This is a genomic window from Virgisporangium aurantiacum, from assembly GCF_016863635.1.
Taxonomy (GTDB): Bacteria; Actinomycetota; Actinomycetes; order Mycobacteriales; family Micromonosporaceae; genus Virgisporangium; species Virgisporangium aurantiacum.
Genome location: NZ_BOPG01000078.1, coordinates 1 through 115,343, shown reverse-complemented (window position 1 = coordinate 115,343; position 115,343 = coordinate 1). Strand labels below are relative to the sequence as shown.

Below are 115,343 nucleotides of genomic sequence, written 5' to 3'. Positions count from 1 at the left end.
CGGGACGGCCGCAACGGGCAATCGAGGCGTTCGTCGACGCGCTGGCGTCCGACCGGCGTGCGGGCTACGACCACGGTGTAGCCACCCGTTTGGTCAACCTCGGCGTGACGTCGATGTCCCTGGGCCGCCTGGACGTCGCGGAACCGTACCTCCGCGAAGCGCTCGACATTCACCGCCGCACCGGCTGCTCGCAGGCGTGGGTGCTGGGCAACCTCGCGGTCCTCCAGCAGATGGTCGGAGCGCTGGAAGCGGCCTTCCAGGACGCGACGCTGGCCCGCGCGGAGGACGACGAGGACGCCGATCAGCGCACGGACGTGTTCAACCTCGCGGTGCTGTCCGCCATCGAGCGTGACCGCGGACGGCTCGCCGAAGCCGAACGGTACGCCGACCTGGCGGAGACCGTCGCGCGGCGGGTAGGAGCGCCCGTGCTGGTCATGACCGCGGCGAACAACCGCGGCGCCGTCGACCTGCACCAGGCCCGGTACGAGAAGGCGGCCGAACGGTACCGGGAGGCCCAGCGGACAGCCGACGACGGTGGAAACGGTGAGGGAAGCACCGTGGCTCAGATCGGCCTGGCCCAGGCGTTGTGCGGCCTCGGCCAGCACGCCGAGGCGACCACCCACGCCGATGCGGCCCGAACGACGGCCGAGACGAGCGGCTACCGGATCCAGGAGGCCGGGGTACACGTCGCCATGGCGGAGATCGCCCTGGGCCGGCACCGGCGCACCGGCGAGCCCACGCTGCTCCAGGGAGCGCTCGGCCATGCCGAGTGGGCGTTGACGCTGTACCGCGACATCGGGTACCGGATCAACGAAGCCCGCACGCTGATCCTGCTGGGCGACATCGGCGACACCACCGGAACACCCGCCGCGGGGGAGCGTCACCGGCGTGCGGCATTCGACCTCGCCACGACGCTCGGCGTCCCGCGGGCCGCCTTCCCCTGCCGCCCGCGACACACGATGGCACCGGGTGGCGATCAGCAGACCGACGACAGCACGGCGGCTGGAACCGTCATTGGAGGAGGCGTTGCACGGTCGGTTCGGCACGGTCGGCCACCCGCTCGACGAGGCCCCTCGATCGGAAGCGGGTGATGGCGGTGCGGGCGATCACGTAGGCGGGGACGGCCAGGATGAGTCCGACGATGCCACCGACGAGGCCGCCCAGCGCGGTGACGACGAGCACCACCAACGGGTGGATATCGAGGCTGCGGCCCATCACCTTGGGCTCCACGAAGTTCTCCAGCACGAGGTTGGAGGCGAGCACCACCACGAGCATGACGGCGGCCCTGCTGAGCCCGCCGTCGCCGAGGGCGACGATGACGGCCAGCCCGCCACCGAGGAAGGCGCCGATGTAGGGGATGTAACCGCCGACGAAGTTGACCACCATGATGGTGAACACGAGCGGGAGGCCGAGTAGGAGCGCGGCGATGCCGATGACCACCGACACGATGGCGGACATGACCGTGCGGCCCTTCCCGTAGTCGCGCAGGAGCCGGATCGAATCGCCGATGAAGCCGTCGACATCGTCACGCAGCGACGGTTCGAACTGTGCGATCAGCGAGTGCCGGAGCCGGTTGCCGTCCTTGAGCAGGTAGTACATGACCAGCGAGCCGAGGATCACGCCGCTGGCAAAGCCGATCAGGGTGCCGATGCCGGAGACCAGATGGGTGAGGACACCGCCGGTGATCATCGGGGCCGCCGTCCCGGTGGCCGCCCTCGCGTCGTCCAGTGCGGCCGCATCGACACCCAGCGCGTCGAGCTGTTCGGCCGCCGTGTCCAGTGCCGCGCCGGTCAGCGCGCCGATCTGATCCGCCTGCTCGATGACACCGCGGACGGTGGCGACGACCACGCCGGTCAGCAGGGCGAGCAGACCGAGGACGATCAGGCCGGCGGCGAGGGTGGGCTTGAACCGGTGGCGTTGGAGCACGCCGGCCGCCGGTTTGAAGATCACGGCCAGGACGGCGGCCAACGTCAACGGGAGCACGATCTCGCTCACCGCGGCCAACGCGGCGACCACGATGATCGCCGCCGCCACGACCCCGACGAAGCTCCAGGCCCACACCGCGAGCCGGGGCACCCGGGTGGGGCCCACCGGGGCGCCACCCGGCGGGGTGTCGCTGCCGGGTGTCGGGACGGATCGGTCACGGCTGTCGGGCTCGCCGGCGAGATCGGAATTTTCGATCACGGCCCATCGTCCTCCTGTGACTCGGCGAGCGTCCCTGGATGGTCCTCTGGACCGCCCGTCGCCGTCCTCAACCGCCAGGAATGAAACCGACCGGCGCTGCGGACCGCGTCGCTCGGTCAGTCCGCTGGACCACTGGTTGACGCGGTCTCCGCAGCCCCAGCCGGCCCCGTGTCCGCCGAGTTGCGGCGCCACGGCAGGGTGCCGTCCAGTTCGATCTCGAGGGAGAAGCTGAGGAAGGTTCGGACCAGGACGATGAGGCCGAGCGTGAGTGCGTTGTTGAGAGTGGGATCGACCGTGATCGTCTGCACGATGTCAGCGATGATCAAGACCTCCAGGCCCAGCAGGATCGCTCGGCCGACGTCCTGGCGGGCGTGCGTGTAGGCGGCCCGCCCGTCGCCATGGCGGAGCTTGGCTGCGGCCGACATGAGCGCCGCCAGTGAACCGAAGATCAGGATTGCCACACCGGCGGCCTCGAACCCGGTGACGACCAACTCCATCGTCTCGTGAAACGTCATCCGACCTCGCCCGACCTCGCCCGGAGCAACGCCGCGTCACGGCGGTGTTCGCTCAACGGTTGCCGGTAACAGGCGTGCAGACGTCACCCACATGGGATGACTCCAGCCGGCGATCCTCGCGCGTAGGGTGCGAAGGCCGGCGTCCTTGGGAAGCATGATGAGCTCGCTCCACCGGCATTGCCGAGGTGATCGGCGGGTGTCAGGAGGTGCCGACGTGACGGTCGAACACGACCCCCCGGCGGTCCCGCACGATCCGGATCCGCGGCCGACGGCCGACGTCGCGCCGGCACCGGAGCGACGGTTCTCGGGTCTTCGTGAACGGTTGACCCGGATCGGAGGTGCCCGGGGCGCCAGTTCCATATCGCGGGTACGGTCGTCGTTGCCCGTGCGTTGCCTGCGCCGCTTCGGCGCCATCAACGGCCGGGACCGTGCGCTCGTCATGGGCGGCCAGGCATTCACCGCCATCATTCCGCTGCTGATCGTGCTATCCGCGGCCGTCGCCGGGCAGGGTCCCACCGCGATCGCCGACCGGGTGGCGAACCGGTTCCACGTCAGTGGCCCCTCGGCACAGGCCATCCGGACGCTGTTCGAGCGGCCACCCGGTGCCACCGGCACGCTGACCGTCGCCGGCCTGGTGGTCCTGGTGTTCTCCGTCCTGAGCCTGACCCGCTCCCTTCAGCGCACGTACGAAGCGGCGTGGCAACTACCGGCCATGGGCGTGCGCGGCACGCTCAACGCGGTCACCGCGATCGGGCTGTTGATCAGCTCGCTGTTGGTGCTGTCACTGCTGGTCGGCTTGTTGCGTCAGGCCCCGGCGGGATCGGTGCTCGGCTTCGTGCTGCGCGTCGTCGTGAACACGGCGGTCTGGCTGCTGCTGCAGCGCCTGCTGCTCTCGCGGCGGATCCCGATCCGGCGACTGCTCCCCGGCTCGTTCGTGATCGCCGCCGGCAGCGCGGTTCTGACGCTGTACTCCGCGTTGTGGATGCCTCGACTGATCGAGAACAACTCCGAACGGTACGGCATCATCGGCATCACGTTCGCCATGCTGACGTGGCTGATCCTGATCGGGTTCCTCATGGTGGCCGCGGCGGTGCTGAGCGCCGAACTGGGCGGCGCCCGCACAGTCGAACGCGGCGTGCCGCAGCCCGACGATCCCGACGCCGAGGCTGTGCGGGGCTGAGCCCGTCAGCGGCTCACGTCGGCCGTACCACATCGGTGAGGGCGGGACGGATGGCGAACACCTGGTCCAGACCGGTCACCTGAAATGTCTTCAAGATCGCCGGATTGCTACATACGATCCGCAAGCGGTCAGCGTTCGGACCCAGTTCGTTGCGGGCGCCCACGAGAGCGCCGAGGATCGTCGAGTCGACGAAGGTCGCGGTGGTCAGGTCTACCACCAGGCGTTCGGGATCGGTCGAAGCCGCCTCCCTGAGGCAGGCCCGGAGCTGATCCACGATTTCCAGATCGAGTTCGCCAGACGCGGTAACGACACTCGCGTCACCGATGCGCCGCGTCGAGATACTCATGTCGCTCCTGACTCACCGGTCAAGCGTCGAATCGCCAATGGGGCGGGACGACCATATCGGTCAACCGCCGATCAATCCAGCAGTCCACGCCCGTGCCGTCCGGACGCTCGTCAGGGCCGTGTTTGGCCGAGGGCGTCAATGGATAACGAGACGGCGTGAAGCTCGCGGTCGTGGCCCATAGCGGCAAGTCTGCCGGTGGCGGTGGCCCGCATCAGTTGCGGGAACTGCTGGCCGGGCACGGGTGCCGCGATCCGCTCTGGTTCGAGGTCGACAGGGGTCGAAAGGCGGGCAAGAAGGCCCGCCGCGCCATCAGGGAAGGCGCGGAACTGCTGGTGGTGTGGGGCGGTGACGGCACCGTGCAGCGCTGCCTGGACGCCGCCGCCGGCACCGGTGTCGAGGTGGCGATCATCCCGGCGGGAACCGCGAACCTGTTGGCGACCAACCTGTCCATCCCGTCGGACCCGGCCGAAGCCGTCCGGGTCGCGATGTCCGGCCGGGGGTTCCAGCTTGATCTCGGCCGGATCAAAGGCGAGCATTTCGCCGTCATGGCCGGCGCCGGGTTGGACGCGGAGATGATCGACGATGCCGGACGCACGATGAAAGGACGTCTGGAGAAGGCGGCCTACGTCCTGACCGCGCTGCGGCACGTCCGGGATCCAGCGGTTCCACTCCGGGTGAAGGTCGACGGGAAGCGGTGGTTCTCCGGTCGGGCCGGCTGCGTGCTGTTCGGCAACGTCAGTCGGATCACCGGTGGCGTGCGTGCGTTCCCCGACGCGGTGCCCGACGACGGTTGGCTGGAGGTCGGGGTCACGACCGCCGAAGGGCTGGGGCAATGGGCGCGCACGGCCGGCCGGTTGGTCACCGGGCACGCCGACCGGTCACCGCTGGTTCACATGACCCGGGCCAGGCGTCGGGTGAAGGTCCGTTTCGAGTCGCCGATCCGGTACGAACTCGACGGGGGAGATCGCAAGCGGGTCTCCCGGCTGACCGTCACGGTGGTGCCGGGCGCCGTCACGGTCCGCGTCCCGGTTGCCGTCGGAACCGATGCGAACCTCCCGGAGGAGGCATTGCAGGCTCCGCAACCTCGTTCGAAATAACCGACACGGCGCGGTCGGGTATCCGTTTTACGGTCGGAGCATGCGATTCGAAATTTCACCGACGGATCCGAACCTCGACACCGCGCTGCGGATCCGGGTGGTGGGCCTGCCGCCGGGCGAGCGGGTCACCGTTCGGGCCGCGCAGCGCGACCTGCGGGGCGCCCGATGGCGGTCGACCACCGCGTTCACCGCCGACCGGGACGGGACCGTCGACCTGGCCCGGGACGCGCCCGTCGAGGGCTCGTACGACGGTGTCGACCCGATGGGTCTGATCTGGTCGATGCGTCCCCTCGACGCACTGAGTTTCGACGGGCCCGTCGACGTGCGGCACCCCACGGAGCTCGACCTCACCGCGTCGGCACCCGGTGTGCCGGACGCCACGGCGACCGTGCGGCGCCGCCGGATCCCGGCCGGCCTCGTGCGCACAGAGGTGCGCGAGCACGGCCTGGTCGGGGTGATGTACCACCCGGCCGGCCGGTCCGGGCTCGGCGCGGTGCTCATGCTCGCCGGCGCCGAAGCAGGCATCCACGAGGACGACGCGGCACTGCTCGCCGCGCACGGATACGCCGTGCTGGCACTCGCCCTGGCCGGGGTGCCCGGCCGGCCACCAACCCTGCAGGACATCCCGCTCGAGTACGCCCACCGGGCGATCGACCACCTCCGGTCGCTGCCGTTCGTGGACCCGGGCCGGCTGGTGGTGACCGGTGGATCCAAGGGCGGCGAGGCGGCGCTGCTGATCGGGGCGACCAACCCGGCGGTCACCGGCGTCGTCAGCATCGTCGGGAGCGGCGTGCTGATCGCGGGCATCAGCCAGGACGTGATGACCGGCTCGTTCCTGGAGATCATGCGGACGCCCGTCGCGAACTGGACGGTGGGCGGCAGGCCGCTGCCGTACGTGCCGACCGTCGTCACGGCGCAACTGGAGAAGCTCGTGGCCGAGGGCGCGCCGGTGCCGCTGCGGCTGGCGTTCGAACCGGGTCTGTCGTCGAGCGTGGTGGCCGAGGCGACGATTCCGGTCGAGCGGATCAACGGACCGGTGCTGCTGCTGTCGGGGGAGTGCGACGCCAGCAGCGGACCCGCGTTCCACCAGTTCGCCGCGGACCGGCTGGCCGCACACGGGCGCCCGCACGAGCACGTGGTCTATCCGGGTGCGGGACACCAGATCGCCGCGCCGCCGTACGCGCCGACGACCGTGTCGGTACTGCCGATCGCGGGTGTGACGTTCGACTACGGCGGCGAGCCGGCCGCCACAGCGAAGGCCCGGGCGGACGTGTGGCGCCGGACGCTGGAGTTCTTGTCGGCGAGTGGTTGACGTCAACCTCTGACGCACTGGCCGACGCCGGGCGCTGGCCGATCATCAATCCTCCCAGGGAGCAACTCGCGCTGGGACGCGGCTCGGCCCTGCGCGCTGCGGCGCGACGCGACAACGCGGAGCAGGTCGACCCCGATCCGGGTGAGCGTATGCCGCACCGTGTTGCGGTGACGGTGGGTCGTGATGAGCCCGGCCTCCCGGAGCACAGTGGCGTGTTCCGAGGCGGAGGCGGCGGAGATGCCGACGCGCCGCGCGAGTTCCGACGTGGTTGGCCGCGTCCGCGCGGCGAAAAGCACCGCGGCCCGCGTGCGACCGACCAGTCGAGCCAGTGCCGGTGAGTTGGTTCGCCGCGCGTCGTGGTCCGGAATGTGCACCGTCTTCGCCTCCCCCGATGGCTTGCCATGTGCGTGCCCGAGTGGACCAGGCACCCGCTTCAGATCGGCTTCATGTCGGTTGCGGGCCACGACATTCGGCGTCGCCCGAAAGTCGTGGCGCCGCTCCGTTCCGCCTGGCAGCGTCGGACGGGCGTTCCGGGACGCACGCATCGATTCGACCACGTGAAAGGACGGAATCACATGAGCGGTTCCACCCCGGCCGGCCCGCTACGCCGGCGCCTCACACCGGTGACACTGGTCGCCCTGTTCTTCGCGGTGCTCGTGTCGCTCGGCCTGGCTTCGCCCGCGGCTGCCTCGACCCCCGTGGCCGCGAGCGGCACGGTCGTCTCGACCACGACGACCGCACCGGCTTCCCTCGCCGTGACGGACGGCACCGCGGCGGATGTCGAAGCGGCAGCATACAGCTGCAAGATCCGCGACTACTGCGGTCCGTTCGGCAGCGAGTCTTCGTGCGAGAACGCCCGTCGCAACCTCATCAACCGGGGCTACTACGCCCCCGAGCCCTGCTTCTACTGGGGCGGCGGCGGTGTGCCGAACGGATGGTACTTCTTCTGGTTCCACTGATCGGCCGGCTCGGTGGGCGCCGCCACGTGGGCGACGCCCGCCGGTGCAGCCGACACCTTTCCGGCTACACCACCGTGGCCGCTCTCGTCGGTGTCGCGGCCGCCGTCGTCTACGTACGGCGACGGTTGATCGTCGTCACGGTGGAGGGCCGCAGCATGGAACCGACCCTGCGCGACGGTGACCGCGTGCTCGTCCGGCGCTGCGACAGCCGCCGCCTGCGGCGCGGCGACGTGGTGGTCCTCGGTCCGCCCGACGCCGTCGTACACAACGGAAAGAGCTACTGGACGCCCATCCGCGGCCGCCAGGTGAAGCGGGTGGCCGCTCTGCCCGGTCAGCCGGTGCCCGCCGGCATCAGATCACCGTCGCCCGTGGTGCCACCGGACTCGGTGGTGGTTCTCAGCGACAACCGCGCCGTCGGGATCGATTCCCGGCGTTGGGGGCCGTACCCCGTCGACGGCGTGGTAGGCGTGGTCATCCGCAGACTGACCGGGTGGATCAAAACAACGGATCAACGGCACCGAATGACAGGAGGGAACGATGATCGCAACGATGGCCCGGAGGGCCAGTGACCGGCTCCTGACCCTCGTCGTCCCGCGGCTCGACGAACCGGCCCGCGCCGTGGACTGCCAGACCGAACAGCGGTGCTTCGGCAACAACCTGCGCCGTCGCACGTGCTGTCTGCACTCCAACGGCTCGGTCACGTGCACGGCTTGGGGTGGCGGCTGCAACAACTGCTGCGATTGACCACCCGAACCGCGATGCGGAGGTAGCGGCAGCACCGCCCGGGCAACCGGGCGGTGCTGCCGGCGTCCGTCACGTCCGGCCCAAGGTCTCGGTGGCGACGGTGTCCCGGCCGGCCGCGTCGGGCGGTGGTGTCACCGTGACGCCGGCGTCGGTGAGGATGCTCAGGTCGAGCGTCCATCGGATTCGCGACAACTGGAACCACACCTCGAACGCGACCTCGACGTGCTCGCGGGCCTCGGACTCCGTCATACCGGTGACCGCCATCAGGTGCGCGTACGCCTCCTTCTCGCGTCCCCGCACCTGGGCCAGCCCGAAGTGCGTGACCATGTGGCAGCGCCCGCACAGACAGATGAGCCGGCCGAGGCGCTGAACCCGCGTGGCGTCGTTGTACGTCCACCGCTCGTGGGCCTCGAGCCACATTTTCGCGCCCGGATCCTCGGCGGCGCCGCACACCTCGCACCGGTGCCCGGCGCGCCGGGTGATCATCCGCCGAAGCCGTTCCCAGTCCCGCTGGTCGACGCACGACCGGACGTTGGTGAACCAGCAGCTACGCGGTACCAGATCGACGAACAGGCCGGCGCCGAGCGACCGCTGCTCGCCGGGCAGCAGGTCGGGGATTTCGGCTTGCGCCGCCCATCGGTCGAGGGCCTGGATCCCCGCCCTCGGCGCGTACCAACGCTTCGCGGCGCCGTCCCACCGCGCGCCGGCCCGCTTCGCCGCGTCCTTCTCCGCGAACGGCACGTCGAGCCAGATCCGTTCAGTCGCCATCGCCTGGCAACGGTACGCGACCCGGCGATGCGGCCGCGGTCCAGGGAGTCGCGCGCCCGCACCCGGCCCGATCACGACAGTTGACTACGTCGACGCCCGACCGCAACGATGTTGGCCATGGGTCGCGGCATCCCGTCCTCCGAGGTCGAGGTCCAGCTGATGCACCATGACGGCAGAGACCGGGACATGTACCGAGTCGAGTCGGTGGTGCTGGAAAGGCCGCCGAGCACCCTGTACTCGGGGTCGGTCACCCTTGCGTGTCCCTGGTGCGGGGACGAGGTCGAGTATCAGGTCCTGAGCGTTGCCGCGGCGCGGCTGCAGTGGACGCTGTGGCGGGTACTTACCATCGCGGGGCTGGTAGCAATGCTCTGGGGGACCGTGCGCCTCATTCAGACCGGCGGGTCCAGCGGTGGCGGCGCGGGTGCGCTGGGCGCCGGCATCTTCACGGTGTTCATCTTCGGGTACCTGTGGTCGGTCGACTACGGCGTCAACGGACCGGGGGCGTGGTGGACCAGCCGCCCGCACTCCCTGCGGTTGCAGCCGCCCGAGACCCAGGACGAGATCGGCACCCTGACCTGTGAGCGGTGCGGGCACAGCGAGCCGCTCGGCAACGGTGGCTACGCAGGCGCCGAGGCGCGCATGGCCGGCCACGCCTGTCGTTGAGCCTCCATGAGCGAAGGTGGGATGGGTCCAGGGATGACGAGCACGGATCCGGACGCGGCACCGTTGCGGCTGGCGCGGTTGGTGGACGGATATCTGACCACCCAGCTGTTGTATGTTGCGGCGCGGCTCGGTGTCGCCGACGTTCTGGCGTCAGGTCCCAGGACCGCCGAGGACGTGGCGCGTGCCGTGGGCGTCGACCCCGGCCCGCTCGCGCGGGTGCTGCGCGGTCTCGCGGCCGAAGACGTGCTGACCGAGGACGATCAGGGCCGGTTCGCGTTGACCGAGCTCGGCAGCCTGCTGCGGGACGGTCCGGGTTCGCTGCGTGGCCCCGCGATCGTGCGCGGCGAACTGTATTTCCGCGCCGCTGCCGGTCTCCTGGACTGCGTGCTGCACGGTGGTACGGCGTTCGACCACGCATACGGCACCCGGTTCTTCACCTACCTCGACGAGCACCCCGACACCGCGGCGGCGTTCCAGGACTCGATGGCCTGGCGGGCCGAACGCGAAGCCGACCATGTCGTCGCCGCGTACGACTTCGCGGTGGTGCGACGACTGGTCGACGTCGGCGGCGGGCGTGGAGTCCTGCTGGCAGCGGTCCTGCGTGCCGTGCCGCACGTGTCGGCGGTCCTGCTCGACCGGGCGGTGGTCGTCGATCAGGCCAGGCAGCGGCTGTCGGCGGCCGGACTGGCCGGCCGCTGCGAGTTCATCGCCGGCGACTTCTTCACATCGGTGCCCGCCGGGGCGGACACGTATCTGCTGAGCCGGGTCATTCACGACTGGGACGACGCCGACGCCGTGCGCATCCTGGCCGCCTGCCGCCGCGCCGTGACCAGTGACGGCCGACTGCTGCTCGTCGACGCCGTCCTGCCGCGACGGGCACGCGAGCAACCGGCCGCCATTCGGATGGATCTGCACATGCTCATGCTGCTCGGAGCCAGGGAACGCACCGGCGCGGAATTCGCGGCGCTGCTTTCCCAAGCCGGCTGGCAACTGCGGCAGATCACCGCCACAAACACCGCCGACGGCCTCAGCGTGATCGAGGCCGTACCAGCCTGACGCGTGAACACTTACGCTGGCTGATCGCGGTCGATCTGCAGGTTCCAGTGCTTGTGAAAGACGTTGTAAACCTGGGTGGCGATAGCCTGGAGTTCCCATCCGGGTAGCTTGACGACGACGAGTTGGACACTCATGGTCGGTCCTTCGAGGCTAAGGGTGATCTTGGGAAACCCGAGGCGCCAGGCAGGGTCGCGGATCTGGCCCTCCTGTTCTTCGGGACTGAGCCTCACCAGCTCGCGAAACCAGGCCGGGTCAAGGAGCTGGTCCAGCTCTGACATCGCCGGCCCCGCTACCCGTCTGCGCAGATCGGTCACGTACTCCGGCGAGCATCTCCGTCCACTCTGCGAGTCGCCCAAGAGCAAGGTCAGTCCAAGCTCGGTCGTCTCCGGCGAGATCGTGCCGACCTGAGCCGCGGCCGGAGTGCTGTGAGGTTCTCCGGAATCGGTGGCCTTCTTTCCCTTTCGCCTGCCGAACAAATTTCCCAGCGCCATGTGGGTGGCCTTCCTAGCCAACCGGGCACGGTCTGCCCGGCTCGGTCGTCCGTATCGCTTGGATGGTCCGTCGGGCACAGCGTGGAGCTTGAAGCGTCCCGGCGGGAATTATAGGCGCGCTGGACGTGAAGCCCGCTCGCCGGCGCATCGCGAATCTGGAACCCATCGGGTGAGCTGAGGCGCGGCCCGTTATCGCGGCGTCGCGGTGGGCGCGGGCGAGGAACAGGTACGGCGGTACGGCCGTTGCGGCAGGAACTCCTTCCACTCCGCGCTCCGCAGGTTGCGCCCGGCAAGCGCGCACAGGCGGGCGCGCCACGACGCGACGTCCAGGTCCCACAGCAGCACGCTGGTACTGGCAGCAGCTGATTTGTCGCCGACGGAGGCGACAGGACCGGCCGCGGCGAGGGTGCGACCGTCCGGGCTCCACGCGACGTGCGGGTGGGTCGTGCTGTGACCCGGGAGCACGGCCACCTCCTGGCGGGCGGGCAGATCCCACAGCCGGACGGTGCCGTCGTCGGCGGCGGTGGCCAGGGTGCGGTCGGTGCGATCCAGTGCGGTGGCCCAGATCCATCCCGTGTGCCCGCCGAGGACGGCGACGCTGCGTCGGGTTGCCACGTTCCACAGTCGCGCGGTCGCGTCTTCGCTGCCGGTCACCAGCGTGCGGCCGTCGCGGCCGAAAGCCACGGCGGAGACCGCGTCGGTGTGCCCGACCAGCACAGCCAGTTGCCGGTGACCGGCCACGTCCCACAGCCGTGCCGTGCGGTCGGCGCCGGCGGTGGCGAGGTGACGTCCGTCCGGGCTGAACGCCAGCGCGGCGATCGCACCGGTGTGGCCTGAGAGGGTCGCGATCTCGTGCCCGTCTGCGGCGTTCCACAGCCGTACGGAGCGGTCGGCGCCGGCCGTGGCGATCAGGTGGCCGTCCGGGCTGAACGCCACCGCCGAAATCGTGTCGGTGTGCCCGGTGCGAGCGGCGATCTCGCGGCGGGTGGCCACGTCCCACAGCCGCAGGGTGCGGTCGAGCGCCACGGTGGCCATGGTCCGCCCGTCGGGGCTGAACGTCACGTCGGTGATCCCGTCGGTGTGCCCGGCGAACGTGGCGATCTGACGGCGGCCGGCCACGTCCCACAGCCGCAGCGTGCCGTCGTCGGCGGCGGTGGCGATCGTGCGGCCGTCGGGGCTGAACGCGATCCCGGTGACGCCGGCGGTATGTCCGGCCAGGGTGCCGTACGGATCGGATCCGATCCGCCACAGCCGCACCGTCCGGTCGTCGCTGGAGGTCGCCACCGTCTGTCCGTCCGGGCCGAACACCGCACCGGTGACCCAGCCGGTGTGCCCGGCCAGGGTGGTCAGTGCCCGGCCGGAGCGCGCGTCCCAGAGCCGGGCCGTCTGATCGGCCGACGCGGTCAGCACCGTGCTGCCGTCGGGGCTGAACCCGGCGCCGGTCAGCAGGTCGGTGTGTCCGGTCAGGGTGAGGGTCGGGAGGGCGGTCGCGACGTCCCACAGCCGTGCGGTGCGGTCACCGCTGGAGCTGACCAGGCCGCGCCCGTCCGGGCTGAACGCCACCCCGGTCACCAGGGCGTGGTGACCGGAGAGCGTGGCCAGTGCGCGGCGGCCGGCCACGTCCCACAGCCGGACGGTGGCATCGGAGCCGCCGCTGGCCACCAGCCGGCCGTCCGGGCTGAAGGCGACGGCACGCGCCGCACCGGTGTGGCCGCGCAGGGCGGCGAGTTCGCGTCGGCTCGAGACGTCCCAGAGCCGGACGGTGCCGTCGTCGCCGGCGCTGGCGAGGAGCCGCCCGTCCGGGCTGACCGCGACGCCGCGGACCGCACCGGTGTGGCCGGACAGGGCGGCAAGTTCGCGTCGGCTCGTGACGTCCCAGAGCCGGACGGTGCGGTCATCGCCGGCGCTGGCGACGATCGACCCGTCCGGTAGGAACGCGACGCCGCGCACGGTGCCGGTGTGGCCGGCGAGGGTACCCAGGTCGCGGCCGGTCGTGACGTCCCAGAGCCGGACGGTGCGGTCGACGCTGGAACTGGCCGCGGTACGCCCGTCCGGGCTGAGCGCCACGGCGGAGACGCGTCCCTCGTGGCCGGTCAGCAGGCCCTTCGTGGCGCTGTGCCGCAGGACGTGGCGCAGCAGACTGCGCCGCGCCTCGGCCGTGTCGGCCTCGGCGAACGCTTCGAGGCTAAGCAGGATCGACTCGACCGGCCGAGCGTCGATCATGGCGTCGGACCGGGCCGCCAGCGCCCGTGACGTGGCGAGACGTTCCTGCCGCTCGGCCGACCGGCGCTGGTGGTCGACGCCGATCCCCAACGCACCGACCACGGTGAGCAGCACGACCAGGCCGGCGACGGACGCCCGGAGCCGCCGCACGGCACGGCCCTGGACGGCGAGGCTGGAGCGGATGAAGTCACGCTCGGCCGCACTGAGGTCGGCCGGGCGTTCGGCCCGCCACCGCTGCGCCTCCGCCAGCGGCACACCGCGCAGCAGACCGCCGTGGTCGCGGCCGTTGTCCACATACTGTGCGAGGGTGGACCGCAGGCGTTCCTGCCAGACCCGGAAGGCGGTGTCCGCCTCGACCCACCGGGTCAGCCGCGGCCAGGCCGAGATCAGGGCCTCGTGGGCCAGTTCGACGGTCTCGGTACCGGTGCCGTCCCGGGCGGTGACCACCAGCCGCGCCGCCGCCAACCGCTGCGCCAACGGCCACAGCGACGCGTCCAGCTCCTCGCGACGGGCCATCCGGCGGGTCGGCTGGGTTCCCTCGCCCGGCCGCACCAACTGCCCGAACAGGCGCGCCATCGCGGGCCGGGTGGCCTGCGGCTCGGCCGCGTAGACGTCCTCGGCGTAGCGGGCGAGCGCGCCGCGCACGCCGTGCAGTTCCTCGTACGCGGCGTGGGTGAGCACGTCGTCGTGCTGCCGGTCCCACAGCATCGTCAGTGTGAACTCCAGCAGCGCGAGGTGGCCCGGCTCACCGGCCACGTCGGCGAGGATCCGGTCGACCAGGCCGGGCTCGTACCGGACCGGCTCGGGCACCGGGCCCTCGATGACGCGCCGGAGCTGGTCCCGGCTCATCCGCCCGACCATGAGCGTGCCCGCCTGCAGCGGCCCGGCGAGCTCGGCGTGCTCCAGCATCCGGCCGACGAAGTCCGCCCGCACCGCGATCACCACCGTGACCGGGGACGCCTGCCCGTCGCGCGCGGCGGTCGCCGGCCCGGCGATCACCTCGACGAACTGCTGGACGCTCGCCGGCTCCCGCGTGTACAGCTCCTCGAACTGGTCGACCACCAGGACCAGGCCGTTGCCGGCCTGCCGCGCGATGACGCGATCGGCCACCGAGACGAGTCCGGCATGCACCAGGTCGTCGGCGAGGCGGTTCCGCTCGGCCGGATCCAGCATCGGCAGCAGTCCGGCCGCCAGCGCACGCAGCGGGGAGGGGCCGCCGGCCGGGCGCATGTGCGCGACGAGCCACCCGGCGCGCCGCAGCACCGGCAGCGCCCCGGCGAAGACCAGCGAGGACTTGCCGATTCCGGACGGGCCCACCACCGGAACCAGCGGCGTGCGCCGTACCTGGTCGACCAGGAGCGCGGTCAGGTCCTCGCGGCCGAAGAAGGCGTCCGCGTGCGGTTCCTGGAAGGCGGCGATGCCGCGGTACGGGCACGGCCGAGGCCCCGCGGGGCGGTGATCGTTTCCGCCGGCAGCGCCGCGGTCGTCGCCGGCGGCAGGACCGCCGTCGTGCGGAGCGGGCGGATCCTGCAGGCGCAGCTGCGTGTAGACCTCCCGGACGATGCCGTGCCGGCGGCGCCACTGCGCGACGATCACCTCGTCGTTGCCGACGCAGGCCCGTACCAGCGGCTCGACCAGCCGCTTCCACTCGGGTGGTCGGGTGATCCGGCCGTCCAGGATGGCGTAGAGCTGCGAGCGGCTGTAACCCAGCCGCCGGGCCAGCGTCGACCGGTCCACCCCGGAGCTCTGCTGCAGGCGGCGTAGCGAACGGCAGAAATCGGCGACCGGTCCGTCGCTCCCGCCATTCACGGACTGCTCCTCGCCGCCGTCCCGTCGCACCGTGCGCTCCAGTGTCGGCCGCGCCGTTGCAGCCCCGTTGCAGTGTCCGGTCGTGTCCGGCCGACACCACCCGGGCCAGGCCCCGCCAGGTGCGCGGACACGCCGCCGTTCCGGTGTCTGTCCGGTGTGCGCTTGGGCCGGTGCGGCCCGGGTTACTGGCATGCCGTACCCGGGCGCCACTCGCCGGGCATCCGATAACCCGAAGCTGGAGGCATTTGATGGCCCGAACCCGACCCCGGTGGTGGTTGTCCGCAGGGACGACCATCGCCGTGCTGGTCACCGTGACCGGTATACCCACTCCGGCGGCCGCGGCGGCCGCCCCGTTCTTCCCGCCCGCCCAGACCAGCGGCAGTGTGCAGGTCAAACTGCATCCCACCCAGGGCGTGCCGACCGGTCAGCCGAAGCTGGTGACGTTCGGCGTACCGCTGCCGCGCGGTTCGCTGGCCCCGTCGGCCCTCAACACCGTCCGCGTGCTCCGGGGGAGCACCGAGATCCCCGCCTACGTCGACCAGATGACCCCCTGGCGGCACACCACCAACGCCGCGCTCGACGGCACCTCGGTGCGCGTCGCGCGGGTGCAGATCAACCTCAGCTTCGGCGTCTCCTACCCGAACTTCGAGACGGTGACGGTCTCCTGGGGCGGGCAGCAGCGCGGCTCGAACGTGACGACGCTCGTCGACGCGCGCACCGCCTGGCACCGGGTGACCGACGGCACGACGGCCACCGGCGGCCCGACGTTCGGCTCGGCGAACAACGTGTTCGAGCCCGACGTGTACGCGGTGTTCCCCAAGACCTGGCTGGCCGCCGGCGGCCTGAAGGCACCGATGGACCCGATGGTGGACTCGATCGGGCCCAACCGGATCCCGGCGAACCAGGTCGCGGCCTCGTACCCCGGGTACCAGGAATCGGACCAGGCACAGGTCAATTTCTTCTACACGATCCTCAACGAGGACGACCCGCTCACCGGCCCGGTGGTGGAGGGCGGCAACACCAACCCGTTCCTGACCTCTGACGAGCCGTGGCTCTACGACCGCGCCGAGGTGATGTACATCGGCTACCTGCGCACCGGGTACCTGCGCTTCCTGCGGGAGGCGGTCCGCAACGCCGAGTTCTACCGCACCCAGCTGTGGACCCCGGCCGACTGCAACGGCGGACGCTGCGTGGGCAGCTTCAAACCCAAGAACCCCGACGCGTCGGCACCGTGGCACGACCAGAAGTACTCCTACAACGAGCCGCTGGCGATGACGCACTGGCTCACCGGCGACACCCGGCCGTTGTCACAGATCGAGGACGTGACCAAGGTCTACGACGACGTCAACACCCAGGTCAACCCGTCCTTCTACACCGAGCGGCACATCGGGCTGAAGCTGCTCGCCAACGTCGTCGCGTACGAGGTCACCGGCAAGGCGGTCTACAAGGACCGGATGCTGGTCATCCTCAACGACTTCCGGCAGGCCCAGCTGCACCCGCTCGACGGCGGGCCGGTCGACGGCGGCATCTGGCACAGCCTGGTGGCGCACGAGGGCGTTCCGCCGAACGAGGAGCAGACCATCACGTCACCGTGGATGACCGCGCTCCTCGCCGACGCCGCGTCCCGGCTCTACCTGGTCAGTGAGCACCCCGAGGTGCGTAACCTGCTGATCGGGCTGGCCAGCCACGAGTGCGGTGTGGGCAGCTACTGGTCGACGATCCGCAACGGCGACAACCCGCTGGCCGAGCACAACGGCGGCGCGCCGGTGTACCTGCCGCACTACCTCGCCACCCGCGACGGGCTGGGCGTCACCGACGAGTTCGACCCGTGGGCCAACATGGAGCACACGCCCGACGTCGCCGGTGTGGTGGCCTGGGGCGCGTACTTCGCGGGCGTCAACGGCGACACGGCGAAGCAGAACTCCCTGAAGCAGTGCGGCAACGACCTGTACACCTCGTGGTCGCACGTGATCACCTCGTGGACCCGGCCGAACGCGCCGGCCAGCAACCTGGACTCCTACCGGGTGAACCCGCCGCGCAAGTACACGTGGTGGTTCAAGAACTCCGGCAGCTTCTCGTGGGCGATGGGCTCGGGCAGCGGCGATCCGGCACCCACCTGCGGAACGTCCACCACGAGCGCGGTCTACAACCGCACGTTCGCGTCCTCTACCCGCTTCGACGTGGTGGTCGACGCCACCCCGGAGGCGGTGGCGGACACCGGTGTGGGCATCGGCGCCAACCCGCCGGTGAACGAGGCCAACTCGTTCTCGACCGCGACCACGGTGCGGTTCAACACCGCGAACAACCGGATCGAGGCCCGTAGCGCGGGCACCTACCCGGCCACCACGATCCCGTGGACGGCGGGACAGAAGTACCGGATCCGGTTCTCGGTGGACGTGCCGGCGCACACCTACAGCGCCTTCGTCACCCCGCCGGGCGGGTCGGAGCTGACGATCGGCACCGGCCTGGCGTTCCGCTCCAACTACGCGTCCGTGACGGCGTTGAACAACCTGCGCGGTTCGGTGGACGGCGGATCGATCCAGGTCTGCCCGGTGACACTCCCCGCCTGAGCACGTCGGCGGATGGTGGGCGGCGTCGGTCGCCCACCATCCGCGCGTTCACGCGGCCGGGCCGCAGAGTTCCGCGATCCCGACGGCGGCCAGGCGCCTTGGTGATGGTCATTGTCGAGGACGCACACCGGCTGGGACTGACCAGCGATTGCGTTCGGGTGGCTCAGCTCCGAGCCACCCGAACGCACCGGCGAGCAGGTGGTTGAGCGGCACCCAGGCGGTGGACCTTCGGCCGGTGCCTGGCGAGGACGTCCACCACCGGGGCGAGCCGGCCGTGGTGCACCCGGCTCGTCGTGACGAGGAGTTCGAGTAGGGTCCGTTCGGGGTGTGCGTGCAACCAGTCGTCGAGCGCCGCCGCGCAATGATCATCGTCGCGCCCGGCTGCCGACCGGCCTGCGTAGCTGCCGTTCGACGGTCGGTCCGGTCGTGGCTGCGTGCAGGATTGAGGCGGACGCTAGGCTACATCGATCGGTTCTGAGGGCCAGCTGCCGCGGAAGGAATGCCACCCATGGTCGATACGTCGTCGCCGGAGCCCGATTTCGACATTTCGGTGCCGCATTCGGCACGAATCTGGAACTACTGGATGGGCGGCAAGGACAATTTTGCCGCGGACCGCGAAGCGGGAGACGCCTTTGTCGCGACGTACCCGGACATCGTCACCATTGCCAAGGAATCCCGGCGGTTCCTGATCCGTGCCGTAAGTTACCTGGCCACCGACGCGGGCGTTAGCCAGTTCCTCGATATCGGCACAGGGCTGCCGACCATGGAAAACACCCATGAGGTTGCCCAGCGGGCGGCCCCGCACTCCCGCATTGTGTACGTGGACAACGATCCGATGGTGCTGGTGCACGCCCGCGCGTTGCTCACCAACACGACAGCCGAGGGCGTCACCGCCTACGTCGACGGTGACTTCCACAATCCGGAACAGATTATCGCGGACGCCAAGAACGTCCTGAATTTCACCAAGCCGATCGCGGTGATGTTCATGGGGGTCCTTGGCCACGTCCGCACCTTCGATGAGGTGCGATCGATTGTGGCCCGGGTGATGGCCGCGGTCCCCTCCGGCAGCTACCTGGTGCTGTGGGACGGTACCGAGGACAAGGCCGGCGACGAGGCCCTCGAGGATTACGAGGAGACCGGCGCGGTCGCGTACATCAACCGCACCCCCGACCAGATCGGCCGCTGCTTCGAGGGTTTGGAGCCGGTCGAACCGGGTCTGGTCTCGATTCCGCTGTGGCGGCCGAACCCCGCCGACGTTGGCTCCGCGCGGGCGGTCGGCGCCTACGGGGCGGTGGCACGCAAGCCATAGGCAGGTCGACACCCTTGGCATCGACTGGCCGCGTCGGAGGCGCACGATGAGCACGGCTCAACACAACGGTGGTGGCCCCATCGTGCGCCGGATGCAGTTGGGGGCCCGCCTGCGCCACCTGCGGGAGGCCAAAGGACTCACCAGGGAACAGGCCGGCTGGGCCATCCGCGGATCCGAGTCGAAGATCAGCCGGATGGAACTCGGGCGGGTGGGCTTCAAGGAACGCGACGTCACCGACCTGCTGCTGCTCTACGGCGTCGACGACGAGCGGGAACACGAGCGGCTGCTCGCCGTGACCCGGGAGGCGAACGCGCCCGGTTGGTGGCAGCCGTACAACGACCTGCTCCCCGCCTGGTTCCAGAACTACCTGGGCCTGGAGGAGGCGGCGACCTACATCCGGACCTACGAGGTCCAGTTCATCCCGGGGCTGCTGCAGACCGCGGCGTACGCCCGGGCGGTCATCATGCTCGGGCACGGCCAGGCCGACGTGAGCGAACTGGACCGCCGGGTGGAGCTGCGGATGACCCGCACGCGGCTGCTCGCCCGGCCGGGCGCGCCGCGGCTGTGGGCCGTGCTGGACGAGGCGGTGCTGCGGCGGCCCATCGGCGGTAAGGCGGTACTGCGCGCGCAGCTGGTATCGCTGCTGGAGCAGTGCGACAACCCGAACATCCAGCTCCAGGTGGTCCCATTCCTCAGCGGCGGGCACGCCGCCGCCGGCGGCGCGTTCACCCTCCTACGGTTCCCGCTGCAGGACCTGCCCGACACCGTCTACCTCGAACAGCTCACCAGCGCGATCTACCTGGACAAGCGTGAGGACGTCGACCGGTACGCGGCCGCGGCGACCAAGCTGTTCATCGAGGCCGACCCACCGGACCGTACCCCGGCCATCCTCCGCGACGTCATACGCGATCTGGACCGCTAACTGGCCCGCCAGTCCGCACACCGTCGTCATGACCCGTCCTCTGTGACGGGCGACGGTGTGCCGGCGTGCGCGGCGATTCCCACGGCGGCGATTCCCACGGCGGCGACGAGGCAGGTGCCGCCGATCGCGGCGAGGACGGCGGGATAGCTGGTGGCGCCGAGGAGGCCGGCGGCGGCCATCGGCGCGACGGCTCTGGCGACGGTGACGGGCGTCGCGAGGATGCCGTTGATGGTGCCGTAGGCGAGGGTGCCGTAGCGATCGGCGAGGAGTTGGGGTCGGGTGAGGCTGGCGACCCCGAATCCGATCCCGAAGGCGGTGACGCCGGCGGCCGCGCCGATCGGGCCGGCCGCGATCAGCGGCAGGGCGAAGGCGGCGAGCGCCTGCACGCCGAAGACGACGGTGACGACGGTGGTGAGCCGCCAGCGGCGGTGGGCGGCGGTGAGCAGGAGCCGGCCGGTGACCGACAGGACGCCGAGGAGTCCGGCGACGGTGGCGGCGAACGTTGCCGGGTGTCCACTGTGGACGAGAAAGCCGACGAGGTGGACGGTCATGGCGGCCATGGCGGCGCTGTGGGCCACGAACGCGGTGGCGAGGAACCAGAACCGCGCGTCCCGCACCGCCGCCCGCACGATCCCGGCGTGGGTTCCGTCGGTGTGTCGCGCCGGCGGGGCCGGTGGCGGACGGACCGCGAACGCGTGCAACGGCACCGTCAGCGCGCCATGGATGCCGGCCAGAACGAGCAGCGCCGTGCGCCAGCCGTACCGGTCGACGAGCACGGCGGTCAGCGGCAGGAAGATGGTGCTGGCGAATCCGGCGACGACGATGACGGCGAGGACGGCGCGGCTGCGGCGGGCCGGGTCGAACCAGGAGACGACGACGGTCAGGGCCGGTTCGTAGAGGACCATCGCGGTGGTCAGCCCGATCCCGATGAGCACCGCGTAGAGCTGGGCGACGGTGCGTACCTGCGACCAGGCCACCACGAGGGCGGTGGCGAGCAGCGACCCGACCGTCATCAACGCCCGGCCGCCGTGCCGGTCCAGCCACCGGCCGACCGGCACCGACAGGGCGGCGCCCGCGAGGACCGACGCGGTCAGGGCGCCGGTGACCGTCGCAGCCGAGGCGTCCAGCGCCGTCGCCATGGGCTGTAGCAGCACGGCGAAGGCGTAGTAGAGGACGCCGTAGCCGACGGTCTGGGTGACCGCGAACGCCGCGACGATGCCCCACCCGCGGCGGACCCTCAGCCGCAGCAACCGCCGCTGCCGTCGACGACCGGGTTGCTGTTGCAGACGCCGGTCTCGGGCAGGTCCAACCGCACGTCGCGGGCGGCGTCCCAGTCACCGGCGAGGGCCGCCACGACGGAACGGGCCTGTTCGTATCCGGTCGCGAGCAGGAACGTCGGCGCCCGGCCGTAGCTCTTGACCCCGATGGCGTAGTAGCCCGGTTCCGGGTGGGTCAGCTCGTCGACGCCGTGCGGCGGCACGGTGCCGCAGGAATGCTCGTTCGGGTCGATCAGCGGCGCCAGCGCCCGGGTCGAGCCGAGGACGGGGTCGAGGTCCAGGCGCAGTTCGGAGGCGATGGTGTGGTCGGGCCGGTACCCGGTGGCGGCGACGATCCGGTCCGCGACGATCGTGCGGGTGCCGTCGGACAGTTCGACGCCGTCGCCGGTGACGGTGATCCGCTGGACGGAAAAGCCGGTGACGAGCGTGACGGTCCCGTTCTCGACGTGTTCGCGCAGCCGGGCGCCGAGGGCGCCCCGGGCCGGCAGGGCGTCGGCGGACTCGCCGCCGTAGGTGCGGGCCGGGCTGCCGGACCGGATCGCCCACGTCACGGATGTTCCGGGCAGCTCGGCCAGCGACAGCAACGTGTTCGCCGCCGAGTGCCCGGCGCCCACGACCACGGTCCGCGTGCCGGCGAAGCGGTCCCGGTCGCGACCGAGCACGTCGGGCAGCGCACCGTCCACAGTGGACGCCGCGGCGGCCTCGCCGTGGGCGGGAATGCCCGCGGCGCCGAGGACGTTCCGGGTCCACCAGGTGCCGGACGCGTCGACGACCGCCCGGGCGTGGATGTCCTCGCCGGTGGACAGGCGCACCAGGAACGGGGTGGTGTCGCGGCCGGCGGTACGCAACCGGTCCAGGCCGACCCGGGTCACCGCGACCACGCGCGCGTCGTAGCGGAGGTTCGGCTTCACCGCCGGCAGGTCGGCCAGCGGCCGCAGGTAGTCGTCGGCGAGGTCGTCGCCGGTGGGTAGCACGTCCGGGTCCGGTTCCACCCAGCCGGAGTCGGCGAGGAGGCGGCGGGCGGCCGTGTCGGTGTCGAACCGCCACGGCGAGAACAGCCGCACGTGTCCCCACTGCCGCACGGTCGCCGCCGGGCCGTCTCCGGATTCGAGGACCAGGTAAGGGATTCCGCGTTCGGTGAGGTGTGCGGCGGCGGCCAGCCCGACCGGGCCGGCGCCGATGACGACGACCGGGAGGTCGTTCATGAACAGCTCCTTCAGATGGTTGTGCTGCGCCGCTCGATGAGGACGACGTCGCGCCAGCGGCCGTGGTGGCGGCCGACGCGTTCGCGGGTGCCGACGACGCGGAACCCGGCCTTCTCGTGCAGCGCGAGACTGGTGACGTTCTCGGGGAAGACGCCGGACTGGATCGTCCAGATCCCGGCGGCCTCGGTGGAGGCGATCAACGCGTCCAGCAGACGGCGGGCGAGGCCGCGGCCCCGCGCCGCCGGATCGACGTAGACGGAGTGCTCGACGACGCCGGCATACACCGGCCGGGCCGAGACGGGCGACACCGCGATCCAGCCGACCACCGCGTCGTCGTCGACGGCCACGTGGCGGTGGTGGGCGAGCCGGGCCGCGTCGAACGCCGGCCAGGCCGGTGCGGTCGTCTCGAAGCTCGCGTGGCCGGAGTCCAGGCCGTCCTGGTAGATCCGCAGCACCGCCGGCGCGTCGGTGGCGGCCATCGGCCGGATCAGCATCCCGCGCTCCAGGTCGACGGCTTGCCCATCACCACGTCGGCGGCCGACGGGAAGTAGCTGACGCACCGCTGGTTGATCCGGTAGTGCCGGGCCGTGCCGACCTGGTCGGCGAGGACGAACCGCACGTCGGCCAGGATCTTCAGGTGCTGCGAGACCGTGGACTGGGCCAGCCCGACGGCGGCCACGATCTCACCGACCGGCAACGGCCGGGCCTGCCGCGCCAGGTACGCCACGATCTGCACGCGGGTCGGGTCCGCGAGCGCGCGGAAACAGGCCGCGTACTCCTCGGCCGTCGCGCGGTCCAACAGGTCGCCCATCGAAGCCCTTCATCGTTCATCGCCGATTAACGATGAAAGCGTACCGCCGGATCGGGCGGCGAGCGTTGACGCCTGTGACCCAGGCCACACGTAGGTCCTGTCAGCAATCGGGTTGCTGCCCCGCTCAAGCCACCGAGAGCAAGCGACTCGACAGGAGCAACACATGAAGCACCGCATCGTCGTTCTCGGCGCCGGTTATGCCGGGGCATACGCGGCCGGAAACTTGGCCCGTCAGCTGTCGCCGGCGGACACGGAGATCACCGTGGTCAATGCTGAGCCGCAGTTCGTCGAGCGGATGCGGCTGCACCAGCTCGCGGCCGGTCGGGAGATCAAGGCACTGAAGCTCGCCGATGCTTTCGCGGGCACCGGGATACGGCTGCGCGTGGCCCGGGTCACCGCCGTCGACCCCGAGCGCCGGGTCGTCGCCGTGGCCGACGCCGGCGGTGGCGGCGAGCTCGGCTACGACACGCTTGTGTACGCGCTTGGCAGCCGTGTCGCCGACCGCGGCGTCCCCGGCGTGGCCGAGCACGCCTTCGATGTCGCCGGCCGGCCCTCGGCGTTGCGCCTGCGTGAGCGCCTGGACAGCCTGGGCGGGCGGGGTGCCGGCGGGCGTGTGGTGGTCGTCGGCGACGGGCTGACCGGCATCGAGTGCGCCGCCGAGATCGCCGAATCCCGGCCCGGCCTGTCGGTGGCGCTGATCGCCCGCGGCGAGTTGGGTGCCCGGCTCTCCGCCGGGGCCCGCAGCCACCTGCGTCAGGCCTGCGACCGGCTGGGCATTACCGTGCTGGAGCACGCCAGCGTCGAAGCTGTCGATGCGACGCGGGTGCTGTGCGCCGACGGCACCGCTCTGGCGTCTGACGTCACCGTGTGGACGGCCGGGTTCGCGGTCAGCCCGATCGCCGCCGCCGGTGGGCTGGAGGTCACCGAGAACGGTCAGATCGTCGTCGATCGCACCATGCGGTCGGTCTCGCACCCGAATGTCTACGCCATCGGCGACAGCGTCTACGCCATCGGCGACAACGGCCGGCCGCTGCCGATGTCCTGCGGTTCGGCCGGCTTCACCGGCCGGCAGGCCATGGAGGCGATCGTGGGACGTCTGACCGGCCGCGAGGTTGCGAACACCAAGCTGGTCTACACGTACAACTACATCACCCTCGGGCGGCGGGACGGGATGCTGCAGACGGTCGACGACGAGGGGCGAGCGAAGCCGAAGTATCAGGGCGGGCGGACGGCTGCGCTGGTCAAGGAGGGCATCAACAGGATCGCGTTGTGGACCATCTCGCACCCGACCTTCGGCCTGCCCAAGCGCAGGCACCGCCTGGCTGCCGTGGCGGATACATCGCGCCGAGCTGGCGGCCGCGTCGGCGCCTAGGGCGGTCAGCGTGGACAGCGCCGCCACCGATCGCTTCGACACCAGCCGGTTCGAGGCCAGCCGGAACCGGCTGGCCTCGCTGGCGTACCGGCTGCTGGGTTCCGCCGCCGACGCCGAAGACGCGGTGCAGGATGCGTTCGTGCACTGGCAGGCCGCCGACCGGCAGCGGATCATGGTGCCCGGCGCATGGCTGACGAAGGTCGTCACCAACCTGTGCCTCGACCGGCTCCGCTCGGCACAGTCCCGCCGCGAACGCACCGTCGCCTGGCTGCCGGAACCGCTGCTCGACGCCGACCCGATGCTCGGCCCGGCCGACACGTTCGAGCAGCGCGAATCGGTCTCCCTGGCCGTGCTGATGCTCATGGAGCGCCTGTCACCGGTCGAGCGGGCCGTCTACGTTCTGCGCGAGGCGTTCTCCTACAGCCACACCGAGATTGCCGACATCCTCGACATCACTGAATCGGCCAGCCAGCAGCACCTCCACCGGGCCCGGCGCCGCGTCACCGCCGCGCGCCGCGTCGGCGGCGAAGTCGACCCGGCATCCGCCCGCAGGATCGTCGAGGAGTTCCTCGCCGCCGCCTCTTCGGGCCGCACCGAACGGCTGGTGGCGCTGCTGACCGACGATGCGATCGCGATCTCCGACGGCGTCGGCCTCACCGAGACACTGCTGCAGTACGACACCGCGCAGCGCATCGCCGCCGTTGCACGGGCCGGCTTCACACCCACGCCCGCAAAGCGGCGACTTGCCGGCGGCACGCCCGCCGTCCACTACGCGCTGGTCAACCGCGCCCCCGCCATCCTTTTCGTGGTCGGCGACCAGATCGTCGGCGCCGTGACGTTCGACATCGCCCACGGCAGGATCGCAACCGTGCGCGGCATCGCCGCCCCCACCCGCCTCACCCGCCTCACCGAGGCCTGGCGGCAGCACGAACCGGACGCGCCGCTCGTCGCCCGGTGGTGACCCGACGCCGAGTCCGCCGCTGTTATACCGGCCGCTCGGACGGTGTCCTGTGGTCGAACACCGAGGTATGAGGGAGAAACCATGACGGAGAACACCAGGGTGGTCGTGGTCGGCGGCGGGTACGCCGGTGTCATGGCGGCCAACCGCCTCACCCAGCGCGACGACGTGGCCGTGACCCTGATCAACCCACGGCCGAACTTCGTGCACCGCATCCGCCTGCACCAGCTCGTCGGCGGAACCGGCGATGCGGTTGTCGGCTACCGCGACATCCTGGCCGACCGCGTCGCGCTCGTGGTCGACACCGCCAGCAGGATCGACGCGGCCGGCCGCACCGTTGCGTTGGTGAACGGCGCCACGGTGGGCTACGACTACCTGATCTACGCGGTGGGCAGCGGCAGCGCCGACCCGAGTGTTCCCGGGGCCGCCGAGTACGCCCACAACATGGCCAGCCTGGAAGAGGCGCAGCGGCTGCGGTCGGTGCTCGACACCACACCACCGATGGCCACGGTGACAGTGGTCGGAGCCGGCGCGACGGGCATCGAGGTGGCCGCTGAGCTGGCTGCCGAGGGCCGCACCGTGACGCTCGTGTGCGGCAACGTGCTCCATCCGTACCTGCACCCCCGGATCCGCCGCAAGTTCGCCAAGCGGCTGGCCAGGCTCGGGGTGAGCATCATCGACGGTCCAGGTGCGAGGGTCACCGCGGTGCGCCGCGACGCCGTCCTGCTGGCGGACGGTCGCGCGTTGCCCAGCACGGTGACCATCTGGACGGCCGGGTTCAGCGTCCCCGATCTGGCCGCCCGCAGCGGGTTCACGACCGACGCGGCCGGACGCCTGCTGACAGACGAGACGCTCACCAGCGTCGACGACGACCACATCGTCGCAGCTGGGGATTCGGCCGCGCCGTCGAACCTGCCGCTGCGAATGAGCTGTCAGGCCGCCAATCCACTCGGCGCCCATGCGGCCGACACCGTGCTCAGCCGGATCGCGGGCAGGCAACCGGCCACCATCGCCATCGGCTTCTTCGGGCAGTGCGTCAGCCTGGGCCACGGCGCCGCCACCGTCCAACTCGCCTCGAGGAACGATATCGCCAAGGGTTTCGCTGTCGGCGGCTTCCTCGGCGCGAAGATCAAGAGAAGCAGTTTCCCGGGCCTGATCGAGCACCTGTCGCACGAGGCGCACCAGCCCGGTTCCTTCACCTGGAAGTTCCGCGACGACACCCGCCATCAGCGGCTCCAGGCGCCCGCCGCCCGCTGACCTGACCATCGAGATGGAAGGTCCTGCAGTGGACATACCGCCCGCCGACCCCGCTACCGGAACCTTCGTGGCCCACCGGAACCTGCTGTTCACCGTCGCCTACGAGATGCTCGGTTCGGCGGCCGACGCCGAAGACGTCCTCCAGGAGACCTGGCTGCGTTGGGTCAAAGTCGACCTGGCGCAGGTCAGCGACGTCGGCTCCTGGCTGCCGGAACCGCTGCTCACCACGCCGGACGTGGCCGACGACGTCGCGCTCGCGGAGAGCATGTCGATGGCGCTGATGCTCGTTCTGGAAACGTTGGCGCCGACGGAACGCGCGGTCTTCGTCCTGCACGAGGGCTTCGACGTCAACTACGACGAGATCGCTGCGGCCCTCGACAAGACCACGTCGGCGGTCCGCCACGTCGACGCCCGCCGTCCGCGCCAGGTGGTCCCGGCGAGCCTGACCCGAGAGGCGCTGCACTCTCTGCGGCACGCGATCGAAACCGGAGACCTGCAAGGCCTGCTCGACGTGCTCGCCCCGGACGTGGTCCTGGTGGCGGACGGCGGCGGCATCAAACAGGCCGCGCTGCGGCCGGTCATCGGCGCCGACAAGGTGGCCCGCATGTTCGTCGGCGGCATCAGCAAGGTGGACAGCATCCTCACCGCCGAGCCGACCGTGGTCAACGGCAACCCTTCTCTCGTGCTGCGCCTGGACGGTCAGCTCGACGGCGTCCTCGCCGTCCGCGTCGAGGACACCCGCATCACCGGACTCTATTACGTCCGAAATCCGGAAAAACTGACCCGCGTCGAGTCCGCGACCGCGCTCACCCTGCGATGAATTCGGCCCAATCTGGAGGACCCGACATGGCCGTTCAGGCCAAGCCCGCAACCGATGCACCGCCGTCGCCCTGGTCGGCGGTGGCCAAGGCCGTCGCCCTGCTCACGGTGGCCGTCAGCGTTCTACTGACCGCCTTCGCCTGGCCCTCGGTACGCTCGTCGGCGCACGACGTGCCGATCGCCATCGCGGGGCCCGCACCGGCGGTCAGCCAGATCAGCGCCGCCCTCCACGAACGCCTACCCGACGCCTTCGACATCACCGAAGTCGCCGACACCACCGCCGCCGAACAACTCATTCGCAACCGCGACGTGTACGGGGCAATCGACGTAAGTTCCGGTACACCACGGGTCATCCTCGCCTCCGCCGCCAGCACGGCCGTCGCCCAGACCCTCAACAGCATCGTCACGGCACTCAACCAGGCGCAGTCCCAGGGCGCCAGCACGCCGTCCGCCGTCCGCGACCTCGTTCCGCTGCCAGCTGACGACCCTCGTGGCGCCGGGCTGGCCGCCGCGGCTCTGCCTTTGGTCATGGGTGGTCTGCTCGCCGCCGTTCTGCTGACGAGACTTGTCCGTGGCACCACCCGTCGGGTAGTGGGAGCGCTCGCCTTCGCTGTCACCGGCGGCCTCGCACTGGGGGCCATTCTGCAGTTCTGGCTCGGCTCGCTGTCGGGCTCGTACTGGGCGAACACCGGCGCGGTCGCCCTGACCGTCGCTGCAACCTCCGTGACCATTCTGGGGCTGGAGTCCCTGCTCGGCTATGCCGGGCTCGGCCTGGGTGCGGCCGTCATGATGCTCATCGGCAACCCCTTGTCAGGCACCGCGACCGCGCCCGAGATGCTGCCCGGCAGGTCCGGCATGCTCGGCCAGCTGCTACCGCCCGGCGCCGGTGGCCGGCTACTGCGGTCCACCGCCTTCTTCGACAGCCACGGCGCCACCCGTTCGGTCATCGTCCTCGCAGCGTGGCTCGTGCTCGGCATACTGCTGTGCCTCGCCGGCAGCCTGCGCCCGCGACGCTCTCGTTCGGCCACCGACTAGGCTGCCGCCCCGCACGATGGCCAGGCCCAGCCCGCCACCGACTTGCATCCGGTACCCACGTACAGGCTTACCGTGTTCTGGACGGTGTCGAGATCGGCGCCGGGTCTCAGTCCTGAGGAGCCTGCGATGTCGTTCACCGTTCCGGACGCGTGTGCCCTGCCCACGGTCGAGCAACCGGTGCGCCTGGCCGAGTTCGACAGCCTGTTCGCCGCTGCCGTGCGTCACGTCGACACGCTCAGCGCCACCCACGCCCGTCTGCACCTGACCGGCCCGGCCGGGCTTGAGGCCACGGTGCGGGAGCTGACCGCCCGCGAGACCGAGTGCTGCTCGTTCTTCACCTTCACCACGACGGGTCGACCCGCTGACGGCGGCGAGGCGGTCACGCTCGACGTCGAGGTCCCGGCCCGGTACGCCGACGTCCTGGCCTCGCTCGCGCACAGCGCCGGCAGCAACCATGACGACGCTGCGCACCGGTGAGGTCGCCGAGCAGGCCGGCGTCAACATCCAGACGCTGCGTTACTACGAGCGCCGCGGCCTGCTCGCCGAACCGACCCGCTCCCACGGCGGGCACCGGCTCTACCCGCCCGACACCGTCGCCCTGCTGAACGTGATCAAGGCCGCGCAGCGGCTCGGGTTCACCCTCGACGAGGTCGCCGAACTCCTCGACACCGGCCGCCGCCGGCACCCGACCCCGGATCTACGCCAGCGCGCGATCGACAAGATCGCCGAGATCGACGCGAAGATCGCCGACCTCGCCGCGATCCGTGGCGCGCTGACCGAGGTCGTCGACGCCCGCTGCACCAGCCTCACCAACTGCACCTGCCCCGACTGCCCGATCCCGTTCCTGACCATCGGCAGCACCATCGACAGCACCGTGGACAGCGCCGAACGACCCGACGGAGAAACCGCATGACCGTTCCCCTCCAGCCCCCGACCGTCCGCGACCCGCACCACCATCGGGCCCGGAGCGTCGACAACAAGCCGCCGACGCGGAGCAGGGTCAGCGGCATCCTCGCCGTCGTCGCCTGTGCGGCCTGCTGCGCCCTGCCGGTGCTGATCGCCGCCGGTGTGCTCACCACCACCGGTGCCGCGATCGTCGAGAAGACCCTGTTCGCGGTGTCCGCCGGGCTGGTCGTGCTCGCCCTGGCCATGTGGTGGCTGCACCGCCGCCGCAGTGCCCGCCGTGCCGCGGCCGCCGGCGCAACGAGCTGCGGGTGCGGAGGCGACGGCTGCTGACCCGACCGGGCAACCCGACGCGAACTTCGGACGGATCCTCGCCGCCTACGGTGTACGCACCGCGTTCCGGACCGGCCCCGCGGCGTCGGCAGGGTTCCGACCGAACCGCATGACGGTCCCGGACTCGTTCGTCGTGACCGCAAATCCGTTGCCGGACAGCCACTTCGTCATGCCGGCGACGCCGTCGGCGGCGTAGTCCGGTGCGTGGTAGTAGGTGTCGAGCAGGGTGCGTGCCGTTGCCTCGTCGGCGGCGACACCGTCGACCAGGCTGACGTCCCACCACACCTCGCCGTCGGCGGTGGCGCTGACCGCGAAGTCGTAGAACGGGCAGCATGCCTTCTCCCGGGCGGCCAGGTCGCGCACCCACGCCTCGACGCCCTCGTCGGCGCGGAACCGCAACCGCACCGTGTCGCCGGTCCGGTCGCGTCCGGCCAGAGCCTGGGTGAACAGCCGGTCGTACTCGGCCATCCGCTCCTCGGCGGTGTCCGGCGCGTCGGTCATGTCACACGCGATCGCCGGCGCGTCGATGCTCGCCGTGTCGTCCATGCGTTGCTCCTTCGGTGTCGTCGGGCGTTGCTTGCGTTCCCACCGGAACCGTAAACTCTGAACTCAGGTCCAGAGTCAAGAGTGGGGCGGCGATGAAAATCGGTCAGGTGGCAGCCGAGGCCGACGTCACCGTCGACACGGTGCGGTTCTACGAGCGGCGCGGCGTGCTTCCACCCCCGGAGCGGCGCCCGTCCGGATACCGCGAGTACACGCCCGCCGCGGTCGAACGCATCCGGATGGCCCGGGCACTGCAGCAACTCGGATTCACCCTCGACGAGATCATCGACGCCCTGCGCGCCCACGACGGCGGGGAGACCACCGGGGCCGACCACCTGTGGCGCCTCGAGTCCGTCGTCGACCGCATCGACGCCAGGATCGCCGACCTGAGACGCACCCGCCGCAGCGTCATCGACACCCTCACCGAATGCCGTACCGGCCGATGCCGGTTCCAACCGACCGGACGCTGCTGAACGCTTCACTGGTGGCCCGCGGTGCCGATCACGGTGGATGTGGCGTCACGACGGCCGGCGAAGGGACTGTCAACGGCACTGACGGGCCGGCGCTGGCCGGTCAGCGTGCTCTTGACGGTGCTGGTGCTGGTGGTGGGGCTGGCGGTCTCCGGTGTGGTGGCTGTGGTGGCCGACGGGCAGCAGGACGCTCATCTGGCGGCGGTGATGGACCAGCGGGCCCAGGCGGTCGGCAACGCCACGAGCGCGGAGACCCGCCGCTACACCGACACGATCTCCGACCTGGCGGCGGCGGTCGGGGCGCAGAGCGAGCTGAGCGCGGCCGACTTCGTCACGCTGACCTCCCGTACCAGCCGGGAGCGGCTACCCGGCGCCACCGGGGTGCTGCTGGTGGTACCCGCCCGCGGCGACCAGGTGGAGGCGGTGCAGGCGCTGTGGCGATCCCGCGGCAACACCGGCCTGACGTTGGCGCCGCACGACGGCACCGCCGAGCATCTGTTCGCGGTCCTCAACCACGCCCTGGACGGCACACCGCCCGAGACCGGGCGCGACCTCACCGCGGCTGCCGAGCCGACCGAGGCGTTGAACCTGGCCCGCGCCACCGGACGGGCGACCGCGAGCCGCACCTACATCCTGCTCAACGACCGCGACCTGCCGGCCGACCAGCAGCAGATGTCGTTCGTGCTGACGGCTCCCGTCTACGGCGGGCAGGGCACCCCCGACGCCGGCGAGTTCCGCGGCTGGATTCTGATGGGTCTACGCGGTGGGGACTTCATCACCGAGACCCTGCGGAAAGCCTCCCAGCACGCCGCCGCGGTCACCCTGTCCGACACCTCCACCGCGGGCCGACCGGTGACCGTCGCCCGGGTCGTCGACGGCACCGTCCTGCGCGACGCACGGCTGCACCGGCAGGTCAGCGTCGAGTTCGGACAGCGGCACTGGCAATTGGACGTGTATCCCACGACGGGAATCCGCACCCCGCTCGGGCAGTACCTCCCGACGATCACCACCGGAATCGGGACCCTCCTCACGCTGCTCCTCGCCGCTCTCGTCGCGGTGCTGGCCACCGCCCGCAACCAGGCCCTGGCCCGGGTCGACAAGGCCACCACGGCGCTCCGCGCCGACATCACCCGCCGCCAGCTCACCGAGGCGCGGCTGCGCGAGCGGGAAGCCGAACTGGAAGCCTTCGCCAGCATCACCGCACACGACCTGAAGTCCCCGCTCACCACGGTCGCCGGCTACGCCGCCGTGATCGTCGACGAACACGGCGACAGCCTCGACCCGGACACCCGCCGGTACCTGGACCGGATCACCGCCGGGGTGTCCCGGATGCGCCGGCTCATCGACGACCTGCTCGGCTACGCCACCGCCCGCGACGCCCACCTCAACCCCACCACCGTCGCCGTCGCGGACCTCGTCGCGGACGTCCTCAGCGACCGCCTCGCCACCCACGCCGAACCCCCGCACATCGACCTCGTCGACCTGCCCACCGTCACCGCCGACCCGGTGCTCCTGCGCCAGGTCCTCGACAACCTGATCGGCAACGCCCTCAAATACGTCCGCCCCGGCCGCACCCCGTACGTCGCCGTCACCGCCGAACCCACCAGCGACGGATGGCGCATCGAGGTCTCCGACCGGGGCATCGGCATCGACCCCGCCGACCAGGCGGCCGTCTTCGACACCTTCCACCGCGCCCGCGGCAGCGAAGGCTACCCCGGCACCGGCCTCGGACTGGCCATCTGCAAACAGGTCATCACCCGCCACGGCGGCCACATCGGAGTCACCACCAACCCCGACGGCGGCAGCCGCTTCTGGTTCACCCTCCCCACCTGATCGGCCGCCCTCTCAGCTGGCCGGATACGGGCGGTCGCCGCGCTCGGTCGCCGTGCGGATCGCGGCGAGCAGGGCGAGCGCGTCGTCCCTCTTGGCGTTGGGTGGATCGTCGAGGAGGAAGGCACGCAGCGCCGCCAGTTCGGACCCGTCGACCCGGCCGTCGAGGACGCGCAGGAGGTTCGCGTAGGTCCGGTCCGGGAAGTAGAGATCCTTCGCCGCCGCTATCGCCGTGTCCGCGGTCGTGGCGGTCACCACGCCCCGACCGACGGCGGCCTCCACCGCGATGCGGATGTTCACCATCGGCTCGGACATCGGGCGCAGCGACTCGGCGTCGAAGGTGATGGCGACCTCGTCGTCGGCGTCGAGCTCACCCTCGTGGTACCGGCGGAAGATCTCGCCGACACCGACCATCCCGTAGCCGGCCAGTTCCGCCGCCCGCAACGCACCCATGCTCGACGAGCCGAAGAACACCACGTCGCGATGCTCGATCTCGGTCAGGATCTCCTTCGGGGAGACCGCGAGTCCCTGCAGGAACACCCCGTCGACGATGCCGACCTGGCTCGGCGGGTCGGCCCGCCGGAAGAGTTCCTCGATGTCTCCGCGCCGAACCGGAGGCAGGACCTCCGCGTCGATCGCGCCGCGCACGGTGTCGGCGTCGATGCTCGGTCCGACGAAAACGACTGGACGCATGGTGCCACTCCTCAGACTCGCTCGCCGACCCTGGTGTCCCGCAAACCGATCAGTTCCTTGAGCGTGCCGTCCCACCGCGCGAGGGCACGTGGACCGAGCCGGCCCTGGTCGAAGGCGAAGGACTCCATTCCCGGGACGATCACGCGAACGACGTGGAACGGCAGATCCGGCACGGACAGGTCGACGACGATGACGCGACGCATGCCGCGGGCGCGGATCCCGTCCAGCATGACGGTGACGTCGGTCATGATGTCGTCGCTCGGGTGGTTGACGATCCGGCCGAACGGCACGCTGGTGGTGCAGTTGCCGAACGGCCAGTCGCCGGCGTCCAGTTGATGTCCGCGGTAGGTGAGCTGCTGCCAGGGCTCGATCTTCGCGCCGGGCAGGTTCAGATCCTCCCGGACCCCCTGCAGATCCACCACCCGGCTCTGCGCCGCCTCGGTCAACGCCCGCAGCACGGCCACCTCGGCGTCGGGGTGCGAGCCGTAGCCCGCGTGGCTCTGCGCGACCGTCGGGCCGAGATCCTCCCGCACGACGGCGCCGAAGCTGGCGATTCCGGTGTCCGACGAGACGTCGCGGATCACGAGTTGGACACCGGCGTCCTCGAACATCCGCGCATACCGGTGTGCCTGCGGCGGCAGCGTGCCGAGATCGACCGCCGGGTGCCGATCCTCCAGCCACGTCACGGCGCCCGGCGGGGCCGACTTGGCCATCCTGGTCCGGACGACCGTCTTCAGCCGGTGGCTGACGAGATCGGCCATCGTCCAGTCGTCGCGCTCGATGACCTCGATGAGGGCGTGGCAGATCGCCTCCTCCAGCGAGTTGCCGGACGCGACGCCGTTGGTGCTGGTGATCCGGTAGCAGGACTGCTCGTGGTAGCGCACGTAGTACCCGGCGAGGCACAGCGGCACGTAGACGGTTTCCTCGTTGAGCAGATCGAATCCGGGCACCCACGACATGACCCGGTCGTGATGGAAGTTCCGGTGCAGCTTCATGTTGTGCGACACCGGGTCGAGCACCGGCACCGACCCCGCCGCCAGTTCCGTGTGGGAGGCGATCCGCGCCGGGCGCATCGGCTGCCAGGCGCAGAATCGTTCGACCGCTTCCATGACCGCGGAGGTCATCGCGTCGAGGGGGGTGCCGCCCTTGCCGTTGTAGACGGACAACTCGTCGGCGGAGCGCGGCACGATGGCGTTGTAGACCGGGATCCCGATCCGGTCCAGCCCCGTGATGTCGGCGATCCGCGTGACCCCGATCCGGCGCAGGTGCGGGCGGACCCGTTCGAACGTCTCGGCCGAGGAGCACTCCCGGTGCCGGCCCGAAGCACGGTGCTTCGGAACGCTGGTGCGAAGTCTCACGCTGGTCCCTTCAATTGTCGCGGTGGCCGTTACGAGGCCCGACGGAATCGCCACGCCGCCAGTCCGAGGAAGGCGCCGGCCCAGGCCAGCAGGACGAGGGCGCCGCCGGACACCGGCGACTCACCGGCGATCAGCAGCCAGGACAGCTCCCCGGCGCGGTAGGTGGGAAGCACCTTGGCCACGTCCGCGAGCCAGTCGGGAAACACCTCCGTTGGCAGCCACAGGCCGCCCGCGACGGACATGAGGAAGTACACGGCGAGCGACACGCCCTGCGCCGCCTCGTCGCGGAACGTGTACCCGACGGCGATTCCGAGCCCGACGAACGGCATCGCGCCCAGCCACAGCGCCGGGACGAGGGCGAGCCAGGTCAGCGGGTCGAGGTCGACACCGTGCACCAGCCGGCCGGCGAGCAGGATCGCCAGGATCACCGGCAGGCACAGGACGCTGGCGGCGGCCACCTTGATGACGAGGTACCGGCCGGGTCGTAGCGGCGTCAGCGCCAGTTGGCGGGTCCAGCCGCGGGTGCGTTCCATCGCGATGGGTGCGCCCACGCCCATCAGACCGGCGCCGATCGCGCCGTAGAGCGCCATCGACACCATGTAGTAGGCGTTGAAGCCGGTGCCCTGGACCATGCCCCGGGCGAACACCAGCGTGAACAGCAGGTAGAAACCGACCGGGAACCCGATCGTGTAGCCGGTGAAGGTCACGCTGCGCAGAACCCGCAGGATCTCCAGGCGGAGGTAGGTCGTCATCGGGACACCCCCGCCGGGGTCGCGCCGGTCCGGTCGGTGAACGCCAGCACCGCATCGGCGAGCGGCGCCATCGTGACCTCGATGTCGCACGCGTCCGGATAGTCGCGTAACAACGACCGCAGCGTGGTGTCGGAGTCGCCGCTGCGGATCGTCACCGCGTCGCCGTTGACCTCCACCGTGAACACGGCCGGCAGCCGGCGGAGCGCGTCGGGTTCGGCGGCGGGCAGGGTGCACCGCAGCATCCGGGTGGCGGTGACCGCGCGGATCGCGGTGGCGGGCCCGTCGGCGACGATCCGGCCGTTCGCCATCAGGATTATCCGGTCGGCGATCGCGTCCGCCTCTTCCAGGTAGTGGGTGCTGAACAGGACCGTGCGGCCGTCGGCCACGTACATGCGGATGGTGGCCCAGAACGACCGGCGGGCGGAGATGTCCATCGCCGCGGTCGGCTCGTCGAGAATCAGCATTCGTGGGTCGCCCACCAACGCCAGCGCGAACCTGACCCGCTGTGTCTCACCGCCGGAGAGCCGCTCGGTCCGGCGTTGGAGGATGTCGGCCAGTCCTGCCCACCGCACCACGTCGTCGAACGCCAGGGGAGCCGGTTGGAGGGCGCTCATCGCGCGTACCAGTTCGGCCACCCGTACGCCCTTCAACAGCTCGCCCTGCTGCAGCACGCAGCCGATGCCGCCGGTGTCGAGGGCCTGTCGCGGGGATTCTCCGAGCATCTGTATCCGACCGCTGTCGGGTCGTTGGAGATCGAGCAGCATGTCCAGCGTGGTGGTCTTTCCGGCACCGTTGGGGCCGAGCAACGCGACCACCTCGCCCGGGTTGATCCGGAAGGTCGCGTCGTTGACCGCGTGGACGTCCCGAAACCGCTTGTGGACGTTCTCGACGAGGATGCTAGGAATCACGATCGCCTCCGGGATCTGGGAAGAGCTGGTCGTAGCCCGTCTCCGAGCCCGGGGAGCCGACCAGTACCTGGCACAGCGGGCGCAGCGGTCCATCGCCGAAGCCGAGTGCCTCGGCCAGATGGTCGGTCTCGTACGCGCACAGGATCCGGCAGTCGAGCCCGAGCGCGGCCGCTGCCAGGGTCGTGCGTTGCACCACGATCCCGGCGGGGACGTTCTGCATCTGGAACCACCGGTCGCCGATGGTCCGGAACCCGGCTTCGTAGTCGCCGACCGGCACCACCACCGCGCCGGCCCCGTGGTCGCCCGTGAACCGCGCATCCGCGATGTCGGGTTGCGTCATCGCGACGCGCAGATCGGTCTGCCGTACCGGCGTCACCTGGTGCGTGTCGGGCTCGTAGACGTACATGCCGGGTTGCAGGCCCGTCACCCGATGGACGACGCAGCACAGCCGGACGTGATCGAGTCCGCTGCCGGCGGGTGGGGAGCCGGCCCACCGGTAGGTCGCGCGCAGCAAACCGGCCAACTGGAACAGGGTGAGTGCGGCATAACCGAAGCGGCCGTCCAGGCTGCGTCGGCGCGGCAGCCCGGCCGGCAGCGGGGCGGCCGAGTGCGGAAGCGGGTGGCTTTCGGCGCCGGGCCCGACCGTGGGCACGGCGGCCAGCGGTGGCGGCAGGGCCGCGGCCGGATCGGCCGCGGCCCGCGCGGACCGGTGGAGATCCCGGGTCAACGGGACCGTGTGCAGCACCCCGATCGGGCGGGTGCGGCTCGACGGCTGCCGGACCGGTGAGTCGGCGAGCCGGTGCCGGCCGTTGTCCGGCGGCGGGCCGGCCGCGCAGCCGGCGCCGGGCCGGACGCCGATCACCACGAGGACCGCCTCGCTGTCCGGATTCACCCCGAGCAGGCGGGTGAGGTCCTCGTCGCTGAACCGTAGCGAGACCTCGCCGACCAGCCCGGCCGCCTCCATCATCGTCAGCAACTGGCCGGTCAGCACGCCGCTGTCCAGGCACTGCAGCCGGTACCCGAACTCCTGGTACTTGAAGGCGGTCCGCGCGAATATCGTCGTGATGACCAGATACAGCTCGGCCGGCTCCGGGCGGGCCGGTTCGTGCAGCGCCTCGGCCACGAACCGGCGCCAGTCGCCCGTCCGCACCGGATCGAGCGCGTGCGCGGCCGGGTCGTAGTGCAGCACCCCGGCCGCCCGGTCGCGGCCGGGCGTCGGCTCCGGCCCCGCGACGAGATAGATTTCGGACGGGAACAGGCCGCCACCGGATGCCACCGGCCGCAGCGACCGGCCGACCGCCATCCCCGACACGCGTTGGCTGAGGACGGCGCTCAGACTGTCCCAGCGGTAGCGGGTCAGGCCGTAGGAGTCGTGCAGGATCCGGCCGAGCACGTCCATGCCCAGCGCCACCGCTTCGCCCGGTGGGTAACGCTTGACCGACGGTGGCATCGATCGCCAGTCGGTGGCGAGCACGGCCGCGGTCGGCTGATGCTCGGCGACGCGCAGGTACCGGCGGGCGGCGTCGCCCGGCTTCCGTTCAGCGGTCATGGCTGGACGGCGTCACCGGCAGCAGCCCGCCGGGATCGATGAAGTCCGGGATGGAGACGTCGTACGCCTCCTCGACCGTGCGTGCCACCAGGTAGCACAACAGGAACCGCTCGACCGGCACCAGACCGAGCCGGTTGAACAGGAGGTACTGGTAGTTCAGCAGCACCCGGTACACCGCGAACCAGGGCGAGCCGTTGAGCGTGTCGCGGATCCGGGAATCACCGAACAGCGCCCGGTGGAACGCACTGACGTTCTTCCCGACCGGAGCGCGCTCCCCGGATTCGGGCGGATCCGGCGGCACCTCGATCGGGGCGAGGGCGAGCCGGCCCGCGTCGTTGAGTTCACCGGCCCGGCGCTGGTAGGTGTCGACGATCCGGATCCAGTCCGCGAGGAAGGGCACCTCGTGCTGGCCCGTCTCGAGGTCGGTCAACACCTCGGTCAGCAGTTGGGTGACGGCACCGGCGTTGGCCCGGTAGGCGCGTTCGAAGCGCGTCCGCAGTCCGTCCGGGTCACTGCTGTTGGCGAGAAAGCCCTCCGCGTGCGACCGGTAGGAGATGAAGCCCTTGTCGATCGGGGGACAGCCGCGGGCCGCCGTCGCGAAGGCCAGCGCCAGCGGGACCTCCAACCGGTTCGCGCCACCTCGCACGTGGTCGAGCGCGGCGAATGCCAGCGGCGTCGTGTCGACGTGGAAGTCCGCCAGCAGGGCGGCGGACTCCTCGGTGTGCAGCACGTGCAGCCGCTTGTCGTACGGCAGGTACTGCACGGAGTTGTCGGGATACCAGGGCGTCAGCGGGCCGTCTTCGAGTTCGAGGTCGGCCAACCGGCGGTGCACCGGAAGTTCCCGTTCCTCGGACATGTCGCTCGTCGACGGGTGGGTGCGCAGGTAGCCGCCGATGATGTCCGCGATCAGCGGTTGCACCTGGCGCCGCCACGCCGACGGGGTGGTCCGGACGTGGATGCGGATGTGCGGACCCCGCAACCAGTGCCGGACGAAGTACGCCTGCGACACGTCGGGATTCCGCCCGACCGCCGCGAGCAGCGGACGCACCGCGTCGAGGATCAGCGTGTCCTTCTGCGGGCTGTAGTAGTAGACATGGGCGCTGTGCCAGTCCTGCACCGTCCCTCACCCCTCTCTGAAAGCAGACACTTCGTCCACATCGGCCAGTGCCCGCGCGGTCAGGTAGGCCACGTGCATTTCGTCCGGCACGGCGACGCCGATCCGGTTGTTGAGCAGGTGCGCGCACCGCAGCAGGACACTGGCGACGGCGCGCCGCTGCGGTTCCAGCTGCGCCAGGTACCACACGTACGGGGATCCGGCCGGTTCGATGGTGAACTCGCCCTGCCGGGTCGCCTGCTCCAACGCGAGCCGGAGCCGGCGGATCGAGGCCAGCCACGCCGCGACCCGGTCCGCGGCGGCCGTCGACCCGCCGGAACCGTCCGGGCCGGCGTCGACCAGCCGCCACGCCTGGTGGACCTGGCGCCGCAGCCGCTCCCGGGCGCCGGTGTAGCTGGCGTGCAGGGCGGAGGCGGTGTCGCCGGACACGGCGCCCGATCCGGCGAACCGCTGCTGGGTGTGGCCGCCCACCGCCCGGAACGCCGCGGCGAGCCGGGGCAGGTCGGGTTCGTAGTCGGCCAGCGTCACCAGGCCGAGGAACAGCGCCAGGCCGCGCCGGACGTCGAGCGGCGTCGCGGTGGAGAGGATGTCCACCGCAAGTGCGGTGGACTCCATGAAGTGCCGCTCGGCGGCGGCCATGGTGGCACCGGATCCGTAGACGTCGTGCTCGGGCCGGTAGTCCACGTCGAGCACCGACCCCGGCGGCTGGAGGACGCGTTCGTAGTCGTCGCGGCCCTCGTTGCGGGCGAGTTGCCCGGCGAGTTCGGCGTACTGCGCCTGGGTGACCGTGCCCGGGGCGGGGTGCCGGGCGAGGTGGTCGCCGAACGCGTCACGCAGGTCCGCGCGCACCGACCCGGCCAGGTCGGGCGTGGTGGCCACCCGTACCCGCACGTGGGCCCCGCCCTCCCAGTAACGCAGGAAGAACCAGCCCCGCACCCGGCCGCTGTGCACGAGCCGGGTGACCGCCGGTGCGACGCACGACGTCACCAGATCGCCCAGATCCGCCGGGTGGTAGACGTGGATGCTGACCCACTCACTCATCGCGTCCACCGTCGCTCTCGCCACCGTCGCGTTGGACGCCGGGAAGCTCGATCACGAACTCGGTGACGTGGTGGCCGTCGCCGAACCGGGGCGCCTGCCCGAGGTCCGGCAGCGCCTCGGTGACCACCACGAGGCTGCCGCCCTCGTCGAGGGTCCGCTCCAGCAGGCGGACCAGGTACCACACCGACAGGTCGACATACAGCGGCTTGCGGGACTTGGCCTCGGGCGTCCACGCGGTGCTGCCCTCCGGGCTGACCACCTTGACGTAGAACCGTTCCGGTATGCCGTGTCCGGCGAGCCAGTCGGCCAGCCGTAGCCAATGGTTCGCGTCGCTGTCGCCCTTCCGCCGGCGCGGCACCTCCGCGGTCGCGAAGGCCCAGCACGCCCGGCTCAGGGTCACCCGGCCCGCGTCCAGGCGCGGCAGCCGCCGCACGCCGCCGTCGCGCGGGTCCTCGGTCCGCGGAAAGAACAGCGGCAACGAGGAATGCAACAGCGACGACGGTGGCCCGAAGACGTCCACGAGGTGCCGGACCGGTGCGGGGAGCCAGAACTCACCCATCAGTCCATTGTGGACGGGGCGGACCGGTCGGTCGTGGCGGCGCGACCGGAGGCACAGCAGCCCGTCGACCGGATCGTAGGTGACCAGCAGATCGTGCATGGGGATGCGCCCGCCCGTGCCGCCCAGCGAGGTGGTGAACGGCACGTCCAGCTCGTACGCGGTGCTCGGCGCCCGCAGGTTGAGGTTGTTCGCGAAACAGCCGTTGCTCTCCACCATCAGCTCGCCCGCCGGGCCGTAGACGTACGGTTCCCAGCCGCGCGCCTGGTCGGCGGCTCCGGCGGCGCCGAGCAGCCGGACCACCCGGTTGGCGCCGCGACCGTACCCGACCCCGACGGTGTTGAGCACGACCGCTGCCGGATCCGGTTCGGTGAGCTGCACGTAGCACGCGATCGAACCGAGCCGCGCCGGTGACGGCGGCAGGCCCGCGGCGAAGGCCGCGAGCTCCGCCGGGTCGACCCGCACCACACCGCCGGCGTCGGCCGGCCCGGACCGCACCAACGCCGTTGCGGCGCCGACGAGTTCAGCCTGCTCCCGGGCGTACGGCAGGGAGCACCAGACCTCCCACGACGTCCCGGCCGGCCCGCCGCAGAGCGTGCGCAGGGTCGCACCGTCCACGCCGCCGCGAACGGCCTGCGCGCCGGCCGAGACCATCCGGTTGACCTCCTGGTAGAAGATCAGCCACGGCACGGCCGCCGACTCCGGATAGGTCGCGCGGAACACGTCGGCCAACGCCCGCCGGGCGGGCATGGTCGAGTCGAACAGGGGCAGCAGCCCGCGCAGGCGCGACAACTCGTCGACGACCGGTTGCCAGGCGGCTCTCGAACACGCGACGACGGGCGCGGTGAACACGGCGTTCTCGTGGAACAGGTTCTTGCGCGGAAGCGGCTCGGCCTGCGGTCCTCCCGTCATCCGGTTCAGCCGGTTGAGCGCCTCGTAGATCCGCTCGTGGGACTCCAACCGGTGCTGCGGATCGACGATCCGCGGGTAGCCGGACAGCTCGTCGGCGACCGTGCGCAGCGTCCGGCTCACGTCGGTCGACCCGTCCGGGCCGCACGAGTCCAGCCAGCCGAGGAGCACGCCGAGGTGATCGTCGGCCTGATCCGCGAACGGCGCCTCGGTGTGCAGGAGGCCGGTGTCGACCAGCCGCCCGACGAAGGCGGCCACATCGGCGTCGGCCAACGTCTGGTCGAGAGCGCCCAGGTGCGCGCGCAACTGCCGCACCGTCGTCCCCGGGTTCGCGGCGACGAAGTCGAGGGACTCGGCCAGCGCCCGGCCCCGGCTCACGGTCGTCAACGGCGTGCCCGCCCCGGCACCGAGGAACCGCACGGCCGTCCCGTCGTCGGTGAGGCTGGGATTGACCCGCAGCCGCAGGTTCGCGACGACGTCCGGATGCCGGATGGCGAACTGGGCGAACCGCTGGGCGAGCCAGACGTTCAGCTCCACCACGCTGCGCCAGGCCTCGTTTCCGGTCGCCCGTACCGCCGGTCCGGGCTGCTCGTCCCAGCCGGCCAGGCCGGCGACGGTGAACGTGCTGTACGGGCTGGTCTTGGCGGTGACCCGGGCCAGGTACTTGACCAACCGGAGCAGCACCTGCCGGTCCGGCGCGGTCCCCGGCGGCTCGCCCAGCCACTTGGTCAGTTCGGTGAACAGAACCGGGCTGCCCTGCACGAGGCCGTAACGGAACGCGTTGCTGGTCAGGATCGCCCGCAGTCGTTCCGTCGACGCCGCCTGCTCGGCCGCGAGGAGGGCCGGCAGCCGGGCCAGCCGTTCGTCCCGTTCGGCCAGCCGCTCCTGCCACCGGTCGAGGTGACGCACCAGATCGGCCGGCAGGGCGGCGTGGACCTGCGGGTTCCACAGCCGGGCCCGCAGCGGCCGGCCACCGTAGACCGCCCGGCGCAGCGCCACCACGGTCGGCTTGAGTTCGGGGCTGCGCAGGCCGCCGACGACCGTGTAGAGCTGTTCGGACAGCTGCTCGCCGGTGGTCACCAGCCACCGTTGCAACTCACGAACCTCGGCGATGACCGCCCAGCTCTTGTCGAAGCGAAGGTCACGCAGGGCGGAGACCGGCAGCGCCGCCACCCGGACGACGAACGGGTCGCGTGCCTGCTCCGGGAACCCGTGCGGATCGGTGTGGACACCAGTACGGTCGGTCGGCATCGGCTTCCTCACTAGAAGACGATCGGCATCTCGTACTGCGCCGTGGTGGCGCGGTACCCGATGGCGATCTGGAACATCGGGAGCAGGCCGGGGTCGTCGATGCCGAGCATCGACTGGATCGCGCCGACGGCGTAGCCGTTCGCCGGGCGCGCGGCGAGACCGGCGGCGCCGCTGAGCACGCAGATCCGCTGGGCGACGAGCCCGGCGTCCTGGTTGAGGATCCGGTAGCCGCGGTTGCCCAACCGGCTGGTGGCCCAGGACCGGTCACCGACGACGTACGCCACGACGTTGACGTTGCGGTAGTCCGTCACCGGCGGTCCGAGCGCCATCGCCAACTCGTTGATCGGATCCGGCGGGGTGTTCGGTATGCGCCACAGCGTTCCGTCCGGACCGCACCGGTACACCCCCGGCGGCGTCCCGGCCACGTCCTGGACAACCAGGTAGCAGGCCGAGTAGGGCCCGGGCCCGAGATCGGACGGGTACGGCGCGAGCGCGTACCGCACGATCCGGGCCAGATCGTCGGCGGGCATGGTGCGCCGCACCGGCCGGAACAACGTCCCGCCGGAGTGACGCTCGCGCAGCGCCGTGCTGAGATCGACCGGCCGGTCCGATCCGTTGGCGAGATCCAGCCGGGTCGATCCCGCCGGGACGCTGACAGCGCCATTGGTCGCGCCATTGCCGTCACCGCATGGGCTCGCGAACTCCGCGGTCGTGTCCAGGACCGAGTGCCGGTCCAGCTCGTAGACGCTCGACGCCAGCGTCAGGTCCTTGGCCACGTCGATGAAGCGCGGCCGGATCTCCGCCAGCCCGTCCAGCAGTTCCGCGCTGGTGGTGCGGCGGCCGTCACGACGAGGCCCGGCCGGTGCGTCGGAGGTGTCGCGGTAGACCGGAACCACCGCCACGGTGCGTTCCTGACCCTGCTCCACGCCGAGCAACCGGTCGAGCACATCGTCGAGGAACTGGTAGTGCAGGTGGCCGCTGAGGCCGAGCGACCGCGCGACCAGGAGCAGGTTGCCCGCGACCATTCCGGCTTCCTGGCTGCACAACCGGTACGCGTAGTGCCGGTAGCGGAACGCCGTCTTCCAGTAGTGCGACGTCAGCAGCAGGACGGCCTCGACGGAACCGAGCGCCGAATCCAGCGCCGCGACCGGCAGGTCCGGATCGACGCCGCAGCGAAGCTCCACCAGGGCGTGGTGGAGCTGGTCGTAGTGGTAGACCCCGCCCGGGATCCCGTCACGTTCGGGCAGCCACACATACAGCTCGGTCGGATAGAAGCACCGTGCCGACGGGACCAGACGGTGGTACGGCCAACCGCCCACGGCGCCGACGTCGACGCGGGAGAACCCGTACCCGTAGTAGAGCAACGCACCGAGCACCTCGTCGGTCAGCCCGGCCGGAGCGGGGGAGCCGTCCACCGCCGGGCCGAACGCGGCGCCGACGCCGCCGAGCCGCATCGGTGTCCACTGTGGAAGCCGGTGCCGGGCCAGCCCCCGGTAGGCCTTGAACTTCGGCGGCTCGTCTGGCGCGCCCTCCTCCCCGACACCCTTCGCGAGCAGCGAGGTGGAGTCGTGGAAGGTGTCGTGCCAGTACCGGTCTGCCACTGAGGTCTCACGGTTGTGCACGGTCGCCCTCCGGCTCATGGGAACGGATGGGGATGCGGGTTGACGTCCTCCGCACGCAGCGCACGGTCCCGGTACCCGAGCTCGTGCGGCACGTCGAAGAGGCGGGGAAGGCCGTCGACCCGCCGGGCCCAGTGCCCGAACGTCATCGGCAGCAGACCCGGAATGAGCACCTTGACGCAGTGGAAGCCGCCCGCCCGTTGTTCGATGGCGGTCTGGTCCACGACGACCACGTCGAGTCCACGGTCGAGATAGCGGGCCATGGTCGCCAGGAGGTCGTCGCGCAGATCGGCCTCGCCGGTGCGGAACGCGCCCGCGAACGACTCGTCGATGGCCACCGCCGGACCGGAGTCGAACAGGAAACCGAAGCGGTCGAAGGCCTCCGGATGCGAGTAGAGCACCGAGTGGTCGTGCATGGAGCGGACCTCGGCCGGGTCGTGGACCATCCGGTGGGCCCGCGCCACCTCGTCCGGGTAGGTCGCCCGTCGCCACTCCAGGATCGGTGCCAGTTCGAGCAGTGCGTTGGCGATCGCGCGTTCGCCCTCGAATCCGGCGCCGGCGGCGCAGACCGCCTTGGGCGCGCGTTCGTCCCCGCCCGGATGCACCGCCATCACCCACACCGTCGGGATCCCGTGCTCGGTGGTCGTGTCGAAGGCGTGGATGTCGTAGCCGGTGAGACGACGCAGCCGGTCGGCCATCAGCGGGATGGTGCGGTCGCGGGCGGAGTTCAGGTCCAGCCGGCGCACCGGCAGCCGCGCGTACCAGGTCATGAGGAACGCGTCGCGTTCGGCGAGTTCCACGATCCCGTGCAGGATGGCCTCCTCCAGACAGCCACCGAGCGCGCAACCGTTGGAGATCTCGTACACGAACGGGTGGACGTGCCCGTCGGCCAGGTGGAGCCGGTAGTACGCGCAGGTCTCCGGCACCAGGATCGGCTCCTGCCGGGCGAACGAGTACCCCCACACCCACGGCATCACCAGATCCTCGTGATAGCGCTGGTAGGCGAAGTTGGGCAGGGCGTAGCGCTCGTCCGGATACAGGCCGAGGGATCTCGGGTCGAGGGCCCGGTCGGCCAGTTCGCGGTGGCTGCCGCGGACCACCGTGCGTTTCCCGCCGGGGCGCACTCCGCCGTGCCGCTCCACCGCTTCGGTGATCGCCGTGAGCCGCGCGGTGCGGAAGTCGAGGTCGCGGCCCGATCCGCTCTCGATCTGAACCGGCCGTCCGGGCAGCCCGATCGGCGCCATCATCGTGGGGTACGCGCCGAAGGTGGTGCGTTGCAGCGTGCGGATGAGCCCGTGTTCCGGGTCGACGTACGTGTCGATCAGGGAGTCCATCGACTCGAACAGGTTGCGCACCCGGTAGACGTCCGGCCGGGCCTTCGGCGCCGGACGCAACTCGATCCGGGCACCGTCCCGGGTGTCCTCCGGCAACCGGCCGCAGTCCGCGCAGTGGGGATCGGGGATGAACCGGTGGGTACTCACCGCCAGCGTGTCGAGGTTCAGCCGGATCGTGCCGTGGTGCAGCCGTCCGGTGCCGGCGCCGGCCAACCGGCTCGACACCTCGCCCGCGGTCAGTCGGGCCGCGATGTCGATGCCGAAACTGGTCAGGCCGGGATCCGGGCGGGCGAACCGGTCCGGGAACCGGTCTCGGGCGTCCGAGCGCAGATCGGCGTCCGCCCGGGTGCGTTCCCGCCGGGTTTCCACGCAGGTCGCGCATCCGGCGAGGCCGGGCGTGACGGTCGGGCCGATGATCACCGTGCCGAGTTCGACGCGCACCGGCGTCCACGGCACTCCGAGGGTCGACGCGGCCGGGGCGGCGCCGGAGGTGTCGCTCAGCCAGGCGCGGTCGGGACCGTCATCGACCAGCACCACCGCCGACAACCCCGCCGAACGCCACCCGGCGTCGACCCGGTCGGCCGTGGTCACCGAGAAGGCCGTGCCGAGTTCCGTCGCGACGGCCCGGCCGAGCCGCCCGGCGCCCACGACGGCGAGGCTGGGCGCGTCCGGCGGGGCGGTCACTGGACCACCACCTGGACCACGGACGGCAGGACCGCACGGGCGACCGGGTCGTGCCCCACCGGCACCGCGTAGACGTGGTAGCCGGCGCCGTGCAGCGCGCCCAGCAACGGGCGCCACCCGTCCGCTTCGGCGGGCCCGCTCGGCCCGGCCGGTGCCGTCGGCTGGCCGCGGAGCTCGGGGCGGAGATTCGCGACCGCCGGCGGCGCGATGCCCGCATGACCGTTGACGTCGGCCTGGTAGGACAGCAGCACCTGCGCCAGGCCGGTCGTGACGGCCTCGGCCAGATCCGAACCGGCGGCGTAGCAGATGGTCGAATCGGGCCCGCAGAAAGCCAGGACCGGCACGCCCAGCCCCCCGGTCACGTCGTACACGCGCACCGGCACCCGGGCCGTCGCGACCGCGTCGCGGTACCGGCCGCCCTCCTCGTCGAGGTCGACGTCGGCGAGCGGCAGTTCCGGGAACGGTGCGGGCGCCGCCGCGATCTCGGCAACGGTCAGCTCGCGGCAGTGGTCGAGGAGCCCGCGACGCAGCGCCTCGTCGCTGCTGGTGGCGGCGGCCAGCCCCACCGGGTGGCGCAGGTCGCCGGCCGGGGCTCCGGGCGTGCCCAGCACCGGGTACGCGAGCACCGCGTCGATCAGCTCCGACTTGTCCAGGACCAGGTTGCGGGCGAACACCCGCGGCTCGTCGGTGCCGTCGGCGGGAGCGGTGAGCCGGCGCGCATCCACACTGAGCGTCGCGTAGAGCGCGAACGCGCGAAGCGCCGCGGACTGCCGGGCCGCGCCGAAACTGTCCCCGATCCCGACCGTGACCGGGTGGCCGGACCGGGTGTCGAGCAGAGTGAACGGATCGGCCACGGTGACCTCGGCGACGTGCAGGGGAAGCTGGGTGAGCTCGTTCTCGTCCAGGCGCTGGAAGAGCCCGAGCCGGCGGTCGAACAGTTCCGCCGCCCGCCGGGAGAAGTCGTCGGGTCGCCGGGGCGGCGCGGCCAGGAACGCGGCGAACCGGTCGGCGAACTCGCCCTCGGTCTCGGGGTCGGCGGGCTGCGCCGCCGGATGGTCGAAGACCCGGTGCTCGCTCGTGGCCAGGGTCTCCAGGTCCACCAGGCTGATCGCCTCGGTCGGCGCCGGTGTCGAGTTCAACCCGGCGACGCCGGTGAGATGCCGGAAGCACAGGAAGGCGACCCGGTTGGCCACGATCGCGGCGGTGGGACCGGCGAGAAACGGGCTCTCGGCAACCGGCTCGGCGGTGAACCCGTCGGCGGCGCGCGGCCGGTTCGACAGCACCCGCAACCAGGCGGACTCCCAGCCGGGCCGGTCGGTCCCGGCCACCGGGCCGGTCCACGCCTCGTCGGCCACCACGATGCCCTGGATCAGCGGACGGCCGAGCAGCCGGCAGAGCCGGTCGAGATCCCTGGCCCGGCGCAGCACGGGACGGTCGGAGACGTGCAGCACGACGTCACCGAGCTCGACGGCCGCCAGCAGCGCCTCGGGTGTGTCCACAAGGGAGCGCTGGTGCACCCGCTGGGCCGGGTCGTCCCGCTGGGCGGCCCGCACGTACGTGGCGAGGCGTTCGGTGTCGGTCGGGCAGTCGGCGGTGACGAGCGCGGTCACCTCGGCGACCCCGGAACGCAGGCAGGCATGGACCAGCGCGTTGAGGCCGAGTCCCGCGCCGACGCAGACGACGTGGGCGTTGCGGTGGTCCTGGAAACGGCGGGCCGCGGAACTGAGGTGGTGGTCGATGTAGGCGATCTCGGCGGCGTAGCGGTCGAGTTCGGCCGGACCGAGCTGGTGCGGCTCGTCGTGCTGGACGTCCTTCACCAGGCCCGCGTCCGCGAGCGCCGTGACGAGCGCACGGACCATTTCCCGCTTGGCCTCGGGTAGCCCGCCGACAAGCTCGTCGAGTTCCACGTTGCCGTCCAGGTACGGCGCCAACCTGTCCATGAGGGGCAGGGCGGTGCGGCCCTTGACGGTGAACAGGTCGCCGGTGTGTACGAAGGCGAGGCTGTCGCCCCGCGGAACCCAGTAGACGTCCGGTTTGAGCTTCGGTTTCATGGCTGCCGATCCTCGGGCTGGGCCGGTGCGGCCGATGGACGGGGGAGTGGTGGTGCCCGGGGCGCAAAGGGGCCGGCCGGTCCTTCTCGATCCGGCCGGGTGGGCGCGCGGGACACCGGCTGCGCCGTACTAGGGTTGATGGACGACGAATCAGCTGCAGCAGCAACAGCAGCAGGCGAGGCAGCAGCTGCAGCAGCTACAGGGCAGGCCCACGGAGGCCGCCATTTCCGTTCCGCCGTGACCGAGGTCGAGTGCGTCCAACGACAGGTCGGTACCGGTCATCGGTTGTAGTAGTTCGACATCCAGATCGTTCAATTCGAGTGCGAGTCGTGCTCCCGCGGACATGGACCAGCCTCCGTTGGCAGTTGGCATACGGGTTGTGAGCGGTTGACTGGACCGCCTCAGGAGCAGCAGCAGCAACAGCAGACGACGCAGCAGCTGCAACTGCACGGCCCACAGGACGCGGCCACCTCGGCCATCGCCTGTCCGCCCATCAACGATTCCAACGAGACCTCGTCGGACGTGCCGGCGAACTCGAGGCGCTCCGCCTCGAAGTGGTCCAGATCAAGGACAATGACGTCCGTCATGGCTGTTCCTCCACGCCGTCAGCAGCAGCAGCAACAGCTGCACAGGAAGACGAACGGCGGCGACAGGATCGACGCGTTCGTCTCGGTCATGGCGTGGCCGGTACTCAGAAACTCGAGCGCCACGACGGTCGCGCTGTCCACGACCTCGATGGGCTCGATCTCCAGGTCCTGCAGATCCAGTTTCATCTGTCTCCTTCCCTCAGCAGCAACAGCAGCAGCACGACACGCAGCAGCTGCAGCCGTACAGACACGACGCGGCCAGTTCGGCCGTGGCTTGTGCGCCGGACACGGAGTCCAGGCTCAGCGGAATGCGGTCGGCCACCAGTTCCAGTGGCTCCACGTCGATGCCGGTGAGCTCCAGCGCGAAGTTCTCGCGGGTGGACATTGCTTCCTCCTTTCCCGACCAGCCGACCCGCTGATCAGCAGCAGCAACAACACGGAAGGCAGCAGCTGCAGCACCCCACCGGAAGGATGGAGGCACCGAGCTCCGTCATCGCCTGGCCACCCATCAGGGATTCGAGCGACACCTCGTCCGGGTGGTGCGATATTTCGAGCCTTTCGACACCCAGATCCGACAGATCCAGGGCCAGTCTTTCCACCGTCATTGACAATCACCTCCCTTCCTCATCGGCGGAAGTTGGCTGTGACGCTAACGAGGTGGTTCCGGGGCGGGCCAGCTTTTCACGGTTTGCCGAAATGGCGACGCGGTCCGGTGCCGGCCGAAATCGGACCGGTCACGGCCGACCCAGCACATCGACGAGTTCGTCGCCCCGGACGCTGCGTCGCGCCCGGACCTCCCGGCCGTACCGTTCGCGGGTCACCAGTCCGGCGGCCGCCAGCCGGCCGCAGTGATACGTCGCCGCGCTCGGCGCGCACCGGAGCACCGCCGCCAGTTCGCCCATGGTGAGCGGCTCCCGCAGGGCGTGCAGCACCAGGGCCCGGGTGGGGCCCAGGAGGGCGGTGAGGAGCCGGTCGGGAGGCATCGCGGGCCTGCCGGCGCCGTCGAGCAGGCGTCCGATACCCGGCAGGGGGTAGCCGATCCACACGACACCCGGGAGGCTGAAGTTCGCCGCGACCGACCGGTCGCCGGTGAGCATCGGAGCGAGCACCAGCGTGCGTTCCGCCAGCCGGTGCGAGGTGGGATGCGGATCGTCGAACGACAGCCATCCGTCGGCGTACCGGCAGTTGGGCAATGACGACAGGACGACGTCGAGGCATCCGCTGACGACCGCGCGGCCGATGCGCTCCTGTTCCCGTCCGAGCAGGCCGCCGGCCAGCTGCCAGATGCCCGCGATGCCGGTCCAGGCGTCCTTGATCGTCGCGGTGTACGAGCACAGCCAGCGCCGCGGATCGTCGATCACCGGCCGCCAGGACGGCGGGAGCGTCGCCGATTGTTCAATTTCCGTCAATTCTTCGAGGAGGCTACCGGGCAGTACGGCGTCGAGTCGTTCGACCGCCGAGGCCATGCTGAGCCGGTCGGTCGACGTGAACGGGACAAGGCAGTCGGGTATCAACGTGGCACCGGGTTGCAGCAGCGGCGCGAAAGCCTCCCGGGCGCAGCCCGGTACCGCGGCCCGTACCGCCCGCCGCCACGGTTCCGGCGCGCCGCGTCTGCGGCCGAGCGCGTCGGTGGTCAGGATTATCGAGGTCAGTACGGGTACGGGCAGCACGACGACCCGGATCCGATGGAGGTCTCCGAGATGGAGTTCGGTCCGGGTCGGGCCGTGCGCGCAGGGTGGGCGGTGCGTCGGCCAGGGGCGCCCGCCATGCGGTGTCCCGGGCTTGGTTGACTCGCTCCGACATCGGCAAACCAGGGATTCCGGCATGGTGTTTCTCCCCGCTGTTCGCTGTGCGAATCCGCCTGATCGACGCGGCGGATCGGCAGGGGAAGTGTGCCGAACGGCCCTACGCGACTTGCCATACATTGATGTATGGCGCGGCCGGTGGCCGACCGTTGGGGGTTCAGATGCCCGCTTTCCGCTTGCTCGGTCCCTTCGAGATGCGCGATCGCGCCGGGCTGCCGGTCGCGCTGCCACGCCGTAAACAGCGGTCCCTGCTTGCGTTTCTGCTCCTGCGGGCGGGCACCGTCGTGGGCACCGACGAGATAGTCGACGCGCTGTGGGGCGATCGGCCGCCGGCCTCCGCCCGCGCCAACCTCCATTCATACATGTCGGCGCTGCGGACCGCCCTGGCGCGGGCCGCACCCGCCGACAGCGTCCGGCCCCGGTCGGTCGCCGGCGGCTACGTGCTCGACGTGCGGCCCGACGAGAGCGATGTCGGTGTTTTCGACGCCCTGGTCGTCGAGGGCCGGCAGGCGTTGGCGGAGGCCCGGCACGAGGCGGCGGCCGACGTTCTGACCCGGGCGCTCGGGTTGTGGCGGGGCCCGGCGATGGAAGGGCTCGGGCAGCAGGAGTGGTTGGTGCCCTTCACCACGCGGCTGGAGGAGTCGCGGCTGGCCGCCGTCGAAGACCAGGCGGAGGCGCGCCTGTATCTCGGCCGCCATGCCGAGATGACAGCGGAGCTGGCCCTTGCGGTTGCCCAACACCCGTTCCGTGAGCGCATCAACGGCCTGTACATCCAGGCGTTGCACCGGGCGGGACGGCGGCCGGAGGCGCTCGCGGTCTACAACCGGCTCAGCGACGTGCTCGACGCGGAGTTCGGTACCCGGCCCAGTCCGTACCTACGCACGCTGCACCGCCAGATCCGGGCCGACGACCTGGTCGGGTCGCCGGGCCGGACCTCCCTGCCGCCGACCGGCGTCGCACCGGTGGCCGCTCTCGGCCCGGCCCTTCTTCCACCGGACATCCCCGACTTCACCGGCCGCGCCGAGCACCTGCGGACGTTGACGGGGCTGCTGGACCGGGGAACCGACGACCCGCCGCACGTGCTGATGGTGGCGGGCATCGCGGGCATGGCGGGCGTCGGCAAGACCGCGCTGGCCGTCCACATCGCCCATCGGCTGGCCGCGTCCTACCCCGACGGCCAGCTCCACGTGAACCTCCATGGCGCGGAACACTCGTCGCTGGATCCCGCGGAGGTCCTGGCCCGGTTCCTCCGCGCGTTCGGCGTCGACTGGCGCGCCATTCCCGCGGACCTCGCGGAGCGGTCGGCGCTCTACCGCAGCCGGCTGGCCGGGCGGCGGGTCCTGATCGTCCTCGACAATGCCGCGTCGGAGCAGCAGGTGAGGCCGCTCCTGCCGGGCTCACCCACCTGCGCCGTGCTCGTGACCAGCCGGCGCCGGCTCACCGGCGTGGAGGGCGCCCGCTGGCTCGACCTGGATGTGCTGTCCGACGCCGACGCGGTACGGCTGCTGGCGTCGGTCGTCGCCGACGACAGGATCGCCCGGCAGCCCGCCGCGGCGGTCGAGATCGTTCGACTGTGCGGGCGGTTGCCGCTCGCGGTGCGTATCGCCGGGGCACGCCTGGCCAGCCGGGCCGCCTGGCGCCCGTCGGATCTGGTCCAGCGCCTCGGTGACCAGTGGCACCGGCTGGACCACCTGACGGCCGGCGACCTGGAGGTCCGCGCCTCCCTGGCACTCAGCCGGGACGGGCTCGACCCGGACGCCCGACGGCTGTTCGGCCGGCTCGGCATGTTCGCCGTGCCCGACTTCACCGTCCTGCTGGCCGCGGCCGTGCTGGACACCACCGTCGAGGAGGCCGGCCGCCACGTCGAATCCCTTGTGGACGCCCAGTTGCTCATGACCAGCCAGGACGGCGCCGGCCAGTTCCGGTACCGGTTCCACGATCTCGTCCGGCTGTACGCGCGGGAACGGGCCGAAATCGAGCACGGCGCGGAGGAGTTGGCCGGCGTGCTGACGCGTGGCTTCGGCGCCTGGCTCGCCGTCGCGGAGCGGATCGCGGAACGGATACCCGGCCCGTGCTACGCGTCGATCAGCGGTTCGGCCCCGCGCCCGGTGATCGACTGGCAGCGTGTCGAGGTGCTGCACCTCGATCCGCTGGCATGGTTCGACGCCGAGCGGGCGACGTTGGTGTCCGCGGTACGCCAGGCCAGTGACATCGGCCTCGACGAGGTCGCCTTCGATCTGGCCGGGTGCCTGGAGAAGTACTTCGACCTGCGTGGCATGTACAGCGATTGGGAGGCGACCAACGCCCGGGTCATGGAGGTGTGCCGCCGGGCCGGAAACCTGCGCGGCCAGGCCGTCATGCTGCGTGGGCTGATCGACGTGCGCACCTGGGTCAGGAGCCACCACGGCGGCGAGGCGATGGCCGAGGCGCACGAGAGCTCGACGCGGCTGCTGGAGATGTTCACCCGACTCGGCGACCTCCGCGGCATGTCCGATGCCACGGTCATGGCATCGTGGGCGCTTGCCGCCCAGGGGCAGCAGGCCGCGGCGATACAGTACGCCGAGCGGGCGCTCCGGCTCGCCGACCGGTCGGGGCATCTCGGCGGTCAGGCCCGCGCGCACGTGGCCCTCGCGGTGGCGCGTCGCGAGCAGGCGCAGCTCGAGGCGGCGATCAGCGAGCTGATGAGCGCGCTGACGGCGGCGCGGCGGCTGGGCAACTGCCGCTACGAGGCGACCGTCTTGCAGTTCCTCGGCATCGGCCACAGCGAACTCGGCAACCTGGCCGCCGGCGAACGGTTGTTGACCGAGTCGCTGGCGATCTCGCGTCGGTTCGGCGACGACTACACCGGCGCGCTCAGCCTGATCACCCTGGCCCGGATTCATCTGGCCCAGGGCGACGCGAGGGCCCACGGAGAAGCGGAGAACGCACTGTCGATCAGCCGCGAGTACCGGATGGACCACCACGCCGCCGACGCGCTCGCCGTGCTGGGCGAGATCGACCTGGCCGAGGGCAGGGCGGGCGACGCCGTGGCCAGGCTGTCGGAGTCCGTCGCCATCTGGCGCACCCGCGGCTGGCTCTCCTACGAGGCCGCGGCGCTGACGTCGCTCGGCCGGGCATACGTCGACGTCGACCCGGGGGCGGCGTGGAAAGCGTTCGAGTCGGCGAGGGACCTGTACTGCCGGCTCGGCCGGACCGCCGACGTCACCGAACTGGACCGACTGCTCGACGAGGTCGCCGCTGGCCGCCGTCCGGATCGACACCGAGATGCATAGATGTCGCGAGCCTGCGTGAAGGCGGTCCGGGCAGCCGTCGGTTGGGCGCCGGCATACGCACGGCCGAGATCGGCCAGCGCGGCGGCCTCGTAGGCTATTGACGCTCGGCGGGCATTCCCGTGAGGTGCTGTAGGTCGAGGGCGAGCTGCGCCGCATCGACCGGTGCGGCGATGCGGTAAAGCTCCACAGCATGAGCGAGGTCGGCCGCAGCCTTGGCGATGCGTCCGAGTTCGAGTTCGCAGCGTCCGAGTCCATCCAAGCTCTTGGCCTCCTGCCGCACATAGCCGGTGGCGCGCGCAATGCCCAGCGCTCGTGTGTGATCGGACATGCTGTCGTCGATTCGGCCCAGCAGCCGTAGTGCGATTCCCCGGTGGTTGAACGCTGCCGCCTCGACCGGCGAGTCGCGAGAGCCCTGAAGAGCCCTGTCGTAGAATTCAAGTGCGCTGGTGTAATCCCTTGCGGTACAGGCGAAATGGCCGCGTTGCTCGAAGACGGCTGCCATGCCCGGTTCATTTCCGAGCTCGTCGAATAGTCGTTCGGAACCGTCCAATGCCGCGTGCGCCTCCAACCGGTTCCCGGCGAGGCGGTGTGCCTGTGCGAGATACAGGAGGCTTCTTGCCTGCCCGTGCAGGTTGCCCAGGGTGGAGTAGATCCGGTTCGCCTGATCGCAGACTGCCGCGGATTCCGTGTAGGCCCCGGTGAGCACCCGAAGGTCGCCGACGGCGACCAGGGCGCCTGCGGCGCCGTGCCGGTACCGGATGTCGCCGCAGATGCGCAGGCTCCGCTGGAGGTCGCGGTCGGCGGCGGGAAGGTCCGCTGCCGTAGTCTTCGCCAGCCCAAGATAGTGGAGGGTGTCGGCTTCACCGATACGGTCGTCCAGGTCCACGAAGCAGGCGAGCGCGTCGACGAGGGTGTCAATGGCCGTTGCGACGTGGACCGTGGACCACTGCACCAGGCCCAGGTTGGTCAGGGCCTTTGCCTCGCCCTGGCGGTCCGATCGGTTGCGGAAGATCGCCAGGGCCTGCGTGAGAACGTCCGACGCCTGGCGATGGTTGCCGGTGACGCGGTGGACCACCCCCAGTTCGGCAAGGACGCCGGCCTCGCCGTCGCGGTGGCCACCGTCGCGATAGATGGTGAGCGCCGAGTTCAACGCCTGGACGGCGCCTGGGTAGTCGCCGCTGAGGTGGCGTACCACCGCCAGTTCGGCGAGTACGTCAGCCTGACCGCGTCGATTGTCGAGGTCGTGGTTGATGCTGAGCGCATTGTCGAGGGCGCGTGCCGCGGCGGGATAGTCGCCGAGGCGTTCCTCGACGGTGCCGAGTTCAGTCAATGCCGCTGCCTCGGCCCCGGGGTCGTCGACGTGCCGGGCAGCGGTGACGGCGGCGACCTGCAGCCGGCGAGCCTGCTCCCACGGTCCGGCGGCGCGCAGGTAGGCGGCGACGGCTGAGGTGAGGGTCAGGACGCGAGCTGCCCGATGATCGCGGGCCGCCAGGTCGATGCATGCGGTCACGCTGGCAATCTCGGTGCTCAGCCACGTCAGCGCCGCGCGTCGATCGGCCAGGGCGGGCAGCCCGCGGCGCGGCGTTCGGTCGACCGCGTCCAGATCTCGGAGCCGGGCGTCGGCCGCCGTGGTGGCATCCTCGTAGAAGTCGAGCAACCGATCGAGTGCCTGATCCCGCTCGTCGGCATCCATCGATTCCGCAAGGCTTCGGGCATACTCGCGCACAAGGTCGTGCATGCGGTACCGCCGGTGTGCCGGCTCGATCAGCAGATGGTCGCCGGACAGGTCATCGAGGTACGACCGTGCGGTGTCCACCGTGACGTCGGCAAGCGCCGCGACGGCGAACGGCTCGAATTCAATGCCCGGGTGCAACCCGAGTACCTGGAACAGCCGACGGACCTCGACGGGCTGTGCCTGATAAGAAAGATCGAAAGCGGCTGCGAGCGTTCGTCTCTCGGCTTTCATGCCGAGGATGTCGGCGGCCGACTCGTCGAGCAGGTCCCGTACGGTCCACCGGCGATGCTTGTTCAGTACCCCCGCCAACAACGAGATTGCCAGCGGCAGATATCCGCATCGGGCAACGAGTTTGGTCACGTCGTCGGGTTCGTCGACCGCCCGAGCAGCCAGTCGCACGAACATGCGCTCTGCCTCGTCCGGGCTCAGCGTGTCCAGTGCTACCGATGCGGCCGCGAGGTCCGCCAACATGCGGCGACTGGTCACCAACACCAGGCTGCCGGGCGAACCGGGTAACAGCGGACGTACCTGATCGCTGTGGGCGGCATTGTCCAGGATCAGCAGCACGCGTTTGTCCGCCATCAACGCTCGCCACATCGCGGCTCGCTCATCCAACCCGGCCGGCAGGTGCTGCGGAGAGATCCCCTCAGCGGTGATCAGACTCGCCAACGCGTCGGCGGGATCGCTCGGGACCTGACCGGCGGTGTGTCCCTTGAGATCGACAAACAGTTGCCGATCCGGAAACGTGCTGGCCAGCACGTGTCCCACCTGCACCGCGAATGTTGTCTTGCCCACCCCGGCCATTCCATCGATGGCGTGAATGGCGACGATCCCGCCCGCCCGTGCGGCACCCACCACACCATCGACGACCGCGCCCAACTCCCGGTCCCGGCCGGTGAAGGCCGCCTCCCGCGCCGGTAGCGTGAACCGCGCCGCACCTGGCGTCGAGCCGAATCCCGTACCGGCAGCCGCACTGTCGGGGTCAACGGTGCCCGTCATCGCGGCCTGCGACGCTGAAGGTCCGGTTGCGTCGGCGGGACGCCTGCTCTTGGCGGCCTCGTCGTAGAGTTGCCGCCACGCCGTCATGTCGTACAGTTCGACGCGCTCGCCGACCTTCCGACGGGCCCTCTCCGCCAGCGCGGTCAGTACCGCTGCGAGCTGTGCCCACCCTTGCGGTACCGCCGGTTCGCGTGGGTGGCGCCACTCGCTGAGCCGTTTCCCGTTGACCCGCCGGTATGCCCGCCGGTCCTCGTCCGTCAATCCGTGCACCCGCCCGTTCCGGACAAGCTCGTCGGCGACGGTGGCGACCCGGTCGTTGGTCAGGTCCGCGACGGCAAACAGCTCGTTGAGGCGGCGAGCGAACCGGTACCGCGGGTGCTCACGGTCGCTGGCCGTCATCCCCGCCCTCCCTCCGCCCGGACCGGATCCGCACCGGACCGCACCGGAACATACCGTGACCTGCGCTTATGCAGAGCGTAGCTGGAGCATGGCCGGAAGCACTCCCACCAATGGGGCACGCCCCGTCGTCAACGGGCCGCTGTGCGGTCTGATCAGGAGTGTTCCATGCCGATCCGCGTCGTCCTTTTCATGTTCGCCCTGGCCCTCGCCGTGGTCTTCGCGATGTTCGCCGCCGTCGGCGCCGGCGTGCTGGCCCATCTGCGCGGCTCGCACCCCGCCGCCTCGCTCGCCGCCGGGGCCGTCGCCTTCGGCGCCACGCTCACCCTGGCCACACTGCTCGGGGGCCTGGCCCACGCCGTGCTGTACACCTGACCCGTATGACATCGTCGGCCTACCGGGCACCGGTGACAGCCGCGTCCAGCCGGTCCGAAGACCGCCGTTGACGTCGTAGGTGGCCCCGGTGGTGAATGACGACTCGGACGACGCCAGGTGACAGATGGTATGGGCCACCTCGTCCGCTGAGCCGAATCGTTGCCCGAGCGGAACGGAGCGGGCGAGCGCCGAGCGGGCTACCGGATCCATCGCCTCGGTCGTGGCCGAGGCGACCGGTCCGGGAGTGACCGCGTTGACCCGGATGCCGTCGTCGGCGAGCAGGCGGGCGAACGAGCGGGTGACGGCCAGAATCGCCGCCTTGCTCGCGGGAGTAATGCATGCCGGTCACGATGCCGCCCGGCGGTGATCAGGAACGTGCCGCGCGCATTGGTCTCGAGAAACGGCGCCCCAGTCCGGCCCCGGTCGAGCCGGGAGACGTTGGCCCGGCTCCCGAGCTCCCGGCACCGTCGCGCGACGCGCTGTGCGGTGTCGGTCCACCGGGGCCGCACCGGCGGGCGCTGGTGGGTACCGGGTAGTTCGGCTTCGATCTGCGTCGACACCCGCTAGAGCACATCCTCACGTCCGTACGCCGCGACGGGTGCGCGCCGATCGGCAGACCATCGACGCTGACGTGGTGTTCCACGCTTTGTCTTGCTGGAAACGGTTTTCATTCTAATGTGCGACCACCCGGCGAAGTTCTAATGCCTCGCGGCCCCGGTACCTACACTGTTGGTCATGAAAACCGTTTTCGTAAAGAGTGGATCGGAGTCTGTCCGGTGAAGGTCGCGTTCGTGGGTAAGGGCGGCAGTGGGAAGACCACGCTCGCCTCGCTCTTCGTCCGGTATCTCGTGGAAGATGGTCGTCCGGCGCTGGCCGTGGACGCCGACATCAACCAGCACCTGGCGGTGGCCCTCGGCGCCGACGAGGACCAGGCGCGCACGATCCCGCCGCTGGGCGAGCACCTCGCCACGATCAAGGACCACCTGCGCGGTGACAACCCGCGCATCGCATCGTCCGACGCGATGATGAAGACCACCCCGCCCGGTCCCGGGTCGCGGCTGCTGCGGGTGGTCGAGCAGAACCCGGTGTATGCGGCGTGCGTGCGCCCGGTCGGTGCCGTGCGCCTGGCCGTCACGGGCGCGTTCACCGAGGCCGACCTCGGCGTGGCCTGCTACCACTCCAAGGTCGGAGCGGTCGAGTTGCTGCTCAACCACCTGGTCGACGGCCCGGGCGAGTACGTGGTCGTCGACATGACAGCGGGCGCGGACTCGTTCGCGTCGGGGATGTTCACCCGGTTCGACCGCACGTTCCTCGTCTGCGAACCGACCGTGCGCAGTATCGCGGTCTACCGCCAGTATCTCGGCCACGCGCGGGACTACGGCGTGGCCGTATCGGTCGTGGGCAACAAGGTCGAGGACGACACCGACGTGGCGTTCCTCCGCGAACACGTCGGCGACGACCTGCTTTGCTGGGTCGGCCGCTCGGTGTACGTGAAGAACGCCGAACGGGGGCACCTGGCACCGCTGTCAGCGCTGGAACCGGCCAACCGCGCGGTTCTCGACCAGATGCACGCGGCCGTCGACGCGACGGTGCAGGACTGGGATGCCTTCACCCGGCACGCGCACGAGTTCCACCGCCGCAACGCGTTCGCGTGGGGCAACGGCCAGGCCGGCACCGACCTGACCGAACAGATCGACCCCGATTTCGTGATGGGCCCAGCGGCGATCAGCGCCCGCTGACGTCAGGCACCGGCAAGGGCTGATCGGCGGTCCCGGCGTCGCGCTGTGAGGACTATCCTTCGGTACGGAACCCCATGTACTGACCGGGAATCCGCACGCCCGCAGGGGAGACGCGTATGGTCGCGAACGGACACGTCGGCGCGCGCCTGCTGCGATGCGAACCGGCGGTGGCGCCGGCGATGCTGCCGATCCGGCAGTAGTCCAGGTCGACGATGGGGTCCCCGGTCACGGAACCGCCCGGCTTTGCGGAGTTGCTGCGCGGTCACCGGCACGCGGCGCGCCTCACGCTGGAGCAGCTCGCGGAGGCGTCGGGGGTCAGTGCCCGGACGCTGTCGGACATGGAGCGCGGGCGTAGCCGGGGGCCTCAGCATCGGACCGTGACCGCTCTCGCGGACGCGCTCGCGCTCGGGGAGGCCGCCCGCGAGCAGCTCATCGCCCGGGCCCGGGACGGCCGCCTACGCGATCGCTGGACGCGTCCGACCGGCCTGTGCGAGTTGCCGCGTTCCGTTGACGACTTCACCGGACGAACCGCGGAGCTCGCCTGGATCAACGACTTCGTCGACGGGGGAGGCGTCCCGGGTGCCGCCGGAGCGGGACTCGTCACCGGACCCGCCGGCCTGGGGAAGACCACATTCGCGGTCCGGGCCGCCCACGCACTGCGGCCGATCTTCCCGGACGGCGTGTACTTCCTCGATCTGTACGGGATGTCCCAGCAACCCGTCGCCATCGACGACGCGTTGCGGCTGCTGCTCCGCGCCTTCGGCGTCGCGGAACAGCAGGTGCCGGGCGACCCCCCGTCCCGCGCCTCCCTGTACCGGTCGCTGGTACGGGACCGCCGGGTGCTGGTCGTGCTGGACAACGCCGGGTCCGAAGAACAGGTCCGCGCTCTGCTGCCGGCGGGTGGCGCGGGTCGGGTTCTGGTGACCAGCCGACGGTTGCTGGCCGGCCTGGAGGGTGTTCGCCGGCTCAGCCTGGGCCCGTTGCGGTTGGAGGAAGCCACCGAACTGCTGACCGGAATTCTGGGCGAACGCTCCACATCGGACGGCGAGCCCGCGCTGAACCAGCTCGCGGAGCTGTGCGGCGGGTTGCCGTTGGCGCTGCGGATCGTCGGGAACCGGCTGGTCAGCCGGCCCGGTTGGAACGCCGTCGACCTGGCGGCGCGGCTGACGAACGAGGAGCGCCGCCTGGACCAGCTCAGCGCCGGCGATCTCAAGATCGCGACCGCGTTCGGACTGTCCTACGAGCAGCTGGCGAGCTCACCGCGGCGGGTCTTCCGTCGGCTCGCCCTCGTGCCGGGTCCGGACTTCGACGCCGCTCTCGCCGCCGTGCTCGGTGAAAGTTCGATCGAGGCGACGTGGGACGCCCTCGACGAACTCGTCGACCTCGGTCTGCTGCAGGACACCACCTCGGGCCGCTACCGGTTCCACGACCTGGTCCGGCTCTTCGCCCGCGACCGGCTCCAGCGGGAGGACACGTCGGTCGAAAGCGACGCCGTCACCGCCAGGATGATGGCGTGGCTGCTGCGCATGGCCACCACCGCCGGGCGGTGGTTCGGACCCGATCACCGCCGTCCCGACCGGCCCGACGCCGATCTCCCGTTGTCCTCGGTGGAGGAGGCCGAACACTGGCTGCGGGCGAACGTCGAACACTGGCTGGGCGCACTGCGGTACGCCGCGAAGGGCGACCAGCACGCGGTCATTCTGGACTGCGCGGATGCGTTGGACCCTTTCTCCGACCAATGGATGCACGGTCCGCACTGGCACGAGGTGTTCACCCTCGCCGCCGCGGCCGCCGAGGCCCTGGGCGACCCGGCGCGGCAGGCCGGGCAGCTGAACTCGCTGGCCTGGGTGCATCTGGTGCCACGAGACGATCCCGAGGCCGCGTTGCGGTACACGGACCGGGCGCTGGACCTCGCCACCCGCAGCGGTGCCACGATGGAGATCGCGTCGGCGCACCACCTCGCGGGCGGCGCTCTTCGACGGCTCGGCCGGATCGAGGACGCCATCGCGGCGGAAACCCGGGCGGCGGACATGTTCAAGGCCGTCGGCGACATCGACTCGTATTGCCAGTGTCTCGGCGCCCTGGGCAGCTGCCTTCGCGACGCCGGACACCACGCCGAGGCGCTGGAGCAGTACCTCGACCTGTGGGCGCTGGTGAACGACGACCGGGCCGGGGTGACGCCGAGCGTCGTGGCGTTCACCCGGCCGCTCGTGCTCGCCCGCGTCGGCGAGTGTCTGGGACTGCTCGGCCGCCGGCCCGAAGCGATCGACAAGCTCACCGAGGCGACCGGCCTCATGGCGCAGGCTCAACTGCTCGCCCTGCAGGGCCGCTCTCTGGAGACACTGGCGGAGCTGCTGGCCGAGGAGGGCCGGCGCGCCGAGAGCCAGCGCACGTACGCGCGGGCCGCCGAGGCGTACGTCGCGATCGACGACGCCGACGCGAGCCGCCGCTGCCAGCAGCTGGCGACCGCCACCGGGTGACTTTCGGGCACCACTTCTGCGTGCTGTTCTGCGTGGTCCCCTGCACTCCGCGCCGCTTGTATGGAGTGCATCGAACGAACGCAGTGGCCGGGAGTGACCATGACGACGATCAAGAACATCCTGCTCGTCCACGGCGGTTTCGTGGACGGATCCGGCTGGCGGGGCGTCTACGACGACCTTGCCGCGGACGGTTTCCACGTGCGGATTGTCCAGAACCCGACGCTGTCGCTCGACGGTGACGTCACCGCGACCCACCGGGTCCTCGACGCGTTCGACGGCCCCGCCGTCCTGGTCGGCCACTCCTACGGCGGCGTCGTCATCAGCGCGGCCGGAACGCACCCCAACGTCGCGGCGCTCGTGTACATCGCGGCGTTTGCCCCGGACAAGGGCGAGTCGGTCAGCACCTTGATCGCCGACCCGCCGGCCGGGGCGCCGGTGCCGCCGATCCTGCCGCCCCGCGACGGCTTCCTGCACCTGGACCGGACGCGGTTCCACGACGCGTTCGCCGCCGACCTGCCGGCGTCGTTGGCCGCGTTCATGGCCGACGCGCAGGTTCCGTGGGGGGTGGAGGCGCTCACCGGGGCCGTCACCGAGCCGGCCTGGCGGCACCGGCCCAGCTGGTACCTCGTCGCCACCGAGGACCGGATGATCCCACCGCCGGCGCAACGGTACATGGCCGACCGGGCCGGATCGGCGGTTGTCGAAGCGATCGGAAGTCACGCCATCTACGTCTCCCAGCCCGTCGCGGTGGCCAACCTCATTCGCGAAGCCGCCGCCTGATCAGAAACCACCGTCAACCAGACTTGGACGGAGCCGAGATGCTCACGATAACGTGCCCGACTCCCGCCGACCGGTTGTGGCAGTTGCACTCCCGGCACCGCCACGCCCTGCGCGACTACCTCACGAAACTGCTTCTCGGTGACGTACAACTCGCCGAGGACCTGGTGCAGGAGACGTTCCTGCGGGCCTGGCGACATCTGCGCGAGAAGGTCGACATCGACCCCGACGCGTTCCGGCCCTGGCTGTACACGGTCGGCCGCCGGCTCGTCGTCGACCACCTGAGGGCGCGCCGCGCCCGCCCCGCCGAACTGATGGTCGACGATCTCAGCAAGCTGTCCGTCGCCGCGGACCCGATCGGCGAAATGCTCGCCGTGGGAGCCCTCCGCGACGCGCTCGCCGATCTGCGACGCGATCATCTGGAAGTGCTGATCGAGCTGCACTTCCGCGGCCACAGTCCGGCCCAGGTCGCGGAGCGACTCGGCATCCCGGTCGGCACCGTGAAGTCGCGGGCCTTCTACGCCATGCGCGCTCTGCGCGCAAAGCTCGACGGTTAGGGGCGGGTACCGATGCGGTTGAAGGTCGTGCTCGCTGCCGCGTCCGTCGCGGCGCTCGCCCTGCCCGCGGCGGAGGCCGCCGCCGATCCGGCGCCGCCGGCCCTGCCCGCGCCGGCGTCCGGATGTGTCGGCGCGTCCGCGGTCACCGTGCGGGACCTGCCGTGGGCGACGGCCCGGATGGCCCCCTATCTGCTGTCCCGCTTGACCGATGGCCAGGGTGTCACGGTCGCGGTGCTCGACAGCGGGGTGAGTGCCGGGGCCGCGGGCCTCGCCGGCGCGGTGGACGGCGGCGTCGACGTCGTGTCCGGCGGCCCGGCGACGACGGACTGCCTCGGCCGAGGCACTGCGTTCGCGGCGATCATCGCCGGCCGGCCGGTGCCCGGCAGCGGCGTCGTGGGCATGGCTCCCGGCGCCGGCATCCTGCCCGTGCGGATCATCGACCCGCAGGGACGGGTCACCGCCGCCGCACTGGCGACCGGGATCCGGGAGGCCGCCCGGCGGGGCGCGAGGGTCATCCTGGTCGGCACCGGACTCGCCGAGGACAACCCGGACCTGCGCGCCGCCGTGGCCGACGCCGTCGCCCACGACGCGCTCGTCGTGGCACCGGTCAACGACCGGACCCGCGGAGAAGCCGGCCGGCCGCCGGCGGCCTGGTTCCCGGCGGCCGATCCGCAGGTGCTGGCGGTGGGCGGGGTGGCCGTCGACGGCAAACCGACCGAGGTGACCGGCCCAGCGGCCGGCGTCGACGTGCTGGCACCCGCGCAGGGCGCGGTCGTACCGGGGCCTAGCGGCATCGGTCACTACGGTGTCGGCGGCACCGGTGTCGCCGCGGCGTTCGTGGCGGGAGCCGCGGCGCTGGTCCGGGCGGCGCATCCGGAGCTTTCCGAGGCCGCCGTGCGGACCCGGCTGCTCGACACCGCCGAGCGGCCCGGCACGGGTGGGCCGGGAACGGTCGATCCGTACGCGGCCGCCACCACCGTGGACGTGGCGAGCGGCCAGCGCACGGTGCCGGACCGGCCACCGGTCAGCCTTCCGGAGGCGTCGGCCGGGGATCCGGCCGTGACCCGGGCGTGGCTCCTGTGCGGCACGCTCGGTGGCGCCACCCTGCTCGCGCTGGTGGTGCTGTGGTTGGTCCGGACCCGTCGCAGCGGCGCGCCGCCGCTTGCGTGAATCAGCGCCGAGATCAGGACATCGTCGGGACCGCGGCGCTCCGAAGTGTCCGCTCAGTACGCCAACGCCGCTTCCGGCACCCGTGCCGAAGACAACGACGCATCAGCGGGGAAGTCCGTCCGCGTCATGGCGCGCACGAACTTCCCCGCTCATTGAATCCGATCAAAGCGGACATCGGACGACCCGTGGTCAATGCCGTCCGTTCCATCCCGAGGCCTGGTCGATGGCCTGGTCCTCGGCGAAGTTGAAGTTGGCGGCCAGCAGCGCGATCGACGTCTCGTCGCCGGCCGCCAGGCCCTGCAGGGAGACCAGCAGCATCCGGACAGCCTCCATCTCCGCGTTGCTCTGTTGGAGGATCTTCGTGTCCTCGTCGGTCTTGACCGCGTCGACCACCGAGCCAATGCCGTCGATCGTCCCGGAGTACTTCTTGAGTGTGGTGCGGACGTGGTCCTGTACCGGTTGCATCGCCTCGGTGAGGCCGTCCGTCTCGACGTTGAGGTAGAGCGGGGAGCTCATGACCGCTGCCTTTCCCGCATGATCTTCGCGACCGCGTCACTCATCATCGTGTCGACGTCGATCGGGCCGCTCATGATGTCCAGCAGCGGAAGGCCGGCCGGCAGCACGGACTCGAACGCCGCGGCCACCTTGCCGAGGCTCTCCCTGCGGGCGGCCCGGATCGTGTCGACGAGCAGGGTCGCCAGTTCGGTCGGCGACATCGTCCGGTACGAGCGGGTGCGGAAGGCGATTCCGGTCAGCTCGCCGCGGCCGTCGACGGTGACGGACAGCTCGCGGTTCTTCGACGTCACCGTGGTCGAGTCGGCGAGCACGCCGGCCTGAGCCCCTCCGATGGCGGCCTTGGTCCGCTCGTATTCGGCGTGGATGCTCTCGAGTTCTTGGCGGTTGTCGGGCACTGTCTTCTCCATTCAGTGTCGGGTTTCAGTGTCGGGCGCGCGTCGGGGTGTGCGCGGGCTGGTGCGGCCGCGAGCGTGGCGTCGACGAGCGGTCGGTGACCGGCGTGCCGGTCGGGGTCGCGTCGTCGTCGGCGCCGATGACGGCCGGGCCGCAGTCCGGGTCGGTGCCCCAGACCTTCTCGTCCTCGGCGAGCCAGGTGGTGCGTTCGCGCTCCTTCTCGTTCTCGCCGCGGCCGCCCATGCCACCCATGCCGCCCATGCCCATCGGCGGCATCATCGGCGGGTACCCGGAGGCGTTCGCCGGGGTGGTTCCCGTGGTCGTACCTGGGGAGGTGCCGGTTCCGGAGCCCGGCGCGCCGAGGGTGGAGCCGTCGCCGGCAACCCCGCCGTTCGACCCGGCGCCCCATCCGGTGCCGTCGGCGCCGCCGAAGCCGCCGCCGCCGCTGACGCCACCGCCGCCGCCGAGGCCGGCGCCGCCGAGGCCGGCGCCGCCGCCGAGCCCACCACCCGCCGCGGCCCCGGCGATCTCGATGCCCTCGCTGCGCAGGATGTCTTCGAGCGGTCCGGGACCGGTGTATCCGGGCGGGCTCGCGCCCATGGGGCCGATCAGAACACCGCCTCGGTTCTCCGGCAGTTCGAGACCCGGGGCGGACGCACCGCCGCCGAACCGGTTGCCGCCGCCGGGTGCGCCGCCCGACCCACCCGGACCCGAGCCGGGGAAGCTGAATCCCGAACCGATCCCGGGAAGCGCGAAGCCGTTGAAGCCCGACGTGCCGGTGGGTCCGCCGGAACCCGGGAAATCACTGCCGCCAAAACCCGAACTGGTGAGACTGGCGGGGTCGAAACCGGGACCGTCGTTCAAGTCGGTCCCTGGCGGAGTGTTGAACAGCTCCGTGTTCGATCCGGAGCCGCCGGGCCCGTTCGGGAGGTTGAAGCCACCGAAATCCGACCCGCCGCTCTCGAAGGTCGGCGGGTTGTTGCCGCCGCCGCCCCCGTCGCCGCCCCCGCCGCCGTTCTTGAGGAGGTCGTTGATGTCGATGCCGCCGTCGCCGCCCCCATCGCCGCCCCCGTTGCCGTCGCCCCCGCCGCCGCCGTTCTTGAGGAGGTCGTTGATGTCGATGCCGCTCTCGCCGTCACCGTCGGGGTCGTTGGGATCCTTGTTCGGGTCCTGGGTGGGATCGGTGACGCCGTTGGGCGGCGGCAGGTGCTGGATGGTTCCCATGCCGCGGCCGAGGGATTCCCACAGCTTGCTCATGGCGGCGATCAGGTCACGGCTGGCGGTGCGCGCCGCCGTCTCCAACGCGGTGTGCTTCTGCGTCCAGGTGACCTTCATCGCGTCGTTGAGCTGGTCCCAGCCGGCCTGGCTGCCGAGGTTGTAGACGCCGAGTCCGGTGATGGCGCTGAAGTCGAAGTTCCATTTGGCGTCACGTGCGCCGACCCACCCATTGTTTTTGTAGTAGGAGTCGGCCTGGTTCTCGATGGAATGGATGACATCGGCGAGGAGCCAGTTGGGGTCGTAGTACCTGTAGTTCTTGAACTCGGTCCAGGCGTTCTCCAGCGCGGACCTGAATTTGGTGATCGCGGCCGCCGCCTCGTTGAGCAGGACGATCCAGCTGCTGGGTTCGGTGACGAACGTCTGGAGCTGGTCCAGGCCGGCGCTCAGATCGTGCAGCGCCCACATGAAGACCTCGGCGGCGGTTCCTTTGAAGCCTGTCTCGTCCTTGTCGATCTGGTTAGTCAGCCCTGCGATCGTCGGTTCGCCGGAGTTGCGCAGCCAGTCCATGACCTTGGCGAGCACGTCGGCGGCGGCGGTGAAGGTCGAGGCGTCGAACAGCGGGTTGGTGCGCAGGGCGCCGACGACCTTGTCGCTCAGCGCGACGAGCTGCTGGGCCTGCCGGGCGGGTGACATGTCGCCGCTGGGTTCGAAGAAGTCGAACTTGGCCCGCAGCAGCTGGAATGCACTGCCTCTGCCCTGGCGGATGACGCGGTAGATGGTGATGTAGTTCCAGCCCAGGTGGTTGGAGTCCAAGGGCATCCAATGCTCCCACGGATGCTGGTTGCTGTATTCCAAGGTGCCCCCGAACGCCGCGTCCAGCGTGACCCACCGGGACGCCGTGACCCGTGTGGGGTCGATGTCGCCGGCGTCCCCGTCGAGCACGGTCTGCAGCGTAGGCACCCAGTCCAGCTGGCTGACCCCGTTCCATGTGCCCGTATCATTCGGCGCCATCGACCCCGCCCGTCCTTTCAGGTGTTCGGATTCACTTGGTGGTAGCGTTCGCCTGCACCCAGTTCGGCGCGTCGCGCAGGAAGTCCTGCGCCGACGTGTCGTTGAGGGATTCGGCGTCGTCGGTCACGATCCGGTAGAGCGAGATCTGGTTCGCCCGGTTCGTCGCGGTCGACGACAGCTGGGTCAGCGTCGAGTCGACCGCCTGTGTCATCGACTTCACCCGTTCGGTGACGGCCAGACCCAGCAAGAAGTTCTTCCCGCCGGCCTTGACCGTGAAGTTCGCGAGCGGCCCGTGCGGGCTCGCCGCGATGTCGACGCCCAGCTGGCGCAGCGTCTTCTCGACCTGTCCCATGAACGCGTCGTCGACCTCGATGTTCGGCATGGCACCTCCCGCCGACTCAGACCTGGCCGCCGAACAGGGATGCGCCCTGCGTATCGGCGATGTGGTAGGTGTCGCGGATGTTGTCCAGCGCCGTGGCGCCCTGGTCGAGCGAGCTGTTCATCTTCGTCAGGCCGTTGTTCCACAGCTGCTGCGCGTGGCGGTACGAGTCGGCCGCGCCACCGGCGTTGGCGGCGATGAACTTCTGCACGTAGCCGTCGAGCTCGTGCAGCGCCGCCTCAACCGACTTCGTGACGCCGCGCAATTCCATGCCGGAATCGAGCAGGCCGTTGGGATCCAGACCGTAGGTCGCCATCTTCTCTCTCCTCAGTTGATGTACCACTTGGACATCTGCGACGCCTCGTTCTCGGCGTTGCCCGACACCTGCAGGTGGCTGTTCATCGCGCTCTCCAGGTCGGTCAGGCCCTTCTGGACGTCGCGCAGGCCGGTCATCCAGTTGGCGAGTGCGTTGCGGTACCGCGCGGCGGCCTCGCCGTGCCACGGCACCGACGACGACACCGCGTCGACCGACTGGAGCGCCGCGTTGGTGTTGGCCATCGCCTGTTCGAACGCCGACAGGGTCTGGCGGATGGTTGCTTCATCGACCTGGTTTCCCATGGAATTGGCCATGTCCGGGTTTCCTTTCCGTGCTGGTGTTGCGGTCGGGTTGGGTCAGGTGGGCGGGTGACGTCACCTCCTCGCCTCGGCCGGATCGAGGACCGACCCGGTCGGCAACAGGTCCAGCAGTGCCGGCGCGACCAGACCCGCCGCGGTGGCGTTGTATCCCAACGCTTTCGCGACGTCGGCGCTCGGTACCGGAAACTTCACGCCGGCGTCGGTGACGAGGAACAGCGCGCCACCGTTGGCCTGTTCGGCCCGCCCGAGACGGACGAGGCCGCCGACACCGGCCGCCATGCGCACCGCCGCCGCGGTCTGCGCCGTCCGCGTGATGCCGAGCGCGGTGCCGGTTGCGGCGGACGGCATCGGGGCGGCCGGGCCGTCCGCCGTCAGGGTCGCCGCCGCGATCTCGCCACGCCGGCGAACACACCAGGTGGCGCCGGTGGCCGGCGGCGGCAGGAGGGCCGGTTGGGCCGCGGGCACGTCGTCCGGCAGTACGGGGCGGGTCGAGTGCGGCAGTTGACTCAACGCGCCCGGGGTCAGCGGGATCGGCTCGACGCGGGCCGTCCCGTAGACGGTCGCGGTGGCCGGATCGCCGAGCGCCAGGGCCAGGGCGGTGGCTCCGAGCGGGCTGAGACCGTCGCGGCGCAGCAGGTAGTGCCGGTCGGGGGTGCCCGCGACGCGGGTGACGTACACCTGGCCGATGCGGCTCGCCGTGCCGTCGATGGCCGGGCCCGGTTCGCCGCGTCCGTCGACCGGCAGGCCGTCGAGGTCCGGTCCGGGCAGCAACTGGTTGAGCCAGGCGGCCGGCACGTCGACGGCGGGCCCGTCGAGCCCGAGCACCGGAGCGACCCAGGGCCTGGCCAGCCGCAGCCGCCGGCCGTGCCAGACGAGGTACTGCTGCTCGTCGGGGCCGCGGACGAGCAGGGCGCCGTCGTCGTCCTCCGGTCGCGCCGGGCGCCGGTCGACGGCCAGCGCGGGTACGGTGCCACCGGTCGCGCCCGCCGCGGCGCAGACGCTCCACCACGTGCCGGTGAGGCCGCCCGCCGGCGGCAGGGTGTCCGGTGCGCCGACGATGCCGAGCGGAAGCCCGCGCGGCACCGACCGCAGCGACGCCGACGACACCGAGGTCATCGGCGGGCGGCCGCCGAGCAGCAGCACCGCGGAGGCGTAGTTGAGCACGGGCCGCAGCGCGCCGGCGACGAGCACGTAGCGGGCGCCGGTGTCCTTCTCGACGATCAGCGTGCGCGGCTTGCGCCAGGCCGTGTCGCCGCCCGGCCGCAGGAAGCCGTAGACGGTGAAGCCCGCGACGACGAGCCCGGCGAGGAGGACGCCGACGACGGTACCGACGACGATCCGCCGGTGCGGGTTCTCCAACGCCTCCGGTTCGGCCATCACCAGCGCGGAGGTCAGCCTGCCCAGCACGTAGGACTGGGCCTGTACCTGGTCGCGGCGGGTCTGCACGGTCAGCCTCCGATCGCCCGGGCGAAGCCGTAGACGTCGAGCAGGGCCAACAGCACCGGCACCTGGGCGATCGCGACGGCGGTGTACAGCAGGTCCCCGATCCGGCCCCAGTACGGCATCAAGCGCCGGCCGGGCGCGTACCGGGCGATCAGAACGCTGACCACGCCGCCCAGCGCCACCCCGACCGTGGGCACCAACAGCCGGGCGAGCGGCTGCCCGCCGGCCAGGTGGACGGTGCCGGCAGCCAACCCGACCGCCGCGGCGCCGAGCAGGGCGAGGCGGTGCCAGCCGCTGGTCATCGGTCGCGCGGCCAGCACCAGGGTCAGCGCCGCGAGGGTGGACAGCACCGGCGCCGGCCAGCCGCCGGCGGTACCGGTCACGACGAGGGCCAGCGCCGTCGGAACGGCCAGCCCGCCGTACAGGCCCGTCATGTACCGGTCGGCGGTCGCGGCCCGGTCGAGCACCTGCGTGCTCGGGACCGGATCGAGATCCTCCTGCAGGTGCTCCGGTGCCGTCGGCAGCGGCGCCAACCGCAACCCCGACAGGCGGAACGCGAGTAGCGGCACGACGGTCAGCCCGAGCGTGGCGGCGCCGAGCAGCACGCCACCGGCCTGCGGCAGTGACCATTCGAAGGCCGTGCCCAACCCACCGGCAAGGGCGACAAGCACGCCGGCGGTCAGGATCGCGACGCACAACGGACGGAGCGCGGGCAGGACCACGAAGGCTAGCAGGCCAACCGCGGCGACCGCGACGGCGGCGGTGAAGATCTGCGGGTTCGCCCAGAGCAGCCCGGTCGGGCGGTCCGGTGGGTTGGGTGCGACGAGCCCGGCCAGCGCCGCGTATCCGGCCGCCCCGGCCAGCAGCGCCGTCGCGGTCGCCCGTAGCCCGGCGATCCGGCTGACCCCGGCGGCCGCCACGAGGCACGCCACCGCGACGCCGCCCGCCACCGCGGCCCGCTGGTCGGACCGGCCGGGCAGGACGAGGACGGCCAGCCCGACGCCCAGCACCAGCCACAGCAGCGCGGTCGCCGCCCAGCGGGTCATCGCCGGGCGCCACCGGCCGGCGCGGTCGCGGGTGGCGCTGGCGACCCCGTCGATGAGGTCGTCGAAGTCGGCCGGTGGCAACTGGTCGGCGCGCGGACGCAGGTGCACCTCGTCGCCGTCGTGCAGCGCCAGGGAGCTGACGGTGCTGTCCTCGTCGAACGGCGGACCGCCGAGGCGCTGCAACACCCAGCCGCCGTGGCCGAGCCCGTTGTCGGCCAGGTCCTCGCCGAGGTGGTTCAGCAGCACCGGAAGCAGGTCGGCGACGACCACGTCGACCGGTACGGCCAGGTCCATCCGGCGCTGCGGCGCGTACACGGCGAGCCGGCACACGCCGGCGGCCGGGACGTGAGTGCCCTGGCCGGTCTGAGCACTGGGTGTCATCGTCACACCGTCACAACGGATTCGGCGGTCGCCGGTTCATCGGCGTCCACAGTGGACTCCGTCGGCACGAACGGCGTCTGGATGAGCCGGCTGCCGCGCCGCGTGCACAACAGCGCCCGCCCCGGCGGGAGCACCTTCGCCTTCGTGTTGCCCAGCAGCGGACCCTCGGACGGCGGGCACGACAGCACCACGTCCGGACTGTTGGTCTCCTGCAGCCGCCGCACCAACGGGTCCATCGACATCCGCATGGCGCCGGCCGCCGCCCGGGTCAGGACGAGGTGCAGGCCGATGTCGGTGCCCTGTGCCAGGAACGGCAGGAGCGGCAGCAGCGGCGACTCGTGCCCGCTCACCAGGTCGTAGTCGTCGACGAGCACGTACAGCCGCGGCCCGGACCACCAGTCGCGGCGCCGCAACTGCTCGGGTGTCACGTCCGGCCCGGGCACCCGGGTGCGTAGCCCGTTCACCGCGTCGGCGACCGTCGCCGCAATGGAGTCGACGGAGACCGAGTAGCCCAGCCGGTACTCCTCCGGGATCGCGTCGTACAGGCTGCGCCGCACGTCCACCGCCAGGATGCGCACCTCGCGCGGGGTGAACCGGCGGGTCAGCGCGGTCGCCACGTACCGCAGGAAGTTGGACTTGCCGCTGCGGCTGTCGCCCATGACGGTCAGGTGCGGAACCGCCTCGAAGTCGTGCCAGACCGGACCCATCTGTTCCTCGTCGAGGCCGATCACGACCCGCAGGTCGCCCTCCGCGGCCGGCAGCCCGACCGCGTCGAGCACCGCCGGCAGCGTGCGCACGGGCGGCGCACCGTCACCGTCCCAGAACTCCTCGACCACCGCTGCCAGGCCACGCGAGCCATCGGCCACTGTGGACGGATCGGTGTCGCCGTCGATGCGGGGCAGGCCGGCGAGGAAGTGGTACTTCTGCGCGGTCATTCCGCGGCCGGGCACCTGGGGTACCGTCGCCGCCGCCCGCAGGTCGATCGCCGAGTCCACCGGATCGCCGAGCCGCAACTCCAGCCGAGTGCCGATCTGGTCCCGCATGCCGTGGTGCACCTCCGACCAGCGGGCGGCGGTGAGCAGCAGGTGCACGCCGAAGTTGAGGCCGCGCGCCACGATCTGCCGGATCACCGCGTCGATCGCCTCGAACTCCTGCCGCAGTGTGAACCAGCCGTCGACGACGAGGAACACGTCACCGTACGGGTCGTCGACCGTTCCCTCCGCGCGGCGCCGCCGGTACATGGCCATGCTGTCGATTCCCAGTTCGGCGAAGCGCTGTTCGCGTTCGGTGATGAGCGCGGACACCTCGGCGACGGTCCGGCTGACCAGTTCGGTGTTCAGCCGACCCGCGACGCTGCCGACATGCGGGAGCGACTCGATCGAGCCGAGCGTGCCGCCGCCGAAATCGAGACAGTAGAACTGGACCTCGCGCGGGCTGTGCGTCAGCGCGAGCGAGCAGATCAGGGCACGCAGCAGGGTGCTCTTGCCGCTCTGCGGACCGCCCGCGACACCGACGTGGCCGCCGACACCGGCAAGGTCGACCAGCAGCAGTTCGCGGGCCTGTTCGAACGGGCGGTCCACGAACCCGACCGGCACCACCAGCGCGCCGTTGCCGGGCCAGCCAGCGGCCCGCAGCCCGGCATGGGGGTCGGGTCGCAGCGGTGGCAGCAGCTGATCGAGCGTGGGCGGACGATCCAGCGGCGGCAGCCAGATCTGCCGCGCCGGCGCGCCGCGCCCGGCGAGCCGGTCGACGACGACCGACATGACCGTCGGCCGCTCCGGCGACTCGGGGGCCGGCTGAGGGCGCGCGGTCCGGTCCGGCTGGCGCACCTCGACGCGGTCGAGCCCGAACGGGACCACCTGCCGCTCCACGACCTCCTGGTCGGTGCGCACCAACTTCGGCCGGTACGGGCCGGACACGTACGCGGCCTTGAACCGGACGAGGGTCGACACGTCGGTGCGGATGATCCCGCTGCCCGGCTGCGACGGCAGCTCGTGCGCGTCGGGCACGCCGATCGCGGCCCGCGACTCCATCGCCGAGAACGTCCGCAGCCCGATCCGGTACGACAGATGCGACTCCAGCTGGGTGATCCGGCCCTCGTCGAGCCGCTGGCTGGCCAGCAGCAGGTGCACCGCCAGCGAGCGGCCCAGCCGTCCGATCATCACGAACAGGTCGATGAAGTCGCGGTGGCTCGCCAGCAGCTCGCTGAACTCATCGACGACGACGAACAGGGTCGGCAGCGCCTCCAGCGGCACGCCCTGTGCCCGCGCGCGCTCGTAGTCCAGCGCCGAGCTGTACCCGCCGGCCTGCCGCAGCAGCTCCTGCCGGCGGACCAGCTCGCCGTGCAGCGCCTCGCGCATCCGCCCGACCAACGCCACCTCGTCGGACAGGTTGGTGATGACCGCCGAAGTGTGCGGAAGCTGCTCCAGGCCGAGGAAGGTCGCGCCGCCCTTGAAGTCGACGAGCACGAAGTTGAGGGTCTCCGACGGGTGGGTGGCGGCGAGGGCGAGCACGAGGGTCCGCAACAACTCGCTCTTGCCCGAACCGGTGGCGCCGACCAGCATCCCGTGCGGACCCATGCCGCCCGATGCCGACTCCTTGATGTCCAGCTCGACCGGCGCGCCGCCGGCGTCGAGCCCGATCGGCACCCGCAGCCGGTCGGTCGGCGACCGGGCCGCCCACGCCCGGTCGACGTCGAGCGTGGCCAGATCGCCCAGCCCGAGCAGCGTTCCGAGATCGAAGTCGGACGCCAGTGCCTGCGCCGCGGGTTCGCTGGCCATCCCCAGCCGGTACGGCGAGAGCATCCGTGCGACCGCGTGCGACCGGGCCATGCTGAGCCCGTCGGCGATCGCGAGCACCGACCGGGTCTCCCGGCCCACCATGTCGTAGCGCACCCGTTCAAGGCACCCCTCGGCGATGTCGAGCCACAGCAGTTCGCGCGGGGTCGTCGCCGGCGGGTCGCCGCTGAGGTCGAGCAGAACCGCGTTGCGGTAGCCGCCGGACGTCAACCGGCTGCCCGCGGCGACCTGACCGCCGTCGCGGACCACGACCAGGAACGGCTCGTCCCGGCTGGCGGTCGTGCCGGCCTCCCACCGCGGCCGGTTCTGAAACTCCTCACCCAGCAGGCGCTCCAGCGTGTCCATGCCGTCGGCGGCGAGCCGGACCGGTCCGGCACCGTCCTGGTCGCGCAGGTGCTGCAGGTGCGGCAACCACTTCGCCCAGTCCCAGTCGCCCCGGCGATCGGCCGCCACACACAACGCGATCGTCACCTCCTCCGGCGCGTGGAACGTCGCGAGCTGACCGATCAGCGCACGGGCCAGCGCCCGACGCGCGTCCGCCTCGCCGGTGAGCCGGATCTCGCTGAACCGCGAGAGCAGCAGCGCCACCGGTTGGTCCGGCACCGTCGAGTACGCGTTGATGAAACGGCGCAACGACTTGGCGGACAACGGTTCCAGGTCCTCGATCGGCTTGGTCGACAGCGGTGCGATGCGCACCGCGAGCCGCTGCCGTCCGGTACCGACCCGCAGCTCGAGGAAGTCGGGGTGGGTCGGCCTGCGCTCCCACCGGCGCGAGGTCATCGCGACCGCCCACAGCCCGGCCGGCTCGGGATGGCGCCACGCCCCCGCCTCCCGCTGCTGCGTCACCACCGCGCGGATCCGCTTGCGCTGCTGGCCCAGGTAACGAAGGTAGTCGCGACGGTCTCCGCCGACCCGTTTCTTGCGCTCCCCGCCGCTGAGCAGCATCTGCCCGACCAGCATGCCGGCCGTCGCGACGCCGATCAGGCCCATCATGACCCAGGTCAACGCGCCCCGGCCACGCCCGAAGAACATCATGACCATCACGCCGGTCATCAGCATCATCGGCAGGATCATCATCGCGCTGCGCAGCCCGTTGCTCTGCACGTCGGGAATGGCCGGTGGCTCCTGCAGGCTGAACTCGCCCGCCGGCACCTCCGGCCCGTCACGGCGGGCCGGCCGCCGGAACACCTTCACGGTCACGCGACGCCTCCTCGGTCGGAACTGACCTCCTCACTACGTCCGATCGGGCCGCGGGATCACGCTGTCGGATTTTCATCACGTCCGTGAACCGGCGCGCTCCGGAAACGTTGTTCCCCCCCGACGAGGGGAGTCGACTGTGGCGCTCACTGTGTCCGAGGAGCTCGGCAATTTCCTGTACGCGGTGACCGGCGAGAAGTTCCTCGGCGCCAACGAGGACAAGTTGTGGGCGGCCGCCGACGCGCTGAAGAACGGCGCCACGGACATCGACGAGATCCGACCGCTGCTGCAGGTCGCCGTGCGCACCGTCCGCGACCGCGTCGGCGGCAAGTCGCACGAGGCGTTCCTGGCGACGATGGAGGAGTACCTGCGCGATCCCGGTTACCTGAGCATGGCGGCGAACCAGGTCCGCGAAATGGCCGAGGCGATGCGCAACCGGGGCACCCAGGTCGAGTACGCGAAGATGCAGATCATCGCGGGAGCGATCGAACTGTTCGCCTCGTTCGTGATCGCTGCGGTCCTCGCGTTCTGGAACCCCGCTTCGGCGATGACATGGCTCGCCGGACGCGTTGCCGCGTTCCGGTTCCTCCAGTACGCCTGGATGCGGTTCCTGCTCACCGAGGTCATCGGCTCGATCATCTTCGAGACCGCCACCGAGGGCTTCATCGACGTCGTGGTGCAGACCATCCAGATCCGCAACAACCACCGCGACAACTTCGACTGGGACCTGTTCAACGACGCGCTCAAGGGCGGCGCGATCGGCGGCGCCACCGAAGCCCTCGTCATGCCGCTGTTCCACGGACTCGGCCACGTCGTCGGCAACCGGCTCACCAACCCGTGGCTCCGCGGTGCGTTCGACAAGGTCAACACGATGAGCGGTGCGGCGCTGACCGAGTACCTGGGCGCCGGCTTCAACGCGCTCAGCGAGGGCCAGGGCTGGGACGTCGACGGCATGAACGCCGTCAGCGGCGCGATCGGCGCCGGCTTCGACATGACGGGGCAGGGGATCGGCGACTACTTCAACAAACTCGTCTTCGGCCCGCACAACGGTCCGAACCGGCCGCCGCCGTCCGATTCGCCGGCTGACTCGTCGTCTGATTCGGCGTTTGACTCGGTGTCACAGGGCTCCGGCGATCCGGAGACCCAGCCGTTGCTGGGTCCGGACTCCGACGCCGACTCCGATGCCTGGTCCGACACCGACTCCCTCCTCAGCCTGGGCTGGCCCGGATCCTCCGACTCCGACGGCGGCTCCGAATGGGGCGGCTCGGACGCGAACGCCGATCCGTTCGACGACTCGAACGCGGTGGACCAGCCGGTCCAGGTGGCGCCCTCACCAGTTCCGCCGGCGCCGTCGCCGGATTCGTCCGTGCCGTCGCCGGTTCCGCCGGTGCCCGTGCGCACGGCGCCGCCACCGGCGGGCCTCAACCCGGTTGCGACACCGCCACAGACCGGCGCGTCGCCGGTTCAGCCGCCAGGCCAGCCCGGACCGGGTCAACCCGGGCCGACTCCCGTCGCGCCGCCGCCGGGATCGGGTCAGCCTGCGCCGGGTCAGCCTGCGCCGGGTCAGGCCGGGCCGACGCCGGTCGCACCACCGCCCGGGTCGGGCCCGGACACACCGCCGCCGGGTCACGGCAGCGACGACCAGGCGACCGTGCCTCCGCCGGCGTCGAACGACCCCGCCCATCAGGCGCCGACCGCGAGCCCGCCGTCCACTGTGGAGCAGCGGGCGACCGCTACACCGTCCACTGTGGACCCCGTTGCGGCCGGATCCGGAAGCGGTCTCGACAGCCTGGAGCGCCACGTACACCGGGCCGAGGCCGTACCCGCGCCACCGGCTGGCACACATCCGCTCACGGCGTCGGCGACCGACCCGCACGAGCCGCCGACCGACTGCGTGGTCCGGGCGTGGGACGCGTACGAGGCGGTGTACGGCCGCCGTACCAACCAGACCGTGGCGGTCGACGACAGCGTCACCACCGGTACCGCCGGGCTGCTGTCCGCGCTGGGCGGCCGGGCCTCCACCGTCGGCGACCCGGACGCGGTGTGGAACACGGTCACTGGTACTCCCGGCGCGATGGCACTCGTCATCACCCGGCCGCCGCACGGTCGCGGACACGCGTACTGGCTGCTGGCGGACGCGCGTTCGGGCAAGGTCGTGCCGCGCTGGGTGGACACCCAGCAGCCGGGCCGGTTCGACGAGCCGGCGCGTTGGGGCGACGATGCGCACGACCCGTGGGCCGACGGGCTGCGCGCTCCGGACACGAGGGTGCTGCTGATCGGGTCCGACGGCCGGCCGATGACCGAGCGGCCGGTGCCGGTCAGCGGTAGCGTCGCGGCTCTCCTGGACCGGGCGCCCGGCCTCGCGGAGGCCGGAATGTTGCCGCCGCCGCGCGGTGGCGGCGCGGGCCGGGGTCGCGGACGCGGGACGGCGTTGCCCAGCAGTCCGTCGACCGCCTCGCTCACCCCGCCGAAGGGCGTTGCGATCGAGCACGCGGTGGAGGTACCCGGCGACGGCGGCCTGCTGAGCGCGTTCGTCGCGGCCGATCCCACCGCGATGCGCGACCTCGGCGGGTGGAACCGGGTGGTGATGCGGGCACTCGACCAGGTCGCCGCCGACCGGCGCGCCCGCCGGTTCGACCACGGGGCCAGCCTGACGTTGGCCACGCAGGCCTTCGAGCAGTACCTGCTCAACCGGCTCAACGCGCTCGGAGACCCGGTCTGGCAGCGCATCGGCACCCTGGTGCCACGGGAGGAACTGACCGCCGCCGGCCTCCGCCGCGACGCCCGGGGCGTACGCCAGTGGGCGCGCACCGTCATCGACGGACGCTCCGACACCACCGATCCGCACGGCGCGCTGCCGTGGTTGCTCGGCGAGATCACCGGCCGCCCGGTGCGGGTGACGACCGCCCCCGACGTCTCGCACCTGATCCGTGCCGACGGCGACGGCGCGGCGGTACATCTGGCTCCACGTCAGGTCGCAGGCGGTACGACGGGCGGACCGCGCGTGCGCTACGACGTCGTCGTTCCACCGACCACCGCCGAGGGCCATACCGGCACTCCGCAACTACCGGTGGCGAGCTCGTCGTCGGCGCCGCCGACCCATCTGTCCCTACTACCGCCGCCGCCATTTCATCCCGTTCCTCCGCCTCCGCCGCCACCTCCGCCGCCACCTCCGCCGCCGCCGCAGCAGACAACAGTCCCGCCTCCGCCTCCGCCTCCACCACCGCCGCCGACCCTACGGATGGCAGTTCCGCCACCGGCGCCTGCTGCGCCGGCGCAGCCTCCGCCCCCGCTTCCCCTCGCGTCGCCTCCGATACGGCTGACCGCCGCACCGGACGTGATTTCGTTCCAGTGGCGACAGCACCGGATCCGGCCCGACGATGTGCGGATCGCGAACGTGGCCCAGTCGGTCGCCAGCGCGATCCGGGCCCACCGTGACATCGCGTCCGACGGCAGCCCGATCGAAGTGGAGATCGAAGGCGGCGGCAACGGCACGCTCGGCCGACTGCAGTCGGCGATTGCGACCGGGGGCGAGCGTGCCTGGCAGGTGCGACGGCAGCTCGAAGCCGAGGTGTGGAGGCTCCTGCGCGGTGTCGACGTACAGGTCCGGTTCGTCGAGACCAGCCGCGGCCGGCGGATTCCCGGGGATGTTCCGAACCCGACGGGCGCATACGTGCGCTTCCGCGAGCGTCGGCGCGACGTGGTCGTCCGGGTCCGCAGCACCGGATGGACCCTCGAGTCGCCCGCGGCACCGCGGCCGGACGCGCCGCGACGTGTCGACCAGGAAACCCGAGCCGCCTGGCTCGCCGCACCGATGAACCCGGCCGACCGGCTCCCGCTCGCCGGCGCCGGGGCCTGGGACCTGTTCAACGCCATCATCATGAGCGATCCCGCCGCGGTCGCCGGTCTCGGTGGATGGACCACTCAGGCCAGGCGCGAGCTGTCGCTGGCCCACGAGACCCGTGCGGCCGGACCGCCGCCGAATCCGGCCGCCCGACTCGACGCCACCCGGCTGGCGACCGTGCGCGGCGAGCTGATCAACCAAATGCGGGCAGCGATCAGCCAGCACATTCCCGCCGACCTCGCTCGTCCGCTGATGCCCCTGCTCGTCGCGAACGCCACCGACGACGATGTGCGGCGGTGGTTCGACCAGGCACTCGCGGGGCGACGCCCCCAGAGCGTGGCCGGACCGCATCTGCTCCGGCTGGCCGGGTACACGCTGAACCGCGCGATAGTCACCACGTCACCGGGTGCCAACCCGACGCTGGCGTGGGAGCACGCCGGTGGGCCGCCGATGCGACTGATCCGGGAGGTCCATCCGGTCAACCCCGCTGTCCCCGAGTTCACGGCCTGGGTTCCCCCCACGAACCAGCCCGCGCCCGGTCCGAACCCGCCCGGTCCGAACCCGCCCGGCCCCAACCCGCCGGTCGTCACCGTGCCGATCGCGCTGGATCCGCTGGCGTACGCGGCGGGCTCGCCGCGCGGCACTCTTCCGCACATCGCGGCGGCGGCCGCCGAGATCCGGCGGATCGCGTCGATCAACGGGGTTCCGGCCGAGCAGCTCGACCAGACCGCCCTGAGCCAAATGTTGATGACCCATTCCCGTCACCTGGTCGGCGCCGGGGTACCGATGGTCATCGGCGAGGTCGAGTTCCTGGTCAAGCTGAACCCGACCGACCCGGAGAGGATCGTCGACCCGAGCCACTCGACCACGTCGCCCCGGCCGGTACCGCCGCCGACCGGACCCACCACCCAGACGCCGGCCGCGCCGGCTCCCGGCCAGCAGGCCGTGGGTCAGCCGGCCGCGGGTCAACAGGCCGTGGGTCAACAGGTGCCGGGCCAGCCGGCCGCGACCGAACCGAACGCGACCGGCCGGGCCCGCAAGGCCGGCATGACAAAGGCGATCGAGGTCATCCAGGGCCTGTTCAGCGTCGGCGCACAGAGCAACAGCCGCTCGGGCCCCACGACCTCGCTGCGCGGCCGGCTCGCCGCCACCTTCTCGTTCGGCATCCCGGGCGCGCTGCAGGCGGCCAAGGCCACCGTCACCGCCCGGTTCGTCGCCAACGCCTCGAGCCGCACCACGGGTACCGTGCGTGATGCCGAGACCGGCCACGTCGAGGACACCCGTGACCCGGCGACGCTGGTGGCGGCCAAAGCGACGTGGTCGATCAAGCACCGCACCGTCGCCAATGCCACCTGGGCCGACCTCGAACCGTCCACAGTGGAGGGTCAGCCCGATTCGACCGAACGGTTGCTGACGTGGATCCCGGACCAGTACCTCGATCCGCCCGAGGAGACTGTCGCCGCCGATGTCACCGTTCCCGACCGGCCCCAGCCGACCGGCACGCACGAACGGGCGAGGCTGCAGCGGACCATCCCCGAGACGTTCTTCTCGTCCGGGATGACCAATCTGGCCGAGTTGAGCGACGCGATGCTGGCCCAGATGCGCCAGGTGGGGCTCGATGTGCGGATGGGCAGCCCGCTGCGGACCCAGGCCCTCCACCTGTTGTGGAACCTCGACACGCATCTCGACAAGGCGGTCAACGACCTCGACGGGTACGAGTTCATGCTCAGCCACCGGGGCCGCTTCATCGCCCAGGTGAATGTCCACAGTAGACGGCGCTCCGCGGGCCGGGTCGGTGTCACGGCCAACAAGGCCCACATCGAGATGGTCCGCACCGCGATCGCCGGCATGAATACGTCGCACACTCTCAACCAGGAAACGACCGTCGAGACCGGACTGGAGCTCCAGTTCGCCCCCAAGCCGACCTCCCTCACGGCGCGCCTGCCATACGTCAGGTTCAGCTGGTTCAACAAGGACACCACCAGCGCCGGGCGTACCGGGCTGTGGGTGATGGCGTCCCGGTACTCGGGGCCGACCACGGGGTACGACGCCGAGCTGGAGCACACCGTCACCGTCACCGCCCGCCCGTCGCGCAACCTGTTGCGCCGCAACGGGCGCGGGCGTGGCGCGGCGGATCGGCGGCCGATCCTCCCGCGCCGGCTGGTGCACCCGCTGCGCGAGGCGACGTCCGCCCCGGTGGCCGGTCGCACCCTGCTGCGGCTGCCCACCGCCGATGCCGGGCTGCACGGCTTCGAGGTACCGAACCGGCCTCCGCCACCACCGGCCCCGGCGGCACCGCCGGCCGCGCCGCGGCCCGCGCCGATGCTGCCCGAGTACGCCAAGAACGGTCGCGGCGTCGGCCAGGCCCTGGTGAAGGTCGAGCGCTTCATCGTCAACGACCTGCGCCAAGGTGTCGTGCAGAGCCTGCAGCTACAGGGTTTCCTGCCGCAGCGCATGGACCGGCCGTTCCAACGCACCTCGGTCTTCCGGTACAGCGCGAAGACCGACAGCCAGGTGGCCAACCGTGCCCTGCTGTACAAGGCGATCTCGGCGTCGGGCCTGGACTCCAACTACAACCAGATCCATCAGGACGGGCTGCCGGTCACGCTACGGATCCGGCACGGCGGGCCGTTGTCATGGTGGTACCTGGACACGGCTCGCGTCACGATCAGGGCGACGCCGGGCGGCGGGAGGCACGGACCGACCCCCGGCCGGTACACCAACGAGCACCAGATCGTGAACCTGGCCATGGGACTGAACTCGACCGGATACTCGACCGGCGGTGGCCGCAAGCTGGCGGGCGGATTCCGGCTGCGGTTCAGCCCGAAGGCGACGCCACGGTTGAAGACGGTCGGATTCGGCCCCGAGGTCGACATCAGTGCCGAGGCGTCCAACTCGGTCAACAATGTGGTCAACATGCCCAAGCTGCTGGAGTACCCCGGCGAGCTGGCGGAGTTCCGCCTGCCCAGCGACTTCGAGGTGACGGTCGAGTACTCCAGCCGGAGCCGGTTGTCGTTCCGCCGCTGGTTCACCGCGGCCCGCGAAATGCTGCGGACCGGTGGGATGCGAGCCGACGCGACTGTCCACATGGTGCCGCACTTCGACGTGGTGGACACCGATCCGAACGTACCGGCGCCGCCGCCCGGAACCCAACCAGCGGTCGCCGGACAACAAGCAGCGGTGCAGCAGCCGGCGGCGGTGCAACAGCCGGCGCCGGCGCAGCCGCAGCCGGCACTGCCGGTACGACAGCTCCCGTCGACCCCGGGCCTGACCCACCCCAGCGTCCTGCGCCAGGCGGCCGTCCTGCACCTGGAGTCCCAGGGTGCCACGGAGTTGATGCGCCGGCTGATGCCCAACTTCGGTGCGCCCGGCGAGTCCGGCGACGACGAGATCAACACATTCGTGAGCCACACCAGTCTGCTGGCACACCTGCGGGAGATCATCGAGAACCGGTACAGCACCGACTCGCTGTTCAAGGCGCGGTTGCGCCGGGACCGGTTCGGGGCCATGTCGGTCGGTGGCCGGCTGGGCAGGTCGACCTTTGTCGGCACCACCACCGACAAGTACGTCCTCGGCCTCATCCAGCTCGGCCTGACCCAGGCCGGGCAGACGGCCACCCGCAGCCGCGGGATCGCGTTCGCGGCCGACCTCGGGCAGGGCGGTGACCCGCCGGCGACGCACGTCTCCGACCTCACCGGCACGCAGGCGCCCAACATCCGGATCGGCACGTCCACCAGCCGTACCCTGAAGACCACCGGTGGGCGGGAACTGCTGGAGCTGAACTTCCAGCGGGCGTACGCCTTCCGGACCACGGTCGACCTGACCCTTCTCGGCGCGGTCGAGTACAACGCCAAGCTGTGGTGGCGCACGATCACGCGGGGGAACGGAACGCTCCCCGACCGCACGATGATCTACGTGCTGTCGGAGCCCGACGCGCTGGCGCACTACGCCGACGATCGGCTTCCGTTGAGCGACGAGCAACTCCACGACGTGATGCAGCGGTACACCGCGGGCACGCTCCACCTCGACAACACCCTCGCCGCGAAGATCCTGACCCGCTGGAAGAACAACCTGGACCAGCCGGCACCGCCGGCTCCCGTCGCACCGCAGCCGGCGCCGCAACAGCCGGCGCTGTACCGGTACGCCCGCGTCCTGGCCGACCGGTACCGGTTCGACGGCCTGCCGATCGCCCCCGGGTTTGTCGGCGACTTCGTGCAGGCGTTCCGGGCCGATGCCGCCAACCAGCAGGCGGCCGTCCTGCTGGCCCGCGCCGACGACGCGCTGACCCGGGCGATGTGGACCCCGCCGTACCTGGCCGAGAACGGTTCCCAGTCGCTCGGTCACGCGGGAATCAAGGAGCTGAACCTCACCACCGACGTCTACGACCTCGTGCGCCGGGCGATCGACGACGCGGAACCGGGACTGCTCGGCCGCGAGCACGGGAACTGGACCGACGGGACGTCGCGGGTGTACGTGTCGTTGCCGGGCGCCGACCCGAACGCGGTCGTCGGGCAGGTCCAGGGCGGCATCGACGGGCTGCAGGCGGCCCTCGCCGCCGACCGGGTGCAGCCGATGGCCGAACAGATGCTGCACACCGAAGGCATGACGCTCTACCTGACCAACCCCGTGCTGTGGGGCGTCAACGAGATCCTCGAAGTCAAGCTCCGGATGTCGCTGACCCCCGGACTGACGTTCGGCGACTTCGTCCCCGAGAGCGGCAACGAGAACTACGGCCACCAGTACGTCGAGCGGACCGAGTCGGAGTCCGTCGTACACAGCCGCTCGGCCGGGGTCGGCCTGCGCATGCAGGAGGACACCGACGGCCGCACGCCGCCGGACAACCCCACCCCGGAGGAGCAGGAGTACTTCCACAACGAGCGGCGTCCGAATCCGGTCCAGTCGGTGGGTGTGCGTGCGGCGGAGGGACGCACCCGCGCGACTAACCAGTCGGAGCAGATGACCGCCGAGCAGACCGCGTACGACTGGTCCGGCTACTACCCGGCCACGACCGACGTCCGCCTGGACGTGACCGTCTCCCGGCGCTCGACGGCCGGCAGGCCGATCAACAACACGCTGGCCTGGTTCCGGCAGACGGTTCCGATCGGTGCGCCGAAGCCGCAGACCAGTACCGGTAACACCGCGGGCACGATCACGCTGAAGATGCCCAAGGGCATCGCCGAGACGCAGCCGTTCCACGGCCCACGAGAGCGGCCCGACCTGGCGGCGATCCCGGCGCTGCCCGGCGACGCCTACGTCAGCGCGACGTTCCTCGACGATGGCGTGCAGGCGGCCCGGGACATGCTGAACAATGCCCTGGCCAGCCGGTCGCTGACCGAACGCTTCCCGGGGTTGCGCCGGGTGCTGCCGACACGCACGCCGGCATGGCTGGTCGCCGCCGATCCGCGGCCGCCGCTGCGGCGCGCCCTGCCCTGGCTCGCCCGCCTGTTCGGGCGCAGCCCGCACCTGCGGGACAGTCCGGTCGTCGACGCGCTGTTCTCCCGGTTCCACCAGGCGGCACACGTCAACGCCGCCATCCGGCCCGACGGGTTCGAACTCGGCGACGGCGTGTTCCAGCCGGGCCACTCATCGCGCCGGGCCAATGTGCGGATGCGGGGTTCGCTGTACAACATCGACGTCATCGCGCCGATCACCGGCGCCGGCACCGGCCGCTACGCCAAGTCCAACCGGGCCGCCTCGTCGAGCCTCACCAACGAGCAACCCAACCCCGCGGTCTCCGGTAGCTTCGGCGTCCCCGCCCGGGTCGCCGACCTGGACCCGGCGCACCCCAATGCCACCAGCGCCGCGCACAACTACGACGGCGTCCTGGACAGCGTCCGGGAGGCGACGGAGACGATCGGCGACACGGCCGCGGAGGCATACCGCCGGGAACAGCATGGCAAACAGCTCGGCGACAGTGTTCTGGTCCGGCTGACCGGCACGTTCCAGCTGACCGCGACCGTGACGAAGCACGGCTGGGGCATCCTCCAGCCGACCCGGGTTCCCGGTGAGTACACCAGCCGGTCCTTCAGCGGCGACGTGTACGTGCAGATGTTCACCGGCCAGGTCGAGGAGCTACGGCAGCAGCTCGCCGAGGAGCAGGCCCGCGACGCCGTCGACAACCCGCTGCCACCGGCGACGCGTCCGCCGCTGGACCGGCAGACGACGCCGCAGGTCTCGTTGACCACCGAGCTCGCGAGGCTGGCCCGCGACCCCGACGCGCCCGGGGTCGTCCACCCCGATGCGACGGCCCGGCGGGCGGCGGCGGAGATCGCGCGGCGGGTCCACAACCGGGTCGACCGGCGCAACGTGCTGTTCCTGCGCGCCGACGAGGCGGAGCGGACGCGGGAACTGGAGGACGCCATCAGGGACTGGGCCCGCGGCCACCTCGGCCAGGCGAGGCTCGACGCCGTGGAGCGGCGGTACCACCCGGTCGGCCGGCGCGACCCGGCCGTTCGCATCGACCGGACCACCCACCTCATCAACGAAGTCAACGAGTGGCACCAGAGCCAGCAGCCGATCGACCCGGCCACCGGCCGGCCCCGACTCGTCGGTCCGCTGACCCTCCCGCCGACGGCGGAGGTGATCGGTCTCGACCCGGTCGAGGTGGGTCGGCAGGTGGCCCGCCGGTTGGGCATTCACGTGTACGTCGAGGCACCCCCGCAGCGCCGCCGCCGCGGCGGGCCGGCGCTGGTGACCACGTACATCGAGCCGACCGGCCGGCATTTCGAGCTGGGCACGGGCGACGCGGTCGGGCGGCACTACGCACTCCTGGGCGCCATCCGGGACGGCGTCCGCGACGACGTCATCGCCGAACGGTTCACCCGTGACCATCTGGTGCGGCTGGCGGCCGACCGGGGACCATTCCACACGGCTGTCCGAGACGCCGTCGACGAACGCCGCAACCCGCCCGCGTTCACGCCGGGACCGCCGGTGCCGCTGCCGACCACCACGCCGCAACAGAACCGGGAGATGCAGCGGCGCAACCTCCGACCCGGCGGCGTGCCGCCACAGCCGGACTCCTGGTACACCCTCGGCGACGACTCCTGGTTCGCCGCCTACGCAGCGTCCGAAGCATTGGCGGCGAACCCCCCGCAGCCCCCGCGGACCCCTCGCGACGTGCGTCGGGAACTGGCCGGGATCCTGCGCGACCCGGCCCGGGCGATCCCGTTCGCCGCCCGGATCACCCCGAACCGGCACTCCTACCAGTACGCCGACTTCCTGGCCGCCCTCGACGACGAGATCCCGCCCCGCGGCCCGATGCTCGACCGGCTCATCGCGATCGCTCCGCTGATGCTGAACCGGCACGTCCGGACGCTCGACACCGCCGGGCACTGGGCGCCCAGCGGTCCCGTGCAACCGTCGCCGCTGCGGTTGGTGCGGGTCGGTGGGCGTTACCGGCCGCTGATCACCGGCGCCGGGCCGGCGCAGCAGGTAGCCGTGCCCCGGCCGCAGGCGCCGCAGGGCCGGCCGTCGACCCAGGAGGACCGGGCCACGCGGCAGACGGCCGTGGACATCGTCAACCAGGAGGTCGCACCGACCTATCCGGCGCCCGAGCGGGCGGCGCTGGAACTCAGCGTGTACAACATCCTGCGCCTGAGCAGGAACGTGGCGCAGGCGCGGGCCGAGGTGCGGAGCCGAGTGCAACATCCGGCGCAATGGCGGCTCGCGGCCGAACTCGTGATCCGCCACACCGGCTTCGACCTGCCCGCCGACGAACGCGACGAACTCGAGCGACAGGTGGCCCTCATTCTGATCGGCGGGGGAGACGCCGTGGCCGTGGAACAACAGATCCGTACGTACCTCGGCTGACCCGGGAAGGATGCGCCGTGACCACCGCCACCGAGGACCCGCACGCACTGCACCGCCTGCTGCTGTGGGCCGACTCCGCGCTCGCCGACGACGTCGTCACCGCAACCCGCTCCTGGCTCGCCGCCGGGCTGCACGCCGATGTCGCCTCGGCGGTGGCGTTCGCCGCGATGTCGGCCGGCGTGGTCCCGCCCACGGACGGCGGGCGGCCGGCCACCGTGCCCGCCATCGTGCTCGCGTCGACCGGACCGCGGTGGCCCGCCGACGGCCCGTTCGGCGCGCTGGACCTGACCGGCGACCACCCGGCGGGCGCCGGGCCGGACGCCGTCGACCGCGGCGCGATCGAGTTGGTCCGGTTTGTCCCGGACGCGGTCGCGCTGTGGCGGTCGTGGCGGTTCCCGGCCGGCGCCACGCGGGCCGGCGTCGACGGCACGCGCGGCTACCTCGTCCGGCTCGTCGACGACGCGCCGGACGACCACCCGCCGACCGTTGCCGCCTGGATGCAGGCCAACGTCGCCGGGCCCGACCCGCTGATCCGGGTCTACCGCGGCGAGTCCGAGCTTCCGGTGCACCAGCGGATGGCGCTCGATCGTGGGGCGCTGCTGTGGACCCGCCAACCGGCACGGCCGTTGCGCATCGCCGGGGCCGGTGCAGCACCGCCCACGCCGACCGAGCGGGCGTACCTGCACAGCGGCGTCCCCGTGCTCCTCGACCCCGACCACCACGGCCCCTGGCCGGACCCGGCCGGGCCACCGATGATCCGCACCGACGGCACCTGGGTCTGGTCGGACTCGCAGTCCACTGTGGACGTTGACCTGGCCGAGCACATCCAGCTCGCCGGCACCCACGCACCCGACGTCGACGACATCACGGTGCGCCGGGCGGTCATTGCCGTCTCGTCGTGAACTCCGCACCGGTCCATCCGTTGTAACAGGGCCAGCCGAGTGGCGTCGCGGAGTGGAGGAACGGTGCTGGATACCCGAACCGACATGGTCGGTACCCGGCTCCCGGCCGGGTGGAGCTTCCTGGCCGAGCCGGTCCTGACCGGAGACCCGGTGCCCGGTGCGTTCGTCGTGGAGATCAACGTCGATGCCGGGGGGTTCCGCGTCGACGGCCGGCTCACGCCGCCGTCCGTGGTGGCCCGGGCCGTCGCGGCGGTGCGCGCCAGCGCCGGTGCGGATGCCGGGCGTGACGATCCGGTGCTGGTCGTGCCGCACGGCCCGATCCCGGCCGGGCCCGCCGCCGATCTGTTGTACGGAGCGCTGGCCGACGCGCTGGGCGTGCTGGTGACGGCGTCCGACGGCCCGGTCGTCCTTGTCGGCGACAAGCTGACCACGCCGGGCGAGATCCAGTGGTGGGCGCCGGCCCGCGGCGTCGTGGGCGTCGGCGGCGACTTTCCCACCGCCGGCCCGACCACGTCCGCTCACCCGGTCGATCCGGCGATTCCGACCCCGCCGCCCCCGGCCCCGCCGGCCCCGCCGCCCCCGCCGGCCGAGCCCGCTCGCGGCCGGGCCGCGGTCGTCCTCGCTGCCCGGGCGGACCACGAGCCGCATCCGGTCACGGTGACGAGGCTGAACGGGGTGCACGCGCATGCCCTCGACGCCGCCCGCTGGACCCGTCGCTGGACCGGCGTCGAGACACCGCCACCGCCGCCGTCCCCCGGTACCGGACCCGGTGCGATCGACCCGGTGCGTGCGGAGGACGGCTGCGCGCCCGCCGGTCAGGTCGGAACGGATCCCGAGCCCGGCCCGCCACCGCCGGAGACGACCGACCAGCCGACCCGCCCGGTCTGGATCGCCGCCGCGCACTGGGGAACCGACGAACGGACCCTCCTGCGCCGGGCGATCCGGCAACGCTACGACACCCACGCCCGCGCGGTCGGCCGCACGATCGCCGAGGAACCCGGGCTGCACGCCGGCCGGCCTTCCACCGACCTGGTCACCGACCTGGTCGCGCTGCGGGCGTACGACGTCGACGACCGTGACGCGGTCAACGCCGCGCTGCGCACCGGGACCGGCACCGACCGGGAGCTCCTGCTCGCCCGCGGCGCGGCCGCCGGCCTGGGCCGACTGCCCGCCGTCTTCGGCCCGGTGTTCGCGTCCGGCGACACGGACCTCATCGGCCGGCCCGGCGACGAACTGGTCGAGCCCGGTTTCCTCGACGCCGACCTGGTCCGGACGGTTCCCGACGGCGTTCCCGTCGAGTACGTGATCTGGTCGGTCAGCGCCCACCGGCTCGGCAGCCTGAGCCCGGAGCGACCGACGTCGGTGCTGTTCGGCCCGGGCAGCCGGTTCGTGGTGCTCGCCGTCGACCGGCCCACCCATGCCGCCGACGACGGCGCGCCGGTCCGCGTGCTGCTGCGTGACCGCACCGATCGGCAGGACGGCCGTTCCGGGCTCGACGAACGCCTGATCACGCGGCTGCGGCTGGCCCTCGAACAGCCGTCCGCGCGGGAACACCGCCGCCCGCTGTCCATCGCGCCCGGGTTCGACGCCCGCGGCAATCCCTTCACCGCCGCCGACCCGATCGCTTCACACGGAGGACAGTGACCATGACCGCAAGCATTCTCTCGGTCAGCCGGGACGACCCGACCGGGCTGCCGCGCATCGCCGACGCGATCGCCACCGCCAAGCCGGGCGCCACGATCGTCGTCCAGCCCGGCGTCTACGAGGAGAGCCTGCACCTGGTCGGCGACGTCACTCTGGTCGCCGAGGACGGCCGTGGCACGGTCACGCTGCGCGCGCCCGGTGGCGTGGCGGTCTTCGCCGCCGGCTCCTCGGTGAGCCTGCGCGGGATCACCGTCATCGGGGGCAGCGCCGACTACCCGGCCATCCAGGTGGGTGCCGGCACGTTGCGGCTGGCCGAGTGTGACGTGCGGGCCGCCGGCGTCGTCGCCGTGCACGCCCCGGCGGGCCGGCTCGACATGCAGGACTGCACGGTGACCAACGCCGACGGGGTCGGGATGTTCTTCGACGGCACGTCGGGCGGGACGCTGTCGCTGGTGACCGTGCGGGACACGGCCGGTGCCGGCGTGGTCATCGCCGGACGGGCGGATCCGCGCCTGCGCGGGTGTTTCGTCACCGACGTGGCCGGTCCAGGCATCCTGTGCACGGCCGGAGGCCGCGGCATCGCGGCCGGCTGCGCGATCCGCGCGACGGCCGGCCCCGGCATCGCCGTCGAGGACAACGGCGCGCTGCACGCCAGCGACTGCACGATCGAGGACACCGCCGGCCCGGGCTTCGTCGCCACCGGTGGCACGCCACGGCTGGCCGGCTGCACGCTGCGCGCGATCGACGGTCACGCCGTCGTGGTCGCCGGTACGGCCGCGCCGGAGGTGCACGGGTGCACGATCGGCGACGCGACCGGGCACGCGATCCTGGTGCGCGACGACGCCGGCGGGTCCTTTGTGGACTGCCAGGTCGACGGCGCCGGTCCGGTCGTCGTGGCGATCGGTGGCACCAGCCGGCCGGAGTTGCACGGCGGCCGAATCACCGGCGCCGGGGCGGCAACCGTCGTGTTCGAAGAGGAATCGACGGCCACCGTGGACGGTGTGAGCGTCGAAGGTGGCCGCACCGGCATCGCGATCCGCGACGGCGCGACGCCGACGATCGCCGGTGTGTCCATCCGCGACTGCGCCGACGCCGGACTGCATGCGGCGGGCACCGGGCGACCGACGCTGTCGGGGTCCACAGTGGACGACTGCGGCACCGGCATCGCGATCGAGGGTGGCGGGGTCACGGTGACCGACGTCCGGATCTGGGGCGGGGCGCGCGGAGTGAGCGTCGGCGGCGGCCGGGTGGCGCTGGCCGGCTGCGACCTGTCCGGTGCCACGGTGGCCGGCATCACCGTCGCGACCGGGGCGACCGCGATGGTCGAGGAGAGTCGCATCCGTGACGGCGCCGGGGTCGGCGTGCGGTTCGCCGCCGGCGCGCACGGCCGGCTGGATCGCTGCGAGGTCACCGGCAACGCCGGTACCGGGCTCATCGCGGACGGGTCGGTGCCGACGCCCGACACCACGGTGCACCGCAACGGGCGCGACCGCGCCACGCCGCCCGCCGCGGCGCCACCCGCATCCGCCGCCGGCCCGCACGCACCGGCCCCCGTTCCGCCGGCACCGGCCGGCGGCACGCCCGAAACGCCGGCCGGCGATCCGTCGGAACCGCCGCCCGGGCCGGCCCCGGCCGAGCCGGAAAGTCCCGCACCCGCAGCGGATGCCCCCCGCGATTCGTCGACCGTGCAGCCGGCCACCGGCGAGCCCGACGGCGATCCGGTCGCGCCGCTGCTGGCGGAGCTCGACGCGCTCGTCGGGCTCGGCCGCGTCAAGCACGAGGTGGCGACGCTGGTCGGGCTGCACCGCATCGGCCGGCGGCGGGCCGCGATGGGGCTGCCGCAGCCGCCGCTGTCGCGACACATGGTCTTCGCCGGCGCACCAGGGACCGGAAAGACCACCGTCGCGCGGCTCTACGGCGAGATCCTGGCCGCGCTCGGCGTGCTCGGTGCGGGCCAGCTCGTGGAGGTGTCCCGCGCGGACCTGGTCGCCGAACACATCGGCGGCACGGCGGTGAAGACCACGCAGAAGTTCACCGAGGCGATCGGCGGCGTGCTGTTCATCGACGAGGCGTACACGCTCAGCCCGGTGGAGTCGGGATCCGGCCACGACTTCGGGCGCGAGGCGTTGGACACCATCGTGAAGCTGATGGAGGACCACCGCGACGAGGTCGTCGTCATCGTCGCCGGCTACTCGGCGCAGATGCGCGGTTTCCTGGCCGGCAATCCGGGCCTCACGTCGCGGTTCTCCCGGACGCTGGAGTTCGACAGCTACACCAGCGAGGAGCTGGTGACCATCGTGGAACGGCTGTGCCGTCGCCACCACTACTCGCTGGAGTACGACACGCGGCTCGCGTTGACCGAGCTGTTCGAGTCGATGCCGCGCAACGAGTCCTTCGGCAACGCGCGCGCCGCGCGGAAGGTGTTCGAGGAGATGATCGGCCGGCAGGCGTTCCGGCTCGCGCAAGCCAACGAGACCTCCGGCGTCGAGCTGGCCCAGCTGCTGCCGCAGGACCTCGGCGCGGCGCCGGCACTCGCCGACTCGTCGGCGAGCGTCGAGGTCGACAGTCTTCTCGCGACGCTCAACGGCATGATCGGGCTGAACGCGGCGAAGCGCGAGGTGGCCGAGCTGATCGACCTGCTGGCGAACATCCGGGTACGGACGCGGGCCGGCCTGCCCGCGCCGTCGGTGTCGCGGCATCTGGTGTTCTCCGGGCCGCCCGGCACCGGCAAGACGACCGTGGCGCGGCTGTACGGCCGGCTGCTCGCCGTGCTCGGTGTGCTGCCCGGCGGGCAGGTGGTCGAGGTCGCCCGGCCGGACCTGGTCGGCGAGTACATCGGGCACACCGCGCAACGCACCCGCGAGGCGTTCGAGCGGGCCCGCGGTGGCGTGCTGTTCATCGACGAGGCCTATTCGCTCGCGCCGCCGGACGCGCGTAACGACTTCGGTCGCGAGGCCATCGACACCCTCGTCAAGTTGATGGAGGACCATCGCGACGAGGTCGTGGTGATCGTCGCGGGCTACCCGGCGGACATGGACCAGTTCCTCGCGGCGAACGCGGGCCTGCAGTCGCGGTTCAGCCGGCACATCCACTTCACCAACTACACACCGGACGAGCTGGTGGCGATATTCGACGGCCTCGCGACGCACAGCGGCTACGAGTGCCCGGGCGCCACACTGGTCGCGCTGCGTGCGCATTTCGAGGCCGTACCGGTGGACCGGTCCTTCGGAAACGCCCGCTACGCCCGGCAGCTGCTCGACCTGTCGGTGACGCGGCAGGCGACCCGGCTGCGTTCGCAGAACGCGCCGAGCGTCGACGAGCTACGCACCCTGCTGGTCGAGGACGTCGCGCCGCCGGTCTGACGATGTCTAGGCCGCCAGCCGGTAGCCGCGCCGCATGACCGTCTGGATGAGATCGGTGCCGACGAGCGAGCGGCGCAACCGGAGCACGGCCATCTCGATGGCGTGATCGTCCACTGTGGACCCGTCCGGTACGAAACGGCGGATCTCCGCGCACGACAGCACCCGCCCGGGCGAGCGGGCCAGTGCCCGGAGCACCGCCATCGGACCGCTCTGGATCGGCACCACCCGGCCGTCGAGCACGACGGCGTGACCGCGGATCTCCACCTCCGTCCCGTTGATCCGCAGCCGCGTCGCGAACCGCGGCAGGGCAATGGCGAGGGCGTCGGTCAACTCCTCGACGTAGGGGCCGGTGCCGAGCAACGGGCGGACCCCGCGTGCGGCCAGGTGCGCCGCGGTCAACGGGCCGAGGCAGGCACCGCGTACGTCGTCGCACAGCGCGTTGAGGAGTTCGTCGACGCGGCCGTACTCGGCGGCCTGCGCGAGCAGGTGCGTCGCCGCCGGCTCGCCGAGCAGCATGACGGCGTCGACCTGCCGGCGGGTGACGAGGTCGACGAGGCGGCGCAGGATCCCCACGTGCGACGGCGGAAGGGTCCGGTACGTGGGCACCTCGACCAGATCGGCCCCGGTACGGGCGAGGTTCTGCGCGGGCTCGCGCAGCGACGCCCGGTCGAGTTGGGCGACGATGCGCCGGTCGGACGGACGCTGCGCGGCGAGGTACCGGAACAGCTCCTCGGTCGACGCGCCGGCCGTCGACCAGATCACGGTGAGGCCGAGTTCGCGCAGTTCGTCGGCGGCCCGGCCGTCGCGGGCCAGGACGCGTGCCCCGGCGAACCGGTCGATCAGGTCGGCGGCCAGACCCCAGCGGCGGGCCGCCGCGAGCCAGGTCCGCAGGCCGCCGCCCGAGGAGATGACCAGTTCATCGCACGGCGCGGTGAGGGCCCGCTCGGTGGCCGCACGCAGCAGCCGCTCGTCGGGTTGGGGGACGGAGCGGATCGCCTGAACGCCGGTGACCCGGGCGCCGAGACCGCCGAGGATGTCGGCCACCGGGTGCCGCCGGCAGTCGGCCGCCACCGCGACGCTGTATCCCGCCAGCGGCGGGACGGCGTCCGGCGGGTGGGCGCGGGACTCAGCACCCATCGACACTCCTGACGGCTGAGCGGACGGCTGGAACATAGCGGGTTCGAGGGCGGCGCTTTCCCGGGGGCGGCGCTTCCCGGCGCTTTCCCGGGCGGCGCTTTCCCGGGCAGCGCCCTTCCGCGCGGCGCTCCATCGCGCAGCGCGGGAATGTACGGCGGATTCGCCGGCATGTTTCTCGGCTGGAAATACCGTGCCAGAATGCCGCCCAATGCGTGGTCACGGTTGAATAACGTTCCATTCACACAATGTGTGGCACGGTATTCGCCCAACCGGCGAATCTCATTTCACCTGACCACGAACACGCAGGTCATCGACGGTTTGGTCGTACGGCCTCCTCGGGGATAGTGCTGATCTTGTGAACAAACTCGCGGTTCGGTTACTTATTACGGATCTGGCCGCCGATCGTTCAGAATCGGGTCACCATCGTCTCCACGGAAATCCGGAGATGGGAGTCGCCGTGGCCGAAGTTGTGCTCGATGCGGTGGGCAAGGTCTATGCCGACGGCACCCGGGCGGTCGACGACCTGAACCTGCGCATCGCCGACGGGGAGTTCCTGGTGCTCGTCGGCCCGTCCGGTTGCGGCAAGACCACCGCGCTATGGATGGTCGCCGGGCTCGAGGACATCAGCGAGGGCGAGGTGAGGATCGGCGACCGCGTCGTCAACGACCTGCCGGCCCGTGACCGCGACATCGCGATGGTGTTCCAGAGTTACGCCCTCTACCCGCACCTCGACGTGTTCGACAACATCGCGTTCGGGCTACGGCTGCGTCGGCTGCCGTCGCCGGAGATCGAGCACCGGGTGGCCGCCGCGGCCGGAACCCTCGGCCTGCGCGAGCACCTGCGGCGCCGGCCGCGCGCGCTCTCCGGCGGACAGCGCCAGCGGGTGGCCATGGGGCGGGCGATCGTCCGCCGGCCGTCGGCGTTCCTCATGGACGAGCCACTGTCCAATTTGGACGCCAAACTGCGGGTGCGGATGCGGGCGGAGATCGCGCGCAACAGCCGGCGGTTCGGCGTCACCACCCTGTACGTGACCCATGACCAGACCGAGGCGATGACGCTCGGCGACCGGGTCGCGGTACTCAAACGCGGTGTCCTGCAACAGGTCGCGCCCCCGCAGGAGCTGTACGACCGACCGGCCAACATGTTCGTCGCCGGCTTCATCGGCTCGCCACCGATGAACCTCGTACACGGCCGCTTCACCGAACGGGGCACCGATCTGGTCCTCGAACTCGGTGAGCAGACGCTGCCGATCCTGCCCCCGATCACCGCCGCCCGCATCGGCCCGTATCTCGACCGGCCGGTCGCCGTCGGTATCCGTCCGGAGGATCTGGCGGACGCGAGCCTGGGCCGGGGCCGGCAGGTGGCCGTCGTGCGCGGCACCGTCGACCTCACCGAGGTGCTCGGCTCCGACCTCATCGTCCACCTGACCGTTCCGGCCCGCAGCGTCGTGACCGACGACGTGCTGGAGCTGGCTCGCGACGCCGGCGTCGACCCGTTGGCGACCGGTGACGACCGGACCGGCCTGGTCGCCCGGTTCAGCCCGCGTTCGCGGGTGGGCGTCGGCGAGACCGTCGACGTCGCCGTCGACACCGGCCGGCTGCACGTCTTCGACCTCGACACCGGCCTGTCCATCTGGTGACGCCGCCACACCCCCGACAGGAGAGCCATGTTCCGAAAGCGCGCACTTGGCGCCCTGGTAGCGCTGCTGACCGTCGGCGCGACTGCCTGTTCCGGCGGGGACGACACCTCCACCGCCGGCACCGAACTGCGCGGTGAGACCCTCGAGGTCGCCGCGACCTGGACCGGCACCGAACAGGCCAACTTCAAAGCGGTCCTCGACGAGTTCAGCCGCCGGACCGGAGCCACGGTGAAGTACACCTCCGGCGGAGACGATCTCCCCGTCCTGCTGAACAGCCGGCTCGCCGGTGGCGCACCACCCGACGTCGCACTGGTGTCGCAGCCGGGGGTGGTGAACTCGTTCGCCCGCAAGGGCCAGATCAAGGAGCTCACCGGTCCGGCCGCCGACGCCGTACGCGCCAACTTCTCCACCGCCTGGCAACAACTGGGCACCATCGACGGCAAGCTGTACGGCCTGTACTTCAAGGCGGCCAACAAGTCGGTGATCTGGTACCGCTCCGACACGTTCAACGACGCCGGCGCCCACCCACCCAAGACCTGGGACGAGTTCCTGTCCGCGAGCCGGACGCTCAGCGACTCGGGCATCACGCCGATGGCGGTGCCCGGTGCCGACGGCTGGACGCTGACCGACTGGTTCGAGAACATCTACCTGCGCCTGGCCGGTCCGGCGCGGTACGACCAGCTGGCCAGGCACGAGATCGCGTGGACCGACCCCACGGTGATCCGGTCGCTGCACCTGCTGGCCGACTACTGGAAGACGCCGAAGGCGATCCAGGGCGGGCCGCGCGGCGCGGTCCAACTCAAGTTCGTCCAGTCGATCGCCGACGTGTTCGGCGAGGGCGCGCCGAAGTCGGCCATGCTGTTCGAGGGTGACTTCGTCGCGGCCGAGATCGCCAAGCTCGGCCGGGTCAAGGTCGGCGAACAGGCACGGTTCTTCGAGTGGCCGTCGATCGACGGCTCCAAACCGGCCGTCGTGACCGCCGGCGACCAGGCCGTGGCGTTCAAGGACTCGAAGGCCGCGATGGCGCTGATGGCCTTCCTCGCCTCGCCCGACGCGGCGACCATCATGGCCGGCAAGGTCGGATACATCTCGCCCAACCGCAAGGTCGACCCGGCGGCGTACCCCGACGACATCACCCGCCGGCTCGCCACCGCCGTCGTCGACGCCGACCTGCTCCGGTTCGACATGTCCGACCTGACCCCGCAGGCGTTCGGCGGCAGCACCAGCGCGAGCATGTGGAAGGCCCTGCAGGACCTGCTCGCCGATCCGGCCGGCGTCACCGGCATCGCGCAGCGGCTCGAGGACGCGGCGAAGAAGGACTACGGGAGCAGCTGATGGTCCGGAGTGGACGGGCCCGCCGCCGCCGCGAAGGGCCGGTGCTGACCGCGATGTTCCTCGGCCCGGCCGCGGTCATGCTGACCGTTCTCGTGGTCTACCCGATGGGGTACACGATCTGGCTGAGCCTGCACGGCGGTGACACCGGCCACTGGGTCGGACTCGACAACTACCGTACGATGTTCACCTCGCCCGGGACGCGCCGCGCCATCACCAACAACATCGTGTGGATGCTCATCGCACCGACGGTCGTCACCGCGCTCGGCCTCGTGCTGGCCGTGCTGACCGAACGGCTGCGGCTGCGCACCGCGTTGCGCGCCGTCGTGTTCATGCCGATGGCCATCTCGTTCCTCGCCGCCGGCATCACCTTCCGCATGGTCTACGACGAGAGCCCGGACCGTGGCGTCGTCAACGCCGCCGTCGTCGCCGTCCACGACGCGTTCAAACCGCCGTCGAAGTACCACGGCGCCACCCCGCGCGACGACGCCGCACTCGCGACCGACCACGGGGCGGTGGTGACCGCGGCACCCGTGGCGGCGGGCAGCCCCGTTCTCCTACCGCTGGTCGGGCTGCCCGCGACGCGGGTGCCGGACGACGCGCGCCCCGCCGGGACGCCCGCGTCGACCGGGCTGTCCGGCGTGGTGTGGCTCGACTTCACGCGGGGCGGCGGCGGGCAACCCGGTGTCGTCGACGGCACCGAACCGGGGCTCCCGGACGTCTCGGTCGAAGTGCTGCGCGACGGTGCCGTCGTGGGCCGGGCCACGACCGACGCGTCGGGCCGATTCTCCTTTCCCGAGCTGACCGGCACCGGGTACCTCGTGCGTCTCCCGGCGTCGAACTTCACCCCGCCGTCCGACGGTCTCGTGTGGCTCGGCCCCGGTCTCGTCACGCCGGCCGTCATCGGTGCCTACATCTGGATCTGGGCCGGGTTCGCCATGGTGTTCATCGCCGCCGGGCTGGCCGCGATCCCGCGCGACGCGCTGGAGGCGGCGCGCATCGACGGCGCCACCGAATGGCAGACCTTCCGGCTCGTTACGATTCCGCTGCTGCGGCCGGTGCTCGTGGTCGTGCTCGTGACACTGGCCATCAACGTCCTCAAGATCTTCGATCTGGTCTATGTCCTTCCACCCGAGTCCTCCCAGGACGACGCGACCGTCATCGCCCTGGAGATGTACCGGGTCTCCTTCGGTGGCGACCTCGACTACGGCCTCGGCAGTGCCCTCGGTGTGATGTTGTTCGTGCTCGTGCTTCCCGCCATGTTGTTCAACATCCGGCGCCTGCGGAGGGACCAATGACTTATGTCGTGACGCCACCGGTGCCGCAACTCCAGCCGGCCGGAACCGCGATCACCGGGCCACCCCGGCGCAGCCTCGCATCGCGGGTCGTCGACCGCGTCGGCGGCGCCGTGCTGCGGACGATCATCGTGGTGGTCGGGGTGTTCTGGCTGGTGCCCACGATCGGGCTCGCCGTGGCGAGCCTGCGCAGCCCGGCCGACAACAGTGCCACCGGCTGGTGGACCGTGCTGACCCGGCCGGGCCAGCTCACGGTCGACAACTACACCCGGCTGCTCGGCAACGCGGACTTCACCCACTCGTTGCTCAACTCCGTGCTGATCACCGTGCCGTCGACGATCCTGGTCGTGGCCTTCGGCGCGCTGTTCGCGTACGCCCTGGCCTGGATCGACTTTCCGGGGCGCGAGCAGGTCTTCGTCGTTGTCGTCGCGCTCATCGTCGTGCCGGTCCAGGTCGCCATCATTCCCGACGCGAAGATCTTCGGGCTGCTCGGAATCTACGGCCATATCCCGGCGGTCGTGGCGTTCCACGTCGCGTTCGGCCTGCCGTTCGCCATCTTCCTGCTGCGCAACTTCTTCCGGGGCATCCCGCGCGATCTGCTGGAGGCGGCGCGCATCGACGGCGCCTCCGAAATGATGACGTTCCGGCGGGTCGTGCTGCCGCTGTCGTGGCCGGCGATCGCCTCGCTGTCGATCTTCCAGTTCCTGTTCGTCTGGAACGATCTGCTCGTGGCGCTCGTGTTCGCGGGGCCGGACAGCAAACCGGTGACGCTAGCCCTGCGCGAGCAGATGCGGGCCTTCTCGGCCAACGTCGACGTGATCGGACCCGGCGCGTTCATCTCGATGCTGGTGCCGCTGCTCGTGTTCTTCGCCTTCCAGCGCTACTTCGTGCAGGGCGTGCTGGCCGGTTCGGTGAAGTAGCGAGGTGAGACGACGTGCCCAGGATCGACGCGGTGCAGCACGACCAGTTCCGCGTCGTGGTCGGTCGTCCACCGGACCGGCAGGCCCACCGCGCTCAGGTGGCTGCCCGAGTACTCCTGCTCGCCCCGCCGGTAGACAGCCTGGCGGCCGAGACCGCGCAGGGGCAGGCGCACCGGCCGCGACGGCAGCGACCCGGGGCCGTGCAGGCGCCCGGTGTGCCAGGCGAGCACGACCACGGTCGCGCCGTCGGGCGCGGTGTACTGCACCGCGCAGCGTTCCTGGTCGGGACCGCCGATGAGGTGGACCTCGCCGCGCATGATCACGCCGCGGATCTCCTTGTACCGGGCGATCCACGCCGCGGCCTCGGCGCGCTGGGCCGCGTCCCAATGCCGGATGTCGGCACCGATTCCGAGCACGCCCGCCATCGCGAGCACGAACCGGAACGCGAGCGACCGCGGGCGCGGGTCGAACAGGCCCGGGGCGTCGGTGACCCAGGAGCTGAGCAGGTGTGGCGCGTTGGCGTGCAGGAACCCGTGCTGGATGGCGAGCCGGTCCAGGGGACCGGTGTTGTCGCTGGGCCAGAACACGTCGGCGTGGGCGGCCATCGCGAGATCGGTGCGTCCGCCGCCGCCCGCGCAGGCTTCGATGGTCACGTCGGGATGGTCGCGGCGCAGCCGCGCGTAGATGCGGTGCAGGTTGGCCACGTGCGCACCGTCGAGGTCGACCGCGGCACCTGGCCCGCTGCGGCCGGGCTCGGTGCGGGGCCGGTTGAAGTCCCACTTCAGGTAGCCGATGTCGTGGCGTCGCAGCAGCCCGTCTACCGTGCTGTGCACGAACTCGGCGACCTCCGGCCGCCCGAGGTCGAGCAGCAACTGGTTGCGGACGAGGGTCTGCGGGCGACCGTCGACGGCATACACCCAGTCGGGGTGCCGCGCGTACAGCCGCGACGCGGGGCTGACGCACTCCGGTTCGACCCACAGGCCGAAGACGAGTCCCATGGCGCGGATCTCGGCGATGAACGCGTCGAAGCCGTCGGGGAACTTCGCCGCGTCGACGCTCCAGTCACCCAGCCCGCCGCGGTCGTCGTGGCGGCCGACGAACCACCCGTCGTCGACGACGAACGCCTCCGCGCCGATGTCGGCCGCCGTGCGGGCCAGCGCGAGCTGGTTGCCGGCGTCGACGGCGAATCCGGTGGCCTCCCACGAGTTGTAGAGGACCGGACGGACCCGATCGAGGCGGTCGCCGGCGAGCCCCCGCTGGTAGGTGTGCCACACGCGGGCGAGGCCGGTCAGGCCGTCGTCGCTGTAGGCGCCGGCCGCCACCGGCAGCGTCAGCGTCGCGCCGGGGGGCAGTTCGAGCGGGCCGTCGGCGAGGTGGCGGCCGACGCTGACCCGGGTCAGCCCACCGGTGTCGCGCCGGGCGCTGATCTCCCACGAGCCGGTCCAGGCCAGCGCCACGCCCCAGGTCGGACCGTCGTCGACCCGGTCCCGCACCGCGAGCCAGGGCACGAACAGGTGTCCCGGCACGCCCTGCGAGCTGCCGACGCTGAACCGGCCCCGGCCGAGGTCGACGTGGTCGAGCTGGAACTCCTGCGCCCACTGGCCCCACTGGTAGCTGACCCGTGCGCCGTGCGGGGTCGGCATCGTGAACCCGGCGGACGCGGCCTCGACCAGAAGCAGTGTGGTGTCGCCCGGGTTGTGCAGCTCCACCCACCGTTCGATCACGTCGGTGCCGTCAGCCATCCGGTAGCAGTGCCCGGCCCGCAGCCCGGTCACCGGGTCGGTGAACAGGACGCGGAGCTGCCGGTCGTCGCCGGTGGCGTCCTGGAAGGCCCACGACACGCGCCGGTCACCGGTCGGCAGTTCGACCACGAGTTCGGCACCGGCGAACGGGCGCACCGCGTCGGTCGCGTACTCGACCGGGGCGTAGTCGCCAGCGGTGAGGAACGGCGTCGGCCCGGTGTAGGCCACCGGTGACGGGCCGGCGGTGACGCCGTGCGGACCCCAGCCGACCAGTTCCAACCAGCGACCGTGTCCGGGCACGGCGACGGTGTACTCGGTGTGCTCGCCGCGCAGCGTCCACTGCCGTGATTCGGCCGGTGTGGTCACTTCACCGATCCGATCGCCAGGCCGGAGATGAAGTGGCGCTGGAACCCCAGGAAGACGGCGACGGTCGGCACGGCGGCGATGACGGTCCCGGCGGCGATCACGCTCCAGGACGACACGAACAGCCCCTGCAGGCCGAGCAGCGCCGGGGTGACCGGCATGTTGTCGTCGGTGCGGATGACCGTGATGGCCCACAGCAGGTCGTTGAAGATCCAGGTGAACGACAGGGCGCCGAGCGCGGCCAGCGCCGGTCTGGTCAGCGGCAGGATCACCCGGGCGAAGATCATGCCGACGCCGGCGCCGTCGATGGTCGCGGCTTCCTGGATCTCGATCGGCAGGTCGCGCATGAAGCCGTGCAGCACGAAGGTGTAGAAACCAAGACCGAAGCCGACCTGAACGGCGATGAGCGCCCAGAGCGTGTCGTACAGACCCGTCAGTTCGCTGAACTTGCTGACGGGGATGAGCAGGATCTGCGGGGGGAGCAGGTTGCCGGCGAGCATCAGCAGCAGGATGGTGCGCCGGAACGGGATGCGGTAGCGGCTCAGGGCGAAGGCCGCCATCGCGGCCAGGCCCAGGCTGAGCCCGACCGCGGGCAGGGTCACCAGCATGCTGTTGATCAGGGCCTGCAGCTCGCCGCCGTCGGTCCACGCCTGGCGGTAGGTGTCCAGGGTGAACGAGTGCGGCAGGCTGCCCACACCGTTGGCGGCGATGTCGTCGAACGTGCGGGTGGACATGACGACGACCCAGATGATCGGGCCGAGCCACAGCAGGGACACCACGGTCATGGCGGCGTGGAAACCGCCGGTGCGCAACCTGCCCATCAGGTCTCCTCCCGGAACGCCCGGACCAGGTAGCCGAGGATGACCACGAGCGCCAGCAGGAAGATCACCACGGCGATCGCGGAGGCGTAGCCCAGGCGCAGGCTCTGGAACGCGGTCGAGTACATGTAGGTGCTCAGCAGCTCCGAGGAGTGGTACGGGCCGCCGCGGGTCAGTGACCAGACGATGTCGAAGGACCGCAGCGAGTCGATCACGATGACCGAGAGCACAACCGCGTTGACGCCCTTGAGCTGGGGAATGGTGACGTACCAGAGCCGCTGCCAACTGCTGGCACCGTCGACGCGGGCGGCTTCGTGCACCGCCGGGTCGTCGGCCTTGAGGCCGGCCAGGTAGAGCACCATGATGTAGCCGATCTGGCGCCACAGCGCCGGGATCATCACGGCGTAGAGCGCGGTCTGCGGGTCGGCCAGCCAGGGGCGGATGAGATGTTCGAGCCCGACGGCGGTGAGCACCTGATCGACGACGCCGTCGGGCTGGTAGAAGACCCGCCAGACGAGCGCGGTGACGACCAGGGAGAAGACGACCGGCAGGAACAGCGCGGCGCGGTAGAGGCTGACGCCGCGGCGTTCGCGTTGCAGAACCAGCGCCATGCCGAAGCCGCCGATGACCGACAGCCCACCGAAGAGCACGAGCCACAGGGCCGTATTGCCCAGGGCGCCGCGGAAGACCGGGTCGCCGGCCAGTTCGACGTAGTTGTCGAAGCCGACGGGTGCCGGGGGCGCGATCCCGTCCCACTTGGTGAACGAGAAGAAGATCCCCTGGAGAGCGGGCCAGAACACCCAGATGCTCTCGATCACGAACGGCACCAGGACGAATGCCAGCAGCAGCGGCGACGGCCACGACCGCCGCCGCTGTGCGGTGCTCCTCGTGGAGCTGATCGCGGTCACGTCAGCCCTTGAAGACCTTCTCGGCAGACGTCTGCCACTCGGCGAGGATCGCGTCGATCTGGTCGGGCTTGTCGATGAACTTGGTCAACGCGACGTCCGCGGTGGGCTGTAGCTCATCGCTGGAGTCGCGGTTGAAGAACTGGGTCAGCTCCGCGGCGTCGGCCAGCATCGCCTTGCCCTTGGCGACCAGCGGCGAGTCTTTCGCCTTGGCCTTGGGGTTGGCGGGCAGGACGATGCCGGCGCTGTTGGCGATGTAGGTCTCCTGGGCCGGTGCGGAGGCCAGGTAGGTCAGCAGGGCCTTGGTGCCCGTGGGGTTGGCGGACTTGGCGCTGGCGAAGAAGCCGTCGGTGGGCGCCTCCTCCGCGACCGGCACCGCGGGGTCGATGATCGGGAACTGGAAGAAGTCGATGTCGTCGAGGGCGTCCTTGGGTGCCGCGTCGGCGAAGAAGGTGCCGATGAGGAACATGCCGGTCTTGCCGCCCAGCAGGGCGGTCGTCGCCTCCTGGAACGGGTAGGCCTTGCCCTTCGGGTCGAAGTAGGGCAGGACCTCGCGCCACTTGGCGAACACCGCCTTGACCTTGGGGTTGTCGAAGCGCTGCTTGCCGGCGAGCAGGTCGCGGTGGAACGGCGCGCCGTTGATGCGGATGTCGAGGTAGTCGAACCAGGCGGAGGCGACCCAGGGGGTGTCGCCCAGGCCGATGCCGATCGGCGGAATGCCCTTGCCCTGCAGGACCTGGCAGACCCCGATGAAGTCGGACCAGGTCTTGGGGGGCTGTACGCCCCACTTGGCGAAGTTCGACTTGCGGTAGAAGAAGCCCCACCAGTAGTTGTTGGTTGGTACGAAGATCTGCTTTCCGGTGCTGTCGGTCGACAGGGTGCGCATCGACTGGGGGTAGTCGGCCAGTCCCTTCCAGACGTCGGAGACGTCGAGCAGCAGACCCTTCGTCGCGTAGGCGTTGGCGACGGAACCCGCGTACCAGGTGAAGACGTCTGACGGGTTGGCAGAGGTGAGGTTGGTCGCCAACTGGGTGCGGAAGACCTCCGCGGCGATCGTGTTCAGTGTCACCGTGCCCTTGCCGAGCTTGTTGAACTCGGCGACGACCTTTTCGATGCCGGCCTTGGACTGCGGCGAGGAGAGGTTCGACTGGAGGGTGACGGCGCCACCCGTGTTACCACCGGAACCGGCGGAGCTGGCGCAGGCGCCCAGCAGCGCGCTGGCGCCGAGCGCGCCGACGCCTGCCAGGCCGAGGCCGAGCAGCCGGCGGCGACCGGGCTCGAAGTCGCTCACTGGAGATCCTTCCCGAGGGGGTGCCGAGGGCTGACTGTGTGTATTTCGATCACGTAAGCCCGTGTGTCCAACAGGTTGCATCGCGCCCTCGCGACTGTCAAGATATATTCGTAATTAATGACTAGATGGGAGCCAACCCATGCGCGGCCTCGACGGCATGACCGCCCTGATCACGGGAGCCTCCGGCGGCATCGGCGCGGCCACCGCCCGCCGGCTCGCCGTCGAGGGAGTGGCCGTCGGCCTGCTCGACATCACGGATGCGGGCCCCATCGCCGACGAGATCAACCATAACGGAGGGCGAGCACTCTCCGTGATCGGCGACGTATCCGACGAAGCCGCCTGGCAGTCCACGACCGCCGCGGTACGCGACACACTCGGCCCGATCGGCATCCTGGTCAGCAACGCCTACGCCGTCGAGGTCACGCCGGCACATCTGACCAGCCGCCAGTCCTGGGACCACCAGCTCGCCGTCAGCCTCACCGGCACCTTCCTGGGCGTGCGCGCGTGCCTCGCCGACCTGCGCGCCGAGCGCGGCGCGGTCGTGGTCGTCTCCTCGGTGCACGCCCTGGTCGGCCTGCCCGGCCGCCCGGCCTACGCCGCGGCCAAGGGCGGCCTGGTCGCCCTGGCCCGCCAGCTCGCCGTCGAGTACGGGCCCGAGATCCGGGTCAACACCGTGCTACCCGGCCCGATCCTCACCGCGGCGTGGGACGGGGTATCCGATGCGGACCGCCGCGCCAGCGTGGCGGAGACTGCGGCCAAGCGGTTCGGCACCCCCGACGAGGCAGCCGCGACGATCGCGTTCCTCGCCTCCGCCGACGCCGCCTACGTCACGGGCGCCAGCCTGGTGGTCGACGGTGGCTGGACCGCCACCAAGGCATCGGCCTGACCTGACCGACGAGCGAGAAGGCGCGAATCATTGCCAAACTACACAGGACGCGGCGTTCACGGGCAGACCGTCGAGATCGTCGCCGGGCGGATCCTCTCCGGCGAGATCCCCGAAGGCGCGACGATCAACCTCGCCGCGCTGCAGGACGAGCTCGACATCAGTCTCACCGTGATGCGCGAGGCGCTGAAGGTGCTCTCCGCCAAGGGCCTGGTCGACGCCCGCCAGAAGCGCGGCACGTTCGTCCGCCCGCGCGCCGACTGGAATCTGCTCGACGCCGACGTCATCCGCTGGCAGTTCGCGGGTAGCGCGGACGCCGCGCTGCTCGACCAGCTCCACGAGGTACGCGCCATCGTGGAACCCGCCGCCGCGCGGCTGGCCGCGGCCCGCGCCACCGACGCCGACCTCGTCGCGCTCGACGCCGCACTGGCCCAGATGGCCGACGCCCGCGACGATCCGGCCGCCGCCGTCGCGGCCGACCTCAGCTTCCACCGCGCCCTGCTGCACGCCGCCCACAACGAGTGGCTCGAGCGGATGAAGGTCGTCATGGAGACCGGCCTGGCCGAACGCGACCGCCTCGTGCACGGTGCCGCATTCGACGACGACCCGGTCCCCAGCCACCAGGCGGTCGTCGCCGCGATCCGCGTCCGCGACGCCGCGGCCGCCGAACGCGCCATGAGCGACCTGCTGGACAAGGCGGCACAGGACGTCGCGCACGTCCGCAAGGAGAAGGAAAACCGGTGAAGATCGACCGAATCGAGACGTTCCTCGTCGCGCCGCGGTGGCTGTTCTGTCGCGTGCAGACCGACGACGGCCTGGTCGGCTGGGGCGAACCCGTCGTCGAAGGCCGCGCCGAAGTCGTGCGCGCCGCGGTCGAGACGCTGTCCGAACTCCTGATCGGCCAGGACCCGCTGCAGATCGAGCACCACTGGCAGGTCATGACCAAGGGCGGCTTCTACCGCGGCGGCCCCGTGCTGTCCAGCGCCGTCGCCGGCCTCGACCAGGCCCTGTGGGACATCGCCGGACAGGCCTACGGCGCCCCCGTGCACGCTCTGCTCGGTGGGCCGGTGCGCGACCGCGTCCGGATCTACGCCTGGATCGGCGGCGACGACCCGATCGACATCGGCGAGCAGGCGGCCGCACAGGCCGAGGCCGGGATGACCGCGGTGAAGATGAACGCCTCCGGACGGCTGTCGCCGATCCCGACCTCGGCCGAGGTCGACGCCGTCGTGAACCGGGTCGCCGCCGCCCGCGCGGCCCTCGGCCGTGACCGCGACGTCGCCATCGACTTCCACGGCCGGGCCGGCATCGCCGCCGTACGCCGCATCCTGTCCGAGATCGCCGACCTCCGGCCGTTCTTCGCCGAGGAACCGGTCCTGCCCGACCAGGCCCACCGCCTGCACGACATTGTGACCTGCTCCACGGTCCCCATCGCCACCGGCGAGCGGCTGTACGGCCGCGCCGAGTTCCTCACCCCGCTGCAGGCCGGCGTCGCGGTCGTGCAGCCCGATCTGTCGCATGCCGGCGGCATCTCCGAGGTGCGGCGCATCGCCGCGCTGGCCGAGACCTACGGCGCGGTCCTCGCCCCGCACTGCCCCCTCGGTCCGATCTCGTTGGCCGCGAGCCTGCAGGTCGCGCTGGCCACGCCGAACTTCCTCATCCAGGAGCAGAGCATCGGCATCCACTACAGCCAGGGCTCCGAACTGCTCGACTATCTGGTCGACCCGGCGCCGTTCGCCTTCGTCGACGGGCACATCAACCGCCTGGACGCTCCCGGCCTCGGCATCACGGTCGACGAGGCGGCGGTCCGCAAGGCGGCCGCGACCGGCCACACCTGGCGCAACCCGATCTGGCGCCACGACGACGGATCCTTCGCCGAATGGTGACCGACGCCCCCGTCGCGCTGCGCGCCGTGCTGGACCCGGCCCACGGCGGACGGTGGACCAGCCTCGCCGGCGGCGGCCGCGAATGGCTCTGGCACCGGGCCGGAACCCGCCGCCGCGGCGCGGTCCCGGGCGACGACTTCGTCGACGCCGGTGGTCTCGAGGAGTGCCTGCCGACCGTGCGCGGCCGGCCCGACCACGGCGACGTGTGGGCGCGCCCCTGGCAGCCCGCCGGCGACACGCAGACGGTCGCGACACCGGAGTTCACGCTGACCAGGCGCCTCCGCGAACGCGTTGGCGAGCTCCTGGTCGACTACGTCCTGGACGCCGATCCCGGCTACCGGTTCGTGTGGGCCGCGCACGCCCTGCTCGACCTGAGCCCGGCCGCCCGCCTCGACGCACCCGCCGGCACCGCGACCCGGGTGTTCCCCGAATCCGGCCCGTGGCTCGAAGGGCCCTGGCCGGCACCGGCCGGGCTGACCCTCGACCGGCTCGGCCCCGACGACGGCACCGCCGTCGGCGCGATCCTCACCGACTGCCCGACCGTACGCGTCGTCGACGGACCCGACCGGCTCACCCTGCACCTGGACTGCGCCGGGCAACCCCGCTCCACCGCCCTGTGGCGCAACCTGCGCGGCTGGCCCCAGCCCGGTCCCTACCGCAGCATCGGCGTCGAACCGATGCTCGGCGCGGTCTTCGACCTGGCCACGGCCGGTCCCGGTGACGCCGCCACCGTGCCCGCGGCCGGCCGGGTCACCTGGCGTCTGACCATCGCCGCCCACCGTCGCGGAGGCACCACCGCATGAACCTGCTCGACACCCTGCGCACCCGTCGCCTGCTCGCGATCGTGCGGGGCACCGACCCGCGCGCCGCCCTGGACAGCGTGCTCACCCTCGCCGACAGCGGCGTCGGCCTGATCGAGGTCTCGCTCACGTCCGCCGGGGCGCTGGACACCATCCGCCGGGCCCGCGCCGCGCTCGGCCCGGACTTCGCCCTCGGCGCCGGGACGGTCCTCACGGAGACCGACGCCCACCGGGCCGCCGACGCCGGCGCGACCTTCCTCGTCACCCCCGCCATCGCACCGAGCCTCGCCGAGGCCGCCCGCCTCGCCCTGCCCGTCCTGGCCGGGGCGCTGACCCCCACCGAAGTCGTACAGGCCGGCCTCGCCGGCGCCGCGGCGGTCAAACTGTTCCCCGCCTCCGTCGGCGGCCCGGCCTACCTGCGCGCACTGCGCGACCCGTTCCCGGAGACCGCGTTCGTACCCGTCGGCGGCGTCGACGCACTGCTCGCGCCGCAGTTCCTGAGCGCCGGCGCGGTCGCCGTCGGCGTCGGCTCGCCGCTGCTCGGTGACGCCGCCCACGGCGGTGACCTCGCCGGGCTGCGCGAGCGCGCCGCCGCGTTCCTCGCCGGAACAGCCGGATGATCGACCTACTCACCCTCGGCGAGACCATGGCCGCGTTCCGGATGGCCGGGCCGTTGCGGCTCGGCGGACCGGCACACCTGTCCATCGCCGGTGCCGAGTCCACGGTCGCGATCGGAGTTGCCCGGCTGGGCCATCGCGCGAGCTGGCTCGGCGTCACCGGCGCCGACGAGCCCGGCGAACTCATCAGGCGTTGCCTGCGCGCGGAGGGCGTCGACCTCTCCCTGGCGCGCGTCGACCCGCACGCCCCGACCGGGCTGATCCTGTTCGAACCCCGGGTCGGTGACCGCACCCGGGTCAGCTACCACCGCACCGGCTCGGCCGGCTCGCAACTGGCCGCGCTCGACGTGCCCCCCGCCTTCGCCGCCGACCGGACGCCGCGGATCCTGCACGTCACCGGAATCACCTGCGCGCTCGGCGACGGTCCGTACGCCGCGGTACGCGCCGCGGTCGGCCACGCGCGTGCCGCGGGCGCCCTGGTCTGCCTCGACGTCAACCACCGGACCCGGTTGTGGCCGGCCCGGCGGGCCGCGGCCGCGTTGCGGCCCCTGGTGCCCTCGCTCGACCTTGTGATCGCCTCCGACGACGAGCTGTCGGTGCTCACCGACGACGCCGACCCGGTCGCCGCGCTGCTGGCCGCGGGCGTGTCCGAGGTGGTGGTCAAACACGGTGCCGGCGGCGCGACCAGTCACGGCGGGCACGGCTCGCTGCACCGGCCCGCGCGACCGGTCCCGGTGGTCGACACCGTCGGCGCCGGCGACGCCTTCGTGGCCGGGCTGCTGTCCGGCATGCTCGACGGCGCCGACGTCGTGGGCCGGCTCGAACGCGCGGTCACCGTCGCGGCGTTCGCCGTCGCCACGCGCGGCGACTGGGAAGGGCTGCCGTTCCGCGAGGATCTCGCGCTGCTCGACCACGACCCCGGCAGCGCCGTCCGCTGACCGCCCCGCACCGCGCCGCGCCGCCTCGCGCCGCGGCCCGGCAAAGTCCAACTCATAATTTATGAAATAATCTTGACATGACGGCGAAACGAGCCGCAGGATTTCTGATGTGAAACGGCATGCGCTCACCGCCCTGTTCGCTATCGCCGCTGGTCTCCTGATCGCGCCCGCCCAGGCGGGTGCGGCGCCAGCCGCGCCGACCGGCCACAAGATCCTCGGCTCGACGCCCTACCAGGGCTGGAACACCTACTTCGGCCTCGGCGGCGACTTCACCGAGCAGTCGGTGCGCGAGGTCGCCGACTCGCTGGTCGCCAAGGGGCTGGCCCGGGCCGGCTACAACATCGTCTGGCTCGACGGCGGCTGGCAGGACCCAGAACCGCGGACGGCCGCCGGCGACCTGCGGGCCGACCGGACCCGGTTCCCGAACGGGCTGACGCCGCTCGTCGACTACATCCACTCCAAGGGCCTCAAGGCCGGCATCTACACGGACGCCGGACCGTACATCCCCGGCCGGTGCGGACTCGGCAGCGGCGGCTACTACCAGCGCGACGCCGACCAGTTCGCCGCCTGGAAGTTCGACGCGGTCAAGGTCGACTTCCTCTGCGGGATCGCCGCCGACCTGGACCCGAAGACGGTCTTCACCGAGTTCGCGCGGGCGTTGCGGAACAACGCCAGCCACCGGCCGATCATCTTCAACCTGTGCAACCCGGTGACCTCACCGGACTGGGGCAACTACCCGCCGGAGCAGCAGTCGACGTACTCCTGGACCTACGCGCCGGCGATCGCACAATCCTGGCGGACCTACACCGACGTCGGCTTCGTGTTCGACATCAAATTCAAGGACGTGCTGCGCAACTACGACGCGAACGCGCGGCACCCGGAGGTCGCCGGCCCGGGTCACTTCAACGACCCGGACTACCTCGGCCCCGAACTCGGGATGACCGACGAGGAGTTCCGCACCCAGATGACCCTGTGGTCCGTCGCCGCCGCGCCGCTGGTGATCGGTAGCGACGTCCGCAAGCTCAGCCGGACCTCCGTCGACACGCTCACCGACCCCGACGTGCTGGCGATCAACCAGGACCCGGCCGGTGTCCAGGCCGTCCGGGTCGGGCCGGCCGGTACGACGGAGACGTGGGTGAAGCGACTGGCCAACGGCGAGCGGGCCGTGATGCTGCTCAACCGCGGCGACAGCCCGAAGATCCTCACCACGACGGCCTCGTCGGTCGGCCTCTCCGGGCGGCGGTTCACCCTCCGGAACGCCTGGACCAACCAGGTCACCGAGAGCGCCGGCACCATCAGCGCGGCCGTCGCGGCCCACGGCGCCGCGCTGTTCCGGGTCGGCCCGGCCCGCGGCAAGCCCGGCGTCCCGCACGTGACCGCGGGCCTCCCGCAGGTGACCAACGTCGGCGGTCTCCCGACGCCGGACGGCACCGCGCCGGTGCTCGCCGGTGGTGACGTGGCGCGGGTCGAGGTCACCGTCCGCAACGACGGCACCCGGCCCGTCTTCGCACCGAAGGCCAGCCTGGCCGCGCCCACCGGTTGGGCGGTCATACCGATCGGCGCCGCACCGGCGCTGCTGGCGCCCGGCAGTGCCGCCACCGTCGCCTTCGCGGTCACGCTCCCCGCCGCCGCGAGCACCGGCGCGGCCACGTTGACCGCCACCACGTCGTACGGCGTTGCCGGCGGCCGGCGGTTGGCCCAAACCACGGTCTCGGCGGTGGTGGTCGCGCCGGCACCGCCCGACGGCGAGGTCGTCCTGTCACACCACACGTGGATCAGTGCGACCAGCGGCTGGATGAGTCCGACGATCGATCTCAGCGTCGGTGGTGGGTCGCCGCTGAGCGTGCTCGGCCAGGTGTACCCGACCGGCATCGGGGTCGCGTCGCCGTCCGCGGTCCGTTACTACCTCGGCGGCCGGTGCGACCGGCTGACCGCGATGGTCGGCATCGACGACGCGGTCCGCAACGTCGGACCGGAGGGCGCGACCGCGACCTTCCAGGTGATCGGTGACGGCCGGGTGCTGTTCGACAGTGGGCTGCTGACCCGCGACGACACCCGCCGGATCGACGTCGATCTGACCACCGTCCGGGTGCTCGACCTGGTGGTGGGCGACGGGGGCGACGGCGGCTACAACGACCGCGCCGACTGGACCGGCCTGACCGCCGCCTGCTGAAAGGGAATGCCGCCGTGGCTCCGCCTTCCCGTCGCGACTTCCTCCGGGTCACCGGCGCTGCCGGCGCCGGCCTCGCCCTTGCCGGAACGCGGCCGTTCGCCGCCCACGGCGCACCGACCCGTCCGTCCGACGTGCAACTGGTGCCGGCGGACCAGGCGACAACGCTCTGGTACCGCACTCCCGCCACCGAGGCCCGGATCATCGAGCAGGCACTGCCGGTCGGCAACGGCCGGCTCGGCGCTCTCGTCGGCGGCGATCCCGCGGACGACTTCCTCTACCTGACCGACGGCTCGTTCTGGACCGGCACCCGCAACGACACGCTTCAGGACGACGGCCAGCTGCCGTACGGCCCGAACGACTTCGGCAGCTTCGGGCTGCTGGCCAAGGTGCGGGTGGCCCTGCCCGGGCACACCGGCGACGCCATCGCGGACTACCGCCGGCAGCTCGACCTCAGCAACGGCGTGGTGTCGGCGTCCTACCGGCACGGCGACACCCGCTACCGCCGCGAGGTCTACGCCAGCCACCCGGACGACGTCGTGATCGTCCGGCTCACCGGCGGGCCGCACACCGGCACGATCACGCTGGACGGCACGCACGGCGAGACCACCGCCGGCGGCGCCGGGCAGCTGTCCTTCGCCGGGACGCTGTCCAACGGGCTGCGGTATGCCGCGGCGGTGACCGCGGTCAGCGCCACCGGGCGGGTCGGCGTCGACGGCGGCAGGCTGACCTTCGCCGGTTGCCGCGAGTTGCTCGTCGTCGTGTGCGGTGGCACCGACTACGCCCCGGACGCGGCGACGAACTACCGCAGCCCGGCCACCGACCCGCTGGCCGTCGCGCGCGTCAAGGTGACGGCGGCCGCGGCTGTTGCCGGCACCACGTTGCTGACCACCCACGTGGCCGACTACCGGCGGCAGTACGACCGGATGACGATCGACCTGGGCCGGTCGTCGACGGTGCAGCGGTCGCTGGACTCCTGGTCGCGGATCGCCGTCCGCTACACCGACCCGACCACCCCCGACCCGGAGCTGGAGGCCGCCTACGTCCAGTACGGCCGCTACCTGACGATCGTCGGGTCCCGCGACGGGCTGCCGATGAACCTGCAGGGCATCTGGGTGCACAACAACAACCCGGACTGGTACGCGGACTACCACACGGACATCAACGTCCAGATGAACTACTGGTTGGCCGACCCGGCCGGCCTCGGCGAGAACGCGTACCCGCTGGCCCGGTACTGCGTCTCCCAGCTGCCCGCCTGGACCGACGTCACCACGCGCCTGTTCAACGACTCCCGCAACCGGTTCCGCAACAGCAGCGGGAAGATCGCCGGCTGGGCGATCGCGTTCTCCACCAACATCCACGGCGGCAGCGGGTGGGGCTGGCATCCGTCCGGCAACGCCTGGCTGTGCAACTCGTTGTTCCGGCACTACGAGTACAGCCAGGACCGCGCGTACCTCGACCTGATCTATCCGGTCCTCAAGGGTGCGGCCGAGTTCTGGCAGGCCCGGCTGATCCCCACGACGGTCACCGATCCGGACGGGTCGCGCCGCGAGGTGCTCGTCGACGACACCTCCTGGTCGCCCGAGCACGGACCCGACGGCAAGGGCAACACGTACGGTCAGGAACTGGCCTGGGATCTGTTCCGGCAGTTCCGGATCGCGTCCCGCGTGCTCGACCGCGATCAGGCGCTGGCCACCGACCTGGCCGCCCGGCAGGCCAAGCTGTACCTGCCGCGGGTCAGCCCGAAGTCCGGCTGGCTCGAGGAGTGGATGACCCCGGACAACCTCGGCGAGACCCTGCACCGGCACCTGTCCCCGCTGATCGGCCTGTACCCCGGCGACCGGATCAACCTCGATGACAGCCCCAAGGAGCAGATCGACGGCGTCCGCGCGCTGCTCACCGCCCGCGGCATGGACAGCTACGGCTGGGCCTGCGCCTGGCGGTCGCTGTGCTGGGCGCGGCTCAAGGACGCGGAGAAGGCGTACCAGCTGTACCTGACCGTCCTGCGCCCGTCGCTGAACAACGGCAACGGCACGGCGTCCAACTGGTTCGACATGTACAGCCAGAACAACGCCTACACGATCTTCCAGATCGACGCCAACCTCGGCGGTGCAACCGCGGCCCTGGAGATGCTGGTCTACTCCCGGCCGGGTGTGATCGAGCTGCTGCCCGCCCTGCCCAAAGCCTGGGCGGCCAAGGGCCGGGTCACCGGGATCGGCGCCAATGGTGGCTTCGAGGTCGACCTGACCTGGCGCAGCGGCACGGCGACGGTGGCCACGATCCGCAGCGTGGGCGGCACGTCAACCGAGCTGCGCGCCGGCACGTTCCGCACGACCATCACCCTGAAACCGGGCCGGTCGACGACCGTCCGATTCTCCTGACCGGCCAGCTCGGTTGCGCTGAGCCTCGGGTGGGTCCGCCCTCATCACCAGGGTCCTCCCCTGATTCGGGGCGCCTTCCCCAGGGTGCCCAATGGAGGGCGACCAGGTCCATCTCGACGAGGGCAGGAACGATGCATCAGACACTACGGCGCGCACGACCGCTCATCATGGCTTGTCTGGCGTTGCTGACGGCGGCCATCGGCGGCCTTGCGTTGCCGACCGCTGCGCAGGCGAGCGACGAGCCCGCCTACTACCAGATCGTCAATCGGTACAGCGACGAATGCCTCGACGTCTGGGGCGCCTCCACGCAGCACGCGGCCAATGTCGGTGTATGGCGTTGCGTGGGCGCGGACAATCAACTGTGGTACAAGGAATCCGCGGGCCGCTTCGACAACAAGGACTACTTCTACATCAAGGCCCGGCACACCGGGATGTGCCTCAACGTGGCCTACTACGGCCAGGCCAACGGGTCCGACGTGGTACAGGCGACGTGCTCGAACGGCACCAACGAACAGTGGGAACTGGTCCAGGTCGACGACACGAGCTACTACCGGCTGGCCGCCCGCCACAGCGGAAAGTGCCTCGACAAGACCGCAAGCGGGGACGTCGTCCAGTGGAAGTGCTGGGGCCGCTATGAGGAGTGGCAGCACTGGCGATTCGCCTACATCGGCGGAACGGTCTGATGACCGGGCGGCTGGTCGGCGCGAGGTTCGGTGCCGACCAGCCGCGATCTGCTGTCACGGGGTCAGATAGCACGACTTCTGTACTCCGAACAGCGGGTCACCGCCGAAGGCGGCCGCGGTGCACGGAGCGCTTGCGGTGAAGCTGCGGAACACGTACCTGCCGTTGGCGCCGAAGGCGACGGTCTGCGAGCCGCTGAACGTGCAGGTGCCGTTTTCGGCGGCGCACGTGGTGCCGTAGCCGTTGGGTCCGCCCGTGCGGGTGTAGCAGGCCTTCGCCGTGTTGGGGATCGGC

88 protein-coding genes and 1 pseudogene (1 of these 89 running past the window's edge) are annotated in these 115,343 nt (G+C 71.3%); 46 read left to right on the top strand and 43 right to left on the bottom strand.

Annotated features, from left to right (window positions below):
* On the top strand, nucleotides 1-1,091 hold the end of the coding sequence (locus Vau01_RS49980; protein WP_204008190.1) for an AfsR/SARP family transcriptional regulator. 2,308 nt of this gene lie to the left of the window's left edge; 1,091 of the gene's 3,399 nt are visible here — the last part of the coding sequence; its start codon lies off the left edge, out of view; the stop codon is at nucleotides 1,089-1,091.
* Here Vau01_RS49980 and Vau01_RS49975 read toward each other — a convergent pair.
* On the bottom strand, nucleotides 1,012-2,184 hold the full coding sequence (locus Vau01_RS49975; protein WP_204008189.1) for an AI-2E family transporter: 1,173 nt from the start codon (nucleotides 2,182-2,184) through the stop codon (nucleotides 1,012-1,014). The two genes, Vau01_RS49980 and Vau01_RS49975, sit on opposite strands and share 80 nt — an antisense overlap.
* A gap of 116 nt (nucleotides 2,185-2,300) precedes the next feature.
* Nucleotides 2,301-2,699: a DUF1622 domain-containing protein gene (locus tag Vau01_RS49970; protein ID WP_204008187.1), complete on the bottom strand. Its 399-nt coding sequence runs from the start codon at nucleotides 2,697-2,699 to the stop codon at nucleotides 2,301-2,303.
* Between the two features lie 214 nt (nucleotides 2,700-2,913).
* On the opposite strand from Vau01_RS49970, the gene Vau01_RS49965 reads away from it, so the two are divergent.
* Nucleotides 2,914-3,879 carry a YhjD/YihY/BrkB family envelope integrity protein gene (locus tag Vau01_RS49965; protein WP_204008186.1) on the top strand — a complete coding sequence of 322 codons (966 nt, stop codon included), beginning with the start codon at nucleotides 2,914-2,916 and terminating at the stop codon, nucleotides 3,877-3,879.
* A 13-nt stretch (nucleotides 3,880-3,892) separates the two neighbouring features.
* On the opposite strand, the gene Vau01_RS49960 is transcribed toward Vau01_RS49965, so the two are convergent.
* Nucleotides 3,893-4,225: an STAS domain-containing protein gene (locus Vau01_RS49960; RefSeq protein ID WP_204008184.1), complete on the bottom strand. Its 333-nt coding sequence runs from the start codon at nucleotides 4,223-4,225 to the stop codon at nucleotides 3,893-3,895.
* A 155-nt stretch (nucleotides 4,226-4,380) separates the two neighbouring features.
* Here Vau01_RS49960 and Vau01_RS49955 point away from each other — a divergent pair, with 155 nt between their 5' ends.
* From Vau01_RS49955 to Vau01_RS49930, 5 genes are all read left to right on the top strand, one after another.
* A complete protein-coding gene (locus Vau01_RS49955; RefSeq protein WP_204008182.1) occupies nucleotides 4,381-5,322 on the top strand; it encodes a diacylglycerol/lipid kinase family protein in 942 nt (313 codons plus the stop codon).
* Between the two features lie 40 nt (nucleotides 5,323-5,362).
* Nucleotides 5,363-6,634 (top strand): acyl-CoA thioesterase/bile acid-CoA:amino acid N-acyltransferase family protein, encoded by a 1,272-nt coding sequence (locus Vau01_RS49950; RefSeq protein WP_204008180.1) that lies wholly within the window; start codon nucleotides 5,363-5,365, stop codon nucleotides 6,632-6,634.
* 575 nt (nucleotides 6,635-7,209) lie between these two features.
* On the top strand, nucleotides 7,210-7,593 hold the full coding sequence (locus Vau01_RS49940) for a hypothetical protein (protein WP_204008179.1): 384 nt from the start codon (nucleotides 7,210-7,212) through the stop codon (nucleotides 7,591-7,593).
* Nucleotides 7,569-8,162, top strand: a complete 594-nt coding sequence (locus Vau01_RS49935) for a S26 family signal peptidase (protein WP_204008177.1) — start codon at nucleotides 7,569-7,571, stop codon at nucleotides 8,160-8,162. The genes Vau01_RS49940 and Vau01_RS49935 overlap by 25 nt, the downstream gene beginning before the upstream one ends.
* The gene (locus tag Vau01_RS49930; RefSeq protein WP_204008175.1) at nucleotides 8,143-8,337 is read left to right on the top strand and encodes a hypothetical protein; all 195 of its coding nucleotides are present in this window, start codon (nucleotides 8,143-8,145) and stop codon (nucleotides 8,335-8,337) included. Before Vau01_RS49935 ends, Vau01_RS49930 begins: the two co-directional genes overlap by 20 nt.
* 69 nt (nucleotides 8,338-8,406) lie before the next feature.
* On the opposite strand, the gene Vau01_RS49925 is transcribed toward Vau01_RS49930, so the two are convergent.
* Nucleotides 8,407-9,105, bottom strand: coding sequence for a DUF5710 domain-containing protein (locus tag Vau01_RS49925; protein WP_204008173.1), 699 nt, complete (start codon nucleotides 9,103-9,105; stop codon nucleotides 8,407-8,409).
* A 117-nt stretch (nucleotides 9,106-9,222) separates the two neighbouring features.
* On the opposite strand from Vau01_RS49925, the gene Vau01_RS49920 reads away from it, so the two are divergent.
* Entirely contained in the window at nucleotides 9,223-9,768 is a 546-nt protein-coding gene (locus Vau01_RS49920; RefSeq protein ID WP_204008171.1) for a hypothetical protein, read from the top strand.
* Between the two features lie 33 nt (nucleotides 9,769-9,801).
* Nucleotides 9,802-10,824, top strand: a complete 1,023-nt coding sequence (locus Vau01_RS49915) for a methyltransferase (protein ID WP_204008169.1) — start codon at nucleotides 9,802-9,804, stop codon at nucleotides 10,822-10,824.
* 11 nt (nucleotides 10,825-10,835) lie between these two features.
* Here Vau01_RS49915 and Vau01_RS49910 read toward each other — a convergent pair whose 3' ends face one another.
* Nucleotides 10,836-11,315, bottom strand: a complete 480-nt coding sequence (locus Vau01_RS49910) for a hypothetical protein (RefSeq protein ID WP_204008167.1) — start codon at nucleotides 11,313-11,315, stop codon at nucleotides 10,836-10,838.
* A 189-nt stretch (nucleotides 11,316-11,504) separates the two neighbouring features.
* Nucleotides 11,505-15,347 carry an nSTAND1 domain-containing NTPase gene (locus tag Vau01_RS49905; RefSeq protein ID WP_204008165.1) on the bottom strand — a complete coding sequence of 1,281 codons (3,843 nt, stop codon included), beginning with the start codon at nucleotides 15,345-15,347 and terminating at the stop codon, nucleotides 11,505-11,507.
* Between the two features lie 299 nt (nucleotides 15,348-15,646).
* Here Vau01_RS49905 and Vau01_RS49900 point away from each other — a divergent pair, with 299 nt between their 5' ends.
* The 3 genes from Vau01_RS49900 (at nucleotide 15,647) to Vau01_RS49890 (ending at nucleotide 20,148) form a co-directional block, all read left to right on the top strand.
* Entirely contained in the window at nucleotides 15,647-17,917 is a 2,271-nt protein-coding gene (locus Vau01_RS49900) for a hypothetical protein (protein WP_204008163.1), read from the top strand.
* Between the two features lie 508 nt (nucleotides 17,918-18,425).
* Complete coding sequence (locus tag Vau01_RS49895) at nucleotides 18,426-19,226, top strand: SAM-dependent methyltransferase (RefSeq protein WP_204008161.1); 801 nt, start codon at nucleotides 18,426-18,428, stop codon at nucleotides 19,224-19,226.
* A 46-nt stretch (nucleotides 19,227-19,272) separates the two neighbouring features.
* Entirely contained in the window at nucleotides 19,273-20,148 is an 876-nt protein-coding gene (locus Vau01_RS49890; protein WP_204008159.1) for a Sco1979 family transcriptional regulator, read from the top strand.
* 26 nt (nucleotides 20,149-20,174) lie between these two features.
* Here the strand turns inward: Vau01_RS49890 and Vau01_RS49885 are convergent, their stop codons facing one another.
* Genes Vau01_RS49885 through Vau01_RS49870 form a run of 4 tightly spaced genes read right to left on the bottom strand, consistent with a single transcriptional unit; the run spans nucleotide 20,175 to nucleotide 23,441 of the window.
* Nucleotides 20,175-21,398 carry an MFS transporter gene (locus Vau01_RS49885; RefSeq protein ID WP_239152571.1) on the bottom strand — a complete coding sequence of 408 codons (1,224 nt, stop codon included), beginning with the start codon at nucleotides 21,396-21,398 and terminating at the stop codon, nucleotides 20,175-20,177.
* Nucleotides 21,386-22,630 carry an FAD-dependent oxidoreductase gene (locus tag Vau01_RS49880; RefSeq protein WP_204008158.1) on the bottom strand — a complete coding sequence of 415 codons (1,245 nt, stop codon included), beginning with the start codon at nucleotides 22,628-22,630 and terminating at the stop codon, nucleotides 21,386-21,388. Before Vau01_RS49880 ends, Vau01_RS49885 begins: the two co-directional genes overlap by 13 nt.
* 11 nt (nucleotides 22,631-22,641) lie before the next feature.
* Nucleotides 22,642-23,124 (bottom strand): GNAT family N-acetyltransferase, encoded by a 483-nt coding sequence (locus tag Vau01_RS49875; RefSeq protein ID WP_239152569.1) that lies wholly within the window; start codon nucleotides 23,122-23,124, stop codon nucleotides 22,642-22,644.
* Complete coding sequence (locus Vau01_RS49870; protein ID WP_204008157.1) at nucleotides 23,118-23,441, bottom strand: ArsR/SmtB family transcription factor; 324 nt, start codon at nucleotides 23,439-23,441, stop codon at nucleotides 23,118-23,120. Before Vau01_RS49870 ends, Vau01_RS49875 begins: the two co-directional genes overlap by 7 nt.
* Nucleotides 23,442-23,604: 163 nt before the next feature.
* Here Vau01_RS49870 and Vau01_RS49865 point away from each other — a divergent pair, with 163 nt between their 5' ends.
* From Vau01_RS49865 to merT, 8 genes are all read left to right on the top strand, one after another.
* Entirely contained in the window at nucleotides 23,605-24,813 is a 1,209-nt protein-coding gene (locus tag Vau01_RS49865) for an NAD(P)/FAD-dependent oxidoreductase (RefSeq protein ID WP_204008156.1), read from the top strand.
* Nucleotides 24,814-24,823: 10 nt separating this feature from the next.
* Complete coding sequence (locus tag Vau01_RS49860; RefSeq protein WP_204008155.1) at nucleotides 24,824-25,774, top strand: sigma-70 family RNA polymerase sigma factor; 951 nt, start codon at nucleotides 24,824-24,826, stop codon at nucleotides 25,772-25,774.
* Between the two features lie 81 nt (nucleotides 25,775-25,855).
* The gene (locus Vau01_RS49855; protein WP_204008154.1) at nucleotides 25,856-27,028 is read left to right on the top strand and encodes an NAD(P)/FAD-dependent oxidoreductase; all 1,173 of its coding nucleotides are present in this window, start codon (nucleotides 25,856-25,858) and stop codon (nucleotides 27,026-27,028) included.
* A gap of 28 nt (nucleotides 27,029-27,056) precedes the next feature.
* A complete protein-coding gene (locus tag Vau01_RS49850) occupies nucleotides 27,057-27,848 on the top strand; it encodes a sigma factor (RefSeq protein WP_239152567.1) in 792 nt (263 codons plus the stop codon).
* 26 nt (nucleotides 27,849-27,874) lie between these two features.
* Nucleotides 27,875-28,882: a hypothetical protein gene (locus Vau01_RS49845; protein ID WP_204008152.1), complete on the top strand. Its 1,008-nt coding sequence runs from the start codon at nucleotides 27,875-27,877 to the stop codon at nucleotides 28,880-28,882.
* Between the two features lie 126 nt (nucleotides 28,883-29,008).
* Nucleotides 29,009-29,359, top strand: coding sequence for a hypothetical protein (locus Vau01_RS49840; protein ID WP_204008150.1), 351 nt, complete (start codon nucleotides 29,009-29,011; stop codon nucleotides 29,357-29,359).
* Nucleotides 29,337-29,795 (top strand): MerR family transcriptional regulator, encoded by a 459-nt coding sequence (locus Vau01_RS49835; RefSeq protein WP_204008148.1) that lies wholly within the window; start codon nucleotides 29,337-29,339, stop codon nucleotides 29,793-29,795. Before Vau01_RS49840 ends, Vau01_RS49835 begins: the two co-directional genes overlap by 23 nt.
* Nucleotides 29,792-30,118, top strand: a complete 327-nt coding sequence (gene merT / locus Vau01_RS49830) for a mercuric ion transporter MerT (RefSeq protein ID WP_204008146.1) — start codon at nucleotides 29,792-29,794, stop codon at nucleotides 30,116-30,118. The genes Vau01_RS49835 and merT overlap by 4 nt, the downstream gene beginning before the upstream one ends.
* A 45-nt stretch (nucleotides 30,119-30,163) precedes the next feature.
* Here merT and Vau01_RS49825 read toward each other — a convergent pair whose 3' ends face one another.
* Complete coding sequence (locus tag Vau01_RS49825) at nucleotides 30,164-30,664, bottom strand: hypothetical protein (RefSeq protein WP_204008144.1); 501 nt, start codon at nucleotides 30,662-30,664, stop codon at nucleotides 30,164-30,166.
* Nucleotides 30,665-30,756: 92 nt separating this feature from the next.
* On the opposite strand from Vau01_RS49825, the gene Vau01_RS49820 reads away from it, so the two are divergent.
* The gene (locus tag Vau01_RS49820) at nucleotides 30,757-31,134 is read left to right on the top strand and encodes a MerR family transcriptional regulator (protein WP_204008142.1); all 378 of its coding nucleotides are present in this window, start codon (nucleotides 30,757-30,759) and stop codon (nucleotides 31,132-31,134) included.
* Nucleotides 31,135-31,155: 21 nt separating this feature from the next.
* A complete protein-coding gene (locus tag Vau01_RS49815; protein ID WP_204008140.1) occupies nucleotides 31,156-32,964 on the top strand; it encodes a sensor histidine kinase in 1,809 nt (602 codons plus the stop codon).
* Nucleotides 32,965-32,976: 12 nt separating this feature from the next.
* Here the strand turns inward: Vau01_RS49815 and Vau01_RS49810 are convergent, their stop codons facing one another.
* The 15 genes from Vau01_RS49810 to Vau01_RS49740 all read right to left on the bottom strand — a co-directional run bounded on the left by Vau01_RS49810 (nucleotide 32,977) and on the right by Vau01_RS49740 (nucleotide 51,037).
* The gene (locus Vau01_RS49810; protein WP_204008139.1) at nucleotides 32,977-33,654 is read right to left on the bottom strand and encodes a TfuA-like protein; all 678 of its coding nucleotides are present in this window, start codon (nucleotides 33,652-33,654) and stop codon (nucleotides 32,977-32,979) included.
* Nucleotides 33,655-33,665: 11 nt separating this feature from the next.
* Complete coding sequence (locus Vau01_RS49805) at nucleotides 33,666-35,012, bottom strand: YcaO-like family protein (protein WP_204008138.1); 1,347 nt, start codon at nucleotides 35,010-35,012, stop codon at nucleotides 33,666-33,668.
* Between the two features lie 29 nt (nucleotides 35,013-35,041).
* Nucleotides 35,042-35,764, bottom strand: coding sequence for an ABC transporter permease (locus Vau01_RS49800; protein ID WP_204008137.1), 723 nt, complete (start codon nucleotides 35,762-35,764; stop codon nucleotides 35,042-35,044).
* Nucleotides 35,761-36,672, bottom strand: a complete 912-nt coding sequence (locus Vau01_RS49795) for an ABC transporter ATP-binding protein (protein ID WP_239152565.1) — start codon at nucleotides 36,670-36,672, stop codon at nucleotides 35,761-35,763. The genes Vau01_RS49800 and Vau01_RS49795 overlap by 4 nt, the downstream gene beginning before the upstream one ends.
* Nucleotides 36,662-38,221, bottom strand: a complete 1,560-nt coding sequence (locus tag Vau01_RS49790; RefSeq protein WP_204008136.1) for a SagB family peptide dehydrogenase — start codon at nucleotides 38,219-38,221, stop codon at nucleotides 36,662-36,664. The genes Vau01_RS49795 and Vau01_RS49790 overlap by 11 nt, the downstream gene beginning before the upstream one ends.
* Complete coding sequence (locus tag Vau01_RS49785; protein WP_204008135.1) at nucleotides 38,211-39,338, bottom strand: thiopeptide maturation pyridine synthase; 1,128 nt, start codon at nucleotides 39,336-39,338, stop codon at nucleotides 38,211-38,213. The genes Vau01_RS49790 and Vau01_RS49785 overlap by 11 nt, the downstream gene beginning before the upstream one ends.
* Nucleotides 39,339-39,344: 6 nt before the next feature.
* On the bottom strand, nucleotides 39,345-40,376 hold the full coding sequence (locus Vau01_RS49780) for a lantibiotic dehydratase C-terminal domain-containing protein (protein ID WP_204008134.1): 1,032 nt from the start codon (nucleotides 40,374-40,376) through the stop codon (nucleotides 39,345-39,347).
* Complete coding sequence (locus tag Vau01_RS49775; protein WP_204008133.1) at nucleotides 40,369-43,104, bottom strand: lantibiotic dehydratase; 2,736 nt, start codon at nucleotides 43,102-43,104, stop codon at nucleotides 40,369-40,371. Before Vau01_RS49775 ends, Vau01_RS49780 begins: the two co-directional genes overlap by 8 nt.
* Nucleotides 43,104-44,714, bottom strand: coding sequence for a SagB family peptide dehydrogenase (locus tag Vau01_RS49770; protein WP_204008132.1), 1,611 nt, complete (start codon nucleotides 44,712-44,714; stop codon nucleotides 43,104-43,106). The genes Vau01_RS49775 and Vau01_RS49770 overlap by 1 nt, the downstream gene beginning before the upstream one ends.
* Before the next feature lie 14 nt (nucleotides 44,715-44,728).
* Nucleotides 44,729-46,729, bottom strand: a complete 2,001-nt coding sequence (locus Vau01_RS49765) for a TOMM precursor leader peptide-binding protein (protein ID WP_204008130.1) — start codon at nucleotides 46,727-46,729, stop codon at nucleotides 44,729-44,731.
* Entirely contained in the window at nucleotides 46,726-48,780 is a 2,055-nt protein-coding gene (locus Vau01_RS49760; RefSeq protein ID WP_204008129.1) for a YcaO-like family protein, read from the bottom strand. Before Vau01_RS49760 ends, Vau01_RS49765 begins: the two co-directional genes overlap by 4 nt.
* Before the next feature lie 401 nt (nucleotides 48,781-49,181).
* On the bottom strand, nucleotides 49,182-49,367 hold the full coding sequence (locus Vau01_RS49755; protein WP_204008128.1) for a hypothetical protein: 186 nt from the start codon (nucleotides 49,365-49,367) through the stop codon (nucleotides 49,182-49,184).
* A gap of 18 nt (nucleotides 49,368-49,385) precedes the next feature.
* Nucleotides 49,386-49,553, bottom strand: a complete 168-nt coding sequence (locus Vau01_RS49750; protein WP_204008127.1) for a thiomuracin/GE37468 family thiazolyl RiPP peptide — start codon at nucleotides 49,551-49,553, stop codon at nucleotides 49,386-49,388.
* Between the two features lie 13 nt (nucleotides 49,554-49,566).
* Nucleotides 49,567-49,752 (bottom strand): hypothetical protein, encoded by a 186-nt coding sequence (locus Vau01_RS49745; RefSeq protein ID WP_204008126.1) that lies wholly within the window; start codon nucleotides 49,750-49,752, stop codon nucleotides 49,567-49,569.
* 349 nt (nucleotides 49,753-50,101) lie between these two features.
* A complete protein-coding gene (locus Vau01_RS49740; RefSeq protein WP_204008125.1) occupies nucleotides 50,102-51,037 on the bottom strand; it encodes an ArsR/SmtB family transcription factor in 936 nt (311 codons plus the stop codon).
* Between the two features lie 296 nt (nucleotides 51,038-51,333).
* Between Vau01_RS49740 and Vau01_RS49735 the strand changes: the two genes are divergently transcribed.
* Nucleotides 51,334-54,444 carry an AfsR/SARP family transcriptional regulator gene (locus tag Vau01_RS49735; protein ID WP_204008124.1) on the top strand — a complete coding sequence of 1,037 codons (3,111 nt, stop codon included), beginning with the start codon at nucleotides 51,334-51,336 and terminating at the stop codon, nucleotides 54,442-54,444.
* 94 nt (nucleotides 54,445-54,538) lie between these two features.
* Here Vau01_RS49735 and Vau01_RS49730 read toward each other — a convergent pair whose 3' ends face one another.
* A complete protein-coding gene (locus tag Vau01_RS49730; RefSeq protein WP_204008123.1) occupies nucleotides 54,539-57,577 on the bottom strand; it encodes an ATP-binding protein in 3,039 nt (1,012 codons plus the stop codon).
* A gap of 165 nt (nucleotides 57,578-57,742) precedes the next feature.
* On the opposite strand from Vau01_RS49730, the gene Vau01_RS64025 reads away from it, so the two are divergent.
* Nucleotides 57,743-57,949, top strand: coding sequence for a hypothetical protein (locus Vau01_RS64025; protein WP_239152562.1), 207 nt, complete (start codon nucleotides 57,743-57,745; stop codon nucleotides 57,947-57,949).
* A 69-nt stretch (nucleotides 57,950-58,018) separates the two neighbouring features.
* Here the strand turns inward: Vau01_RS64025 and Vau01_RS65475 are convergent.
* Nucleotides 58,019-58,285: pseudogene (locus Vau01_RS65475) on the bottom strand (SDR family NAD(P)-dependent oxidoreductase); the annotation flags it as partial.
* A 440-nt stretch (nucleotides 58,286-58,725) separates the two neighbouring features.
* On the opposite strand from Vau01_RS65475, the gene Vau01_RS49720 reads away from it, so the two are divergent.
* The 5 genes from Vau01_RS49720 to Vau01_RS49700 all read left to right on the top strand — a co-directional run bounded on the left by Vau01_RS49720 (nucleotide 58,726) and on the right by Vau01_RS49700 (nucleotide 64,672).
* Nucleotides 58,726-59,688: an ATP-binding protein gene (locus Vau01_RS49720; protein WP_204008122.1), complete on the top strand. Its 963-nt coding sequence runs from the start codon at nucleotides 58,726-58,728 to the stop codon at nucleotides 59,686-59,688.
* A 212-nt stretch (nucleotides 59,689-59,900) separates the two neighbouring features.
* Nucleotides 59,901-62,168: an ATP-binding protein gene (locus Vau01_RS49715; RefSeq protein ID WP_204008120.1), complete on the top strand. Its 2,268-nt coding sequence runs from the start codon at nucleotides 59,901-59,903 to the stop codon at nucleotides 62,166-62,168.
* A gap of 99 nt (nucleotides 62,169-62,267) precedes the next feature.
* The gene (locus Vau01_RS49710) at nucleotides 62,268-62,948 is read left to right on the top strand and encodes an alpha/beta fold hydrolase (RefSeq protein ID WP_204008118.1); all 681 of its coding nucleotides are present in this window, start codon (nucleotides 62,268-62,270) and stop codon (nucleotides 62,946-62,948) included.
* Between the two features lie 38 nt (nucleotides 62,949-62,986).
* Nucleotides 62,987-63,502: a sigma-70 family RNA polymerase sigma factor gene (locus Vau01_RS49705; RefSeq protein WP_204008116.1), complete on the top strand. Its 516-nt coding sequence runs from the start codon at nucleotides 62,987-62,989 to the stop codon at nucleotides 63,500-63,502.
* A gap of 12 nt (nucleotides 63,503-63,514) precedes the next feature.
* Entirely contained in the window at nucleotides 63,515-64,672 is a 1,158-nt protein-coding gene (locus tag Vau01_RS49700; RefSeq protein WP_204008114.1) for a S8 family serine peptidase, read from the top strand.
* 189 nt (nucleotides 64,673-64,861) lie between these two features.
* On the opposite strand, the gene Vau01_RS49695 is transcribed toward Vau01_RS49700, so the two are convergent.
* The 9 genes from Vau01_RS49695 to eccCa all read right to left on the bottom strand — a co-directional run bounded on the left by Vau01_RS49695 (nucleotide 64,862) and on the right by eccCa (nucleotide 75,693).
* Nucleotides 64,862-65,188, bottom strand: a complete 327-nt coding sequence (locus Vau01_RS49695) for a hypothetical protein (RefSeq protein ID WP_204008112.1) — start codon at nucleotides 65,186-65,188, stop codon at nucleotides 64,862-64,864.
* Nucleotides 65,185-65,583, bottom strand: coding sequence for a YbaB/EbfC family nucleoid-associated protein (locus Vau01_RS49690; RefSeq protein ID WP_204008110.1), 399 nt, complete (start codon nucleotides 65,581-65,583; stop codon nucleotides 65,185-65,187). Before Vau01_RS49690 ends, Vau01_RS49695 begins: the two co-directional genes overlap by 4 nt.
* Nucleotides 65,584-65,608: 25 nt before the next feature.
* Nucleotides 65,609-67,759 (bottom strand): hypothetical protein, encoded by a 2,151-nt coding sequence (locus tag Vau01_RS49685; protein WP_204008108.1) that lies wholly within the window; start codon nucleotides 67,757-67,759, stop codon nucleotides 65,609-65,611.
* Nucleotides 67,760-67,841: 82 nt separating this feature from the next.
* Complete coding sequence (locus tag Vau01_RS49680; protein WP_204008106.1) at nucleotides 67,842-68,192, bottom strand: hypothetical protein; 351 nt, start codon at nucleotides 68,190-68,192, stop codon at nucleotides 67,842-67,844.
* A gap of 16 nt (nucleotides 68,193-68,208) precedes the next feature.
* Entirely contained in the window at nucleotides 68,209-68,505 is a 297-nt protein-coding gene (locus Vau01_RS49675; protein ID WP_204008104.1) for a WXG100 family type VII secretion target, read from the bottom strand.
* 11 nt (nucleotides 68,506-68,516) lie between these two features.
* On the bottom strand, nucleotides 68,517-68,819 hold the full coding sequence (locus Vau01_RS49670) for a WXG100 family type VII secretion target (protein WP_204008102.1): 303 nt from the start codon (nucleotides 68,817-68,819) through the stop codon (nucleotides 68,517-68,519).
* 60 nt (nucleotides 68,820-68,879) lie between these two features.
* Nucleotides 68,880-70,271 carry a type VII secretion protein EccB gene (gene eccB / locus Vau01_RS49665; protein ID WP_204008100.1) on the bottom strand — a complete coding sequence of 464 codons (1,392 nt, stop codon included), beginning with the start codon at nucleotides 70,269-70,271 and terminating at the stop codon, nucleotides 68,880-68,882.
* Between the two features lie 2 nt (nucleotides 70,272-70,273).
* Entirely contained in the window at nucleotides 70,274-71,695 is a 1,422-nt protein-coding gene (eccD, locus tag Vau01_RS49660; protein WP_204008098.1) for a type VII secretion integral membrane protein EccD, read from the bottom strand.
* A 2-nt stretch (nucleotides 71,696-71,697) separates the two neighbouring features.
* Entirely contained in the window at nucleotides 71,698-75,693 is a 3,996-nt protein-coding gene (gene eccCa, locus Vau01_RS49655; RefSeq protein ID WP_204008096.1) for a type VII secretion protein EccCa, read from the bottom strand.
* A 136-nt stretch (nucleotides 75,694-75,829) separates the two neighbouring features.
* Between eccCa and Vau01_RS49650 the strand changes: the two genes are divergently transcribed.
* The 4 genes from Vau01_RS49650 to Vau01_RS49635 all read left to right on the top strand — a co-directional run bounded on the left by Vau01_RS49650 (nucleotide 75,830) and on the right by Vau01_RS49635 (nucleotide 93,251).
* A complete protein-coding gene (locus Vau01_RS49650) occupies nucleotides 75,830-87,343 on the top strand; it encodes a WXG100-like domain-containing protein (protein ID WP_204008094.1) in 11,514 nt (3,837 codons plus the stop codon).
* A gap of 17 nt (nucleotides 87,344-87,360) precedes the next feature.
* On the top strand, nucleotides 87,361-88,245 hold the full coding sequence (locus Vau01_RS49645; protein WP_204008092.1) for a hypothetical protein: 885 nt from the start codon (nucleotides 87,361-87,363) through the stop codon (nucleotides 88,243-88,245).
* A 63-nt stretch (nucleotides 88,246-88,308) separates the two neighbouring features.
* Nucleotides 88,309-89,889: a hypothetical protein gene (locus tag Vau01_RS49640; RefSeq protein WP_204008090.1), complete on the top strand. Its 1,581-nt coding sequence runs from the start codon at nucleotides 88,309-88,311 to the stop codon at nucleotides 89,887-89,889.
* A gap of 2 nt (nucleotides 89,890-89,891) precedes the next feature.
* Nucleotides 89,892-93,251, top strand: a complete 3,360-nt coding sequence (locus Vau01_RS49635; protein ID WP_204008088.1) for a right-handed parallel beta-helix repeat-containing protein — start codon at nucleotides 89,892-89,894, stop codon at nucleotides 93,249-93,251.
* A 6-nt stretch (nucleotides 93,252-93,257) separates the two neighbouring features.
* Here Vau01_RS49635 and Vau01_RS49630 read toward each other — a convergent pair whose 3' ends face one another.
* Complete coding sequence (locus Vau01_RS49630; protein WP_204008086.1) at nucleotides 93,258-94,388, bottom strand: uroporphyrinogen-III synthase; 1,131 nt, start codon at nucleotides 94,386-94,388, stop codon at nucleotides 93,258-93,260.
* A 457-nt stretch (nucleotides 94,389-94,845) separates the two neighbouring features.
* Between Vau01_RS49630 and Vau01_RS49625 the strand changes: the two genes are divergently transcribed.
* From Vau01_RS49625 to Vau01_RS49610, 4 genes are read left to right on the top strand one after another with little or no spacing between them, the layout of a single operon-like run.
* Complete coding sequence (locus Vau01_RS49625) at nucleotides 94,846-96,027, top strand: ABC transporter ATP-binding protein (RefSeq protein WP_239152558.1); 1,182 nt, start codon at nucleotides 94,846-94,848, stop codon at nucleotides 96,025-96,027.
* Nucleotides 96,028-96,054: 27 nt separating this feature from the next.
* The gene (locus Vau01_RS49620; RefSeq protein WP_204008082.1) at nucleotides 96,055-97,362 is read left to right on the top strand and encodes an ABC transporter substrate-binding protein; all 1,308 of its coding nucleotides are present in this window, start codon (nucleotides 96,055-96,057) and stop codon (nucleotides 97,360-97,362) included.
* Entirely contained in the window at nucleotides 97,362-98,657 is a 1,296-nt protein-coding gene (locus tag Vau01_RS49615) for an ABC transporter permease (RefSeq protein WP_204008080.1), read from the top strand. The genes Vau01_RS49620 and Vau01_RS49615 overlap by 1 nt, the downstream gene beginning before the upstream one ends.
* Entirely contained in the window at nucleotides 98,654-99,574 is a 921-nt protein-coding gene (locus tag Vau01_RS49610; protein ID WP_204008078.1) for a carbohydrate ABC transporter permease, read from the top strand. Before Vau01_RS49615 ends, Vau01_RS49610 begins: the two co-directional genes overlap by 4 nt.
* On the opposite strand, the gene Vau01_RS49605 is transcribed toward Vau01_RS49610, so the two are convergent.
* From Vau01_RS49605 to Vau01_RS49590, 4 genes are read right to left on the bottom strand one after another with little or no spacing between them, the layout of a single operon-like run.
* Nucleotides 99,535-101,682, bottom strand: coding sequence for an alpha-galactosidase (locus Vau01_RS49605; RefSeq protein ID WP_204008076.1), 2,148 nt, complete (start codon nucleotides 101,680-101,682; stop codon nucleotides 99,535-99,537). The two genes, Vau01_RS49610 and Vau01_RS49605, sit on opposite strands and share 40 nt — an antisense overlap.
* Entirely contained in the window at nucleotides 101,679-102,500 is an 822-nt protein-coding gene (locus Vau01_RS49600; protein WP_204008074.1) for a carbohydrate ABC transporter permease, read from the bottom strand. The genes Vau01_RS49605 and Vau01_RS49600 overlap by 4 nt, the downstream gene beginning before the upstream one ends.
* The gene (locus Vau01_RS49595) at nucleotides 102,500-103,405 is read right to left on the bottom strand and encodes a carbohydrate ABC transporter permease (RefSeq protein ID WP_204008073.1); all 906 of its coding nucleotides are present in this window, start codon (nucleotides 103,403-103,405) and stop codon (nucleotides 102,500-102,502) included. Before Vau01_RS49595 ends, Vau01_RS49600 begins: the two co-directional genes overlap by 1 nt.
* Nucleotide 103,406: 1 nt before the next feature.
* Complete coding sequence (locus Vau01_RS49590) at nucleotides 103,407-104,693, bottom strand: ABC transporter substrate-binding protein (protein ID WP_204008071.1); 1,287 nt, start codon at nucleotides 104,691-104,693, stop codon at nucleotides 103,407-103,409.
* Nucleotides 104,694-104,832: 139 nt separating this feature from the next.
* Here Vau01_RS49590 and Vau01_RS49585 point away from each other — a divergent pair, with 139 nt between their 5' ends.
* The 9 genes from Vau01_RS49585 to Vau01_RS49545 all read left to right on the top strand — a co-directional run bounded on the left by Vau01_RS49585 (nucleotide 104,833) and on the right by Vau01_RS49545 (nucleotide 115,051).
* Nucleotides 104,833-105,579 (top strand): SDR family NAD(P)-dependent oxidoreductase, encoded by a 747-nt coding sequence (locus Vau01_RS49585; RefSeq protein WP_204008069.1) that lies wholly within the window; start codon nucleotides 104,833-104,835, stop codon nucleotides 105,577-105,579.
* Between the two features lie 30 nt (nucleotides 105,580-105,609).
* Nucleotides 105,610-106,320 carry a FadR/GntR family transcriptional regulator gene (locus Vau01_RS49580; RefSeq protein ID WP_204008067.1) on the top strand — a complete coding sequence of 237 codons (711 nt, stop codon included), beginning with the start codon at nucleotides 105,610-105,612 and terminating at the stop codon, nucleotides 106,318-106,320.
* Nucleotides 106,317-107,462: a galactonate dehydratase gene (gene dgoD / locus Vau01_RS49575; protein ID WP_204008065.1), complete on the top strand. Its 1,146-nt coding sequence runs from the start codon at nucleotides 106,317-106,319 to the stop codon at nucleotides 107,460-107,462. The genes Vau01_RS49580 and dgoD overlap by 4 nt, the downstream gene beginning before the upstream one ends.
* The gene (locus Vau01_RS49570) at nucleotides 107,456-108,265 is read left to right on the top strand and encodes a hypothetical protein (protein ID WP_204008063.1); all 810 of its coding nucleotides are present in this window, start codon (nucleotides 107,456-107,458) and stop codon (nucleotides 108,263-108,265) included. The genes dgoD and Vau01_RS49570 overlap by 7 nt, the downstream gene beginning before the upstream one ends.
* On the top strand, nucleotides 108,262-108,882 hold the full coding sequence (locus tag Vau01_RS49565) for a bifunctional 4-hydroxy-2-oxoglutarate aldolase/2-dehydro-3-deoxy-phosphogluconate aldolase (RefSeq protein WP_204008062.1): 621 nt from the start codon (nucleotides 108,262-108,264) through the stop codon (nucleotides 108,880-108,882). The genes Vau01_RS49570 and Vau01_RS49565 overlap by 4 nt, the downstream gene beginning before the upstream one ends.
* Complete coding sequence (locus tag Vau01_RS49560; protein ID WP_204008060.1) at nucleotides 108,879-109,817, top strand: sugar kinase; 939 nt, start codon at nucleotides 108,879-108,881, stop codon at nucleotides 109,815-109,817. Before Vau01_RS49565 ends, Vau01_RS49560 begins: the two co-directional genes overlap by 4 nt.
* Before the next feature lie 109 nt (nucleotides 109,818-109,926).
* Nucleotides 109,927-111,990 (top strand): NPCBM/NEW2 domain-containing protein, encoded by a 2,064-nt coding sequence (locus tag Vau01_RS49555; RefSeq protein ID WP_204008059.1) that lies wholly within the window; start codon nucleotides 109,927-109,929, stop codon nucleotides 111,988-111,990.
* A gap of 14 nt (nucleotides 111,991-112,004) precedes the next feature.
* On the top strand, nucleotides 112,005-114,368 hold the full coding sequence (locus Vau01_RS49550) for a glycosyl hydrolase family 95 catalytic domain-containing protein (protein ID WP_204008058.1): 2,364 nt from the start codon (nucleotides 112,005-112,007) through the stop codon (nucleotides 114,366-114,368).
* Between the two features lie 167 nt (nucleotides 114,369-114,535).
* Entirely contained in the window at nucleotides 114,536-115,051 is a 516-nt protein-coding gene (locus Vau01_RS49545) for an RICIN domain-containing protein (protein ID WP_204008057.1), read from the top strand.
* A gap of 54 nt (nucleotides 115,052-115,105) precedes the next feature.
* On the opposite strand, the gene Vau01_RS49540 is transcribed toward Vau01_RS49545, so the two are convergent.
* Nucleotides 115,106-115,343: hypothetical protein (locus Vau01_RS49540; protein WP_204008056.1), on the bottom strand; the 238-nt coding region annotated here is incomplete at its 5' end.

Bases quoted from the DNA above. Each gene is read 5' to 3' on its own strand.
- Vau01_RS49970 (WP_204008187.1), bottom strand. From the start codon at position 2,699: ATGACGTTTCACGAGACGATGGAGTTGGTCGTCACCGGGTTCGAGGCC.
- Vau01_RS49960 (WP_204008184.1), bottom strand. From the start codon at position 4,225: ATGAGTATCTCGACGCGGCGCATCGGTGACGCGAGTGTCGTTACCGCG.
- Vau01_RS49950 (WP_204008180.1), top strand. From the start codon at position 5,363: ATGCGATTCGAAATTTCACCGACGGATCCGAACCTCGACACCGCGCTG.
- Vau01_RS49940 (WP_204008179.1), top strand. From the start codon at position 7,210: ATGAGCGGTTCCACCCCGGCCGGCCCGCTACGCCGGCGCCTCACACCG.
- Vau01_RS49935 (WP_204008177.1), top strand. From the start codon at position 7,569: ATGGTACTTCTTCTGGTTCCACTGATCGGCCGGCTCGGTGGGCGCCGC.
- Vau01_RS49930 (WP_204008175.1), top strand. From the start codon at position 8,143: ATGGCCCGGAGGGCCAGTGACCGGCTCCTGACCCTCGTCGTCCCGCGG.
- Vau01_RS49925 (WP_204008173.1), bottom strand. From the start codon at position 9,105: ATGGCGACTGAACGGATCTGGCTCGACGTGCCGTTCGCGGAGAAGGAC.
- Vau01_RS49920 (WP_204008171.1), top strand. From the start codon at position 9,223: ATGGGTCGCGGCATCCCGTCCTCCGAGGTCGAGGTCCAGCTGATGCAC.
- Vau01_RS49915 (WP_204008169.1), top strand. From the start codon at position 9,802: ATGACGAGCACGGATCCGGACGCGGCACCGTTGCGGCTGGCGCGGTTG.
- Vau01_RS49910 (WP_204008167.1), bottom strand. From the start codon at position 11,315: ATGGCGCTGGGAAATTTGTTCGGCAGGCGAAAGGGAAAGAAGGCCACC.
- Vau01_RS49895 (WP_204008161.1), top strand. From the start codon at position 18,426: ATGGTCGATACGTCGTCGCCGGAGCCCGATTTCGACATTTCGGTGCCG.
- Vau01_RS49890 (WP_204008159.1), top strand. From the start codon at position 19,273: ATGAGCACGGCTCAACACAACGGTGGTGGCCCCATCGTGCGCCGGATG.
- Vau01_RS49880 (WP_204008158.1), bottom strand. From the start codon at position 22,630: ATGAACGACCTCCCGGTCGTCGTCATCGGCGCCGGCCCGGTCGGGCTG.
- Vau01_RS49875 (WP_239152569.1), bottom strand. From the start codon at position 23,124: ATGCTGATCCGGCCGATGGCCGCCACCGACGCGCCGGCGGTGCTGCGG.
- Vau01_RS49870 (WP_204008157.1), bottom strand. From the start codon at position 23,441: ATGGGCGACCTGTTGGACCGCGCGACGGCCGAGGAGTACGCGGCCTGT.
- Vau01_RS49865 (WP_204008156.1), top strand. From the start codon at position 23,605: ATGAAGCACCGCATCGTCGTTCTCGGCGCCGGTTATGCCGGGGCATAC.
- Vau01_RS49855 (WP_204008154.1), top strand. From the start codon at position 25,856: ATGACGGAGAACACCAGGGTGGTCGTGGTCGGCGGCGGGTACGCCGGT.
- Vau01_RS49845 (WP_204008152.1), top strand. From the start codon at position 27,875: ATGGCCGTTCAGGCCAAGCCCGCAACCGATGCACCGCCGTCGCCCTGG.
- Vau01_RS49840 (WP_204008150.1), top strand. From the start codon at position 29,009: ATGTCGTTCACCGTTCCGGACGCGTGTGCCCTGCCCACGGTCGAGCAA.
- Vau01_RS49835 (WP_204008148.1), top strand. From the start codon at position 29,337: ATGACGACGCTGCGCACCGGTGAGGTCGCCGAGCAGGCCGGCGTCAAC.
- merT (WP_204008146.1), top strand. From the start codon at position 29,792: ATGACCGTTCCCCTCCAGCCCCCGACCGTCCGCGACCCGCACCACCAT.
- Vau01_RS49825 (WP_204008144.1), bottom strand. From the start codon at position 30,664: ATGGACGACACGGCGAGCATCGACGCGCCGGCGATCGCGTGTGACATG.
- Vau01_RS49820 (WP_204008142.1), top strand. From the start codon at position 30,757: ATGAAAATCGGTCAGGTGGCAGCCGAGGCCGACGTCACCGTCGACACG.
- Vau01_RS49810 (WP_204008139.1), bottom strand. From the start codon at position 33,654: ATGCGTCCAGTCGTTTTCGTCGGACCGAGCATCGACGCCGACACCGTG.
- Vau01_RS49800 (WP_204008137.1), bottom strand. From the start codon at position 35,764: ATGACGACCTACCTCCGCCTGGAGATCCTGCGGGTTCTGCGCAGCGTG.
- Vau01_RS49790 (WP_204008136.1), bottom strand. From the start codon at position 38,221: ATGACCGCTGAACGGAAGCCGGGCGACGCCGCCCGCCGGTACCTGCGC.
- Vau01_RS49780 (WP_204008134.1), bottom strand. From the start codon at position 40,376: ATGAGTGAGTGGGTCAGCATCCACGTCTACCACCCGGCGGATCTGGGC.
- Vau01_RS49760 (WP_204008129.1), bottom strand. From the start codon at position 48,780: ATGAAACCGAAGCTCAAACCGGACGTCTACTGGGTTCCGCGGGGCGAC.
- Vau01_RS49755 (WP_204008128.1), bottom strand. From the start codon at position 49,367: ATGACGGACGTCATTGTCCTTGATCTGGACCACTTCGAGGCGGAGCGC.
- Vau01_RS49750 (WP_204008127.1), bottom strand. From the start codon at position 49,553: ATGAAACTGGATCTGCAGGACCTGGAGATCGAGCCCATCGAGGTCGTG.
- Vau01_RS49745 (WP_204008126.1), bottom strand. From the start codon at position 49,752: ATGTCCACCCGCGAGAACTTCGCGCTGGAGCTCACCGGCATCGACGTG.
- Vau01_RS49735 (WP_204008124.1), top strand. From the start codon at position 51,334: ATGCCCGCTTTCCGCTTGCTCGGTCCCTTCGAGATGCGCGATCGCGCC.
- Vau01_RS49730 (WP_204008123.1), bottom strand. From the start codon at position 57,577: ATGACGGCCAGCGACCGTGAGCACCCGCGGTACCGGTTCGCTCGCCGC.
- Vau01_RS64025 (WP_239152562.1), top strand. From the start codon at position 57,743: ATGCCGATCCGCGTCGTCCTTTTCATGTTCGCCCTGGCCCTCGCCGTG.
- Vau01_RS49715 (WP_204008120.1), top strand. From the start codon at position 59,901: ATGGGGTCCCCGGTCACGGAACCGCCCGGCTTTGCGGAGTTGCTGCGC.
- Vau01_RS49710 (WP_204008118.1), top strand. From the start codon at position 62,268: ATGACGACGATCAAGAACATCCTGCTCGTCCACGGCGGTTTCGTGGAC.
- Vau01_RS49705 (WP_204008116.1), top strand. From the start codon at position 62,987: ATGCTCACGATAACGTGCCCGACTCCCGCCGACCGGTTGTGGCAGTTG.
- Vau01_RS49700 (WP_204008114.1), top strand. From the start codon at position 63,515: ATGCGGTTGAAGGTCGTGCTCGCTGCCGCGTCCGTCGCGGCGCTCGCC.
- Vau01_RS49695 (WP_204008112.1), bottom strand. From the start codon at position 65,188: ATGAGCTCCCCGCTCTACCTCAACGTCGAGACGGACGGCCTCACCGAG.
- Vau01_RS49680 (WP_204008106.1), bottom strand. From the start codon at position 68,192: ATGCCGAACATCGAGGTCGACGACGCGTTCATGGGACAGGTCGAGAAG.
- Vau01_RS49675 (WP_204008104.1), bottom strand. From the start codon at position 68,505: ATGGCGACCTACGGTCTGGATCCCAACGGCCTGCTCGATTCCGGCATG.
- Vau01_RS49670 (WP_204008102.1), bottom strand. From the start codon at position 68,819: ATGGCCAATTCCATGGGAAACCAGGTCGATGAAGCAACCATCCGCCAG.
- eccD (WP_204008098.1), bottom strand. From the start codon at position 71,695: ATGACACCCAGTGCTCAGACCGGCCAGGGCACTCACGTCCCGGCCGCC.
- Vau01_RS49635 (WP_204008088.1), top strand. From the start codon at position 89,892: ATGACCGCAAGCATTCTCTCGGTCAGCCGGGACGACCCGACCGGGCTG.
- Vau01_RS49630 (WP_204008086.1), bottom strand. From the start codon at position 94,388: ATGGGTGCTGAGTCCCGCGCCCACCCGCCGGACGCCGTCCCGCCGCTG.
- Vau01_RS49620 (WP_204008082.1), top strand. From the start codon at position 96,055: ATGTTCCGAAAGCGCGCACTTGGCGCCCTGGTAGCGCTGCTGACCGTC.
- Vau01_RS49615 (WP_204008080.1), top strand. From the start codon at position 97,362: ATGGTCCGGAGTGGACGGGCCCGCCGCCGCCGCGAAGGGCCGGTGCTG.
- Vau01_RS49610 (WP_204008078.1), top strand. From the start codon at position 98,654: ATGACTTATGTCGTGACGCCACCGGTGCCGCAACTCCAGCCGGCCGGA.
- Vau01_RS49600 (WP_204008074.1), bottom strand. From the start codon at position 102,500: ATGGGCAGGTTGCGCACCGGCGGTTTCCACGCCGCCATGACCGTGGTG.
- Vau01_RS49585 (WP_204008069.1), top strand. From the start codon at position 104,833: ATGCGCGGCCTCGACGGCATGACCGCCCTGATCACGGGAGCCTCCGGC.
- Vau01_RS49570 (WP_204008063.1), top strand. From the start codon at position 107,456: ATGGTGACCGACGCCCCCGTCGCGCTGCGCGCCGTGCTGGACCCGGCC.
- Vau01_RS49565 (WP_204008062.1), top strand. From the start codon at position 108,262: ATGAACCTGCTCGACACCCTGCGCACCCGTCGCCTGCTCGCGATCGTG.
- Vau01_RS49560 (WP_204008060.1), top strand. From the start codon at position 108,879: ATGATCGACCTACTCACCCTCGGCGAGACCATGGCCGCGTTCCGGATG.
- Vau01_RS49545 (WP_204008057.1), top strand. From the start codon at position 114,536: ATGGCTTGTCTGGCGTTGCTGACGGCGGCCATCGGCGGCCTTGCGTTG.